Here is a 115,343-nt window from a genome sequence, read left to right on the forward strand (position 1 = left end):
TGTCCCTTTAGAGGATAATGAAGACATACATATTAGGGCCTTTAGCTCAGCTGGTTAGAGCGCACCCCTGATAAGGGTGAGGTCGGTGGTTCGAGTCCACTAAGGCCCACCACTTCTTGATGACACAAAATGACTGGGGCCATAGCTCAGCTGGGAGAGCGCCTGCCTTGCACGCAGGAGGTCAGCGGTTCGATCCCGCTTGGCTCCACCAATATTCCCTGATAGCTCAGTTGGTAGAGCACTCGACTGTTAATCGAGTTGTCACAGGTTCGAGTCCTGTTCGGGGAGCCAAATCTTGAATATTTCTGAATCTTATATATAAGATGGCGGCGTAGCTGAGTTGGTTGAGGTCTGCGGTTCATTCCAGTGAGGTTAAGGATGTAATCCTTATACTGCTTGTTGGAGAGATACCCAAGTGGCTATAAGGGGATCCTCTGCTAAGGGTTTAGACTGCGAGAGTGGTGCGAGGGTTCGAATCCTTCTCTCTCCGCCAGATATTATTTATTGTTAAGGCCCGTTGGTCAAGCGGTTAAGACACCTCCCTTTCACGGAGGTAACAGGGGTTCGATTCCCCTACGGGTCATGGTATGGAGGCTTAGCTCAGCTGGGAGAGCATCTGCCTTACAAGCAGAGGGTCGGGGGTTCGAACCCCTCAGCCTCCACCATTTATGTTATACAAGTATTCCCTTTTAATGTCGCGGGGTGGAGCAGTTCGGTAGCTCGTCGGGCTCATAACCCGAAGGTCACAGGTTCAAATCCTGTCCCCGCAATTGATTTTCCTTAGGATTATCTATGGAACTGTGGTGTAGAGGCCTAACATGCCTGCCTGTCACGCAGGAGATCGCGGGTTCGAATCCCGTCAGTTCCGCCATTTTATGAAATATATAACTGGCATTTTTGTGTATTCTACATATAATGTGGGTTTGTATATTACAGATATAAAACAATATATGGCTCGGTAGCTCAGTCGGTAGAGCAGAGGACTGAAAATCCTCGTGTCGGCGGTTCGATTCCGTCCCGAGCCACCTTTCAAGTGGGAATGAGTAATGTGCCGGTGTAGCTCAACTGGTAGAGCAACTGACTTGTAATCAGTAGGTTGGGGGTTCAAGTCCTCTCGCCGGCACCATTTTGGAGGATTAGCGAAGTGGCCAAACGCATCAGACTGTAAATCTGCTCCCTTACGGGTTCGGTGGTTCGAATCCATCATCCTCCACCAGTCTTTTCATAATCATTATGGCGGTCGTGGCGAAGTGGTTAACGCACCGGACTGTGACTCCGGCATTCGTGGGTTCAAGCCCCATCGGCCGCCCTTTATTTTCATTTAATGGGGATTAGCCAAGCGGTAAGGCAACGGACTTTGACTCCGTCATGCATAGGTTCAAATCCTATATCCCCAGCCATTAAGAGCCATTAGCTCAGCTGGTAGAGCACCTGACTTTTAATCAGGGTGTCGAAGGTTCGAATCCTTCATGGCTCACCATTTATATTTATTTTGCGGTCGTGGCGGAATTGGCAGACGCGCACGGTTCAGGTCCGTGTGGGCTAACCCCCGTGGAGGTTCGAGTCCTCTCGACCGCACCATATTTTGCGGACGTGGCTCAGCGGTAGAGCATCGCCTTGCCAAGGCGAGGGTCGCGGGTTCGATTCCCGTCGTCCGCTCCATTATCCATTCGGCGCCATAGCCAAGTGGTAAGGCAAAGCTCTGCAAAAGCTTCACTCCCCAGTTCAAATCTGGGTGGCGCCTTTACTGCTTATTATGGATTACATTTTGCGCCCTTAGCTCAGCTGGATAGAGCGTTTGACTACGAATCAAAAGGCCGGGAGTTCGAATCTCTCAGGGCGCGCCATTTTCTTAAAAATGTATAATATCGGGATGTAGCTCAGCTTGGTAGAGCACCTGGTTTGGGACCAGGGGGTCGCATGTTCAAATCGTGTCATCCCGATACTGATTTGCGGGTGTAGTTCAATGGTAGAACTTCAGCCTTCCAAGCTGATAGCGTGGGTTCGATTCCCATCACCCGCTTTTTGCTATAGCGGATTCTTGTTGCCTCAGTGGTGACACCTTATAAATAAAGAGAGCCTGTCTGGGGACAGCGCTCTCTCTTTTTTATTTATGCTGCTATATCTTTACACAGGAAGGGTCAGTTGGATGGAGGTCCCGTGTTCCGGTGCAGAGGTTACGCTGATCCATCCTCCTACGCCCCTGGCTCGTTCCTCCATGCTGAACAGTCCCACGCCTTCCCCTTGAGATTGCTCAGAGAATCCGATACCCTCATCCCAAATGGTCACTTGTATGACTTCACCCTGATCCTCTACGTCGACATGTGCCTCAGCTACGTCCGCATATTTGGCTACATTCGTCAAGGCTTCCTGTACAATCCGATAAATCGCTATTTCCTTTCGGATATCAAGGCGTTTACGCAAATTACATTGAAAATGTACCTCAATTCCGTAATGAGAACAATAGTTTTCAATATAGGTCCGTATGGCTGGTACGACGCCCAAATCATCCAGAACTGAGGGGCGAAGTTCCCACGCCAGTCCGCGGACATCCTTAATAATGTCAGTCACCTGTGAACGCAGTTTTTCCAGAGCAGGATTAGGCTGTTCGGCAAGCTGACTATCCAGTTGAATAATCAGCGAAAACAAGCTTTGCCCAATTCCATCATGCAGCTCTCTTGAAAAACGCTTGCGTTCTTCCTCCTGTATTTGCATCACTTGCGTCATCATCGTCTGCAGCTCAGCTTCTACTTTTTTAAGTTTGGTTACCTCATTACGGATCGCCAAATACTGATAGGGCTTACCTTCTTCGTCCATGAACGGAACGATGGTGGTATTCACCCAATAGTAGGTGTTGTCTTTGGCTCGATTACGTATTTCTCCCTGCCATACCTCGCCTGAACGAATTGTGGTCCACAGGTTTTTCATAAAGGCAGAAGTATGATAGCCCGAATTAATGAGGCGATGATCCCGACCGATCAGCTCTTCCCGACTGTATTGCGAAATCTCGCAGAACTTGTCGTTGACGTACTGAATAATGCCGCGGTGATCGGTCAAAGCAACGATAGAGGACGTATCCAACGCGAATTTCAGATTGGATAACTGGTGGAGTGAGTTACGCAGTGCATGGAGAAAAGGGGATTCCGGTATATGCGCTTCCAAATCATCCAGCAGCTTATCGGCTGACTCGCCAAAAGCATGCTGGAGCAAAGGATTAGAAGGTTCATTCATAATGCAGCAGCCCCTTTTTTAGTGCAAATTTGACCAGCTCGGGCCGTGTTTTCAGGTTAAGCTTCTCCATCAGATTACTTTTGTGGGACTCCACGGTTTTAACGCTGATCACCAAGCGCTCGGCAATTTCCTTGTTCGCGTATCCCTTGGCTACCCACGAGAGAATTTCCTTTTCCCGTTCAGAAAGGGACTCATACGGGCCGGCTATGCCTTCCTTCTTGATCTTGTCCAGATATTCACTCATCAGCCGTTTGGTTGCATTCGGGTACAGATAGGCGCTACCTTCGGCGACAGACTGAATGGCAGCAAGTAATTCCTCGTGAGGTGCGCTTTTTAAAATATATCCGGAGGCTCCGGCCTGAATGGCCCGAAACAGATATTCTTCATCGTCATGCATCGTTAAAATAAGCACTTCTGTATCAGGCAACTGTTTTTTCAATTCAGTGGTTGCCGTAAGACCATCTTTGCCAGGTGGCATACTAAAATCCATGAGTACGACATGGGGCTGTAGCTCTATCGCCTTGCGAATCGCTTCATCCCCATCCGCTGCATCTCCTACCACCTTAATACCGTGTTTGCCGTCCAATAGGGCCATGAGGCCGGAACGTACGACAACATGGTCATCCACTACAAGTATACGAATCAATTTGTCATCCCCTCGAACGGTAGAACCGTACGTTTTGTCATCATCATATCAAATTTAAGGGATTCCAATCAACATAGACAGTTAGGTACAGTTATATGATCTCATAGAATAAGAGTGTGGGCACATAGCTGACCAAGCTGCTCGGCCACTTTTGTGGCCCCTGCGACGTCGGAATCGGTGAACACTTTCACATCACGATTACCGAGAAGCAATACACCGTTCGGCAGATCCCCTGTGCTGGAAAAGGGAATAGCCACAGCAGAGTGAAGCTGTTCCGCCAGCATCAGCGCACATTCCTGACGTAAACGGATGCTGCCGGAGAGCATAGCGCTTACGGTCACGGTACGCCCCAGACGAACAGCCATCCCGGCAATACCATGCCCTACCTTAAAAGAAATACGCCTATAGCGTTCGCTGCGGCTGCCAGAGGCATAATACCATTGCAACACACCGCCCGGCTTGGACATGAGCGCAAGTGCTGTGAGATCCCCATAGATACGATCTCTCAACTGATCCAGTGCTTTGCGCATTTCATCCGTTATTTCTAGCATAGAAGACACATCCTTTTTCGTAACAAAACTGTAGCTCTAACTTATTGTAGTTCCAGCAGTTACAAAAGTAAGTCAGGGAACCCCCTGATCTATAGGTTCAGGAAACACTGACTTTTGAACAGGCGGGGCAAGGAGTAGGAGGGAGCCCGATAAATTAGGCTCTGCTCGATGACGAGAGTGATATTTATCACAGCAAATCAGGGAGTAGGGAGGTATAAAATCAGGTGTTCTCCTGATAACAACTGATGCGTCAAAACATTATGATATAGATATCAGGTAAACACGAGGAGGACGCTAACATGCAAGCCACTTGTACGGAACGGTTTGGAGATAAGGTGGAACGCACGGGAATTCAGCTTTTTTTGACGGAGGAACATTTTGAGCTGCTGAAGGATATCATGTCCTGGAAAAAGGTAAAGGCGGGTATTACGCTTTTTAGAGAGGGCGAAGAATCGGAGCAGCTTTATTATATACATTCGGGCCATGTTAAGCTTCGCAAGTCGACAGAAGACGGAAAAGAATTGATTTTGACCATTCAGCATCAAGGCGACTTAATCGGGGAGTTCAGCGGGATAGATGGAGAAGAGTATAGCTGCACCGCAGAAACAGCCGATGCCTGTGAGCTGGGCGTGGTGCGTGTTCAGGATCTGGAATCGCTTCTGTCCAAAAATGGAGCAATGGGGCTCCAATTCATTCAGTGGATGGCTATGAAGCAACGGATTATGCAATCGCGGTTTCGGGATTTGCTGCTGTATGGTAAAACAGGAGCATTGGCCTCTACGCTGATTCGGGCGAGTAATACATGCGGTGTAGCGGTGAAGGATGGCATTTTACTGAATATGAAGCTGAGTCACTCCGAGCTGGGTGAAATGATTGGAGCGACACGAGAGAGTGTGAATCGGATGCTAAGCTCGTTGAAGGAGCAGGGGACGCTTGATACGCGGGATGGAAAAATAGTCATTCACGATCTCAAGGTGCTGCGCATGATGTGCTGCTGCCCTTCGTACGGTCAATGTGCGCATGAAATCTGCCGACTCTAAAAAATATGAACATAAATAAGGCGGAGTCCCTGAGGACCCGCCTTGATTTACGTCTTCTGACGCACCTGTACTTATACATCAGCATTTTGCATCATTCGATTCCGAACGCTTAAAAGTACAATATATAGACGAACTAAACCATTTCGATCTTTATATTGCTGATTTGAAATCGCTCTTGGGATTTATGCAAAATGCTCACATTTATAACATAAAAAAAGCTAATCAACGCCGTATAGCGGTCAATTAGCTGGGGAGACGATTATTGATCTATTTCAACCTGTTCTGTCTGGAGGACACTTAAGGCTTGAAGTTTACGTGTAATTTCCTTTTGCCACTTTATATCTCCGACCTGTACCGCAAGATTGAGAAGATCCAAATAATCATCAATATGCAGGGAGGTTCTACTAAAAGCTTCTTTCACTGCGGTCCTGCCTCCTTTGGAGTCCATGTATAGTTATCTTTTAATAATGAGAATCATTATCAAAGGATGAGCTTATTCATATTATGCCTGTGTTCGAGATAAATTGCAAGTTATGATATGAATGAATTTTGAAGCGCACGAATGAGGGCTTGAAAAAACAAACCCTTCTCCTTAAGTTCACACATTGTTCACTTCTTTTCTATAGAACATAATGAAAAGAACAAGCGGGCATTGAGTATTCACCGACAGGAGCGATTCGCACAATGCTTCAACAAGAGGAGGAAAAGGAATATGGGCAGAAATAAAATGAAAGCGCTATCTATTTTGGTGGCGAGCGCCTTGGCATTGACGCTGACAGCTTGTAATAACGGACAGAGCGCAAGTCCGGGGGACTCAGGAAGCAAGGGTGGAGGCGCGGTAAGTAAAGAAGTGACGATCACCTTCCAGAACATTAATCCTGATCCCAGCACTCCTTCATACAAAATGATAAAGCAAATTGTAAGTCAATATGAGCAGAATCATCCGAATGTCAAAATTGAGCTGGATTCGCTGAATACAGATCAACAAAAGCTAAAGCTGAAAACACAGGCGGCGGCGAAGGAAGTTCCGGATATTACGATTGTAAACCCGGCCGCACAAATGAAGCCCTTCGTGGATGCCGGGTTACTGGCTCCCCTGAACGATGTGGCAGATAAAGATGGCTTAAAAGATACATTTCAGGATGGACTGCTCGATTATTATAGCTTCGATGATAAGTTGTACGCTTTTCCGGACGGTAACAATATAGAAGTGGTGTTTTACAATAAGGAGCTGTTCGAGCAGGCGGGAATTCAAAAGCTGCCGACCACCTTTGATGAGCTGATTACGGCCGTCAAGGCGCTGAAGGGAAAGGGGATTACCCCGATTGCGATTGGGGAAAAGGATTCGTGGACCGGATCACTCCTTTTCATGAATATTTTGCTGCGTACGAATGAAGGGCCGAATTTCCTCAAAGATGTGCTGGACGGCAAAAAGACGTTTAATGATCCGGCCTTTGTGGAAGCAGTGGATGCATTTCAGGAACTGGTGCAGGCAGGGGCATTCCCGGATGGAGCTACCTCCATTGACTATAATGCGGGCGGCAATATTTTTAAAACAGGAAAAGCCGCGATGTATATCATGGGCACATGGGAAACAGGGTCTATTGATGCTTCTTCGGTAGCAGGCAAGGTGGGCGTGTTCCAATTCCCTACGGTGAATGGCAAGGGAGATGTGAATGAGTATGTGATTGCGCCGGGCAGTGCGTTTGCAGTATCGGCGAATAGTGAGCATTTGCAGGAGACGAAGGATTTTCTGCACTATTTTATTACAGAGATGCCCAAGATCCAGTTTGATCTGAAAAATGCAATTGGCAGCGGTCAGAAAATGAAAGGCGATCTGAAGGAGGCGGGCTACTCCGAGTTGGCGATTAATCTTAATGAGCTGTTCAAAAATGTGAAGGGCGGCGACCTCGCTTTTGATAATACGATGAATCCGGCTATTGCGCAGGCGCATCTGAGCAGCATTCAAAACCTGTTCGTGCAAAAAGAAGACTCTGCACAAGTTGCCAAGGAGCATCAGAGCGCTTTTGAAGCGAATAAATAAGTGAGGATTCTGCAAAAATCCAATAAGCGATTTCCAACGAACAATATATAGATCGAAATGGCCTAGTTCGTCTATATATTGCACATTGGAGCGACTGGAATCGAATTTTGCAAAATCCTGAAGTTGCAGCTTAACAGGGGAGGGGCGCATTAGTTCCTTCCCTGATTTGGGATAACCATGAGCTGCGCATCCTTATAAGATGTTCAGAAAAAATACAAAGGAGATTGGAGCATGAATGTACTGAAGGTGCCGACACGCACCATTGCCGTTTTCGTGCTGCCCTGCCTGCTGCTGTATACCTGTATGGTGTTTGTTCCGATTCTGGTGTCGGTGTACTGTGGACTGCTGGATTGGAACGGAATATCTGAGGCGAAGTTTGTGGGGCTGGCGAATTTCGAGCGAATATTTACAGCCGATCCGGTGTTCTGGCCGTCTGTGAAGCGGACGATGATGTTCGCTGTGTTTTCCATGCTGGAAATTCCGTTCTGTCTGCTGCTGGCTATTTTGCTCAATCGCTATGTGCGTAAGGCGAATACGCTGGTTACGATGTATTTTCTGCCAGTCATTCTGTCAGTGGTTATTATCGGGCAACTGTGGAAGACGATCTATAATCCGGCATCGATGGGTGGGATGCTGAACGGTATTTTGATGTCGGTCGGGCTGGAAAGCTGGACACGCTCATGGCTGACAGAACCGCAGATTGCTATGTACGCGCTCTATTTTGTGTCGTTGTGGCAGTATTTTGGCTATCATCTGCTGATTCAGTTTACCGGGGTGCAAAATATTCCGAATGAGTTGTACGAGGCAGCCAAAATGGATGGAGCTGAGGGTTTTAAAGCAGATCGTTATATTACGCTGCCGCTCATTGTGCCTATTTTCAAAATATCAATGGTATTGGCCTTTATTGGTTCTCTGCAATCGTTTGATCTGATCTGGGTGATGACGGGTGGAGGGCCTGCTCATGCAACGGATACAGTATCCACATATATGTACAACATGTCCTTTTTGTCTATGAAATATGGATATGGCAGCGCATTGGCCTCGTTTCTCGTCATTATCTGTTTGTCATTTACAATTGTGATAAATTTTGTTTTCAAACGAATTGAAAATAAGGTAAGCTAAAGGGGATGAAGCTGTGAACACCATGAAAAAAACATTAGTCTTTTCCTTGCTGGCGGTTTTGATCGTCACGCAGCTGTATCCACTCTTCTGGCTGCTGACCTATTCGTTGAAGACGAATGAAGAGATTTTGAGCGCAAGCTTCTTTGCACTCCCTCAAGTGCCCCAGTGGCACAACTATCAGGAAGCTTATGAATCAGGGAGCTACTTGCGCTATTTGGGAAACAGTGTGCTGGTGACCGGAGTTACGATGCTATTCGTCATTTTGTTAAGCTCGATGACTGCTTATGCGATTACGCGTTTCCGCTGGCGCTTTGGGGCTGCTGTGCTGACCTTGTTTCTGATCGGAATGATGATTCCGATGCAGGCAACGCTGCTGCCGCTGATGGTGATGTTCAAAAACATCAACATTCTCAATACGTATTTCTCGCTGATTTTACCCTATATTGCATTTCAGACACCAATTGCGGTTTTCATCCTGTCCGGCTTTATGCGGTCCATTCCCCACGAGATTGAAGAATCCGCTTATATTGATGGGGCGAGCATTTATCGTATTTTCCGCAGTGTGATCTTACCCATCTCGATTCCGCCGATGATGACGGTGTGTATTTTGACCTTTATTAATATCTGGAATGAATACATTATGGCTGCCACCTTTATCTCGTCCGAGAAGCTCAAAACACTCCCTTTCGGCGTCTATACATTCGTCAGCCAGTATTCTGTGAATTACGGCAATATTGGCGCTTTTCTGGTTATGGGTGCCTTACCGGTCATTATTATTTATTTTGTCCTGTCCGAAAAGATTACCAAGGGCATGGTAGCGGGGGCGGTTAAAGGGTAGGCGAGCGATCCGAAAGGAGCGCACGGAGGAATGATGCGCCGTTTTCAGTCTATTCACCACCGCTTGTTTATTCTGTTCCTGTTGAGCATGTCCGGTATTGTGCTGGCGATCAGTCTGTTATTTTATAACCGTACCACGGTGCAGTTCCACGATAAGGTCAGTGAACTGGCGCGTAAAAATGTTTCCCAAACGGCAGGACTGTTCGAATTGCTGCTCAGCAGCTATAACAGTCTGTCCAAATCGATCAGCAACAATATGGATTTGGTTCGTCTGCTAACGACGGACACCAGCGATTTGCCCGCCGTCAATTACATCAATGAACGTACAATTACTAATATTCTGGGAGCTATCTATTATTCGCGGGAGGACCTGATTGGCATTCATGTCATCACAGACACAGGCAAGGTATACAACTACGGGAATTATATGAATGTCATTGATACCGATTACGAACACACCGAATGGTATAAGGAAATTCGAAAGTCAGCGGGCAAAATCGCATGGCTGGGCGTTTATCCTCACTCTGTCATTGACCAGGTAGAAACCAGACCCGTATTTGCGTTCGGGCGCCAGCTCTATGATCTGGATGAGCATAAGCCGATTGGTATTGTCCTGTTTGAAGCTGAACCGCGTTCTGTTCTGTCCGCACTCCATAATTTGCGGCTGGGTACCAATAGTCGGGTGTATTTGGTTGGCCATGAAAACCGGATTGTGTCAGCTACCTCCTCTGAACCACCCCCGGATCTGCAAAGTCTGGAACAGCAGGTACCGGAGGATGATGTCATTGTAAACCGGAGTAATGAGAATGTTGTAATCGCTTCCAAGTTGCCGTTTGCCGATTGGTCGGTCATTAGCGTGACACCCAGCGAGGACTTAAACGTGGAGCTGGTGCAAAATCAAAGGTATTTGCTCATTGTGGTGCCTGTGCTCATTATTTTATCCGCGTTGATCGCGTCCATCGTTTCTAGGAGTATTTCGCTTCCGTTGAAGCGGGTTATTCGGGAAATGAAGCGGGTGGAGACGGGGAATTTCCGCCATACGGTGGAGATTGAATCGTATGAGGAAATCAACCAACTGGCAACCTCCTTCAACCATATGGTAAGACGGATTGCCGAGCTGATTGAGCTGGTTCGTATATCATCGGTCAGTGAGAAGAATGCCGAGTTGCACGCGCTCCAGACGCAGGTCAATCCGCATTTTCTGTACAACACGCTGGATATGATCTACTGGATGCTGGATGAAAAGGGACAGGATCAGCTCGGGGAAGTGGTGCTTTCCTTATCCCATATGTTCCGCTACAGCAGTCATTGGGAGGAAGGAGCCGATGTCAGCCTGCGCGAAGAAGTAGAGCAGATAGGGCATTACCTCACCATTATTCAGGCCCGGCTGGAGGGCAGGGTATCCGTGGACATCAGTATTGATGAGTGCTGGATGGATATCCGTTTGCCGAAAATGACCTTACAGCCGTTGATTGAAAACGCGGTTAAGCACGGACTGGAGCCTCTTCATGCGAATACAGGCGGCAAGCTGCTCGTCAGGGCAGAGGAATATGACGGTGTTTTAAGCCTGCATATTATGGATAACGGCGCAGGTATGGAGTACGAACGATGGGAGGTGGTTCAGGTTGCTTTGGCAGAACCCGGCAAGCAGACGGGCAGCGGGCAGGCGGGAGGCATCGGCCTGCAAAACCTAAATTTACGGCTACGGCACATGTTCGGAGAAGAGTACGGCCTACGGATCTCCAGCGCACCTGGGGCCGGAACGACAGCCACTGTAAGTGTGCCTCTGCCACAGAAGGAGGAGAAACATGAATATTCTGATAGCTGACGATGAAAGTATGATTCGGCAGGGGATTCGGCGCACCATTGGCCAGGCTCTGCCAGCCTGCGGCATTCATCTCGCTGCTTCCACCGAGGAAGCAGCAGGCATTCTGGCGGAGCATCCCGTGGATATTGTATTAACTGATATCCTGATGCCTGGTATGGATGGTCTGGAATTCATGCGCATTTCCAAGCGAAAGCATCCTCATCTACAGTGGGTTGTAATTTCGGCCCATTCCGACTTCCAATATGCGCAAAGAGCGGTAAAGCTGGGTGCCAAAGACTACCTGTTAAAGCCAATTGGTAAGAAGAAGCTGCTGGAATGCATAGAAATGCTGACAGCCGAAGCGCTTGTCGCCTCACAGCAGGCGAACGAGGGCAAGCTGCTCAAGTCCAATATGGTCTATTTGCGTGAAGCAGTTTTCCAACGCCATGCACTTGGACTGGATACTGGGAAGCTCGATATACAGCCGTTTGTGGAAAACTATCCGGAGTTTCATCTCTTCATGGTTCGTATGGAGCCTGATCACAAGCAGACGCATCTGGAGCATTTTATGATTGAAAATGTACTATCCGAGCTGATTGAGGCAGGTGGCAGTGGCTTTGTCGTCAGTCTCGACCGCCATAGCCTGCTGGGCATTGCACGGCTACGGGATGAGGCAGAGGCGGCACGGCTGGAAACGTTGCTCGAATCCCACTTGAAGCGTTATGTGAGGGTACCGTTACAAATTACACGTTCGGGGGTTCACCACAATTTTGCATCCATTCCCGAAGAAGTGGCACGGCTAAGACGAACGCCCGAGGAGATTGCGGCGGCGGCAGTGGACGCCGGAGAATGTCTGCGAAAAGGCATGCATACGGTGGATGTGGCGTTGCAATACATTCGGGCTCACTTTACAGAGGAGCTGTCGCTGGAGAAGGTAGCTTCGGTTGTCTTTTTGAATCCGGTGTATTTCAGCCAGTTGTTCAAGCAAAAAACCGGACAAGGCTATAAGGATTACGTTATTTGCTTACGAATGGAGGAAGCGAAGCGGCTGCTCGGTGATCCTCATCTTCGGCTAGCTGATATATCCGAGCGGATTGGTTATCAGGACATGCGGCATTTTACACAGGTATTCCGGCGCAAATGTGGAATGACTCCGACTGAGTATCGGCATCAGGGAGTCAAATAAGGCGGCAACAACAAAGGAATGACCGAGGTTCATCCAGCATAGGGCTGTTTCATGAGTAGAGTTGTAGAGAGCATCTACTCGGGAGCAGTCTTTTTCGTGTGTCCAGCTTGGAGCTGTTCAACCAATTTGCGAGCCGCATTGGATAAATAACGATCCTTGCGCCATACGACGGCAGGCCGGGTAAAGGGAAACGGCTCCTTAATGGAGAGCGTGCGAAATCTGTCCCCATATTCTTGTCCCAAGCCAGCGTCTGGAATGATGGTAATCCCCATGCCTGTGGATACGAGCGAGAGAATAGTCGATATTTCAGGACAGTCCAGTACGACGCGCGGAGTAAGATGGTGTTCCTGAAATTTGCGGATGACGGTTTCGTATAGCCCGTGTCCTTCTGTTCGGCGTCCCAACAAGAGGTCATAGCTGGCTGATTCCTGTAACGTAATTTCACCACTCGGATGGCGATCTGCCCATTCACATGGAAGTACTGCAACAAAAGAAACGCCCTCCAGTTCAATCGTATGGTACGAGTTGTCGTTTACCGGAAGCAGCAGCAGAGCCAGATCGACTTTATTTTGATGCAGCAGTTCCTCCAGATGATGTGTGTCTCCGTGTCCTATTTTAACGTATACCTCCGGATAATTCTGATGAAAGCGTCTGAGTTGTTCGGTAATCAGAGACATGCAGGCCGATGAAGTGCCTATGGACAGGGTGCCGGTTACATTGCTTTCGAACTCTCCAATTTCTCTACAGGTATCCTCCATTTCAGCCAGTAATCGTTTGGCGCGGGTGTATAGTGCATATCCGGCCTCGGTGACCTCCCACTTCTTTCCTTCCCGGTAAATCAGCTTTACCCCAAGCTCGTCCTCCATATTTTTGAGCTGCTGACTCAGCGGAGGCTGGGCCATGTTGAGCGTGCGTGCGGCTTTGGTGATTTGCCCTTCCTCCACAATGACGCAAAAGTAATGCAGATGCTTCATATCCATTGGGGGTTTCCACCTCATTTCTGAACAACGCTTCGATTTGAATACTTTTAAAGTATGCATTACATATATTATATATATTTTTCGTGTGCAAGGAACAGGCGTATAATTTTTGACAGTGATGCATGGGTGAACATACAACGATGGGGTGGAAGGAGGGGACATATGAAGAAAATCATTGTAGGAATATCGGGAGCGACAGGGCCGATCTTCGGTATCCGTATATTGCAACAATTACGGGAGGCCGCAGTGGAGAGCCATCTGGTGTTATCCCCGTGGGCTATTGCGAACATTCCCTATGAGACAGGCTACACGGTGAAGGAAGTGGAGGCCATGGCGGATGCAGTTTATTCGTATAAGGATCAGGCTGCGCGTATTTCCAGCGGCTCCTTCCGGGTAGATGGCATGATCGTCGCTCCTTGCAGTATGAAGACGCTCGCCTCTATTCGTATCGGTATGGCGGACAACCTGCTCACCCGATCAGCGGATGTAATGCTGAAAGAGCGAAAGAAGCTGCTGCTCATGACCAGGGAAACACCATTAAGCAGTATTCATCTGGAAAATATGCTGGAGCTGTCACGTATGGGCGTGATGATCCTGCCGCCGATGCCTGCCTTTTATAATCATCCTGCAAGTATCGAGGAATTGGTGGATCATATTGTTTTTCGCGCATTGGATCAGTTCGGTATTGTCACTACCGCAGCTAAGCGCTGGGATGGAATGAAGCAGGCTGACTCCAGACTGCACCAGAATTGAGAAAACGGAAGAGAAAGGAGAATGAATGATGGCTTATAAAGACTTTCGCGATTTTCTGCATACTTTGGAAAAGGAGGGACAATTGCTTACGATCAGCGATGAAGTAAAGCCGGAGCCTGACCTCGCAGCATCTAACAGAGCGTTAAACAATATGGGAGATAAGACACCTGCCCTTTTTTTCAACAATATCTATGGATATACGGATGCTCGTATTGCAATGAATGTGATGGGCTCCTGGCCTAATCATGCCCTCATGATGGGAATGCCAAAAAACACGCCGCTCAAGGAGCAGTTTTTTGAATTTGCCAGACGCTATGAACAATTTCCGGTGCCCGTGAAGCGGGAAGAAACCGCTCCTTTTCATGAAGTCGAGATTACAGAGGATATTAATTTGTTTGATATTTTACCGTTGTTTCGTTTGAACCAGGGAGACGGAGGGTTTTATCTGGATAAAGCGATTTTGGTGTCACGCGATCTGGATGACCCGGACACCTATGGCAAGCAAAATGTCGGCTTGTACCGGATGCAGGTCAAGGGCAAAAACCGTTTGGGTATCCAGCCTGTACCGCAGCATGATATTGCGATCCATATCCGTCAGGCTGAGGAACGCGGTGAAAATCTGAAGGTCGCTATTGCTCTCGGATGTGAGCCTGTGATTACCACGGCTGCTTCTACGCCGCTGCTGTACGATCAATCCGAGTATGAGATGGCGGGCGCCATTCAGGGTGAGCCTTACCGTGTGGTCAAAGCCAAGGATGCGGATCTCGATCTGCCTTGGGGAGCCGAGGTTATTCTGGAAGGTGAAGTGTTAGCGGGTGAGCGTGAGTTTGAAGGTCCATTCGGTGAATTTACAGGTCACTATTCCGGCGGCCGCGCGATGCCAGTCATTCAGATTAATCGTGTATGTCACCGTAAGCAGCCTATATTTGAGCATTTGTACATCGGGATGCCTTGGACGGAAACGGATTATATGATCGGTGTGAATACAAGTGTACCGTTGTTTCAACAGCTCAAGGATGCATTTCCTAATGAAATCGTAGCCGTTAATGCCATGTATACGCATGGGCTGGTCGCTATTATTTCCACGAAAACCCGTTATGGCGGCTTTGCGAAGGCTGTGGGGATGCGTGCGCTAACGACTCCGCATGGATTGGGATATTGCAAGCTGGTGATTGTGGTGGATGAGGATGTCGATCCGTTCAATCTGCCGCAGGTCATGTGGGCCTTATCCACCAAGCTGCATCCGAAGCATGATGCTGTCATTGTGCCGGGCTTGTCAATTTTACCGCTTGACCCTGGCTCTGATCCGGCAGGTATGACGCACAAAATGATATTGGATGCGACGACACCCATAGCACCGGATATTAGAGGCCATTATTCGCAGCCGCTCGATTCTCCGCTGGGTGTAGCGGAATGGGAAAAAAAGCTGAGCCATATGCTTCGTTAAATATTTTTGAAAATATAGAAAGATTAAAGGAGTGCTGACAGATGCATATTTGTCCCCGTTGTGAATCTAATCGTTCGGAGGTTGTTACCCGTTCGCCAGTGAAAGGCGCCTGGGAGGTCTTGCTGTGTCCTGTATGTATGTTCACATGGCGCACCTCGGAACCGGATAGCATTACTGATCCGGCAAAGTATAAATCGGCGTTCAAGGTGAACCCCCAAGATATTCCGAATGCCGCCCATGTCCCTCCTATTCCAGAGCGGGTACAGGGTCGTTCGTAAGCAGCCGTAAATTATGGTACTTTGAAGATATAGGCCAAATGTAAAGGGGATTATACTTCATGCAGACACCAAGGATCGGTAAGGAGCTGTTCTCGCTGCTGGATGGCAAGGGGTTGGAAAAAAAGCAGCATGAAGCGATGATGCTGCTGACGGTCACGGAGGACCAGTGGCCGCATATTGCAATGGTTAGCGTGGGCGAGGTTGTAGCGCTGGATGAGGGAAATCTGCGTCTGGCACTGTGGCCAGGCACGACTACGACGGGCAACATGATTCGTACCGGAAAGGCGACGCTCGCGGTGTTCATCGGCGGGAAGGCGCATTATGTCCGATTGTCGCTGGAACACCTGCCGGCTTTGCCCGGGGCCAAGCATGTACGCGAGCGTTTTGCGGCACGGATTTTTGCAGCCAGAGAGGATTCTGCTCAATATGCGGATATCTTGACAGGTGTCACGGTTCGTCTCAAGGAGCCGGAATCGGTGATCCATCGCTGGAAAGAAACGGTGGCCGAGCTGTTAATGTAAAGCCATTTGGTTATGACAAATAATCTTTGTATTTACTGGGTTTACCGTTAAAATAAATGTGGGGGATAAGCGCTTACAAGTAATTCAGGTTGGGCTTGTTGGTACAGGAAATTGGAGAGCGAGGGAAAGCTTGTTTCTTTTGAGAGCAAAAACAGGAGGAATGAATATGTCTCGTTTTGAAAAGGTAGATCAGTTACTGCAACAATTCGTAGCGAATGGGCCAGCAGGTTGTGGTTGTGCCATTGCACAAAATGGCCAAGTGTTGTATGAAGGGTATCACGGATATGCTGATCTGGAAGCTCGAAAACCAATCACTGAAGATACTGTGTATCGCTTGTTTTCCATGACAAAGGTTATTGTATGTGCGGCAGCACTTATGCTGTACGAACGCGGACAATTTTTGTTGAATGAGCCTTTGTATGAATATTTACCTGAATATCGTAATTCGCATGTATTTAAAACCGCTCCTAACGGACACACCTACATGGATAAGGCGGAAAACCCCATTTTAATTAAGCATATATTCAATATGAGTGCGGGGCTTCCTTACGCTTCCGAGTATTCAGATACAGGAAAAGCTATGCAAAAGGTCATTACAGCATTAAGGGAAAAGCAGGGGAAATATGATCTGCGCGCAGAGATTAAAGCGCTTTCTGAAGTTCCGCTTGCCTTTGAACCGGGAACACGATGGTTATACGGATATGGACATGATCTTGTTGCAGGTCTTATTGAAGTCATTTCAGGAAAACCATTAGGACAATTCCTAAAGGATGAGATTTTTGATCCGCTTGGAATGAAGAATATAGGCTACCGTTATCGTGGAGATATTGAATCGCGTATGGCCTCTTTTTACCAACGGACAGACACCGGTGAGCTTGAAAAAATTGAGGGCTTCTTGGATGAGCATCATCAGCCAGACGCTGTATATGAAAGTGGAGGGGCAGGTTTGTATTCGACAGTTAAAGAGTACCTCACATTTTCACAAATGCTATCAAATGGCGGTGCGATGGACGGTGTGAGGCTATTAGGGAGAAAAACAATTGATTTAATGCGCACTAATCATCTGAATACAGCCCAATTATCCGATTTTACGAATTCATATCATACAGGTTATGGTTACGGACTGGGCGTGCGCACGTTAATTGATAAAGCGGCTGGGCATGCAAACAGCTCTATTGGAGAATTTGGCTGGTCGGGAGTAGCAGGTACTTGGGTTTCTATAGATCCAAGCGAGCAGTTCTCGGTCGTTTATATGCATCAGCTATTCCCGAATATGGAAGAATACCATCATTTGAGGCTTCGTGCAGCAGCTTACAGCTGTTTGTAAAAGTGAGGTTATATGTAACGGCTTAATCCTTGTCAGTACCGATTCTAGTTAATAAGGACCAAATTTCCTTTAAAGCCTAAACTATTCTTTTCCACATGTCGACATAAAAAGTAGGTATAAGGATTTTGCGAAATCCTTAATTTTAAGTTTCGAAATGGGAGGGAATTAGATTTTGAAGAATAGATGGTCCGGTTTCTTGGCGTTGGTCATCCTGATCTCAAGTTTTACATCATACGCAGGGTTTGCATCCGCAGCTGATCCGGTGCTTTCCAAGATTGTCCTTTCCTCTAACGAGGTAACTGTGCAGCAGGGAGATATGGCTGCGTTGACGGCTACGGCTATTTATGCCGATGGGACGACTTCAAATGTAACTGTAAGCACGGATTGGAAAAGTGATAATACTGCTATTGCTACGGTATATAACGGTACGGTTTCAGGTAAGGGCGAAGGGGAAGCAACTGTGGTTGCGACCTATAAAGATAAGATACAATCGGTTCAGGTGCATGTAACGAAAAAGGTTAAGGCACTGACATCCAGTGTCCAAAGCCTGAGCTTGCGTTCAAGCGGTACAGGACAGGTCGATCTGACAGCGACTTACAGTGATAACACGACAGCTCAGGTATCGGGTGATGCGACTTGGACTTCGGATAATCAAAAGGTAGCAACCGTTGTTAACGGATTGGTGACCGCTCAGGGAGCAGGTACAGCCAATATTAAAGCCGTATACGGTCAACAGAACGTAACGATTGCTGTACAGGTAGAACAGGTTAAACGTCTGGATGTCAGTTCATCAGAAGTTTCCCTTTTGTTGAAGGATACCGAGAAGGTTAAACTGACGGCGACCTTCCCCGATGGAACGGTGCAGGATGTTACAGAGTCCGCCGATTGGAGCTCAAGCAATGCAGCCGTGGCGGATGTGCTGAAAGGCACGATTACGGGCTACAGCGCGGGTAAAGCGACGATTACTGGTAAATACGGTACGATGTCTGCTACCATTTCGGTGGATGTGGATCAAACGAATAAGCTGAAAGCCAGCGAATCCAATATTTTTCTCCGTTTGGATGAATCCAAAAAAGTACAGGTTTCTGCGGTGTACCCGGATGGAACGGTAACGGATGTCACGGATAAAGCCACATGGTCCACAAGCGACGAAAAAATTGCGACGGTGACCAAAGGAACGATTATGGCGATTGGAGCGGGTTCGGCTACGGTGACCGCGAAGTATGGCGATAAGACGGTTTCGATTAAGGCAGACGTGGAAACGTCCAGATATCTGGATTTGAGCGAGGACAAGCTGAGCCTGAATGCCAAGGAATCCAAGAAGCTCAAGCTAACCGCGACGTACGTAACAGGTACGGAAGAAGATATCACGGATAAGGCAGAATGGAAATCCAGCAATGAAGATATTGCTTTTGTCAGTAAGGGTGAGGTAACGGGCTATAAAACAGGTGAGGCTACGATCACTGCTTCTTATGGCGGCAAAACAGTCACAGCGACGGTATCTGTGAATGTGCCTGGTGATCTGGCATTGTCCTCCAAAACGGCAACGATTGATATTAATGAGGACTATGTTGCGACTCTGACTGCTACCTATGCAGATGGTCGTAAGGAAGATGTTACACAGGATGCAGAATGGACTTCAAGTGCGGAAGATGTTGCTTCGGTATCCAAAGGTACAATTACAGGTAAAGCAGCGGGGAAGGCGGTTGTTACAGCCACTTATAATGGCAAAAAGCTGACCATTAATGTACAAGTCGGTCTCGTAGACCGTTTGGAAACAGACACACGCGTGATTGCGCTTGGTGCCCAGGAAACGAAGCAGTTGAAAGTAACAGGCGTCAAGAGTGGCGGTACAAAAACAGATGTAACCAAGGATGCCACCTGGACTACCAGCAATGTGAAAGTGGTCGAGGTTAGCGAGGGCTTGATCAAAGCGAATGGCAGTGGTAAGGCTACTGTTACAGCTTCTTATGGCAAGCAAAGCATTACATTTACAGTAGAAGTGGATGTGGCGCAACATATTGAGGCGGATGCTATCGCGTTATCGCTTAAATCCGGAGATCAAAAAACCATCGCAATTGTGGTCAAATCCAGTGATGGCAAAGAAAAAGACGTTACGGCCCAAGCTGAATGGAAAACGCTCAATTATAAGGTAGCTACGGTCAAAAAGGGCCAGGTTACCGCAGTAAGCTACGGTAAAACCAATATTCAAGCGAAGTTCGGCGGGAAATATATCACCGTACCGGTGGATGTCGATACGCTTAAATATTTGCAAACTGACGAAGTCTCGCTGAATTTGAAAGTAGGACAGGTAGCTAAAGTTACGGCTACAGCTACGTATAAGGATGAGTCGGAGAAGGATGTATCCAAGCCGGCTGTCTGGTCCTCATCCCGAATTATTGTTGCTACAGTTAAAGACGGCAGCATTAAGGCACAGGGTAAAGGTAAAGCTGTCATTACGGTGAAATATGCAGGTAAAACGACGAAGGTACAGGTGAACGTTCAGTAAGAAAAAAGGGGTGTCCCAAAAGCCATGGAAATGGCAATGGGGCGCTCCTTTGCTTTAGAGAAGGATATTCGTTGGCACTCAGATGGACGCTTCGCGAACGGACCGTTGTTCCAATCGCTGTTGTGACCAGATTTTTTCTATTCCCCTTAGCGGTGAAAATCCGGGCACAAAGGCGACCGCTTCCGCTTTTCCACAATCGTTCCGTCCTCTCCGCTGCTTTAAGCGAAAAAAGCTTCTGTAATCCTTCTAAAATCATAAAAAAACCGTTCTTTGATAAAATGGAAGTGTCGAGCAACCTTTTCACCTTCATGTGGCTGGCCAGACGGCAGCTTCTCTCCCGATCTACATGCGGGAGGAGGTTTACCGCTTAGAAGCTATGACTTATCCTTCTTGGCTGGTATGTTGCGCGTAAGCGACTCCGTCAGACGCTTGCCGGTCGGCGTTTGGGCCAGGCCGCCTTTGGCGGTTTCGCGGTGCTTGGATGGCATCGCGCTGCCGACTTCGAGCATCACGTCGATGACTTCGTCAGACGGGATGGCGCTGCGCACACCCGCCAGAGCCATATCCGCAGCGGCAAGCGCGGTCACGGCTCCCAGCCCGTTGCGCACGATGCACGGAATCTCCACGAGCCCGGCGACGGGGTCGCAAATCAGGCCGAGCGTGTTCTTGAGCGCGAGGCCCACTGCATGAATGGCCTGCTCTGGCGTACCGCCGCGCAGCTCGACCATAGCGCCTGCGGCCATCCCGATGGCTGAGCCAATCTCGGCCTGACAGCCTCCCTCCGCACCGGAGATGAAGGAATTGTTGGCGATGACGTAGCCAATCGCCCCAGCGGCGAACAGTCCGCGCACCATATGCTCGTCATCCCAGCCGAACCGCTCCTGCGCGCTGATGAACACGCCGGGGATGACCCCGCATGAACCCGCGGTAGGCGTGGCAACAATGCGACCCATGGACGCATTGACCTCCGACACGGAGAGGGCGTACGCCATGGCGAGTGCCGAGGCATCGCCAGAGCAGGTTTCCCCTGCACGCAAATATTCCGCCAGGCGTTTGCCGTCGCCGCCCGTCAATCCGCTGCGGGATACAGTGTCCTGTGTTTGCCCGCGATGAACGGCTTCCTTCATGACTTTATAATAATCAGACATTTGGCGGAAGATTTCTTCCTCCGGTGTGTTCGTCTCTTGTACCTGTTCCTTGATCATCAGGCGACCAATCGTAGTGGATTCCTCGGCGCACAAGGCACCTAATTCATGCAGATGGCTAAACCGCATCGGATTCAGCTCCTTTTTTCAAATTAATCATTTTGATTTCATACATATGAGGCAAAGCCCGCAGTTCGGCAATTAATTCAGCAGAAGCGGGGCTATCGGTTTCAATAGCAGTGAGCGCTTCGCCATCCCGGCCTTTGCGATCCACGTGCATGTAGGCAATGTTAATGTCAGCCGCACCCAGCGCCGAAGTCACCGCGCCCAATGTTCCGGGCTTATCCGAGTGAAGAAGCACCAGCGTAGGCAGCTCTCCAGTCAGATTGACCCGGAACTCGTTAAGCTGCTGGACATGAATGTTTCCGCCGCCGATGGAGGAGCCTAGCAGCGTGCGCTGGTCTTCACCTTTCCATAGCTCGAAGCGGACCGTGTTCGGATGGGGGGCGGGCAGTCCGCTGACAGCGAACTCTACTTCCATCCCGGCCTGCTCTGCACATTGCTCCGCATCCGGAATCCGGTAGTCGTCTGTATCGTAATTCAGCAGTCCGGCAATGAGTGCCAGGTCTGTGCCGTGTCCCTTGTACGTATCGGCAAATGAGCCGTACAGCGTCAGGCGGGCACGGTCAGGTTGCGCACCGAGCCAGTGCCTGGCAACACGTGCGAGCCGCACCGCGCCAGCGGTATGTGAGCTGGAGGGTCCGGTCATAGCCGGACCGATAATGGAAAATACATCTTTGAAACGCATGGTGTGGCCCCCTGTATGTTTGAATACCATAGTATATGGTGCTGCCGCGCTTTTGCACGGGTGTGACGGTTTCTAATGCTGACGCAGCATGTAAGCACAAAAAAGGACAGGATAAGGAAATTTCCCTTATCTCTGTCCTCGTTACCTGAGAGTTTCGTGCGGTGTATACCGCCTTACCCCTTGGGTGGCTTGCGCTCTCTCCAGAGTTGCGTCAGATGACGATACATGGACCTGAGAGATTATCCGCCAGCCGGGTGCTGACGTCTTGCTCCTTCGGTGCTGCCGGATGTGATTCCCGGACAGGCTCTCCCGTCATCTTCATTCGCGTATACCGTTCAACAATTCCTCCTAAGCGTAATGTATGCCATGCCCAGTGTCAATCACAGGTTGGAATTTTACAGAATCAGGTACCTTCTCAATAAAAAAGATTAAATTTTACATAATTATGGATGAAAACAGGAAGGAATTAGAAGGTTAATAGCTAATCTGATAGAGGACAAGCTAATTTATGGAATAATGGGAGGGACATTTACGTATGGTAAAAGGTTTCCGGTTCACAGGTTCACGCTTAAAAGGAATGCTGCATCTGGCGGCAATCGTATCACTGCTGGTAGGACTCTTCGTTCCATTCGGCCAGGTCAAGGCAGAGGGCTCGTTGACGGTAGCGGAAGCGCTTCAGCGTCAAAGCAGCGGAGGTACGGTGACGGTAGAAGGCTACGTCGTCGGACATGCCACCGGATCGAAAACAGCTAATTTCTCTGCCCCGTTTGCAAACGATTTTAACGTACTGATTGCGGATCAGGCGAGTGAACGCAATACGTCTAATCTGTTAAATGTACAACTGACATCCGCGTATAGAGGACCATTCGGGCTGTCAGGCCATCCTGAGCTGATCGGCAGTAAAATTCGCGTGACGGGTACGCTCGGTGCCTATAACAATTTTGGCGGCGTGAAAAGCCCAAGCGCTGTGGAGCTGGTAAGCGGAAGCGAGCCTGGAAATCCTGGTGATCCGGGCGAACCTGATCCTGGTACCCCGGGTCAACCCGGTACGACATTACCGGATGGAAAAGGCAAAAAAGTGCTGTTCGATAATACGCACGCACAGACAGCCGGAGCAGCAGATTGGGTTATTGATGGAGCCTTTTCCGATTTTGCGGGCGGACTGCGTAATGCAGGTTTTACCGTGGACCAGTTGGACCGTTCCATTCCTTTTACCTATGGAGAGCAGGCTATAACGTACGACAAGCTGCGTCCATACGATGTGTTCATCATTGGTGAAGCCAATGTTGCCTTTAAGGCATCCGAGCAGGCCGCACTGGTGCAATATGTGAAGAATGGAGGCAGCGTCTTCTTCATTTCTGACCACTATAACGCTGACCGGAACAAAAACCGTTGGGATTCCTCCGAGGTTATGAACGGCTACCGCCGTGGAGCCTATTCCAATCCGGCCAAAGGCATGACTACAGAAGAAGCTGCATCACCAGCTATGCAGGGATTAACCAGTTCCGACTGGCTGGCGACGAACTTTGGCGTTCGTTTCCGCTACAATGCACTTGGTGACGTGAACGCTACGGATATCGTAGCGGCAGATCAATCCTTTGGCATTACGAAGGGTGTACGTTCGATTGCAATGCATGCTGGTTCTACACTGGCGATTATTGACCCGACCAAGGCGAAAGGAATCGCTTATATCCCTACAGGCACGAAAAAATGGGGCAATGCCGTGGACCAGGGTGTCTATAACGGCGGGGGTCGTGCTGAAGGACCTTATGCTGCTGTAGCCAAGGTAGGTCAGGGCAAGGCAGCGTTTATCGGAGATTCTTCGCCAGTTGAGGATGCCACGCCGAAATATGTACGTGAGGAAAACGGACAGTCGAAGAAGACGTACGATGGATTCAAGGAAGTGGACGATTCCACCTTCCTGGTACAGACGGTCCAATGGCTCGCATGGAAGCAGGACTATACGAAGCTGTCCGATGTGGCGGGCCTGACGCTGGACCAGCCAACACAGCTACTACCGTTTGAGGAGCCTGCGGCTTCCACGGAACCGCAGCCTGAGCCTTGGGCTGCTCCGGCAGCGGGCTACAAATGGTACGATCCAAGAACGTTCAAATCCGGCTCCTATGGAGCGGCTTCGTAACTAACGAAGAGAGTACAATTTGAGCTGGACCAGCCAGTCGCTTGATCCCTTTAAGGGGGTCAGGCGGCTTTTTTTGCGCTGAAAATTAACCTGTGGTTGGTTATTTCATTACATTTTGTGCCAGAAAGGTCGCGCTGCTGCTGAATCATTGGTTTTTTAAATGATCATGATAGTCTAATCTTAATTGATATATCCATATACTGGTGATAGGATGAATTCAAATTATTCCGACTAAATCGGTATGTAATGTTGATGAGAGGTTTAACATCAAGCGTGGCGTGCATAAGCAGGACAAGGCCATGGAGAACGGAGGAAGCACACACATTGAGTATCGAGCCGGTGTTGGAGATCAAAGGGTTAACGGTATCTTTTCGCATTAAGGATCAATATTACCCCGCAGTTGACCATCTCGATCTGACGGTCAACCCCAATGAGGTGCTGGCTGTGGTCGGGGAATCCGGCTGCGGCAAAAGCGCGCTGGCGCTTTCGATAGCACAACTGCATGATCTGGAGCGTACCCGCGTGGAGGGACAGATTCTTTTTAAAGGCACGGATCTGAATCGTCTCTCCACAGGGCAAATGAACAAAATCCGCGGAGCAGGCATCGGCATGATTTTTCAGGACCCGCTGACAGCACTGAATCCGCTAATGAGCATTGGTAAGCAAATTGAGGAAAACCTCGATTATCATACGACCCTCTCTACGAAGCAGAAAAAGGCACGTGTGCTGGAATTGCTGGAGAGTGTGGATATTCCGAATCCCGTACGTGTATACGACCAGTATCCGCATGAGCTGTCAGGGGGGATGCGGCAGCGTGTGATGATTGCGATTGCCATCGCTTGTCGTCCTTCCCTCATTATTGCAGACGAGCCGACTACAGCGCTTGATGTAACCATTCAATCTCAAATTCTCGACTTGCTCAAGCAGCTTCAACAGGAGACTGGAAGCGGCATTATCCTGATTACGCACGATCTTGGCGTTGTAGCAGAGGTGGCGGACCGCGTGGTGGTCATGTATGCCGGAGAAATCGTGGAAAGCGCCAATGTTTTTGAATTGTTCCGACAGCCCCAGCATCCGTATACGCGTTCTTTGCTCGCATCCATGCCGGGATCGCATACCAAGGGAGAACCGTTGCACGTCATCGGAGGAATCGTCCCTTCCTTGCAGGATATTCCCCGCAATAGCTGCCGCTTTGCTCCACGTATCCCCTGGATTCAGCATGAAACGCATGAGGATCATCCCCTTTTAAGTGAGGTTTCTCCCGGGCATTGGGTCCGCTGTACATGTTATCAGCATTTTCATTTTGAAGACGAGGCAAAGGGGGAAGCTGCTCATGGCACTGCTGGAGCTAAATGATCTGAGAGTCCATTATCCGGTGCGCGGTGGTTTCTTCCAGCGTGTGGTCGATCAGGTAAAAGCGGTGGATGGTGTGTCCATCAGCATTGAGGCGGGTCAGACGTACGGGCTGGTTGGAGAATCCGGCTGCGGAAAAACGACTACAGGAAGGACGATCATCGGTCTAAATAAGCTGACGAGTGGACAGATTCTTTTTAAAGGAAAGGACCTTGCGGCCCTGAGCCGTAACAACCTCCATCCGCTGCGGAGAGACATTCAGATGATCTTTCAGGACCCGTATTCCTCGCTCAATCCGCGTAAGCGTGTGCTGGATGTCATCGCTGAGCCGTTGCGGAATTTCGAAAGGCTGAGTAGTGAGGAGGAACGCCGAAAAGTTCAGACGCTGCTGGAAAAGGTCGGCTTGAACGCCGATGCGGCCTACAAATATCCACATGAATTTTCCGGGGGACAGCGGCAGCGGATCGGCATTGCACGTGCGCTCACGTTGAATCCAAAGCTGATCATTGCCGATGAGCCGGTATCAGCGCTGGATGTGTCCGTTCAGGCACAGGTGCTTAATTTTATGAAGGATGTGCAGCGGGAATTTAATTTGACGTATTTGTTCATCAGCCACGACCTCGGTATTATCCGCCATATGTGCGACCAAATCGGGATTATGTACCGGGGGCGTCTGGTGGAGCAGGGAAGCGAACAGGATATTTATGAGCATCCGCAGCATTTGTATACCCAACGGCTCATTGCGACCATTCCGAATATAGATCCTGCCAAGCGGCTGGACAATGCTCAAAGAAGGCGAACGCTGTTGTCCTCCTACAAAACAGAACTGCCCAAACATCTGGACGAGAACGGCAAGCCGTTTGCGCTAAAAGCGGTAAGCCCGTCCCATCAAGTCGCTTTACCATAAAGGGGGGACAAAATATGTGGAAATTTACACTGCGTCGGCTGCTGATCATGATCCCTCAGCTGTTTGCTTTGAGCATACTTATCTTTTTTCTGGCGAAGGCCATGCCGGGAGATGCCCTGACAGGACTCATAACCTCGACACCCAATTTGAATCCGGCGGCGCTGGAGGAGCAACGGCAAAAATTAGGGCTGAATGATCCGGTGTGGGTACAATATGGCAACTGGCTTGCCCGATTGGCTCATGGGGATTTGGGAAAATCGTATGTACATAAAATCGGCGTCACCGATCTGATCGGTAGCCGTCTGGGAAACACGTTCTTTTTGGGTGTGGTGATCCTGATTTTGACGTATCTGATCGCGATTCCGCTCGGTGTACTTAGTGGACGTTATCAGCATAGTCCGCTGGATAAAATCGTGGTGGGCTATACCTATCTCAGCTTTGCGACTCCCTTATTTATACTCGCGTTGCTGCTGCTGTACATGTTCGGCTTCAGGCTTGGCTGGTTTCCGACCAGCGGCAGTGTGGATGTGGGCGTGGAGCCGGGAACCTCGGCATATTACATCAACAAGGCTTACCATCTTATATTGCCAGCGGTTACAGGAGCATTGCTCAGTACGACAGCCACGATTCAGTATTTGCGCAATGAGGTCATCGACACACGGTTAAAGGATTTTGTGAAAACAGCGCGTTCCAAAGGGGTACCCGAGGGGAAAATCTATTCCCGTCATATTTTCAAAAATTCGCTGCTGCCGATTGCCGCCTTTTTGGGCTATGACCTGACGGGAGTGATTGCGGGCAACATTTTCCTTGAATCCATCTTTGGGTATCCGGGGCTGGGTCAGCTATTTCTCCAGTCCATCACCCAACGCGATTTTTCAGTCGTGACAGCGCTGGTGATGATTTCCGGCTTTCTGGCATTATTGGGGACCCTTTTGTCTGATGTCATCCTGAGCAAGGTCGATCCTCGCATTCGGATCGAATAACGAACAACTTCAGAGGAAGGGGAGGGATGTAAGGTGTCCATACAGGTGGAGGAGGTTTTCACGCCGGAGATCATTCGTAAATCACCATCCAGCTGGTCTGTACTGCGCCGCGAGCTGGTGCGTGACAAAACGGCGCTGGTATCCATCGCGTTTGTGGTTTTGTTTTTGATCTTTATTTATTCATCCGTTCTGTTTGTGAATCAGGATGTAGTTACGACGGTGGATTTGGGCGCGATCCGTGAGGCTCCAAGCTCGGTGCATTGGCTGGGCACGGACCGGGCAGGCAGAGATATTTTCGGTCAGCTGGTCATTGGGGCGCGTAATTCCTTCACGATTGGCTTCACGATTACGCTATTATCCGCTGCCATCGGCTTGACGCTGGGACTGCTGGCCGGTTTTTATGGCGGCTTGGTTGACAACATCATCATGCGGATCATTGATTTTATTCTGGTGCTTCCGTTTTTGATGCTGGTGATCGTATTCGTCAGTATTGTCCCCAAGAGCGGCATAGGATCTTTTATTTTCATCATGACCGCTTTTTTGTGGATTGGAAAAGCACGCCTGATTCGAGCCAAGGTACTGTCGGAGCGGGAGCTGGACTATGTGCAGGCCTCCAAAACGCTCGGCACACCTAATTGGAAAATCATCTGGTTTGGCGTACTGCCCAATCTCAGCTCGGTTGTGATCGTCAATCTGACGCTCAGCCTCGCGGGAAATATCGGGATTGAAACTGGACTTTCCTATCTCGGCTTTGGGTTGCCAGAATCCACGCCAAGCTTGGGTACGCTGGTGAGCTACGCCAATGACCCGGATGTATTACAGAATAGCTGGTGGATGTGGTTGCCTGCTTCTTTACTTATTTTGGTGCTAATGCTGGCGATCAACTTTATCGGCCAGGCGCTCAAACGTGCCACGGATGCCAGACAACGATTGGGTTAATCGAAGTTCAATGATAAGGACAATGACAAGGAGGGGCTTACAATGGTTAAACGCTGGAAAAAAGGAATTCTGCCTGTTCTATCTGCAATTTTGGTGCTTTCTCTGGCCGCGTGCAGCGGCGCGCCTTCTGCTTCAAATGGAGGAAAATCGTCTGACGGTACAGGCGGCTCAGGATCAGACAGCAAGCAGGTGAATGCGACAGCGCTGGCGAAGGCGGTCAAGAATGATAAGGCACCGATTAAGGGCGGCGTCATCAATTATGCACTTGTGTCCGATACCCCTTTTGAAGGGATTCTGAATCCTGTATTTTATGATGGCAACCCGGATTTTGAAGTCTTCCAATTTTTCTATCCTTCTTTGTTTTCGATTGATTCCAATCTGAATATTGACGATAAAGGAGCGGCGACGATTTCCTTTTCCGCAGACAATAAGGCGGTGACTGTCAAAATTGATCCCAAGCTGAACTGGACAGACGGTAATCCCGTAACGGCGGAGGACTATGCCTTTTCCTATGAAGTCATCGGTCACAAGGACTACGAGGGTCCGCGTTACGATAGCTTTATGACCAATATTGTGGGCATGGAGGAGTATCATGCGGGTAAGGCCAAAACGATTTCCGGCATCAAGGTGCTGAATGAGAAAGAGGTTACCATTCAGTTCAAGGAGCCTAATCCTTCGGTGAAATCGGGACTCTGGTCTACGCCACTGGAGAAAAAGGTATTCCAGAACATCCCGGTGAAAGATATGGCCGGATCTGATCCTGTCCGTAAAAATCCGATTGGCTATGGGCCGTTCAAAATTAAATCTATGGTCACAGGTGAATCTGTGGAATTTGTCAAAAATAAGGATTATTTTCACGGTGAGCCCAAGCTGGATGGCCTTCATTTGAAGGTTGTGAACCCGAATGTCATTACAGAAGCGCTGAAAAGCGGAGAAATTGACTGGGCCAGCTATCCAACCACCCGTTACGATGAAGCCAGCAATCCGAAAAATGTACAGTTTCTCGGTCAGGAGGAATTGTCTTATAGCTATGTAGGCTTTAAACTGGGCAAATTCGATCAGGCCAAGAGTCTAAATATTATGGACCCGAACGCAAAGCTGGCGAACAAGTCATTGCGTCAGGCGCTCGGCTATGCGCTGAATAATGAACAGGTCGGCAAGCAGCTCTATCACGGGCTTCGGGTTCCGGCAACGTCCCTGATTCCGCCTGCCTTTAAGGGATATCATGACGTGAACGCGAAGGGCATCACATACGACCCGGACAAAGCGAAAAAGCTGCTGGACGAGGCAGGATATGTGGATACCAATGGAGATGGCTATCGTGAGGACCCTAAGGGTAAGGAGTTGGTGCTTCATTATGCAGCGATGAGCGGGGATGCGACAGCCGAATCACTGGCGAAGTTCTATTTGCAAAACTGGAAGGATGTCGGGCTTCATGTGGAGCTGGTGGACGGTCGTCTGCTGGAGTTCAATTCCTTCTATGATCGTGTGCAAAAGGATGATCCCGGCATCGATATTTTTGGCGGGGCATGGGGAACAGGTTCAGATGTAGACCCTGGTGGGTTGTATGGACGCGGAGCCAGCTTTAACTATTCGCGTTTCACGAGTGAAGAAAATGATAAGCTGTTGCAGGAAGGCGTGTCGGTCAAAGCCTTTGACGACAATTATCGTAAAGATATATATAATCAGTGGCAGGCGTATATGAGTGAGGAAGCTCCAATCGTACCGACGTTATTCCGCTATTCGCTGGAGGCTCTGAATAACCGGGTAGCCAATTACGACATTACCCGTGGCAAGGAGTATGGTGCAGACACGTTTGCCAATATTACGTTGACGGCGGAAAAAGCAGAAGCAGCACAATAATTTAAAAAGAAGCGCGAACCGGAGTGATCCGATCTCGTGCTTCTTTTAGCCTTTTAATTTAACCATCTGCGGAGTTTCGAAAGGAGAGAAAGAAGACGGAAATACGCCAGCTTCAATACTTCATAGCCGTATGCGAGGAACTGCATTTTACGAAAGCTTCTGAAAAGATCGGAATCTCCCAGCCTACGCTCAGTCTGCAAATTAAGGCGTTGGAGGAAGAACTGGGGATGACTCTCTTTAATCGTGCAGGCAAAAAGATCAAAATGACTGAGGCTGGAAAACTGTTGCTACGGCACAGCGCTCATGCACTCAAGAATTTACAGCAGGCGAAGGCTTCCATTGAGGAGCTTCGCACCGAGCAACGGGGGAGCTTGCGGATCGGTATCGCGTTGCCGGAGCTGGAGGAACCCTTGCAAGAGATGTTTATGGATTTTCATCGTTTGTTTCCTAAAATCAGTCTGCACATCCATCCCTCGTATGAATTGCTGGAGCAGGTGCTGGATAACCGGATGGACCTTGGCATTACGCTGCACTCAGGTATGGATGAAAGGCTCGTCCAGCTACCGCTTCGGACGGAGAGCTATTGTCTTATTGTCCCGGCAGGACATGCGTTTGCCAACCGTTCTTCGATTGCGCTGGACGAGTTGAGGCACATGTCTTGGGTTATGCAGCCAGGGGATCATCCGGGTAGAAGGCACATTGAAAAATGCTTCTGTGATCGCGGGTATCCCTTTGCCACTGCTATGGAGACCCATTCCATTCCTGCGATCCTGTGCTGGGTACAGGAGGGACTGGCAGTGACTATCCAGACCCAATCCCTCGCAGTATCCCTAGATCGTTCTTCCCTTTGTGCAGTACCTATTTCACGGGGAGTACCCGAGATTCGGCTGGAGCTAATTCATCGGTCAGACCGTTACATGGGAGAAGCCATTAAACGGCTGATTGAAAAAATACATGCTGTGCTGACAGAACGTTCAGGCTTGCGTCAGCCCTGATCATGCTACGCGTGTTGAATGCTAATGAGTACGAACTTCCAGCCTGCGTGCAAGCAGCGACATGCTGTAATTAACGGCGAAGTACAGGAAGGCGGCGAATAGTAGAGCAGGAATGACGAAGGACTGATTTTGACCTCCGACAATCTGAATGTTATGCGTCAGCTCCGGCAGACTGATAATGACCGCGAGAGAAGTATCCTTGAGCAGGGAAATGAACTGGCTGACGATGGGCGGCACCATACGGCGGAGCGCTTGGGGCAAAATGATATGCCATAACGTTCTGGAGTAGCTCAGCCCGGAGGAACGTGCAGCTTCGATCTGTCCTTTATGAACGGAGTTCAAACCGCTCCGGACAATCTCGGCGATCATGGCACCCTCGAAGATCGACAGGCCCGTAATGGCTGCCCATTTAAGTGAAATGGAAAGACCAATGGACGGTAAGACCATACCGATGAAGAAGATAATGAGCAATAACGGAAGATTGCGAATCAGATCAATCAAAAAGGCCGCCACCTGCGAAATGACAGGTAAGCGCGTATAGCGCAGGATGCCGAACACGATACCGAGTGCGAAGCTGAACACGATGGAGTACACGGCGACTTCCAGCGTCAGCAGGAAGCCCTCCAGTATAAAACGCACATTTGGCCATACAAACAAGCCGCTGAAATCCATGCGGGCTTCCCTCCTTAGGATGTTTTGGACAGACGACGCTCCATGTACAGAACAAGAAAGCTGAGCGGAACCGTCAATGTAAGGTATAACAACGCTGTAATGGCATAGACGGTGATGGGCATAAAGGTATCCGAGTTAATCAGATCCGAGTAATACATCAGGTCCAGTCCGGCTACTATGGCCAGTACGGAAGAATTTTTGACCAGATTGATGAATTGGTTGCTAATCGCAGGCAGTACAATTTTAATCGCCTGCGGCAAAATAATACTGATCATCGTCTGGTTGTAGCTCAGCCCGGAGGAGCGTGCGGCTTCGAATTGTCCCTTCGGAACGGACTGGATGCCGGCACGTATCGCTTCTGCAATAAAGGAGGCGGTGTACACGGTCAAACCAAGCGTTCCAGATGTAAATCCGTCCAAGGGAACACCCAAAGTGGGAAGTCCCAGATAAAAGAACAACACAACGATCAGCAACGGGATATTACGAATGACTTCTACGTAGACGGTGCCAATCCAGTTCAGCCATTGAAAGGGTGCAATTCGGAGGATAGCGATGATCGCGCCCAGAATAAAGCTTCCAATCAAGGCGATGACACTGGCTTGAACGGTATGAAGCAAACCTTCTATGAAGCGGTCGCTATGGTCGAAAAGTATGTTGATATCAAAAGTAAGCATCTGCGGATGACACCCCCATTATTCGGGTTTAACCCCAAGCCATTGCTCGTGGAGCTTATTGTATTCACCGTTGCTTTTCAGTTCCTTGAGCGTATCGTTAATGGCTTGCAGCAATTCGGTTTGTCCCTTCTTCACCGCAATGCCGTAAGGTTCCTCAGTGAAGTTTCCGCCTACGAGGGTGTAATTCGGATCTTGCTGTTGCATGCCGAGCAAAATAGAGTTATCGGTGGTCAACGCCTGCCCTTGACCTGCCTTGAGTGCGTTGAATGCATCCTGGTAGTTTTCGAACTCCAGTATAGTCGCTTTGGGTGCTTTTTCACGGATATTTTTGGCGGAGGTGGAGCCTTTAACTGCGAGTACCTTGGTAGCCGGGGTCAGGGACTCCAGACCAGTAATCGGGCTTCCTTTTTTCACGAGCAGGGATTGCCCGGCGTTAAAGTAGACATCGCTGAAATCGACCTGCTTTTTACGTTCGTCCGAAATGGTCATGGTTGCGATAATGGCGTCGATGTCCCCGTTTTGCAGCAGGGTGATTCGTGTTTTGGATGTGACTTCCTTCAATTCAAGCTTGGTTTCGTCTCCAAAAATATGTTTGGCTACCGCCTTGGCAATGTCGATATCAAAGCCTTCTACTTTCCCGCTAGCCGGGTCTTTCAGACCGAACAGCTTGGTGTCGTATTTCACCCCAACAACCAGCTTGCCACGCTGCTTGATGGCTTCCAGCCCGTTGGCTGCCGCCGCCTCATTCCCCGACGTTGCCGTTCCTTGCTTGCCTCCACAGCCAGCCAAAACGAGTAGACAGGACAGCATAAGCAGCATAAGGGCACTCCATAAATATCTTTTTCTCATTTGAACAATCCCCTTTCGATTTACATTCTGAATTTACACTCCAGAGGAGTTTGCAAAAATCCTGAATCCATTTAAAGGTCTGTTTAATGATGAATCAGACGGCTCAGGAACAGGCGCGCCCGCTCTTCACCCGGATTCTGAAAAAACTCGGCAGGCTGACTGTCTTCTAAAATCTGTCCTTTGTCCATGAAAATGACGCGATCCGCTACTTCACGGGCAAAGCCCATTTCATGAGTCACAATGACCATGGTGATGCCCTGATGGGCGAGCGAACGCATAACATCCAGTACCTCCCCAATGGTCTCGGGATCCAGAGCGGAGGTAGGTTCGTCAAACAGCATAATTTTCGGATTCATCGCGAGGCCACGGGCGATAGCAACCCGTTGCTGCTGTCCCCCGGACAATTGGGCGGGGTAGCTCTGTGCTTTTTCCTCGATTCCAACACGCTTCAAATAGGTGATGGCTGTTTGAGTAGCCTCTTCCTTCGAGATGCCCAGCACCTTCATGGGTGCGAGTACAATGTTCTCGATTACCTTTTTATGGGGATACAAATTGAAGTGCTGGAATACCATACCGATATTGCGCCGGAAGGCGTTAATATCAATCTTTTTGTCATGTACAGGTATTTCGTTGACGATCAGTTCCCCATCCGATATGGTTTCCAAACGGTTGATGCAGCGTAGCAGGGTGCTTTTACCCGAGCCGGAGGGTCCGATGATCACGACGACCTCGCCCTCCTTAATCTGAAGATTGATGTCTTTAAGTACATGGAAGTGACCAAAATGCTTGTTGACGTTGCGAAACTGGATCAGAAGGCTCACCCCTTTCAGGCTTGGATACATAGCTTGGTAGATTGGCTGGCATGATCAAGCTCTATCAAAATTTCAAAATTTTCTCTCATGATACTATAAGCTTACAATAAAAAACAAGATTTTATGTCATAAAACTTCACTCGAAATATATTTTTTATGTAATTATTCATGAGTGAATCGCTATTTTCACATGTGAATGAGCATGAACACACAATTTAATGTTATTAAATTTGACACGAAATAACGTCCTTCGACATTTCAAGGGAGAAACGTGACAAAAGCAACGCTATGTTTTACAGTAGGGGAGAAGGAATTTAGGGTAAAGGAAGGTTAGTGCAATGACGAAAGCTATTTCACCGCTGGTAACCGCATTGGGCATGGAGCCCCATCCGGAAGGCGGCTGGTACAAAGAGATGTGGAAGTCCCATTTTCAAATTCCGAAGCCTGTACTGCCGGATGTATATTCCGGTCCGCGCTTTGCAGCTTCATCGACGTATTTTTTGCTACACCCGGGCGAGTTCTCCGAGTGGCATGTCGTGCATTCGGATGAGCTGTGGCTGTATCATAGCGGGAGTCCTGTGGAGTTGAAATTGGGTGGAAGCGGAGAACAACCTGGTGAAGAAACGGTGATTATCGTCGGTGCCGATGTGGAGGCAGGACAGCATCCACAAGCGCTGGTGCCAGGCACAGTATGGCAAACGGCACGTCCGCTTGGGGATGAGCCTGTGCTGGTAACCTGTGTCGTTGCTCCGGGATTCCACTTTGACGATTTCAAGCTGATTGCAAAGGGTAAAACTGAATAAAGAAGTTTTTATTGGCGGGTGTGTTCCTTAAATCAACAGGAATGGCCCGCCTGATTTATATTCTCAACCGGGGTTTGATTGTTTCCTAGCTTATAGAGGTGCAGATTGTTTTTTGGCATGGATATTATGGCGCTTTCGAATGTCTTTTGCGAGGTTTTTAATCCGTGTAGTGTTGTATGAACTGCTCTGTTTCCGGTTAATCTTGGAATACACGGCATAGCGATTTCTTCCCATTCGTTTGGCATGGTACATGGCGATATCCGCCTCTTTGAGCAATGTCTGCAAATTCCCCTTCTGGGATGGGTTCAAACTAATGCCAATACTTCCTGTGACAGATAGTCTGTGTCCATGAATGCTGTAGGCGCTGCTGATTTTTCTTAGGAGGAGTTGCGCCAAAATTTTTACCTGGTCGGAATCAAAATTTTTTATAATGAGTAAAAATTCGTCCCCCCCAATTCGAAAAGCCTTTTGGTTCGCATTCATGACTTGTAGCAGATGAAGGCTGACTTCACGTAGCAGCATATCGCCCACCTTGTGCCCATAAGCATCATTAATGGCTTTGAAGCCGTCCAGGTCAATGTATAAAATAGCGGTGCTTTCTTTGCCTTTATATTGCTGCCAAAAGTGGTTGAGCGCATTCCGATTGAACAAACCTGTTACAGGGTCTTGGTAAGCAAGTTTCCTTAGCATAGTTCTTTCCACAAATACGGACCTTAAAAAAATGCCAAGGCATGTCCATACGATCAGGTTTAAGATCAATAAACATAAAAGCATGTAGGAGTTTTGAGCTAAATTCAAGTTCATGTCACCGCCCATATCATTGATAGTTCCCCTTCCTCGCTTTGTGTAAGCCGAGAAAGGGGATTGTTTGATTATTTAATTCTTTTATTTTTATACATCCGTCTATATTTCAAATAGGCACCCAGAAGAATCAAAGACATTCCGCTCAAATAGAAGGGAGCAGGACTGTTTTCTCCTGTCTGCGGTAATTTATTTACCTGCGGAGTACGCCCTGGATCACTGGGGTCCTCGGGGTCCTCAGCAGGGAACTTGATGCCTCCTTTGGGTATGGGTTCATCTTCAATCTTTACAGGTGGAGACGATTTCTGAGGAGGATCAATTTCTGGCGATTCCGGCAGCGCATCGGGTTCTGCAGGAGGCTGCTCAATCTCTGGAACACCCAATGGCACATCTTCATCTTCAACGATCTGTGGCTCATTGGTTACTGGCTTAACGGGTACATTCGGCGTTTCTGTGGGTTCAGGATCTTTATCGCGCTTTTTACCTGAACCCGGATTCGTAGGCGTTCCTGGATTCGTAGGCGTTTCCGGATCAGTAGGTTTACCCGGATCGACAGGGGTCTCTTTTTCATTAGTTACCACAATCTGCTTAATACCTGAGCTTTGTTTAACCGTGGCGTCTATTTTGACCGCTGTCTTCGAGGCTGTTATTTTATAGCCTGCTGGAGCCGCAAGTTCCTCCAGAATATATTCATCATACAGCAATGAATTGAACAAAATTTTCCCGTCTGCATTGGTAGTTTGAATGAGCGGGGCTCTTTTTTGGTTCTTATCATAGAGTGCAAAGCGTGCTCCAGGCAACACCTTGTCAGGATGATCCTGGTCAACCTTGGTCACTTCCAGGCTTCCTGTTATGCCTCCCCCCGAACCTGAACCGGAGGATGTCCGCACGATGATTTCTTTACTGGTTTCTCTCAGCTCCGTAGTTAAGCGGTCGCCCTCAAAATAGACGCTGTTACTCACTTTCGCTTTATCATCCGCTTGAATAAAAGATTGATATTCCAAAATATAGCCGGATGAAATGGCCTGTGTGAAGCCAAGCTCAAAGGATTGCTGACCTTGATCGTTTGTCGTAATTTTCAGCTTATAATCCTGATCCTTGACTAATTCAGTGTCTTTGGCAGCTTCTCCGTTGGCTGATACTTTGGTGGAATACAAATGAAAGGAATCTTCAATCAGGATTTGATTGCTGCTGGGTGTATCCACGATTTTGGCGTTGGAGACATAAGATTGCCCTTCATTGATCCGGATCTGCCAGTCGATCTTATTGCCATTCTGGCTACCGGCTTTTGTAACGTATTCTCCCCCATGAGGCACAGTTACTTTGGCTATCCACTCAGAGATCATGTTTTTTCCATCCATCAGCAGAGCCTTATTGTTGATTTCTTTATCAATAAGCTCTCCCTCCAATGTGGTCTGGAAAGTGATCCAGTAGGGAGTGTTAATCTGTTCATTAAAACGGATACGCAACTCATTGCCGTTGTCAGCGGTGGGAAGAACAAGGGTGTATTGGTCTGCCGACAGTTCAGCTCCCTTTTCCACACCATTCCACCATCCAAGCAGTGTCATGTCATACACTTTGACAGAGCCGGGAACCAGCTTCTGACCTTGCTGTAGCGTATCCTTTATTTCAGCCTGATTCAGGGTTTTACGGTTATAGTTCGTCAAGATGTCCCATGTGATGTGCTTGGAGGCAGCGTTATAGCTTCCTTGCTTGGCACCGTTCTGCTGTGTCAGATTGTCAGGCCATAGCCGGGCTTCGGCTTCAGCAGAGTAGGGCGTTCCATTTTGCACCCATGAGATGGAAGCTTTATTCCAGAACTCCGGCTTGCTCGTATCCTTTTTCCATTCATTGTTAAATGTTGTTAAATAGCTGATGGTATACGCGTCCTGGATCGTTTTATGGAAACGTATCGTGAATCCTTGCTTATAGTCTTGCGATAAAGGAATCAATTCATAATCTGCTGGTGATGTTAGCGTTGATTTTCCGTCCGCGCTTTGGATCTTTAATGTATCTGGTAAAAGAGCCAGACCGCCATTCGGAAACGTATCGTTGATCACAACCTGATTCATCGTGTATTTATCCGTATTGATGGCAATAACCCAGGGAATCGTTTTTGTGTTGTAGTTCGGTTCCTTGAAGCCTTTCACAATGACCCCGCTTTTAAGCTCGGTAGTGGTATCTTTGGTTACTCCATCAGACGTTACGGTATTCGTTATCCGTTCATTTTTAAGTACACGATCTACCGCCTTGGTTTGATAACGGATCGTGTATGCTGTCTCCACATCGGAGTTGAAGCGTAAATCGAAGCCGTTGGCCGTTTCATTGCTAACCAGTGAGACGGTATATTCGGAGGAAGGAAGTTCCTCAGAAGTAGCTCCTTTGTACACTTTAAGTGAACCGGCCACGAGCTGCTGGCTCTTGTTGAAACGGTCAGCTAACACGGCTTTCCCGGCGGGAATTTTCTTTTCGCCAAAATTATACTTGATCGCCCAGGATACCGTTTGAGTAACCGGGTCGTATTGCTCCATTTTTTTGGACAAAAATTCGCCGCGTTGAACGGTTACTGTAGCTGTTGCAGAAGCTTCTTTCGTATTGCTGCCTGAAAAAGTGGCTGTGTTGGAAAAACGGGATTCTTCGCTGGTGATGTTAGTGGAGTATTGGATTCGATATGCGTTGCGGATGTTTTCATCTTTAAAACGGATGATGAAGCCGGTACCAGCCGAATCGGCTTCCAGCGTATACTTATCCCTATCCACCGGATCACGCAGCAAGGTTGAACCATCCACATTGATTTGCAAATGGTATAACTGGATAGAGTTCCTTACCAATTCCAATCCTTGGGGAGTCGGGTCGGTGACTACAGCATGTTGGACCGTATCCAATTGTTTATTTACGTCAATCGTCCAATCAATCTGATGGGTTCCATTGGCTTTCCCTTGCTTATCCAAGGAAGATCCTCCCGCAGGCTTGATATTTACGACTGCTGTTTGTACTCCACCCTTGATCGGGATGGCAATAATGACCTCTGTACTGCCTTTTTCTATTTGCTTGCTGAACTCGGTCTTAACCTCCAGCTTTCCGCTGACATTGGAATGGCTCTCCACGTAATCGTTGAAAGTCATGACCACTTTGCCTTGGCGGTCTACCGTGAAATGGCCAACATTTCCATCTGCCGTAACCAAAGGAGAGGAGATATCTGTGTAGATTTCAAATTGCTCGGGCAATTGAAAGGTAAAAGTGTCTCCGGCTTTGTACGTATTGTTGGGAAGCTCCCAGTCATAAATGAGATGGACTGCATCATCAATGTCCAAGCGACTATCGGGATTGTATACCGCATCAATCACTTGACCGGTCGCATCGGTCAGGGTGAGTTTCGTTAATATACTCGCTTGAGCAGCTTCTTCAGAATTTGTGGCGACCGCTGTTTGAACAACAGGAGCTGGTAGGGAAGGAGGCTTCTGCTGTTCTGGTTCTATGACTGGTTCTGTTTCGGGTACTACGATATCATATACATCATTTGTAACGGTTTGCCCTGCCTCGGTTCCAGCAATCTCCGGCTGATCCGGGGCAGGAATTTGAGCATAAGCTTGGGTGATACCAAAAAAGCTTTGTAAAATGAGTAATAATGCAATAATCATTACATTCCATTTTTTTCTCATACTCTATTTAAGTCTCCTTTCTAAAGATTACTGTATAAAGATTACTGTATAAAGATTACTGTATATTGTATTCATGTCCGGGCGTTTATAGCATCCCTCCTTCTTTCCCGGAAGTAATATATTCAACGGACTAAGAGTCTGTCCAATGAAATAGAGATACCCCCTACGCTGCAAATTAAGTAAATCTGAGTAGCAAAGGGTGTTCGGATATGGCGAACAGATCCAGCTTTAGGTGCTTTGTCGGGCCTGAACAATGAGGCGATGTGTCGGATTTACAAGAGGGTCACAGGTAATTAATGTGAGCAGCTTTTGATTTTCAAAGCTTTTCAGAACGGAGACGTCTGTAGGAGCGACAATCGAAATTTTATAGACTGTATAACTATATTGTTCACCCTTGGTATTAATCATGATTTTATCTCCAATCTTTACCTCGTTCAGCCGATTAAATAAACGTCCTGCTGTACGCGCACGGTGGGCTGCTATGGCGGCGTTTCCTGTCTGCCCCATAGCTGCCGTTTCCGACATATGTACAGATGCGTGCTTCATATTATCCCAAGTTGCACCCTCCAGCACAGGAAGCTTCAAATCAATGCGATTAATGCTAATGGTGGCAATGGGGAGTTGCTTAGGGTCTGGTTCATTTGCGGGTACCGAAGGACCTCGTGTGGTTTCGATGCCCGTGTTTTCTGCAAGCTTGCTGGACAAGTGCTTATAGCCGTCGATAATGCTAGGGTTCAGTACCTCTGCTTCTTTCAAAAGCTCGCTCTGCTTCCGATCTTCGTTCCATTCATTGGCTTTAGGAAACAAAATAATGAGTAATCCCAAGGCGATGAACAAGTATGATAGCTTACGCAATCTAAAAACCTCCCTAACATATGTAAGGTGTATCACATACTGATTTTAAAAATCCTCCCTTTCCCATTTAGTGTAGTCTGAGAAAGGGAGGGTATGATTATTTTTATTTTTTGCCCATCCGTCTATACTTCAGATACGCGCCACAAATGATCATAGCTAGACCTGTTAAATAGAAGGGAGCAGGGCTGTTTTCTCCTGTTTGTGGCAATTTATTTGCCAATGGTGAAACATTCGGATCTTTCGGTACGTCAGCAGGAACTTTGATTCCACCGCGAGGCAGAGAGTCGTCATCACTTTCCACGGGGGGATTAGGTTCCTTATTAGGTTTAATGATTGGTAATTTCGGTTTTGCTTTCGGTGCAGGTGTAGATTCAGGCACAATACCACCCGTTGGCAGGCCCCCATCATCATCCGTCTGTTTTTTGTCAGGTGTAGATTCAGGCACGATGCTATCTAATACCGGGCTCTCACCATCCACAGTCTGTTCTTTATTGTCCACTAAAGGAACGGATATAGACGCCGTAGTTGTTGTTTCAGGCTCCTTGTCGCGTTTTTTGCCTGATCCTGAGCCGGTAGACGTACCTGGATTAGTAGGCGTACCAGGCGTACCCGGGCTGGTAGGTGTACCAGGCGTACCTGGATTGGTAGGTGTACCAGGCGTGCCCGGATTAGTAGGTGTACCAGGTGTACCCGGATTGGTAGGTGTACCTGGATCTGTGTTGTTTTCTTTTTGGTTGGTTACCACAACCTTCTTTATGCCGGCACTTTGTTTGATCGTATCGTCTATTTTGATTTCAAGCTTACTATCCATTATTTTATAGCCTTGGGGAGCTACAAGCTCTTCCAAGATGTAATCATCATGGAGCAATGCAGAGAACACAATCTTCCCTTCCGCATTGGTAGTTTGAATGATTGGGGCTCTTTTCTCCGCTTTATCATAGAGCGCGAATTTTGCTCCGGGCAGTACCTTATCAGGCTCATCTTGATCAACCTTTGTAATTTCGAGGCTTTCTTTAATACCGCTGCCTGAACTGGAGCCGGAAGAAGTCCGCACAATAATTTCTTGATTCGTCTCCTTCTGTTCTGTCGTTAAGCGATCCCCTTCAAAGGTTACTTTGTTGCTCACCTTTTCTTTGTCAGCTGCATCAATGAACGCTTGATATTCCAGGATAAAGGCGGAGGAGATCTCCTTCGTGAAAGCAAGCTCAAAAGTTTCCTGACCTTGAGCATCTGGCTTGAAAATGAGCTTGTAATCACGATCCCTGGTTAGTTCTGTACTCTTGGTAACCTTCCCGTTTTCAGACACCACAGTTGAATACAGATGAAAGGAATTCTCGATCAGAATCTGATTGCTGCTGGGATGATCCACAATTTTGGCATTTGTTACTTGAGACTGTCCTTCGTTTATACGGATTTGCCAGTTAATTTTATTCCCGTTCTGGCTGCCGCTTTTAGAAACATATTCTCCACCGTGAGGTAAGGTTACTTGGGCTGACCATTCTGAGATTATATTTTCTCCATCCAGAAAAAGGGCCTTATTGCGGATTTCTTTTTCAATAAGTTCTCCTTCCAGCGTGGTTTGGAACGTAATCCAATATGGGGTTTGAATCTGATTGTTAAATTGGATACGCAACGTGTTGCCATTTTGTTCGGATGGAAGAATAAGTGTGTACTGGTCTGCTGGTAATTCGGAGCCCTTTTCCACGCCGTTCCTCGATCCATTCAGTGTCATGTCGTACACTTTAACGGAGTTTGGCAGTAGCTTCTGACCTTGCAGCAATGGATCTTTTATTTCCGGTTGTTTCAGGGTCTTACGGTTATAGTTGGCCTTAATGTCCCATGTGATGTGCTTGGAGCTGGCATTGTAGCTTCCTTGCTTGGCTCCATTTTGTTGTGTCATGATATCCGGAAAGAGCCGCGCGTCTGCTTCTGCAGATTTTGAATCTCCGTCCTGCTGCCATTCAATGACGGATTTATTCCAGAACTCTGGCTTCGTCGTATCTTTCTTCCAGTCATTATTGAATGTGGTTGAATATTTGATCGTATAAGTATCTTGAATTGGTGCATGGAAAATGATATTAAACCCTTGTTTATAATCCGTTGATAACGGAATAAGCTCATAATCTGCAGGGGCTTGAAGTTCCGTTTTCCCGTCAGCGGATTGGATTTTCAAAGTGTTCGGCAACAAGGCCAGGCCGTCGTTGGGAAATACATCCTTGATGACGATATCGTTCATAGTATATTGATCTTCATTGATGGTAATAACCCAAGGTATGAATTTTGCGTTGTAGTTTGGCTCCTTGGATTCTTTAATAATAATTCCACTTTTAAGTTGTGCGGTGGCATCCTTAGAGACTCCACCTGAAGTCACACGGTTCGTTACCTTATCATCTTGATATACACGTTCTTTGGCTTTCGTTTGATAACGAATGGTATAGGCAGTATCCACATCGGAGTTGAATTGGAGATCAAAGCCGTTGCTGTCCAAATCATTCGTAACCGGGGAGACGGTATATTCTGAGGATGGAAGCACCTCTTGAGTGTCGTCTTTGTATATTTCAAGTGAATCGGGAAGCCATACCTGACTGTTGTTGAACCGATCACTTAACAAGGCTTTGTCGGCAGGTATTTTCTTTTCGCTGAAGTTGTACTTGATCACCCAAGATACCGTTTGTGTAACAGGGTCGTAACTTTCCACCTTCTTGGACAAAAATTCTCCGCGATCAACTTGCACGGTAGCGGTAGCAGAGACACCATTCATAGAGTCTCCCGAAAAAGTAGCTGTGTTGGAGAATCGGGTTTCGTCACTTGTAATATCTGTGGAATACTGAATCTGATAGGCTTGGCTAATGCTCCCGTCTTTAAAACGAATAACAAAGCCCGTACCGGCTTGATCTGGTTCGAGCGTATACTTGTCCCCGCTGATTGGGTCCTTAACTACCGTCGAGCCGTCAATATTGACTTGCAGATTATACAGTTGGAAGGAGTCTCGCAACAGCTCCAGCCCTTGAGGAGTCGGGTCTGTTACGATCGCATTCTTTACGGTGTCCAATTGTGTATTCACATTAATGGCCCAGTCAATCTTGTTTTTGCCGTTAGCTTTTCCTTGTTTACTTATTGGGGGCCCAGAAACGGGTTTGATGTTGACGATGGATGTTTGTACCCCGATCTTAATTGGAGTCGCAATAATGACTTCTGTGCTGCCCTTTGCAACTTCCTTACTGAACTCGGTTTTTACTTGCAGTTTTCCGCTTACGTTGGAATGGTTCTCTACGTAATCGTTAAAGGTCATAATGACCTTCCCTTGACGATCTACTGTAAAGGTACCAACCGCTCCATCTGTTGTAATCAACGGAGACGAGATATCTGTGTAAATTTCAAATTGTTCCGGTAAGTTAAAGGTGAAGGTATCGCCTGCTTTATACTGATTGTCAGGAATCTCCCATTCATAGCTCAGCTGGACTGCCGCACCAATGTCCACACGGACGCCGGGATTATCGACAGCATCAATGATATGGCCGGTTTCATCCGTCAAGATCAGCTTGGTTAAAATATTGTCTGCTTGAACTGAGCTGGCTGCTGCCTGAATCATGGGAGCTATGCTGGGAGGTGCCTCTAATGGTTCAGGGTTCGGAATACCGTATACATCTTCCATAACTGTATTCGCAGTATCGCTTACAGCGCTTTCTGGTACAGCCGCGGTCGAAGTGTCTGCGTAAGCCAGCGCTGCACTAAAAAAGCTTTGGAAAATAAGCAATAGCACAATGATCGTTACATTTATTTTTGTTCTCATACTCTTAAGTAAGTCTCCTATTCATCATAATATTATGGAAAGTACCCGGGCGGATTTGGTTCCCCCCTCTTTCTTGTCCCGGAAATAGTATATTCAACATCTTAGTTTTTAAATGACTGACTAGATATACAATACCTTCCTTATCTCAACAATTTCTCAACAAGAATAGAAAAAAGCCCTGATCGCAGTGATCAGGGCTTTCTAAAAAAAATTAATATTGCTTTGTTTTTGTGTATTTGGAGGGTTCTTTGGCCATTGCAAACTTCTGTTTTCCGCTTTTTAGAGCGGCATCTACTGTAGTGTCAACGATAACCCATTGATTGTTGATATTGACTTCATTCCAGGCGTGGTAGGTATTCACATAGGAGGATTCGCCCATAACCAGCTTCGTTGGAACATCCACACTTCGAAGCATGGCGGCGAACAGTGAAGCGTATCCATAGCAAATATCTTTTTGCGAAACTATTGTACGATCAATTTGTGGAAGGTAGTCTGTTGATAGGTTGAAAGGCTGATTGGAATCGTATTTAATATGACTAATGACATACTCGTAAATACGTTTCACCTTTTCATCATCTGTCGTTGCACCCTTGGTTAATTCCTTGGCTTTCCGAATCGCCTGATTCGTATCGCTCCAGTCAATATTTTGAATAGAATTGAGGTATATGGTTTTACTGTCATTCAAATTTAACAGGACCGTTTCTTCACCTATCACTTTATACTGGTTGCCAGTTAGCTGTTCCAATAAACGAATGTTATAATTGCCATTGCCCATTTGAAGAGCGAATGCTTCCTCAGGCTTGCTCGAATTCAGATAATAAGAGTATTTCTCCGCATCCTTGGTAATTACAATCTTGGTTTTGACATTGGAGTTGACAGGATAACGTATACTAACAATACCGTGGTTTACGTTGTTTTGATTCAGCCATGCCTGACTTTCGGCAGCAAATGCTGTCGTATGTAGGGGGATGGATAACAAAAAAACCAAAATAATTAAAAAAGATGACATTTTCCTCATAGAAAAACTTCCTTTCGGCGGCCAGGCTGCCATCTTAAAAAGAAGGCCCTATAGCTTTGCGTCCCTGCCTTTCGACAGGTTTGCTATTATCGTATAAAGTTTTTCAGGAAAAAAAACACGACAAAAAGCCTCTCCAACCGGTAGCTGGCTGCCATCTTAAAAAGAAGGCCCTGTAGCTTTGCGTCCCTGCCTTTCGACAGGTTTGCCATTTATCCTGAACAGTCTATATCTATCATTCTATCAGTTGGACTTCCGATTAGGCAAGCACAATCTCAGATTTTCTCTGTTTTTCGACAAAGTCATCTAATAGATGAGTTTATAGTTTGGTTCGATTCCCCCATTTTTTGCGGAAGGAATGTGGGGTTTCTCCGACATGTTCCTTGAACAGGTTGATAAAATGGCTAGTGTTGGGAATACCTACAAACCGTGCGATATCCACAATGGATTCGTCACTGGTTTTAAGCCAGCCTTGAGCCGCTGTGATGCGGACATTAATGAGATAATCGATAGGAGAAAATCCGATCTGTTTCTTGAAGTTTTTAGCGAGATTGAATTTGTTTAACTCAAACATGTCTGCCAGCGAATCCAGCGTAATTCGTTCACTGTAGGATCGATCCAAATATTGCTGAACCTTGCGTATCTCGGTGATTGTATCCTGGTTTACATACGGATGATCGTAGGGGTGCTGCAAAATATACGTCAGCAACTCACCGATGAGTCTGGATGTCAACAGCTCAGCAGAGAGAGTTCTGTCAGATTGTACGCATAACAGGGAACGCAGCTTGTCCAATATGGTGACTGGATCGTTGAGTGATATTACAGGCTTGTTGTGTTTGGCAAATTGTTCATAGAAATTGCCGATCAGATTGCCGTACACATTTACACTGATAAACTCCCATGCTTCATGACCAGCGGTGCTGTACTGTACGTATTCCTCACAACTAACGAAAAACATATCATGAGGCTTCAATATGTATTTTTTCTCCCGGTACAGTAATTCCCCTTGTCCTGATAACGTAAAAACGAGCAGAAACGAGGTGAGTTCCTTCCGTTCCATGGCATAAGCAGATGTTTTTTCGAAATAACCTATTTCCTGTATATAAAAAAGGGATTGCTTGGCAAAAGCGGAGGGAGTACGTGCAATGACGACTGGATCGCTGCTCCAAGGGGTCCCATTTCCGTTGTTTTTTTGGTCTGTTGTCATGTCCAATTCCTTTACAAAAGAGCAAATTTATCAAGCTAATCACTGTTTGTTTAATAAACAAAATGGTGGTTTACACATGATTTCCTATTAATACGGTTTATTTTATCACATCACATAAATGCATGTAGCGAATAATATTTTGAATTATTTTCCATTCGAATTCAGGTGTACTATTATGGTGAAAACAGCCTCGTTTCCTCCATATTTTTAACTCATTCATCCATATGAAAAAGTTAAATCATGTTGAAAAAATTCGGAGATGCCATGGGTTCAATTCAATTCTGGAATAAAATCCAGGAAAGGATGCTAAAGGTATTCTATGCCCATTCCACCTTCCAACGCACATATCCTTTCGTTTTGAAAAAAATGGGTCTTTGTTCTATCGAAATAGTTCATTAGGCTTATCGTGAAGAAAATTAGATTGGGTCCAATGTTGTGATTTTGTTCACAAATATGTAGGTGCACGAGGGAGATATATGAACTCTTTTTATGCTGATTAGTGTACTGTAAATATATGCAAATCATATGATAAATAACAGCATAAAAGTACAAAATTACACAAAGAGTGTATTCACTTATTTGCGTGATTTTCTGCTCCGGTGTGTTCTAATATAATAGGAAATAGAGTGCCGTTAGCTTTGGAATTCATATAGGCAATGATATGATGGGTAATACAGATATAGGGCTTCACTTACTCGACAGTCAGTTTGGAGGATTATAGGATGGAAAAACCAAAAAATACGAAAACCGCAGCGGCTTGGTCGCTCGTTATTCTGGGAGCGGGCTTTGCAGCTATGTTGCCTTTTCAGCAATATGGCTGGGCTCGGTTGTTAGCAGGTGCTTTCGAGGCAGGACTTGTCGGAGGACTGGCAGACTGGTTCGCCGTCACCGCATTGTTCCGTCACCCGCTGGGCATTCCGATTCCGCACACAGCGCTTCTTCCCAAGAATAGGGGAAAGCTGACGAGTGCCTTGGTGAGTACGGTGGAAAATAACTTGCTTAACAAAGACAGCATCGCATCTAAAATTGCCGATATCCGGCTGGCCGATTTGATGCTGGGCGGTGTGGAAAAGGGAATGCGCACGCCGGAAGCGGCTGCATCCATAGATGTTCTCGCCAAACGACTGGTTCGGTCAATTCCGCTTGCGGAGCTGGCCCCGGTAATTGCGGCAGAGATCAAGCGGCAAGTGACAGACTTCGACGTCGGACCGCTGCTGGAGGCGCTTGCCCGTCAAACCAGTGAGAAGGGCTATGACCGCCGCGCGCTGGATTACTCGCTGGAGCAGGCTGAATCCTGGCTTTTGAAGCCGGAAACGGGCTACACGCTGGGTAGCTTGGGAATGCAGGCTATTAGCGGTTTGCAAGTGAGCGGGCTGATGCAATTCGCCCTGAATGCGTTCCTTGGCTATCTGAACGAAGAGCGCATGGGTGAAATGATTCGCCATTTCCTGCTGGATCAGGTTGCGGAGCTGCAAAGGGAAGAACATCCACGCCGTCAGGCCGTGCTGGATGGTCTGAAAACACAGCTGACCCGTCTGGCGACGAAAGATACGGTTCAGGAAGGATTGAACAGCTGGAAAAACAACCTCGTGGGTACCTGGGAGGGCGATGCGTCGGTGCTTCATAAGATGGAAGAGCTGCGCGTACGTTTATTGGACTATATGGAAGATAGCAGCTATGTGCCGACCTATATTTTGCCGCTACTGGATCGGATGCTGGCTGATTTGAGAGGGAATACCGAGCTGCTGGACAAGATCAATTCTAGAATTGTGGCAGGCATTACCGGGCTGGTGGAAGCTAACCACAGTCGGATTGGTAATCTGGTACGCGAAAATGTAGATAAAATGGATAACGATTCCCTGATTGCTCTGATGGAGGACAAGCTGGGGCAGGACTTGCAGTGGATACGTATTAACGGCGCGGTTACGGGCTTCCTGATCGGTATTGTCCTGACAGGTGCCCGTATGCTGATCGGTTGATTCATTAGAGAAGAAAATGCTACAGATAAGGTTGTGGAAGCATGAGAATTGAGGCTCAAGCGTTTGATGGGTAAGCCGCACGCCACAGTAAATTATGTGTTGAATCACCATCCAATGCTGCTGGTTCGAATGAGAACCCGGCAGAGTTACGTTGATGTATGGTATCGGATGACAAGTGGATGAGTAAGCGGAGATTTCTTTTAATTACGCTGTCATTCCTGATCGTGATTATCGGCCTGCGTATGCTGTGGTTTGATTATTACCACAATCAGGATTATCCACGGGCCAAGGCGGGAATTCTGGATCTGAGGTGCCTGAATTTGCAGGAGATAAAGACCCTACCATTAAATGGTGAGTGGGAGTTTTATCCTGGAACTTTATCTTCTCCTGCCGAACTGAAATCCTTATTTATGCAGAAGCAGCGCCAGACCATTCAGGTACCAGGATTATGGAGTGAGTCGGTATCTCCTGTGGATCATAAGGCATATGGGGTTGGAACCTATCGGCTGCTTATTTTGAGTGACAGGTCGGAGGACACTTTATACGGTCTTCGGATCGGGAGGATTAGTACGGCATCCAACATATTTGTGAACGGCCGTTTAGTCAGTCATAGCGGCCAGGTCTCTAACAAGGTCGAACAGCATACAGGATCAACCGTTCCGTTCTCTGCTATGTTTGATACGAACAGACAGGCCATGGAGATTGTCATTCAAGTATCCAATTATGATTTTTCTTCCAGTGGAGGGATTGTGAAGCCTATCATTTTTGGAAGCGCGGAGGCTGTGAATAGCCGAACCAACTTCGCGATCTCGATGCAAATTATGGTATGTATTATTTTGCTGCTTCACGGGGTATATGTAGTCGTTATATTTTTTATGAATCCACAAAAGAAGGCGCTTCTGTATTTTGCGGGAATTGTGGTCTGCACGGTATTATCCATCCTGACAGACGATGACAAGCTTTTAATAGACTGGTTCCCCATCAGTTTGAGTCTTGCGTTAAAAATAACCATACTTTCCTATATAGGAATAGGTATGTGTGTACTGAAGCTGGTGCAGTCTCTGTTGGTTCGATCCCGCATCATTCAGATTGTTTTTATAGGCCACTGTTGTTTTGCGGTTACGGTTTTATTTGCATCTACATCCAACCTTTATGCATTTTTGTTGGCTCTTATTGCATTTTCAGGCATTACTCTATGTGCTACGGTTCCCACGTTTGCTTTTCTTAGAACATTCAGAGGGCAAAAAGAGGCTGTTTTTCTGTTGCTCGCATCCCTTAGCATTGCTTCCAGCATACTGTGGGGCGTGTTCAAAACGAATGACCTCCCTTATTACCCTTGGGATATTGTGCTGGCCTTTGTGGCGTTTGCGTCCTATTGGTTCAAACGGTTTTTTAATACGAACGCCGAGCTGAGAAGGTTGATGGAGAGACTGCAGCGCGCTGATCAGGTGAAAAATGAATTTTTGGCTAACACCTCTCATGAGCTGCGAAATCCTCTGCATGGGATGATCAATATAGCACAGACCGTGCTGGAGAATCAGAATGGCGCCCTGGACGAGCCCAACAGGAGAAACATGCAATTGCTCGTTACGGTCGGTCGCCGTATGTCCTTATTATTGAATGATTTGCTGGATGTTACACGTCTGCGTGAAAAGGATATTCTTCTGGAAAAAAGAAGCTTGAAGCCCCAGGCTGTAGCCTCGGGTGTGTTGGATATGCTCCAATTCATGACAGATGGTAAACCGCTAAACATGGTAGTAAGCATCCCTGCTGATTTTCCGAATGTATTAGCGGATGAAAACCGGGTAATCCAAATCCTGTTCAATCTCCTTCACAATGCGGTCAAATATACTCCTGAGGGGACCATTTCCATTCACGCACACATCCAGGGCGAAATGGCCAGTATTGAGGTTCGTGACACTGGCGTTGGGATGGATGAGGAGACGCAAAAGCGAATATTTCATCCATATGAACAAGGAAATTCTCATTTGACGGTTATTGGGGATGGGCTTGGACTAGGGTTGAGCATTAGCAAGCAATTGGTGGAGCTTCATGGGGGATCTCTGAGTGTAAGCTCTGAACTTGGTCAAGGCTCAACCTTTTCTTTCACGCTACCACTTGACCCCTCACCTGTACCCGACGAATTACGAGATAACGAGCAGGTGCGTATGGATGAAGCGGCAGATACCGATTTTATGGCTTTGCAGAATGAAGTAGTGATGCAGGTTGCGGCAGGCTCTGCACGGTCGGCCATACTCGCGGTAGATGATGATCCGGTTAATTTAAGGGTGTTAGAGGGCATTCTCGCCTCGGAATCGGAGTCTTACGACCTTGTCACTGTAACCAGTGCCCAGGATGCTCTGCATAGGCTGGATCACCGGGAATGGGATTTAATTATAGCCGATGTCATGATGCCCCAAATGTCGGGTTATGAGTTAACTCGGCGTGTGAGGGAATATTTTAGCATTTCCGAGCTGCCTGTGTTGCTGTTGACGGCACGTAGTCAGCAGGAGGACTTATATACGGGATTTCATGCCGGGGCCAACGATTATATTATGAAGCCTGTGGATTCCATGGAATTGAAATCCAGGGTCCGTGCCTTGACTGATGTTAAAAAGTCAGCAAGGGAGCGGCTGTGGATGGAGGCTGCATGGTTACAGGCGCAAATCAAACCTCATTTTTTGTTTAACACCTTGAATACCATTGCATCCTTAAGTCATGTGGATCACACCAGAATGGTGAATCTTATTGAGGAGTTCGGTAAATATTTAAGATCAAGCTTCAATCCTCAAAATCTTGATAGAGTCGTATCACTGGAATACGAGCTTGCACTCCTGAAATCTTATCTTTATATAGAGAAGGAGCGTTTTGGGAATAGACTAGATATTGTATGGGAAGTAGACGAACAGGTGTCCTTGCTTCTGCCGCCGTTGTCCATTCAGCCACTTGCGGAAAATGCGATCAGGCATGGTATCATGAATCGGATAGATGGAGGAACATTGTGCATTCGAATTCAGCAGCAGGAGGATGGCACAGAAATAGCCATTATGGATGACGGTGTGGGCATGAGTCAGGAGGAGCTGGATCGTCTGCTGGATCCTCAGCAAGAACAGTATAGCGGGATTGGATTACGGAATACGGACCGACGTCTGAAGCAAGTATTCGGTAAGGGGCTGTATATTAGTAGTCATTCCAATCAGGGTACAACGGTGAGCTTCCATGTTCCCCGGGCACAAAGGCAAGAAACTTAATATCTCTGTCCCGTAGGACCTCATACAGAACGAGGCGAAGCAAGCGTCGGTCTGATGGGGTTCTACGGGTTCCGGAGAATGACTTCAGCCGTGAGACTAGGCATGTGCCATTTGCCACTCTATAAACCAATTCGTAATTTGTTCATTGGGCTTCTCATGAAGTTCTTCCCATAAGACGGATGATAACAAATCATACCACTTGTTAACTAAGTTTTTTTTGTTCATATCAGCATAGGTTTCCATTAGTCCCCAGTAGGCTTCCTCTGCTTGGGGGTGACGACTACAGATGCCCTCATAAATAGAGATCGCCTCTTCGGGCTGGGTGTTCCCTCTATACCACTTTGCCATTTTCAATGCTGTGGATAACCACATCTTATGCAGCCTTTGGCGTTCACTTTCAACCCACCAAAAATCATATTCCTGTAAATAGTCCCCTTTGTATAATTCTATCATTTTAACATAATAGTGAATGGATTCCTTGTTCATCTGTGGAGCGGATGCCAGGAGGGACTCCCATCTTTCTGTATCTAGCACTACGTTTTGCGTATGCAAAATATAACCGCCATTAGTGTTGGAAATATCTAAAAAGGAATGATACGGCGCTATCGTTTTTCTAATGTAATAAGCGGCAGTATATAAAAGAGAGTAGGCCTTATCTTCTTCATATTCCGGCCATAGTAATTCAATCAAGGCTGATTTGCGAACCCATTGGTCATGATTTTGCAGCAGGTACAAAAACAACTCCTGAGACTTTTTGGTCCTCCACTGAAGAACAGTGGGCTGTTGATCCGGTAATGTGAAGACGACATGTTGAAAAACCTGTAAATGAAGAAGGGAAGGCTGATCCTCAGGTATGGAGGCAGCTTGATCGTTACGCTTCAGAATGCGATTCATGGTTTTGATGAGACGTTCTGTCGTGACCGGTTTGAGCAGATAATCCAGCGCATTAAGCTCGAAGGCCTGGATAGCGTACTTATCGTAAGCCGTTACAAATACAATCTGAATATGGGGTTTGTGCTCCAAAATTTGATGTGCTAATTCAATTCCACTGATCTCTGGAAGTCTTACATCCAAAAAGGCTATGTCTATATTATCAAGTAGAATATAGTCCCTGGCCACGAACGGATTCGTAAAAGCTCCTGCAATATGTATGCCTTGTAACTTGCCAAGCAGACGCTTCATATAATCCAAAGCTAACTCTTCATCATCGACAATAACAATCCTTGTCAATTTCTCTGATCTATCCACGTGTGCTTTACTCCTTTTTAGGCAGATACATCTTATTATATCGGATAACTTGGCTGCGGCTATAAGCAAAAAGGTTGTAGAAGAAAAAAATTTAAAATAAAAAGGCGGGCTGCGATGGACCATCGTTAAGATGGATGATCGCAAGCCCGCCTGTAGGATGTTTACTATACTTAAGCTTGACTGACAGTATTGGAGGTATATTTACAGAACCCAGCGTGTGATCTGTTCCAACGGCAGTCTGGATTTTTCCCGCTTGGGTTCATGGGACCGATAACCAAAGGCAGCGATGACCGAAATATCCAGCAGTCCGTTCTCCAACAGTCCTTCTTCCTCCAAAATGGCATGCACCTGATCGTAGTTAAAGCCCTCAATCGGGCAGGAATCAATGCCGATCTGAGCCGCCGCCGTCATCATATTACCCAAGGCAATGTAGGTTTGCTTGGAAGCCCAGTCGAATAACGTACGTTCGTTTTCCAGCAGGCGTTGATTTTCACCCTGAAAGATTTTATATCGGCCCGGCAGTGAGGCAAAGTCTTCCTCGGACATCCCTTTAATCTCTTTATACATATACTCCACATACGGGGAATCATAACGAACATCCTTACGTGCCAAAATCAGGACAACATGGCTGGCAGCAGGAATCTGTTTTTGGCCCCCGCTTGAAACCGCAGCCAGCTTTTCTCTCAATGCCTGATTTTGTACGACCACAAAACGCCACGGCTCAAAACCGACGGAGCTTGGGGAAAGCCGCCCGGTTTCGAGAATAAATTGAAAATCTTCCTCCGGTATGATGCGATCAGGATCGAATTCCTTGGTGGCATGTCTGAACAGAAAGGCATCCAGAATTTCCTGCTTTTTTACGGATGTATTGGACATGAGTTGTATCCCTCCAGTTTTTGGTTTAGTTGGTGCTCTTTTTATTTTCTGCTACTATAATGAGAGCTAATATCGAATGTATAGTCATCATATAAAAAGTTTCTGGAGTGAACAAGTACGCACATATTTGTTCCTTGTCATAAGTCTGAGATTTCGGGTCTACAATCGGTAGAAAGAAGGGGAAACCATGACGCAAGAGATGGAAAATACAGTCAGCGTGAACTTTGGATGTCCGGTAGCGAAAACGGTAGGGGTTATAGGCGGAAAATGGAAGGGAGTCATTTTATATCATTTGACCACGGGACCGCGCCGGTATAACGAAATTCGACGGACCTTGCCCAATATTACGCAGCGTATGCTGACCTTGCAACTGCGTGAGCTGGAACGTGACGGTATCGTACACCGTGAAATCTATAACGAGAATCCGCCGCGTGTGGAATACTCGCTTACCCCGTTGGGCGATACGTTGAGGCCGTTGCTGGATTTTATGAGAGACTGGGGTGTCTTCTATGGGGAACAGACCTGTGAGCCCGTAGCGGCCAATTCCAAGTGCGGGAAGCCTTCTGGTTGAGGTGTGAAATGAGGAAAGCCCGCTGATGAACTCATGGAGCTTCGCATGGAAGACGCATGAAATTCATCAGCGGGCGGAATAAGGGCGAGACGTTCTTGTGAAAGTTTATTTATTTGAACTCGATGGATTGGTTCATCTGCGTCCAGGCGGTTTCTCCAATGATGCCCAGTCGCCAGATGGCGATGCCTTTCAGGTCATAACGTTTGGCCAGACCGATCTTGGCGTTGACGGTGCTGTCTTTTTCGCTACCCATAGAGATGCCTAAAATCAACTTGTCCCGCGAGGTTTCCTTCAAGGCCAGTTTTATGGCTTCGTCCACTTTATCGAGTGGTTCAGGCGTTGCTTTTTGCCCGTAGTCATAGGCCATGATGATCAGATCGTCCGCCAGATTACCCAGCGTCTTGTAGTCGTAACCTGAGTAAGAGCTGTTCAGCGGATGCAGGACGACGGTGAGCTTGAGTCCAGCCTGATGCGCTTTGGCCGACAGCTTTTGAATGAAGGCGTTGTAGTCTGAACGCGCTTTGGCTTTATCTCCGCTCCAGCCCAGTCCCTCCAGATCCAGCGTAATGCCCTTGAACTGCTTGTCGGTGACGGTGCTAACGATTTGGGAAATAGTTTGCTCCTGAAGCTGTGCATTTTCCAAAACTTTGGTCAGCTCGTGATTGCCATCTCCAGAATAGACCATCAGGTAAGGGGAAGTCCCCTGACTGTCTGCCTCCTGTACAATGGACTCTGGTGTCACGGTGTCGGCGGCTTGAGGCCATTTGTATTCCTTGCCGCTGGTCGTAAATTGTCCGTTCGCATCAATTCGGCTCCAACCGAAGGCTACCGCGTTAAAATCCGGTATTTTGGATTTTTGGTCGAAGGAAGATAGCGCGTAAAATCCCACCGTATACATAGGCTCACGCGGCGATGTAATGGATACCGTCCGCGTTCCCTGATTCCAGTTGACCGTGGCTCCAAACTGCTGTCCAAAGAAGCCTAACGGAATCATCGTGCTGCCGCGCACGGTTTGCGGTGCGGCTGTTAGTTGCACTGACTGTCCGTCTACCGTAGCATTGCGGCTACCCATTTTCAGAACCACCTGCTTGGTCGCAGAGCCTTGTGCTTTGGTGGCTGTAATGCTTTGGCTGGCCTGATCCCATTTCACCGTAATGCCGAGAGCTTCGGAAATGGCACGGAAGGGAACCATCGTCGTGCCGCTCATCACTGCGGGCTGTACCGGGAAAGGCAGTGGATATCCGTCCAGCACAATGCTGACCTGCCCCGCATTGGCCTGCGCCGAAGGGCTATAGATGCCTGCGGTGGCACTCAGAAAGATGGCGCTGGATAACAGAGCCTTATTTACGATTTTCATCTTATACTCTCCTATGCATCATAGATTGCAAAGCTATCATGTTAGAATCGTGAGGTTTCTACCATTTTACCAAAAAAATGATAGATAGGTGAATGTTAAAATGATATACACTGCTTCGAATTCTATGTAGAATCTTTTTCTCCGGGATATCATACTAATCAAATCAGTATTTTCTACATGGAGCAACTAAAAGGGCTCCTTTTCTTTCAACCAAAACAGTTTAGGAGAAATATAATAGAATAAATTTCAATTTTCCAGCCAATGGGTAATTGCTGTATAAATATTGAAAGTTTAATAAGGAATAGAACAAAAAGCTGGCACCTGTATAAAAGGTGCCAGCTTTTGCTTTTTATATCGCTCATATAATTCATACATTCATATAACTAACTAATTTCTATACGCTTGCGAACAAAAATTACTTGCGGCGCTTGAGCGCAATGCCGACGGCTACTGCACCAAGCCCGACTGCGATGATCGACAGAACGAGTGCTGTCGTTTGTGCAGCAGAGCTGGCAGGGGCAGCAGCGGCAGGGGCGGCTTCGGTAGCATTATTCGAAGCGGGTGCAGGATTGCTGCTATCCTTAGCCATGTCTGAACTTGTATGGCCTGCGGCTGTACCAGCCGAATCATGCCCATGATCTGCGGTAGGTGCGGGAGCCTCGGAGGTGGCATCAGCCGTGATTTTTGTAATGGAATGTGGATTGTTACTTCCTTCATCGCCTGTCCATTCCACGATACTTCCGTCGCTGTAATATTGGAAAGCGTTCCACGCGGCTTCAGTATTCTGGTCTGCATTTTGTGCCACGAAGCTGAAACGCTGATACTGTCCCGCCTGGATGCCATCTTTGTCGGTCGTCCAGGTAACAGTGGTTACTTTGCCGGAGCTGTCTTTTTCGGTTGATACTTTCCAATCCGGTACAGGCTCATACTGCTTGAAAACGACTTCTTTCGGAATTTTCAAAGCGACTTTGGTGGTTGGAATGTTTTTTTCGACAGGCACTTTCAGCGTGTACGTTTCCCAAGCGTTAGGCTGTGAAACGGAGGGCTTGACCGTCACGTGGGCACTGGCCATACCTGCAAAAAGTAAAGCACCTGCTGCAATCAGACCCATAGAGGTCGCAAGTCTGGAAAATCTGGATTTTACCATTTGAATCGTTGTATTCATATCATTTGCTCCTTTAAACAATATAATGATTATCTTTTTCCACCTACATGCAGAGTAAATTCAGCGTCAATTGCATCCAAAGATGCGGTCAGAGCATGTACCTGTACAGCCCATGTTCCTTCGGCAGTCAGCAGCTCTTGAGTTAGGAATGGCTGCTGTTGTCGTGCAGGGAGAACAAATTCCTGCCGGGCTTTGTCAGGGTCTGCCGGGACGAGTGTCAGTGTGACCTGTTGGATGCCCTGAACGGTAGCTCCCTTGGCATCCCGTACAGTTACCTTAAATTCATTGCTGCCTACAGTATTCGGGCTAACCGCCAGCGAGATGCTGTATTCGCCTGCGGTGCGGGTTTCCTCAAACGGTACCGCAGGCGCCTGACCAGGCGAAAGGTGAGTGAGCACCGCCGCCAACAGCATCACGAGCAGGCCAACGGACAGCTCGATGCGCAAGCCCCCGATGGCACGCTTGGCTGCCGCCGCTTGCCGGGCGCTGCGGAATTGGCTGACCGCGAAGGCCAGCATGACCAGCAGCAGCGCTGCTTTTCCGAGCAGAACGAGTCCGTAGGACGTGTTCAGCAGCATGGAGGGAGCCGGGACGTACAGCACGGCTCCATAAATGCCGGTGGCGAGCAGCGCCGCCACCATGGCAATGCCCCAGCCGGCAAAGCGGCGCAGGGCCGCTTGCCGCAGAGCTGCCCGCTCGGACACGGGCAGCTCTGGCCTGGCAGCAGGCAGGCACAACGCCATGACGGCAAGTGAGCCGATCCAGAAGGCTGCCGCCGCCAGATGGACGAAGTCCGCTGCGATGGCTGGAGCCGGATGGGTAGCCGCCGCCGCATGGCCGACAAAGGCCTTGCACAGCATGAGGCCTAGCGTCAGGACGACGGAGCCGTAGCCCCAGAGACGGCGCTGGCGGTTGGAGATGCTGTGATCCAGCGCGTAAATCAGCGCTACGCTCAGCACCAGCACGAGAATCATCTGGATAAACCAGATTTGTCCCGCCCCCGTGAACTGGAGGGCTTCTCCAAGGATCGGGAACGAAAAGCCCTGCCCGATAGAAACCCCGGCATCCCAGGATGCCTGAAGCGGCAGACTGATCAGGATGGCGACAGACGTGATACCGTAGCCGCTCCATAGCAGAGCGGACCAGCGTGGTAACGTGATGCCTGTCTGTTGATCATGTTTCTGCCGCTCACTTGTGTCCTTGCTTTGATTCGTTCCTGGCAGGATGAGCAGCCCAAAACAGAGTGCTCCCAAAAGCAATGACAGTCCTATATACAGCAACCAGCGGGTAGCAATTAGGTCAAGCCGCGATACTCCCGAGCCTTCGGATGTGGCGGCTGCGGGGTCCGTATACGCATTGGAACCGTTGCCGACCTGGAATGGAATCACTCCGTTGACCGGATGTCCGTCCGCCGATAAGGCTCTCCAATTGACGGTATAAATTCCATTTTTCATCCCCGGAATCAGTTTGATTTCCATGGTGGCTTTGTGCTCCGGGTTGAGCTGTGCTTTTCCTGTATCAACTCGCTTACCTGTTTCATCGGTCACTTTGATCGACATAAAGGCAGACTGCAAATCCTCATTGAAGGTGATGATCACCTGTGAAGGCGACTTGTCCAAAACCTGATTTTCAGTCGGACTGGATTCAACGACAAATGCATGAGCCCATGATGAGCGAGGAAACAGGATAAGAAGTGGTAGACACAGCAACAGAAGACAAGCCGCACGGGCTGGTCTGGACAGGTACAACATGCCTGTGAAGTCACCTTCTCTCGATTACTTGAAGCGAGGATATCCTCGTTTGTAACATTTTATACGGACAAATCCAATCCTTATCTTAATCATAGTGCATACAGCGTGAATAGATGGAGCGAATTATGACATTTATATGAAATTTGAAATAAACAGCATTTTGCATGTGCTATTCATATGAAAACCCCTACCGATGTAGAAATCTAGACGATTTCTGGCGGCAGGGGCAATGGGACCGAGCTTGTGGGGAATGATATGCCTGTTTACACGGAATCCATGAAAGCGGGCTGCTTATGCTGGACATAGTGGATAAAAATAGCCGTTAGCTCCGGATCGAATTGGCTACCCGAGCAGGCTCGCAGCTCTTCAATGGCCTCCTCGAACGTTTTGGTGGGTTGATAAGGACGTTCAGTTGTCATCGCATCAAAAGAGTCGATAATCGTCAGCATCCGACACAGCCGGGGAATTTGCTCACCCTTAAAGCCGAACGGGTAGCCTCCCCCGTCATAGCGTTCATGATGCAACTCCACAAAAGGAACCAGATCTGCGAATCGTTCGTTGGCCTCGATAATTCGTTTGCCCCACATGACATGTGCTTGCACCATCGTCCATTCCTCACAGGACAGCTTTTCTTTTTTATTGAGAATATTCCACGGAATTTCCAGCTTGCCAATGTCATGAATGAGAGCACCCAATATAAACCGTCGTTTATCCTCTGGGCCGAGCTTAAGCACCTCGCTCATATCTGCTGCATATCTGAATACCCGTTTGGAATGCTTGAAGGTATTAATATCCTTGTACAAAAACAGATTAAGCTGCTGTTCAATATCACGAATATCCTGTCCCAGATCGACTTCACGTTCCAGTTCATTTAAACTGCCATGTGTGTGAACGATATTTTTTCCCTGCTTCTTGGCGTAGTACAGCGCTTTATCTGCCAGATCGACCAACTGTGATTTGTCGTAGATGTCGATGCGGCTTTGTGCAATGCCTGCGGAGAAGGACAAGCAGCCGTGCGGGAAAATTTCCACACCCTCATAGCGGGAATCATTCAGTCTTTTTCGGATGGTATTGACCGTTTCGTAGGCTTGCTCGGCGGTATGGTCAGGCATTAGCAGAGTGAACTCCTCTCCGCCATAGCGGGATACGATAATATTGGAGCCGGAAGTTTCCTTTTTGAGAATCTCTCCGAGGAATCCCAACAGCTGATCGCCTTTCAGGTGACCGAAGTGATCGTTGTATTTTTTAAAATCATCAATATCAATAAGGGCAAGGCTGAGGGGGGTATTCTGGGTTCTGGCTATATTCAGCTCGGTTTCGAGTGCATTTTCAAAATAACTGTGATTGTACAGCCCTGTTCTGCGGTCCATGTTGGCTTTTTCTTCAATTTCCCGATACATCGTAAACAACTGCTTGAACGCGTGGGATAGAAGCATACTTAGCGCAAGGAACAACAGAAGCCCCAAAATACCGTTATGATAAATTAGTGTGGTCAGTACGAGAGACAGGATGAGTGTGCATAAGTAAACAAGCAGGGATTCAGCGAGAAAAGCCTTTTTTAGCTCATTGAGAGAGCCTTTGTAAGCAATATAAAAGTAGAGACCCAGTGTAACGGTATTCACCGTAAAGTAGCAGAACAGTGCCAACAGGTAGGCAGTAAAATGCTCATCGTTCAAGCCTCCCTGCGTTCCGCCGCTAAGCTCAAAGACGGCAGACGACAGGAAAATGGAGAGCGCATAGATGGAAAAATTGGAGGCATGCTTCCACCAGGACAGTTCTCTATACCGGATTGCGGCAATGAGTACATTGAACAATAAAATGAGAATAGCGATTTCAGTGCCATGTACAAAAATACAAGCGAGATACACGGAGGAATCCATCGATTGCTTGTTACTGGCTGGCGGCAGTTGGAAGGTAAAATGCTCCAAAATCAGAACTGCTCCCAGCAGAGAGTAGATCGTGACCCACTCTGTAGGCGAATAGTGCATAAAGGACCAATGATTCGTATACAAGAGGATGCCTAAGCCTGCCATACATATGAGAAAAACGTATAATCCCGTCGCGCTAACCCGTTCTTGCAGCTTTTCAATTATACTCATCATTTCATTCTCCTGCCTTGTCGTATCTTGATGTCAAAGCTACCAGGGGGTAAATGGGATAATTTACAATTTTGTAATCGAAAATTTCACATGAAAAAACAGGCCGGAATCCAGCCTGTTTTGTTGAGCCTGTGCTTCCCTTTTCCTTATCGGTAATTAGCCTCCGATTTTGTAACCGGAAGTCAAAGCGATTACGACAGAAGCGACGATAATAGCGTTGATAATCACACGGGAATATTTCAAATTTTTCATAGGGTTCACTCCCTTCCTTGGAATAAGGCGCACACTAGGCGTGGCGGGGATGGGTTTCTTGTTGGGTGGTCTTCTTCTTGTTCACGACCATGACACTTTGAATAAACAGAAACATCCCAAAGTTCATGACGACATCTCCAATACTGATCACCTGCGTACGGGGATAGGGCTTGGAGAGTGGAATAATATCACCCAAAAATGATAAACGCGTAGTCGTATCCATCATGTAATGCTTTGAGATAACGCTTCCAGATTTAAGCATATCTGTATAATAGGGGCCTAGTATCTCAGAAGCGCTCAACGAGACCGGCATCCTGCCGCCATTTACCGCCATGACGACAAAATTCAACAGGACTCCGATTAAAATAAGCTTGAATCCCTTGTGGTGCCTGTTCAACCAGAGAAAAATCAATCCAACCGCATAGATGCCCATAAACAGATACCCGTTGATGGACGCGAGCCAAGCCCATTTTTCCTGAGCATAAAAAATAATGAACTGCACCAGCAGCAGCACAGGGAACATCCAGCCAGCTATGAGGTGTATTTGGCTGAAACGGATTAAACCCTGTCGCCAGCCCCCTCTGAACAGACCTACAATGAGACCAAGCAGCACTCCATCATAGACCATAGTTATTCTCCAGCTTTCGCAAATTTTTTTGTTTTGGTTAAGGTATGATTCGACCTTAAATTGGTAAATTCCTGCCTGATATGTAGCAGTTTCGAAAAAAAATTGCGGATTAGCGTGTAAATGATCGAAGCAGCGTAAAATGAATGTTATCATAATATATTGAAGTGATATTTCATATTTTCAGAAAAGGATGATTGTTATTATGAATCGGTTTTCCAATACGGTAATGGTTGCCGCAGATATGACCAAATCCCGGATTTTATGGATTGCCTTTGTGCTGGGAGCGTTGAGTGCTTTCGGACCCTTGTCCATAGATATGTATTTGCCGTCATTGCCTACGTTAGCCGACAATTTGCATACGACGACTTCGCTGGCGCAACTCAGTCTGACCGCCTGTCTGTTGGGTCTGGCAGTCGGTCAGATCGTTGCGGGGCCGCTGAGTGATGTAAGAGGACGTAGAGGGCCGCTGGTCGTATCGCTTGTCCTGTACGCCGCTGCTTCGCTGTTATGCGTGTTTGCGCCGAATATCGGCGTGCTTATCGGGCTACGCTTTATTCAGGGTCTTACCGGGTCTGCGGGGATCGTTATCTCCAGAGCCGTTGCGCGTGATCTATATTCGGGCAGAGAACTGACGCGCTTCTTTTCACTGCTCATGCTGGTGAACGGTGTTGCTCCGATTGCTGCTCCTGTGCTGGGCGGTGCTCTGTTGAATTTTGTATCCTGGCGTGGTGTGTTCATGGTGCTTTGCGTAGTCGGGGTGGCTATGTTAATTGCCGTCGTGTTGGGGCTACCGGAAACACTACCTGTCAGCCGCCGTTCATCGGGTGGTTTGAAGCAGACGCTTCGTACACTCGGTCATCTTTTTACGGATCGGCGCTTTATGGGATACGCCTTCTCGCAGGCGCTCATTACAGGAGCCATGTTTGCGTACATCGCTGGCTCGCCGTTCGTGCTTCAGGATATTTTCGGGGTTTCACCTCAGACATACAGTATTATTTTCGCGGTGAATGGTTTGGGGATTGTACTGTTTTCCCAATTGACCGGGAGGCTTGTCGGCCGTTTCAGCGAACGGCAGTTGCTCTTGTCGGGGTTGTTGATTGCGGCTGTAGCGGGAATTAGCCTGCTTACGGTGGCCTTTACCGGTGGTCAACTATTTGCTGTTCTAGTTCCGCTGTTCTTTGTTGTATCCTGTGTCGGGATCGTGAGTACAACCACCACCTCACTCGCGATGCAAAGCCAGCAGCGCTCCGCAGGCAGTGCGTCCGCCATGCTCGGCTTGCTGCCTCTGTTGCTTGGCTCTATCGCTTCGCCGCTGGTGGGTCTGGGCAGTGGAACAACCCCCATACCGATGGCTATCGTCATCGCTATAGCGGAAGTTGGTGCGTTGTTAAGCTTTATGGTACTTGCCAAGGAAGCGCGCGTGAAAGCTTGAAATAAGGCGAACAGGTGACATTTTTCCGAGAGGTTGACATACCCCATGGGGGTATATTATGCTAGGAGTATATTAACAATGCATGAATGCATAACACAACACAGGAGGCTGATGTATGGCTGAAGAGCAACCTGTTTCCAACGCTGAAGTCCATGAGGCTCATTGCGGAGCAGAAGGGGAAAAGACCATCAGAAAAAGCCATCACTCGGCAGAATTCAAGAACAGTCTTACATCCCGATTGAACCGTATTGAAGGTCAGGTTCGGGGAATCAAGGGCTTGATCGAGAAGGATACCTATTGTGACGATGTGCTGAACCAGATTGCGGCTGTCCAGTCCGCCCTGAATGGTGTCGGCAAGCTGCTGCTGGAAGGGCATATGAAAAGCTGTGTCATTGAGCGCATGCAGGCCGGAGAGCCGGAAGTGATCGACGAATTGCTGGTTACGGTCAAGAAGCTGATCCGTTAAGAGCAATACCCATACACATAAATCGGGTACATAAAGTACCCCGGAGGAGGAAACAGAAATGGCACAAGTAACGTTGAACGTAGAGGGCATGAGCTGCAATCATTGCGTGAAAGCAGTAGAAGGAGCTTTGGAGAAAGTCGGCGCTTCCGGCAAGGTCAGTCTTGAAGCGAAACAAGTGGCTGTAGAATACGATGAGTCCAAGCTGAACGTTGAAGCTCTGAAAACCGCAATCGAGGACCAAGGCTACGACGTTGTTTAAGTTAAGGATATGTAACGCGTAAAAAATTTGTTTTAAAGGAAAAGCTTCCATGAAGAGGCTTTTTCTTTTGAACATGAATATACCCCATGGGGGTATGTAGGAGGAGAGTAACCATGGAAAACCGTGTGACCGACGGTGACAAGCAGACAACGCTTCATATTACAGGGATGTCCTGTGCTGCCTGTGCCAGCCGTATTGAAAAGGGATTGAATCGAATAGACGGCGTGGCGCAGGCTAATGTGAATCTGGCTCTGGAGCAGGCGTCGATATCGTATGATCCGAAGCAGGCCGACATTCCGGATTTTCGCGATAAAATTGCTTCGCTTGGTTTTGGAACCGTGAGTGAGGAAGCCAATCTGAATGTGACGGGCATGACATGCGCAGCTTGCGCGACCCGGATTGAAAAGGGTCTGAACCGGATGCCGGGTGTGACGGGCGCTACGGTGAATTTGGCGATGGAAACAGCGCATGTGGAATATGCGGCGGGAAGTATTGCGGTCGGTGATCTGGTGAGCAAGATTGAGCAACTTGGCTATGGAGCCATCCCGCAGAGTGCCGAGGATAACATTGCAGATGTGCGCAGCAAGGATATGAATCGTAAAAAGTGGAAGTGGATCGTCTCGGCGGTGCTGTCGCTTCCGCTGTTATGGGCGATGGTGGCTCATTTCTCCTTTACCTCATGGATTTATGTGCCTGGCTTATTTCTGAATCCGTGGTTCCAGCTCGTGCTTGCTACACCGATCCAGTTTATCATTGGATGGCAGTTTTACGTGGGAGCGTATAAGGCACTGCGCAACGGCGGTTCCAATATGGATGTACTGGTTGCTCTGGGCACGTCTTCCGCCTATTTTTACAGCCTGTATCTCACCCTGCGTCCGTCTACCGTGATGGACAGCATGGGAGGTATGGCAGGGATGCCTGTCATGAAAATGCCTGAGCTGTACTATGAGACAAGCGCGGTTCTGATTACGCTTATTCTCGTCGGTAAATGGTTCGAGGCAGTAGCCAAGGGCCGTTCGTCCGAGGCGATCAAGAGTCTCATGAGTCTTCAGGCGACGACAGCGCGTGTAGTACGTGATGGGCAAGAGCTTGATATACCGATTGAGCAGGTTCGCGTGAGGGACATTTTTATTGTACGTCCCGGCGAGAAAATCCCTGTAGACGGTGTGGTGGTGGACGGACGCTCGGCGGTGGATGAATCCATGCTGAGTGGCGAAAGCCTTCCGGTGGAAAAAGAGGCAGGTTCTGCGGTCACAGGAGCCACGCTCAATAAAAACGGTGTGCTTCGTATCCAGGCTGAGCGTGTCGGTGGAGATACGGCGTTAGCACGTATTATTAAGGTCGTGGAAGATGCGCAAAATTCGAAGGCACCGATTCAGCGGATTGCTGACCAAATATCAGGAATATTTGTTCCAATCGTTGTAGCTATAGCTGCATTGGCCTTTATCGTCTGGTTTTTCCTTGTGACTCCGGCTGATTTTGCAGGCTCCCTGGAGAAAATGATTGCGGTGCTTGTCATTGCTTGCCCTTGTGCGCTCGGATTGGCTACGCCAACGTCTATCATGGCGGGATCGGGACGCGCCGCTGAATACGGCATTCTGTTCAAGGGCGGCGAGCATCTGGAGATGACTCGTTCGGTCAATGCCGTGGTGCTGGATAAAACGGGCACGGTCACGAACGGCAAGCCTGAACTGACGGATGTTGTGGTCGGAGAAGGAAGCTTGGTAGAAACGGATTTGCTGCGGTTGTTGGCTGCGGCGGAAAAAAGCTCGGAGCATCCACTGGCGGAAGCCATTGTAAGGGGTATTGCGGATCGCGGCATTGAGCTAGTGGAGCCAACGGATTTTGAAAATATTCCGGGCTATGGCGTGAAGGCTCATGTGGAGGGCAAGCAAGTGCTGGCAGGTACACGTCGGCTGATGAGTCGTGAGGGCATCACGGTCGGCGAATCGGCCGAGCAGCATATGCATGAGCTGGAGAACGCGGGCAAAACAGCAATGCTGATTGCGGTGGATGGTTCCTATGCTGGACTGGTAGCCGTGGCGGATACGATTAAGGAAACGTCACGGGAGGCAGTTGCCCGTCTGCGTGCAATGAACATTGAGGTCATCATGATTACGGGTGACAATGAACGGACCGCGCGGGCTGTTGCTGACGAGGCTGGAATTGATCGGGTGCTGGCTGAGGTGCTGCCAGAGGGCAAAGCGAAAGAAGTAAAACGGCTTCAGGAGCAGGGTCTGATCGTAGCTATGGTCGGGGATGGCATTAATGATGCACCCGCACTGGCTACCGCTAATATCGGGATGGCCATGGGCACAGGTACGGATGTGGCGATGGAGGCTGCGGATATCACGCTCATGCGCGGTAATCTGAACAGCATTCCCGATGCGATCGAAATGAGCCGCCGCACGATGACCAATATACGGCAAAATCTGTTTTGGGCGTTAGGTTATAATGTGATTGGCATCCCGATTGCAGCTTTGGGTTTTCTGGCCCCGTGGCTGGCGGGAGCGGCCATGGCATTTAGCTCCGTCTCGGTGGTGCTGAATGCACTGCGTCTCCAACGGGTAAAGCTATAATCTGCGCAAAAATAGCAACGGCAATGACATTTACGTCCTGGACGTGTGCCATTGCCGTTTTTTAATCTTACGTCCTGTCTCTTTTTAGTCTGCTTGTTGTTTTTTTCGGGGAAAAAATAACTCCACCTGAGTTCCTTTATTTGTTTCTGAATGGATTCGGATGCTTCCGCCATGTACCTCTACAATCCACTGAGCGATGGATAGCCCAAGTCCTGTTCCCCCCTCAGTACGGGATCTGACCTTGTCACCACGATAAAATCGGTCAAAGACATAAGGCAATTCATCTTCTGCGATTCCGGAGCCGTTATCTGATACGCTGATATACACAGAATTTCCTTGATAACGTCCAATTACTTTTATCTGCCCGGTGGATGGGGTATATTTCAAAGCATTATCCAGTAGGATGGTAAAAAGCTGGTGTATTCTCCCGTCATCTCCCCATAGGAGCAGAGGCTCCTGTAATTCCGTAAGGATATTGACCCCTTTGGTATCTGCCAATAGTTTGAATTGCTCTGCTAACTCCCGTAATAATGAATCCAGTGTGATGAACGAGGGTTTAATCTGTAACTGATTGGAATCGGATCGGGCCAGTGTCAGCAGATCCTCCAGCAGCCTGCCCATCCACTTGCTTTCTTTTAAAATTACAGCGATATGAGGACTTTCCTGTTCTATAGAGTGTGTGAGATGCCTCAGGAGCATCTCTGTTTGGGCATGGATGATTGCCGTCGGTGTTCGCATCTCATGTGAGGCATCGGCAACAAAGCGTTGCTGCTTTTCCCAGGAGTTTCGTATAGGCACAAGCGCACGTCCCGCCAGAAATATACCCGCAAAAACAAAAATAATCCCTCCGATGACAATTCCCGCAGTAATATCCCACATCAAGGAATGGAGCGTCCGCTGCACATCCTGCAAGCTCTTGACGAGGCAAATTATGATCTGCGTGTTGGCATGCTTGGGCATATACACAAATTGAAGGGCCCGATAACTGCGATCACCGATGCTCACCGTCCGAATGGTCTGTATGTTTGATTGATCTTTGAACAGACTAGCCATCTCCAGGGGAAATGACTGCTGGGGCGTTTGCCCAAGGAACTCATTTTGATCAGACCAGAACAGGTATGTTATTTTCTCATCATGTTCGGGGTCCAAATCATTGGATTGGAGTAGTTCCGATGGAATGCGAGAGGATTGAACACGCTTTTGGGCCTGTACCATGATTTCATCCGTATCGTGATATAGCTGGTATTGCATATGAACGTACAGCCAGATGCCCAATATGGAAAAAACGAGAAGAAAAACAATAGTATTCAGGATGACCAGCCGTCTGCGAATGTTAGTGAACATGAGGGTCACCCGTTAACATATAACCGATTCCACGTACGGTTCGGAGAAGATTGTCTGCGTTACGGGCTGCGAGCTTTTTACGCAAAAGGTGCATATATACGTCGACTGCGGTCGTGGCCGCCCCCGAATCAAACCCCCAAACCCGGTCGAATATCTGCTCACGGGTTAATATTTGCTCTTTATTACATAGAAAATACTCCAGTAATTTATATTCTGTCGCCGTTAAGTTCAAGCCCTGTTCTCCGCTAAATGCGTCTCTCGCTGCAGGGACTAATCGGATAGGTCCATAGATCAATTCGCCTTCCTGTCCTATGGTGCCCTTTCTCCTCAAAACAGCTCTTGTTCGTGCCAATAATTCCGATACGGCGAACGGTTTCGTGATGTAGTCGTCTGCTCCGATATCCAGTCCGGAGACACGATCCTCTACTGCATCTTTAGCTGTCAAAAGAATGATTGGGACCAGCATAGCGTGTGCCCTCAGCCTTTTGACGATTTCAACACCGCTCATTCCAGGCAACATGATATCAAGAATAATCAAATCATAAATATTCTGTTGGGCCAAATAATACCCTTCGTCGCCAGTTTCTGCGCCATCTGTCAGGAAAGATTCACTTTCAAAGAGGTCACGGACAATCCTGAGAAGAGAAGGATCATCTTCTACGACAAGCACTCGCACACGTTGTTCCACCTTTCAGCGATCGAACTCATTTTGTTTGTTTTTTAAGAAAATTTAAATATTCCACTACTATACTAGCATTATCAGCAGAGGCGTATAAGGATAATCATATATGGAGGGATTTTCATGGCACAGATGAATAAAAAATGGGTCGTTTTATGCTCAACAGCGATTACAGCAGTGTACGCAGCCGGATATTTTACGACGGAAACCGAGGCAGCCATGCCGCCATTGCCGCATCACATGCAAGCCAGTATTCAAACAAATGATATATCAAAAAATAATAATCCTTCAAATGTAAAGTCAACCTATACGAATAAACATAATATTCCAGCCAAAAGTTTATATAAAGATGGTACCTATACGGGGATGGGCAATAATCGGCGTGGTTCCATTGAAGTCAGTGTAACGATCAAGAATGATAAAATAACGGACGTTGAAGTTAGCCATTTTGCCATGCATTATTCGGAAAGTGATATAGCAGGGCTCCCTTCGGAGGTTGTGCAAAACCAGAGTGCACAAGTGAGGAATGTATCCGGTGCAACGTATAGCACCGAGGCATTTCAGGACGCTGTACAGGATGCGCTCTCCAGCGCACAAAACGTGTAGCTATGAAAAGAACTAAATTATATATGGATACTGCCGTAAGCATACAGATTGTTACAGGGAAATCCACATCCGAAGAAGCGGTAACACAGAAAATGAATCAGGCATTTGAGGCTTTTCAAAAAGTAGAGCAAGCTTGCAGTCGTTTTAGCCCTGACAGTGAATTGATGAGCGCCTGTCAACAGGTAGGAGTACCTGTAACCGTGAGCCCGTTTTTGTTTGAACCCCTCAAATTTGCTTTGGAAATAGCGAAATGGACGGATGGGATATTTGATCCTACGGTAGGAAAAATAATGGAATATCATGGATTTAATCGACATTATTTAACCGGGCAATCCATTGAAAGTCCTTCTGCCGCCACGGTAACTTATCGGGATATCGTTTTAAATGAACAAGATCGTACATTGTGTTTGCGGAAGCCATTGGTGATTGATTTAGGAGCTGTAGCCAAAGGATTTGCCATTGACTTAGCAGCTCATGAGTTAAAAGAATTTGAAGGATTTGTCGTGAATGCGGGCGGCGATCTGTTTGCAGGAGGGGTGAACGATGGTGGAGAGGCATGGGAAATAGGTATTCAGCATCCTGAACGCAAAGAGGAAATGGTATCGACGGTTCTGCTTTCCAATGAGGCTATCTGTACTTCGGGAGGTTACGAGCGCAAGAGTTCGGCTGAGGCTGATGTACATCATCTGATTGATCCTAAAACCAAGCGCTCGCCCAAGGAATGGGTTAGTTCCAGTGTGATTGCCCCCTTCGCTATGATGGCGGATGCTTTTTCTACGGCATCATTTTTGTTGGGTGCAGCAGAGGGGCAGCGGCTCATGGAACAAGCGGGTTTACAAGGCATCCTCATTACATCTGATTTACAATTGGTTCGAGTAGGAGGGATATAAATGACGATAAAACAATGGAGTAAATCACCAAAAGGCTATGTTGCAATGGTTATCACGGCTTATCTTCTTATAGCCTCTATCGCAGAGCATAATATGGAAGATATTACCAATGGAATCGTGGCCGTCGGTGCTGCTGTAGCTGTTGACATTCTTTGTGGCTTGATGAGACAAAGGAAGCGAATGCTGCCGGATGGTGCATTGATCACAGGGCTACTTATCGCCCTGGTGTTAAGCACTACGACCTCTTGGCCCGTTGTTGCGGCTACTTCAGCGATTGCCATAGTATCCAAGCACCTGTTGGTCTATAGGAAGAAGCCGATTTTTAATCCGGCGGCTTTTGGACTGCTGCTATCTATTCTCATATTTGGATCAGGGCAGAGCTGGTGGGGGGCATTCGGGGATTTACCCGCATGGATGATTGCCTTCCTGCTCATTGGTGGATATGTAATAACGGATCGGGTCAATAAATATCCGCAGGTGTTTTCATTTTTCGGGACATTTTTTGTATTATTGTTCCTTATAGGTCGCTTTCATCTGGGAGATGCTTCGGATGCACTTCGTCCTCCATTCATCAATGCCGCTCTTTTCTTTGGCTTTTTTATGCTCACTGATTTGCCCACGACTCCTGCCAAGGTGAAGGATCAAATCTTTTTTGGGATTCTTGTCGCATTTGTAGGAGCGGCTGTGTATGACCTTTTTGGAGGATTAATGTACTTGTTTATAGGGCTGCTATTGGCAAACCTGCATCATGTACTTAAATCACGTTTGAGTGCAAGAGTGACCAACAGGCCTGTTTCGAATATGCAACCAGTCTCCAAGCGAGGTTAAACGGTTTAAAATAAGCAAGTACGTACGGGATTGACTTCCAGCGTGCTTGCTTTTTGCCGTGGAGTGAGGTTGCTTATCATTCCCGAAAGTTTCATAATACTTGTAGTAGTGCCATGCAAACATGCAAAAACCTCTTCGTATGCCTACAGCTTGACCAGATAAAGAGCTTATATTATGGATTAGGAGTGAAGCAGTCATGAATGATACGATTTCCTTGTTGATGAATCACCGGTCTGTACGAAAATTCAAGTCAGATGCCGTTACCGACGAACAGCTCGCAGCTATTGTGGCAGCAGGCCAGATGGCTTCCTCGTCCAGCAATGTACAGGCTTATACCGTCATTGCCGTTACAGAGCCTTCTTTGAAAACAAAGCTGGCTGAGTTGGCAGGTGGTCAGGCTTACGTTGAGCAATGCCCGGCGTTCCTCGTGTGGTGTGCAGATTTGTACCGCTTGAAGCAGGTCACGGTCCATCATCAACCGGGTAAGTCCTCCTATGAAGGTTCCGTCGAAAATTACACGGTTGCGACCATTGATGCCGCGTTAGCTGCACAGAATGCAGCGGTAGCCGCCGAATCACTCGGTTTGGGCATTGTCTACATCGGGGGTATCCGTACAAAAATAGCCGAGGTATCCGAGCTGTTGGGATTGCCTGAGCTGGTATATCCGGTGTTCGGTATGTGTATTGGTGTACCGGATCAGGAAGGGGGCTTACGTCCACGTCTTCCGCTATCCGGTGTATTGCATATGAACGGCTACGACAAAGATCAGACGATGAAAGCTGTGGATCTGTATGATCACACATCGGTTGAATATTTGAAGGAACGCACAGGTGGTCAGCGGTCTACCCCATGGTCAGAGCAAATGGCAGCAAGACTGACCGAGCCTGCACGTTTGCAGATGAAGTCTTTTTTGGAGCAAAAGGGATTTTTGAAGCAATAAAGGTCGGGTAGGCGATGAAAATAACGCAGCAACATATAAATGGCATGAAGCTATAGGTATGTTTGAAAAATACAAAGAACCTCCTTTTTGCGCATGATGAAGTCCGCGTAATAGGAGGTTCTTTGCTTTTGTTGTAAGCTGGCTTGTATATCTTATCTTTTCAGGGAATAGCTGATATGGCTTTAGAAAGCAGATAGTGCGTAAAAGCGTCTCGTATTGTCATAAAATAATTGCCGAATGGCAGTTTCATTTTGACCTGTCAGCCTGCTATACGCCCGAATGACTTCAGCGGTCATGCACGGATGGGTCTGTTGTCCGACAAAAGGCCCTTCAAAGGGCCAAGGGCCGTCCGTTTCTGCCATCACCTGACCGGATGGATACTGTGTTGCCAAATTTCGGATTTCGTCCTCATACAAGAGATCCGGTGTGAAGGAGACATAATAGCCGTTACGGGCCATGCGTTTGGTCGTAGCAGCAGAGCCTTTAAACCAATGGAAATGCACCTGCGTGACGCCGTGGCGTTCCAGTAAATCGCAGGCAATATCCGCGTCCTCGTAAACAGCATGCAGCACAATCGGCTTGTTATGTTTTCCTGCAAATCGGACAAAACGTTCCAGCAGTTCTATGTAAGGAGCAGGGTCAAAGGAAACGCCTCTCTCCAAGGCTTCCAGCCGATTATAGTAGGGCAAGCCGACCTCGCCTACGGCAACCATATGCTCTACATGCTCGTCCATCCAGTCGAACAACAGATCAAGCTCAGCTTGCGATGGAAGAGGCTGTTCGGGATGAAAGCCAAAGGCGGGTCGTACCAGCCAGGGAAAACGCTTAGACAAACGCAAATTGGCCCGGCTGGAGGCAAGATGCATGGACACGGCTATGACGGCTTCGACGCTGCTATCAGCAAGCGAAGCGAGCAATAGCTCCTGCTGCTCAGGCGGATAGCTATCCACATGAATATGCGCGTCGATGAGCGGCGCGGGTGCTGCCGATGGTGTTCTCACGTCCAGTTTCATGTCCTTCAAGTCATTCATAACGGCTTTACCTCGTCACCTGAAGCATCCTCACGGACGCCTTCAGGGTTGCCCGTGTCGCCTTCCAGTCTGTGCTTTTCCTCGCGCATCCAGCCTGTCATTTTCCGCTTCCATTCGATAAAGCGCGGGTCGAGGGTGATTTCTTCCCTGCGAGGACGGGGGAAGGGAACGTCTACGACATGTATCACCGAAGCAGGTCGTGCCGACAGTACGTAGATGCGGTCGGAGAGCAGCAACGCTTCCTCAATGCTGTGAGTAATGAACAGCACGGAGCGGCGATTCTTCTCCCACATCCGCAGGAGCCATTGTTGCATGTCTCCACGCGTCAGCGCATCCAGTGCGCTGAACGGCTCATCCAGCAGCATCAGCTCTTGCGGACTGAGTAGCGCGCGCAAGAAAGCCGCCCGCTGCTGCATGCCGCCAGAGAGCGTATGCGGATACGCCTTTGCGAATGGGCCAAGCCCGATCTGCTCCAGCCATTGCAGGGCATTCTCACGGCGTTCGCGTTCGCTGGCGTGCCGGGGCTGCGCCGCTGTATCTTTACGCGGCGCGTTTTCCTGCCCGAGCAGCACATTGTCCAGCGTGGTACGCCACGGAAAAAGCGCGGGCTGCTGCGGCATATAGCTGATATGCCCACGCTCACCGGTCACGTCCTGTCCGTGCATACGGATGTTCCCCAGCTGTGGCTTGAGCAGCCCGCCGATGATGTGAAACAGCGTGCTTTTGCCGCTGCCGGACGGACCGATCAGGGAGACGAATTCTCCGGGTTTGACGGTCAAGGATACATCCTGCAATACAGGCAGTGAGCTTCGCTTTTCACGGAAGGCAAGGCTGATACCGTCCAGTTCCAAGGCTGGAGGAGTAGAGGAACGCTCCTGCTGTTCCACGGCCCCTTGGACTCGTTGTTCATCAGCCATATTTTGCGGTGATAAGTCAGTCGGATGCAGACTCATACGCACCACGTCCTTTCTTTGGTATACTGCGGTTCCAGCGTATTCTGGTCATACCATTTGGAAGCTATTCCTGATCGGGTTTCCAGCGTACCAGCCATTTTTCCAGCAGTAGAATAGCTACGAACATTAGCAAACTGAGTGTAACAATGATGCCAATGGCGGCAAAAATCAGATCCGTACGGTAGGCTGATTTTTGCAGATTCATATAATATCCAATTCCTTCACTGGCTCCGATCCATTCAGCAATGATTGCCCCCATCACGCTGTAGGTGGCGGCAATCTTGATGCCCGAAAATACTTGTGGCAGGGAATGTGGTAACTCCAGCTTCATAAAAATAGCCATTCGGCCTGCGCCCGACATGCGCATATAGCTCATCATCGTGCGGTCCGTCCGTGTCAGCCCGTCCATGGCCGCTACAGCCACGGGGAAAAAGCAGACCAGTGTAATCACCATCAGCTTGGGCAACACGCCAAAACCAAACCACACCATCAGCAACGGGCCGAGAGCGATGGTCGGAATGTTTTGACTAAGAATGAGCAGCGGGTACAGAGCCGATTTGAGAAAAGGGATGGTATGAAGAACGATAGCGATCAGTAGCCCTGTCGCTGTACCGATAGCAAATCCCGCCAGCGTTAAGCGAACGGTAGCCCAGGTATGTGCGCTAATCAGCGCCGATTGGGCCATTCCTTCCTGCACGATCAGGGACGGAGCAGGCAGTATCCATGATTCCACATGCCAATAGGAAACCGCTCCCTGCCAGGCCGCTAAAAAGAAGAGGACCGCCACAAGGGGCGGCCATACGCTTTTCCACCAGGATGCGTTTTTGCCTTTCGGGTTCATGGGCGATATTTCTCGGTCAGCTTATCCATGCTGATACCCTGCGGGTTATGTGCGATTTTGATCTGTGAAATGACACTTGGACTGCCCGCTTCTGTCAGTGCCTCGTGCATGTCTTTAACCACTTTCAGCAGCTCATCCAGCTCACCTTCCATGGTCGTGTCCAATGGATTCACCTGATGTTTGACACCAGAGCGCTGAATAACTTCAATCGCTTTATCTACATATGCATAAGAGTCCTCGTTATTTGGGGTTTTAGGAATCACTTGAATACTGAGCAGTGTGTTAGCCATGTGAATTCACCTGTCCTTTATTTGCAGTTTTTTTTGGGAAAATATGGTGGTTTAAGGTGGTTAAGAGATCGCTCCGCGGTTCATTTGATCTTACGATCGCTGTTGCCGTGGGATTCTTTGAATAAATTTAAAAGGTAAGAATCCCACGGCAAAGGCGAGCGCTTCGCTTCTTCAGATTCAAATGAACCGCTGCGCTGCCAACCGCCTTAAAAGCACCTTATTTTTAAAGTGGTTGTACGGCATTTTTTACACACAAGCGCACCTACTTAGCGCTTAGAATAAGACGAAACTAAAAAACAAACCAAGTGGAACGAGAACGAAGTGGGCGGAATGGTGCTGTAGAAGCGCGCTTCGGAAGCATCACCTTGCCCGGATTCCACCTCTGGATATTTATAAAAGAAGTCTGGGTACAACAGCGATGGGAAGCACCATCCGTCCGCGTAGTGGCGCTTGGTGCACGTCCCTAGTTCGACTTTATTTATTTGGTAATTTAGCGTTTTAACAAAATGATTAACGCTTAGGCAGGAAGTCGTTGGTGAAGGCTTTATCCACTTCCAAGGGTTTGCTGAGCAGCTTGCGCTCGTACATCCAGTCGGAGTAGTTTTTCCATACCTCCGCTTTTTGTACGCCCCATTGGGTGGCATCGTCCTGATAACGCGGGCTTAGCCATTTTTGGCTGGCGAGCACCAGCTTTTTATCCAGCTCCGGAACCGCTTTGGTCAAGATATCTGCGGCTTCTTCCGGGTGAGCGATGGTATATTCATAGCCTTGAGCGGTTGCGTCCATGAAGGACTTGACCAGCTCAGGATCATTTTTAATGGTCTGTTCGTTGCTCACGATGACAGGTGTATAGTAATCCAGACTTTTGGAATAATCTTTTACATACAGCATATCCAGTGGCTCACCCCGTAGTTGGGCTTCAATCCCGGTCCATGCGTAGAAAATCCAGGCAAAGTCGATATCCCGCTTCACGGCTGTAAAATAATCGGCATTGCCCATGTTGATGATCTTCACCTTGCTTACATCGCCTTTGTCTGCGTCCATGATGGATTTCATGACCGCTTCTTCTACGGGAGAACCCCAGCCGCCGTAGGTTTTACCTTCAAAATCCTTCGGGCTCTTAATCCTGCGGTCAATCGGGGCTGCGAAGCCTGATGTATTATGCTGAATGACCGCAGCGATGGATACGAGCGGTACCCCTTGCGAACGCGCCTGTGTGACGCCCTCCTGATAGCTGATACCAAAAGGTACAGCATTGGAAGCAACCATTTGATCGGCTCCGCCTGAGCCGGGTTGAACGATCTGGACATTCAAGCCTGCTTTTTCATAAAACCCTTTGGCCTTGGCGACATAGAGGCCCGTATGATTCGTATTTGGCGTCCAGTCGAGCACGACTTTAACGTCCTTGAGTCCCTTTGTCGGGGAGGATGCTTGGGTGTTGGTGGCAGGAGTCTCGTCTTGTGGTGCAGAGGGGGAGCTTCCGCCGCAGGCGGTCAGGGTCAGGGCCATGAACCACAGGCTGATCAGCCCAAGGCTTAACATTTTCATGCGCTTCATCGTTGTGTTCTCTCCTTTATTACCCGTAATCCGTCGGATCAGACAGCTTATGTTTCCCAATTCACAATAATAACTTCTGCCGGACGCTATCTGTTCCAACAACATCATCTTCAACAAAAAAAGCGCCCCGATGTTCCGGGACGCTTGCGCATGTATATACCAAAGTAAGGGATGGGCCTGGTCAAAGAAAAGGCGCATCTTGCTTAAGCATTCCTACGCTGGCATTACCCAGATCAGGTTGTAAGGGTCAGTGTCTTGGGACACACTCTCAGCCGGCCGATTCCAGCACCCCTGGCATTGTATAGTCGAATGGGTTATTCAATTCGGGTTTACTACGACGATTATATGCCTAGAAGGCGGGTCTGTCCAGCATTGGGGAAGAAGTGACGGTTCATTTGCCAAACGACAGGGTACACTTTTACTGTGAGCTTTGTTCTGATAATGACCATGATTCAATCGCTTAAAGTTGTTTTTCAGAATAGCTGCGCAGGTATGGTTTGATGAGCTGGTGTTGGATCATGGCATGGGCCTTCAAAGGAATTCTAATTTGCGAAAAGGAGTTGTTGTACCGTGGGTAAAACGGAAACATTGGATCGCAGCCAACTGGAACAAGCCATTGTAAAGGCTTTGGATAACAACAAATTTTGCTCGTTGGGTACGGTGGAGGGCGGCAAGCCGAAGGTACGCTATATGGCTCTTTTTAACGAAGGGTTGAACATCCATCTGGCGACAGATCGCAAAACACATAAGGTGGAGGAGCTCAAGGACAACCCAAACGCTTATCTGCTGCTGGGCTATGAGGTTGGCGGTACAAAGGAAGTCGTAGAGGTTGAGGCGACTGTCCGTGTAACGGCTGACGAGGGACTGCGCAAACAAGTGTGGAATGATTCGTTGAAGGAATGGTTTTCCGGCCCGGATGACCCCGATTATGTTATTCTGGATGTAAACCCGACTCGAATTGAGTATGTGGGCAAGCAAACCGGACGTCAGGTGTGGGAAAAATAGAAACGGATAGAGTATGAGAAAACCAGCAATTCTCCGAGTTTTTTGGGAGGTTTGCTGGTTTTTAAGTTCTCGGAAAATTAATTATTTTTTCATAAATAAATAGGGTAAATGACTACTCTTTTGTCCCGCGTTGGATTAAAATAGGAATGGTGGGTTCTAAACTTACATATATGTGCAAAAGTATGTGTATGAGGCCTACACCTTAATGAGGAGGGATATATTTTGTTATTTCATAAAAAATGGTTTAAAGGGTTTACAGCAGCCGTCGTAGCCTGTAGTATGCTGGTGTTTTCAGCCGCTCCGTCTTGGGCTGCCAGCGAATCTAAGGATAGCGCTACAGTGAATTTGCGGATCATGGAAACAACGGATATTCATGCGGCCTTGATGAATTACGATTACTATGCGGACAAGGAAACGAACGAATATGGCTTGATTAACACAGCTGGACTGATCCAGCAGGCGCGCAGTGAAACGAGAAACAGCCTGTTGTTCGATAACGGCGACTTGTTGCAGGGCAATCCACTGGGTGATTATATGGCCAGAAGCAAAACCTTCGAGAAAGAAGGCGGTGTCCATCCGGTCTACAAGATGATGAACTTGATGGACTATGATGCGGCTACGGTGGGGAACCACGAATTTAACTATGGTCTCGACTTTTTGGAAAGATCGCTCAAGGGAGCTGATTTCCCTTACGTAAATGCGAACGTGTATTACGATGATGGGGGCCAAGGCACTAAAAATTATTTTACCCCTTATCGCATTCTGGATAAAGAAGTGACGGATGAAAAGGGTGAAGTTCATCCACTCAGAGTGGGCGTGATTGGCTTGGTAACACCACAAATTACGCAGTGGGATGAAAGTAATTTGAAGGGCAAAGTCGTTACCAAGGATATTGTGGAAACGGCGAAAAAGTTTATTCCACAAATGAAAACCGAGGGTGCTGACATTATTATTGTGCTGGCACACACAGGTTATGAGGATGTACCGCAAACTCCGATGATGGAAAATGCCGTTAAATATTTGAGCAAGGTAGACGGAATTAACGCTATTTTATTTGGACACGCGCATAAATCCTTCCCCGGCCCTGATTTTAAAGAAATGAGCGGTGTAGACCTGGATAAAGGAACTATCAATGGTGTGCCAGCTGTAGAAGCTTCCTCATGGGGCAAGGAGCTAGGCATTATTGACCTGACCCTGGAAAAGAAAAAATACGAGTGGAACGTAACAAATTCACAGTCTGAAGTGCGTCCGGTTGTGAGTACCAAAAATCAGACTGTGCAGATGAATCCTGAGTTTAAACTGGTAGATGCGATCAAGGAAGAGCATACAGGAACGCTGGATTATGTTCGTCAACCGGTGGGAACCACAACCGCACCGATTAACAGTTATTTTGCATTAGTGCAGGATGACCCATCCATTCAGATTGTGACGAATGCACAAAAATGGTACGTACAAAACCATCTTAAAGGGACCGAATACGAAAATCTTCCCGTATTGTCGGCTGGCGCCCCATTCAAGGCTGGTGGTCGAAATGGTGCCGAGTATTATACCAACATTCCTGAAGGCACGATAGCCATTAAAAACGTGTCCGATCTGTACGTGTACCCGAACACGGTTCAGGCCGTAGAAGTTACCGGTGCTGAAATTCAGGAATGGCTGGAATGGTCTGCGGGCCAGTTCAACCGTATCGATCCAAAGAAAACCGAGGAACAATCGCTGATTAACAAAGATTTCCCTACCTACAATTTTGATGTCATTGACGGCGTGAATTACCAGATTGATGTGACTCAGCCTGCACGATATGATGCCAAGGGAACCGTTATTGATCCTTCTGCTCATCGTATCAAGGATTTACAATACAACGGGAAAGCAATTGATCCTGCACAGAAATTTATCGTAGCGACCAACAACTATCGTGCTTCCTCATCCAAACTGGCAAATCCGGATGGCAAACGCATTGTGATGGCAGCACCGGACGAAAGCCGCCAGGTCGTTATTGATTACATCCGTACGAACGGAACGATTAATCCGGCAGCGGATGGTAACTGGTCTATTGCTCCTTTCGGTGAGGCTAAGATTACCTTTGAATCCTCGCCTGATGCCAAAGACGTGCTTGCCGGAAACCAGCAAATTTCATTCCTCGGCAGCGCGGCTGACGGCTTTGCTAAATATAGTCTTAAAGCTGGCGCGAAGCCCAATGCAGCAACGACACCTGTAAAGGAAACCGTGACTCCAGCGAAGGCAACAGCGAAGCCTGCCGTAAAAGCAACCAAACCTGCGGTGGCTAAACCAGCTAAAACAACTAAAACAACCAAGCCAAAGGCTTCCAAATAAGCTTCTCAAATGTAATGTGTAAAACGGGATTTATATCTCTCAAAGGGAGTGTCAACAGCTATTACTAGATGTTGACACTCCCTTAATTTTAAGGATTTAGGTAATGAAGTGATTTGGTGGAGAGGGGACTGAACGTGTATTTGAAATGGGATAAAACTTATATTTTCCTTAAGTAGCTCTTTTATAAATGCGTGTTACATTATGCTTAGATCGTCTTGTTGTACGTCGTCGGCGTTGGTGTACTAATCGTTTCTTTTTAAATCTTGATTTTTCTTCGCGTTCATATCTATGCCGAGCTACAATAGAAACAGTGTGGCTTGGTGGAGCAGCCTGCTTGTTCGTAGGATTAGCCGCTGTTATGCGGTTGACTAAAAATGATTCTGGATAATACCACTTGCCATGCCATTCTTTTTGTAATCCAAGTTGGATGTATGCATTGTCTGGTGAATGCAAATCATAGATAAAGAACTCGCATGATAAAGCGCTTGTAGTACTTGGAACATACTTGATCATCAAAGAACCTGTATTCATTAGACGAGGTAAAAAATAAAAATGAAGCATTTTATCTTTCATAGGATTCAGATTGACACCTAAGTTACGTATACTGGCTTTATTTAATACTCCTTTAAAGATGTTATTTAGACCTCGCATACCTTTGTATTCTTTTAACTGTCTACCATGTAGAGTCCGTTGTTGCTTTGCAGTCTTTTCAATGCCAACCAAGTGACAAAATTTATTTAAGTCAAACTTTAGCGTAATTGTTTCCCCCGTACTTAAGATAAATTCAAATGTGTAGGGATAAAGTTCTTTATAAAATAGCTCTCGCAGAACGGGTAAGTCAATGTCTGCGAAATTTGGTTTTTTATTTAAGCTGAGTAGCGTTGTCAAATCAAGCATTTATTTTTCCTTGTCCTTTGATATGTATAGTTGTAATGTCACAAAAAAAGCTCTGATGTATCCCATCAGAGCTTGCATATTTAAAGAATGGCGGCAAATTTTGGATGAACAAGGTATTTATAAGACCCGCCCGTCGGGTACCAGACGCCACCAATGTCCGGCTCGGTTTCCTAAAAAACGCGACGTAATTTATTTGTGTTTCAGTGAAACCATAAAAGTTTATGTGATAGCCGTTTTAAGGTAAACAAGGTATTTATAAGACCCGCCCGTCGGGTACTGGATGCTATCTTTTCCAGCTCGGTTTCGGAAGAAACACGACTACGTATTAATATCTACATTATAACGTAAAATATCCTCTTTGCCAACGGAGAGTTGTTCTAAAAAATAAAATAGGCAGAGATTATATCCCAGAAAAATTATTTCAAGTTTAATCAATGATGTGATTAATTTTTAAACACTCCTTAATATTAGTTCAAAAGACTTTAATTTTTGTCGAATATGCACTTAAGTCCTAGGTTGTAGCCGAAAATAACCTTATTTTTTGTAAAAACACATAATTACATAGTACTTTTGTTCTAGTTATTTGTGATATAATGGTGAAAAAACCGGAAAATTGTTCCGAGGAGGACCATTATGACTTGCAGCAATTGCAGCATCATATTACCTATTAAGGACCAGGGATTGCTGAAAATCAGGCATCCCAGGGAGTCGCTTACTCAAGCGTTGGACAACTTGGGTATGCTGTCGGAACAAATGAAACAGGAACAAGGGCGCGAGGACGGCGTTGTGTTTCGCTATGACAGTCCTTCGGAGCTGGAGCAATGGATGGACAGACTGGCACTTCTGCCGAAGGAATGGCTGTTACATATGGAGGTTGTGGTGACCGGAACGTTTCATATCGAAGGGTATGAGGATTGGCTTCCATTCAGCCAACTGCAAGCCCGAATCAAGCATCCGAATGTCATGGATATTATTGCGGATCAAAGCTTTTCCAGCCATATGCAGCCTATTGTCGACCACAAACTGAATGTTATCGGGTTTGAATTTTTGTTGCGTCCGTCACATCCGCAGAGACTTTTTCAGCCCTTTCGGCTGTTTGAAATCGCTCGTGAAGCTGGGTTACACGCTCATCTGGATCGGTCAGCCCGTATTTCTGCGATTGAAAAAAGTGCAACATGCCTTCCTGCGGGAATCAAACGTTTTATTAATTTTCTTCCTTCCACTATTTATAATCCGGCTTATTGCTTGAATCATACCTTTGAGACGATTGATCGGTTGTCCATGAATACGGAGGATTTTGTATTTGAAGTTGTAGAGACGGAAGAAATAAATGATCTGAATTTTTTGCATCGAATTTTTGAACAATATCGTAAACGTGGAATTTCGGTGGCATTGGATGACGTGGGAGCAGGGTATTCTACGACAGAGCTGATGAATCGGCTCCAGCCGGATTATGTGAAAATTGACAGGAGTTTAATTAATGGCTGCTACCGTAACAGTGACCAGCAACGACAAATTACGGGGATCGTGGAAGCGGCTTTTCATTTTGGCGGCCAAGTGCTGGCTGAAGGAGTCGAGCAGATGGAAGATTTTGAATTCTGTCATAAAGCAGGAGTATCGCTGGCTCAGGGTTATTTGTTTGGTAAGCCGGAGCCGAATCCGCCCTCCAATTTTATGCTTAGTAGCGTAATATAGTCAGAAACAAATTTAAGTAGACGTAGTCTATAAAAAGTGGAACTTAAATAGGGCTGTCCCATAAGCAGATTCCAACCTTATTTGACAGTGCTTATATCACTATTAATGTAACAAAACGCGAGTGCAGAGGTTATTTCACCCCTGCAACTCGCGTTTTTTGGTCATGCTTGCCCATCTGAGCAAGTTATGGGCAAGCGAAAGCCGCACTGTTTCCAATTTTACTTGGATAAGGAACATTAAAAACCTGGGAGCAGTTTACAACATGTTTTATTTATAAAGTAAAGATTGACGTTTGAAAGACAAATGGATACAGTGTATTATATAAGAAACAGTGTTTCTTTCGTAATACACTGTATCCATACTAGGTAAAAAGTTTAACATTACAGGGAGGACAACCAAAATGAAAGCAGTACAACTGAAAAACGGTTTTGGCTTTGAAGAACTAACCTTAACGGAACTCGACATACCGGTGCCGGGACGGCTGGAAGTTCTGATCCGCATAAGGGCAGTGTCCCTTAATTATCGAGATTTGGTAATACTTAATGGAGTAATGCCGATCGGCATTCAATTTCCCTTCATTCCGTTATCCGATGGAGCGGGTGAAATTGTAGCTGTGGGCGAAGGGGTGACAAAATTTCAGGTTGGACAAAGGGTAGCGGCAAATTTACAACAGAAATTCATTGGCGGGAGCACGAGAGCGGAGGTATTAAAGGATAGTCTGGGAGGCCCGCTCAGTGGAGTGGCGGCTGAATATATCGTTCTGCATGAAGAAGGGGTCGTCGCCATTCCGGATCACCTTTCTTGGGAGGAGGCTTCCACCTTGCCGATTGCGGCATTAACCGCATGGAGCATGCTGATGGAATCCGGCGGGCTGCGAGCGGGGGATACGGTGCTCTTGCAAGGAACAGGCGGTGTTTCCATCTTTGGGCTTCAATTCTCTCTGATGGCGGGAGCACGGGTAATGATCACATCGAGCAGCAATGACAAGCTGGAACGGGCAAAGGCTCTCGGCGCATGGCAGACAATCAACTATTCGGAAGTTCCCGAGTGGGATAAGGTGGCTCTGGAGCTGACAGGCGGAGTCGACCATGTCCTGGATGTAGGGGGAGCGGCAACAATGGCGCAATCCATCAATGCACTTCGTACCGGAGGGACTGTGAGCATGGTCGGATTCTTATCGGGCTTGACCATTCCTGAGTTCGATGTCACCAGCATTTTGCAGAAGGCTGCAACAATTCGCGGCAGCCAAGTTGGTAACCGGGAACATTTCGAAAACATGAATCGCGCCATTTCCCGCCATCGTTTACACCCTGTCATCGACCGGGTATTCCCGCTCAGCCGAATCGGCGAAGCCTTCGCACTTTTGGCTGAAGGAAAACAGTATTTCGGTAAAATCGTCGTTCAAATATAAATATTATTCACATCACATAGGAGGCACTCTAATGCCCAGTAAACCTGATTTGTCTGTCAAAGATTCTCAAGGAAGAAAGAATAAGAAACCGCGTAAATGGGTACGCAGAACCGGATTATCGCTGCTGGCGGTAATCCTTCTGGGAGTGGTTATTTTTATGCTCATTCCTTCCCCTGTCCAGCCTGCAAAATGGCTTGCGCCTTCGGCCCCCTCTTTTGAACAAGCGGGTCCATGGCAACAAAACAATAAACTCAGCTCCGCAGAGCTTGTTACAGATGCCCCTAAGTTTCCGGAATTTATCACCTTTGACAAGAAGGGAAATTTATATACGGGAGACTCCGACGGGAAAATTTATAAGGTTGCCTTTGATACAAAGGGCAATCCGCAAAAGGCCCAGCTATATGCAGATACCAAAGGAACGCCCAATGGACTTATGTTTGACGCAAGTGGAAATCTGATCGTTACGGATGTTAAGAAGGGGCTGCTGTCGGTAGATCCTTCCGGAAACGTGACGGTGTTGGCCGATCAAGTCGACGGCACACCGATCTATTTGGCCAACGAGCTGGATATTGCCAAAAATGGTACCATTTATTTTTCTGACACCTCCAATTATGGCAGTGTAGTCTTCAAAGAAATCGCCGAGAACAAACCGCATGGACGTTTGCTGAAATATGATCCGGCGACCAAGCAGACGACAGTTTTGTTGGAAGGTCTTTATTTTGCGAACGGGGTTGCCTTGTCTGCGGACGAAGATTTTGTGCTTGTGGCAGAGTCGTATCACTACCAATTGACCAGATACTGGCTCAAAGGGCCGAAGAAGGGGACTTCGGATATTTTTGCGGATAATCTCGCCGGTTTTCCGGATAACATTACGCGTGATGATCAAGGCCATTTCTGGGTCGGTCTCTTCACGACACGTATTCCCTTTGTAGATCAGATGCATAGAAGCCCTTGGCTGGCTGGAATGATGGCCAAATTGCCTCAATCGCTGCTCAGTGGTGCAAGCGCACCTGTGAAGCATGGGCTTGCTGTGGAGTTGAATCCGCAGGGTAAACTCATCGGAAGCTGGCATGATCCTGAAGGCTCGCTTTATGGGGTAACCACGGCTGTAAACCATGACGGATATTTATATATAGGTACAGCTCCTGGAGGCAGCCAGGGTGTTCATCGCGTGCTTTTAACCAAATAAGCTTGGGGAGGGTTTAACATGATATTGGATGAGTTGAAATTATCCTGGAAAGCGAAGGAAAGTTTGGCCGGGAAAGTAGCTTTGGTAACAGGCGCAAGCAGTGGCATTGGGGCATCGATTGCAAAAAAACTGGCAAAGCGAGGCGCGTATGTAGCTGTATTGGCACGCCGTCAGGAGCGATTGGATGAATTGGTTCGCGACTTGCACCAAGAGGAATTGTACGAGGTCATGGCAATACCTGCCGATATCCAAAAAGCGGAAGACGTACAGCAGGCGGTCCACGCCATTCTTGAACGCTGGGGGCGGCTTGACATTATCGTTGCCAATGCCGGCTTCGGGTATCGAAGCCCACTGGCAGAAGTGGAACTGGAAAGGTGGGAGGAGCTTTACAAGACGAATGTGCACGGTCTTGTCCTGACACTGAAGTACGGGCTTCAGCCGATGAGGGAACAGGCCAAGGGTGATGTTGTCATTGTCTCCTCTATTGCAGCGAAGGAAGTGGTTGCCGGAGGAGGACTATACAGCGCTACCAAGTATGGCGTTAGCGCCATAGCCTCCGCATTGCGATTGGAGACCAGTACGCAAGGAATTCGTGTAACTGCGATTCACCCCGGGGCGGTGGCGACGGAATTTTCGCAGGTGGCCGGATATCCCGAGCAGGAAATTCGGGCGTTTGCTTCGAGCGTTTTGCCGCTGCATCCCGATGATGTTGCAGAAGCTGCCCTTTATGCACTGGAGCAGCCGGAGCATGTTAATATTCCAGAGTTGACCATTATGCCTTCGAGACAGGTTCAGCGGTTCAAATAGAGCGATATTTATTCTGACACAAACCGGGTATGGTCATCGCCGATGCCGGGTATGGCGGCGAAGAGGACTACGTGCCTTCGCTTGCCCATAACCTGCTCAATTGGGTGAGCATGAACCAAAAAGCGCGAGCTACAGGGGGGAATAACCCTTGCACTCGCGCTTTTTTACACTAATGACGAAGCGGGACAGCTCCATTTACTATAGCGCAGACCATATCCTGTGAAAATTTTGGCCCCACGTTCGCTCATCCAGCCATGCGATCCGTTATAGCGTGATGACGTATAGGCCCAACGGCGTGGTTGCGCTGCCTGCAATCATAAAACTTAGAGAATAACTGGACTTGCCAGGAGGGACGCTGATATCAGCCAATCGGCATACCTTGGTATTATCTCGTAGCAGAGGGATACCATATACACGATCATCCACACGCACAGACCCGGCGAACGCTCCGCCACGCGGATTGGCGTAGATGCGGACCGTACGTTCTTCGTCACCGTCGTTAATGATGGGAATGGTTGCGTTATAGATAACACCGAATTGTCCGCGGTTATCAAGCGCAGGGCCCAGCTCGCTGCGGGTTCCGGTAAACAACAGATCGGCGGGAGTCTTACCGTCCAGTTTTTTGGTGGCACATGTCCGGTAGTTGGCACTTTGCCCGACCACGTATTCCGGCATCTGCGCGTTCGTTTCGGAAAAGGACCATACACCGCGCGGATGTGCCTGCGGTGGTGGTACGGGGGGGAGCGGCTCCGCATGAATATCACGCAGGTCGGTCTGTGTATCCTTGCTGACCACAGTGCGAATGACATAGTCCAGCGTACCGTGGCCTTCGGCATATTCTACGGTGAAGTCATAGGTGAATCCGGCAAGGGACCCCTCGGGAAGTTCGAATTCTTCCAGCAGCGCTGTGCCTTTGCCAAATTTATGACGGTCTACTGGCTTCAAGCGCTTCATCATACCAGCCAAACAGCTTTTGGCAATCGACTGCCCGACATCCATAATCCAGTTACCATCCTCAGGCGCAATCTCAAGAGCCCGCTCGATATGACGTACTTCCAGCGCAGCATCGCTTTTATTCTCTACGGTGATGCCCAGTTTGACGGGTCCGCCGATTTTGTTGTAATGCCAGCCGAAAATGCGATGCTTGACCGTCCGGGTTGTCGTGCGCACCACGTCATGCCACAAGGTAGCTTGCCGGGCAGGTACAGTCACGGCGGTGAGCGTCTCCGGGTTATCGCTAAGCATCAGGCGGCGCTTTCCTCCTTCGGTGGCTGATTTCACATCCACATTGATATTCGGTGGGATCACAGCCGACTCCACAATCAGATCCTTTGGTTCTTTGGGGCGGTGGTTCATGTGACTTCCTCCTTTGATTTAGAGAATGGGACCGCTTCGGGTTCATAGATAGGGCGGTTCATATTTATTAGGTAACGCTGGAGTAACTTTTACAACCTGTTTTTAAAAATGTTTTTTTCAATCTCCCTTCTCCCCATCATACAAACGATTCGCCAGCAGGTATTGCGTGTATGTTAAGAGCATATGCTATTGGATGTACAGAGAAGCTACAGGAGGGAAACATGCCTAAAAAGATATGGTGGAAGGAAGCCGTTGTGTATCAGATTTATCCGATCAGCTTTCAGGATTCGGACGGAGACGGAAAAGGAGATTTACGAGGCATCCTGTCCAGGTTGGACTATTTAAGTGAGCTGGGCATTGATGTCATCTGGATTTGTCCGGTGTATAAATCACCCAATCATGATAACGGCTACGATATTAGCGATTATTATGCCATTATGGATGAGTTCGGAACAATGGAAGACTTTGATAAACTCCTTCACAAGGCGCATGAACGAGGCATTAAAATTATGATGGATCTGGTTTTAAACCATACATCGGATGAGCATCCGTGGTTTACGGAATCACGCTCGTCCAAGGATAATCCGAAACGGGACTACTACATATGGCGAACAGGCAAAAATGGCGGATATCCAAACAATTGGGAATCGTATTTTTCCGGTTCTGTGTGGAAATATGACAAGCTTACAGACGAATATTACATGCATCTGTATTCCGAGCATCAGCCGGATCTTAACTGGAACAATGAAGAAGTGGTCGCTGAATTGTACCGCATGGTGGAATGGTGGCTGAAAAAGGGAGTCGATGGCTTCCGGTTTGACGCCATTGCCCATATTGTCAAAGCCGAAGGGCTGCCAGATGCCGATAATCCCGAGAAACGGACATTGGTACGGGCCTATCAGCTTTTTTCCAATTTGGAACAAGTGCATGTGCTGCTTCGCATGCTGAATGAAAGAGTGCTGGAGCGGTACCCCTTAATGACCGTCGGTGAAACATCGGGTTTGGGTCCTGAACAGGCACTCGATTATGTGGGAGATCAGCGGCATGAGCTGAATATGGTTTTCCAGTTTGAACACATGTTTATAGATGCCCAGGGACAGGGGACAGAAAAATGGAAATCCAAGCCGTGGACATTGGTAGAGTTAAAAAAAATGATGAGTCGATGGCAGACGGAGCTTCATCAGGAGGGATGGAATGCGAATTATCTGAACAACCATGATCAGCCGCGCGCCCTCTCGCGATTCGGGAATGATGGACAGTACCGAGTGGAGTCGGCCAAAATGCTGGCAACCTTCACACATATGCTTGAAGGTACGCCGTACATTTATCAGGGCGAGGAAATCGGCATGACGAATATTGCGTACTCGTCGATTGATGATTACCGGGACGTGGAGACATTGAATTATTATGAGCAGCAGCGGAAGCTGGGCGAACCGGAAGAGCAGATTATGGCGGCAATTTGGAGAAAAAGCCGGGATAATGCGCGGACACCCATGCAGTGGAATGGAGGGCGTGCGGCCGGGTTTACCGATGGAGAGCCGTGGATGAAAATCAACGATAATTACACGCATATCCACGTTGAGGCGGAAAGACATAACCCGGATTCGATTTTTCACTATTATCGTAAGCTGATTGCCCTGCGTAAACAGCTTGAGGTAATCGTTTATGGTGAATATAAGCTGCTGCTGCCGCTGGATACCGAGCTGTATGTGTTTACCCGCACGTTGGAGAAGGAGCATCTGCTAGTTATTTTGAACTTTTTTGACCGTAACCCGGTATTCCACTGGCCTGAGGAGGAGGGCTATCCTGCCGCCAAAGCAGAACTGCTTCTGTCCAACTACGAGTCGGTAAAAGGGGAGAATCTGAACGCCCTGAAGCTGCGTCCTTATGAAGCCAGAGTGTATAAGTTAAGCTTGGAATAGGCGTTCTGGCTTCATTCCAGCCAGCTCACGGATCTTGGCGATAATCCGATCTTCCTGATTTTCCTCGTCCGGAATTGATTCGGTAGCGTAGGCTGCCAACTCGTCATGATGATGAATCATAACGGCGTGGTGTGCTTCCTTGAACATTGGAATATCGTTCGCATCATTGCCAAAGGCGATAAATTGGCGGGACTGCACACCAAGCTTCTGGAGCGCGTTCCATTTATGGATATTTTGCGGACTGATGTCCAGCACTTGTTCATTGCGGTGTTGATGAATGACCACGCCGAGCGGCAAAAGCCTGGCGGCCAGCCCTTCCATATCTTCAGCGGTTAAAATGAGCATTTTTACGATGGATTTCAGGGAAGCCAAAGGTAGCTTTTGCGCCCGCTTGCCGATATCCAGATTGTTGAGTATAGGGTGATTGGCTGCGCCTGTATAGGCATAATCCCAATCGCTGTCGATCAGATAGGTGGTTTGATGTTCCTCCAGGAGTGCAAGCAGGGCTTCCGCCACTTCCGGCAAGAAGGCTTCCACATGAGTCACAGTTCCCTTTTGGGAAATCAGTGAACCGTTGCCGCCAATCAGGGCATAGGAATGAAAACGTTCAGGAAGCACAGGCAGCATGTCGCGGATCGGCCGGGCCGAGGCGAAAACCACTTCATGTCCCGCCTGAGTCAGTTGTTCCAGACAGTCTGCGATCTGATCCGACACACATTGTCCCTTGAAGCAAATCGTTCCATCCAAATCGAATACAAAGTGCATGATGTACCTCCATTATGTATGTTGTCCTCCAAATATTTGTCCGATCTATTATATCCAAACCCTTCTTTGAGCGTAAAGTAAAAAGCCCGATCCCACTGTCTATACCAGGCAGTGGGATCGGGCTAATACATACAAGACTTGCCGGATTAAGATGTTTCTCTAGTGGTAATGCTTGACCTTAAGGTCATCCAGACTTTTGAATTCATACCCTTGCTTGCGAGCTTCGTCAATGATAGAACCAAGCGCTTCGGCATTGTCCTTGGACACGGAATGGAGCAGAATGACCGCTCCGGGGTGGAGCTGATTCATGACCTGACGATAAGCATAGTCTGTTCCTTGCTGGATATTCGTATCCCAGTCCTTGTAAGCCACAGACCAGAATACACTTGTATATCCGGCTTCCCGGCAGGAAGCCAAGGCTTTTTCGCTAAAAATGCCGCGTGGTGGTCGGACGTATTTCATTTCTTTTTGTCCGGTCAATTCGGCCGATGCGCTTCGTACCTTATCCAGCTCCGACAGGATCTGTGCCGAAGAAATTGTACTCATATCAGGATGGCTCCATGAATGGTTTCCAATGATATGACCTTCGCTGGCCATACGGCGCATCAAAGCAGGCTGGTCTTTTACAAAATGCCCGGTCACAAAGAAGGCAGCCGGGACTTTTTTAGCCTTTAGTACATCCAGCACTCTGGGGGTAAATCCATTCTCATAGCCGTTGTCAAAGGTGAGATACAGTTCTTTTTTGGTCGTATCCCCCAAAAAGATGCCTCCCTGTCTTTCGATCAGGTGCATAAAGCCCTCTTGCGCGATGGAAGGCAGCTCGCCTCCCTTACTTTTTTTAAATCCAAAATGATAAGGCTGTCCGTCAACAGCCTGCGTAGCTAGTGCGGGTTGACCCGTAACTACCAACATGCCAACAACCGCAGTGCATAACCATAAGGCAAACATTCGCTTCATCTATGTTCCTCCGCTTCTCCGTCCCGTTCGGGTAAGATGTGTATGCTTCGGCATATTCCATAGATTCTGCAAAACGGCGCTTTTTTATGCAATATAAATTAACGAGAATAGCTCTTGCCAATGGGCAGCAGTCTCCTCAGGATGCTCCACATGAAATTCTGCTGCTTCCAGCGTAATCTTGCCTGACGGATGCTCTTGAATCACTCCGTCTGTTGTCAACTGCTGTAAACGATTGGCGTCCGTATCATTCCACTGGATTACAAAAGGATACGGCAAGCCGTGAAAATCACCGCTAATGGTGAACATTTTCCACTGAATCAGGCGGCCTTGAGGGTCCAGTCGTTTGCCCTCATAAATCGAAGAAAGCTCTAATCCTTTGCTGTTCAATGTAGCTGCAACTTCCTCGATATCGTCCGTTCGCAGGGCGACACGGCCGAAGACTTCATGCTCGGGCAGAAGTTCTACTGCTGCCTGGCTAATCAGAATCGTATTCTGTTCGCTGCGCTGCAAGCCTGCGGTAAAGTCGCTTTGATTACTTCCAGGCATCAGGCATAACAAAGCTTTCATACTTAGGTTGGGATTTGATGAATTTTTCAAATTCCTCCGACTCATATGCAGCTTTCAGATCCTTGGCCCATTGGGTGTCTTAATTTGCTTTGTTAAGCGTCACAACGATGCGATAGTGTTCCGGTGTGTTTTCAATTTTAAGTGCATCCGAGATTTTCTTGCCTGCATCGGTAATAAAGTTACCATTCACAATCCCGAAATCAAGGTCTTTCAGAGAGACGAGAATTTGTGCGGAATTCAGCACCTTGAAATTCACTTTATATTTGGCAGGCTCAACGCTATTTACGTTAAAGTTGATCACTTCGGCATCGCCTTTGATTTTAACCCAGCCCAGCTCTTCAATGAGCCGTACAGCCCGTTCCTGATTGACTGCGTCCTGTGATACTCCAATGGTTACGCCATCTTTGACTTCATCCAGCGATTTATGGTTGACCGAGTACAATCCCTGAGGGGCGCTCGGTACGAAGGTGAGAGGGTAAATGTTTGTATATGATCCCGCTTGTTTTTATCATTATAAATCCCCCGCTAATTTTAAAACCTAGTTTTTTAATTGGATATATAAGATATTAATTCATAGGAAGAGGAAGGTCAATTATAAAGTGTATAAAACACCCATATTGACATGAATATTAAATCCAAGTAGTATACTTTTTAAAGCATACTTCATTACTCGGATTTTGATATAAGTATAGTAACATTAATCAAAAATTGACCTGTACGTTTGAGTGCTAGCGTTGGCCGAATCCGCATTGACAGGTCTGGAAACAAATTAATAGAGGTCGGAACGGAAGGGGTTGCCAGAAATGATTGAACTCAAAAATGTGTCCAAAACCTATGTGAGAAAAGGCTTAAGCATTGAAGCGTTAAAAAATATAAATATCAAAGTAGATAAAGGTGATATTTTCGGCTTTATCGGATTCAGCGGAGCAGGTAAAAGTACGCTGATCCGGTTGGTTAACCGTCTCGAAAAGGTCACCACCGGGGAAGTTCTTGTCGAAGGAGAGCGGTTGAATACTTATTCGACATCGGGGCTTCGGAAGGTAAGGAAGAAGATCGGAATGATTTTTCAGCATTTCAATCTGCTGGAGTCGAAAACGGTGTTCGACAATATTGCGATTCCGCTGGTGCTGCTCAAGCGCAACAAACGGGAGGTTGAGCAACGGGTAAAAGAGTTGCTGGAGTTCACAGGCTTGTCCGATAAGGCGAACAGCTATCCGAGTGAGCTGTCCGGCGGTCAGAAGCAGCGTGTCGGCATTGCGCGGGCGCTGGCGAGCAACCCGTCCATTCTGCTCTGTGATGAGGCGACCTCGGCGCTTGATCCGCAGACCACGCAGTCGATTCTGGAATTGCTTCGTAAAATCAACAAGGAATACAAGATTACCATTCTGATCATCACGCATGAGATGTCAGTCATTCAGCGGATTTGCAACAAGGTGGCCGTGATGGAAAAGGGTGAAATCATTGAGCAAGGCAATGTGCTGGAGGTATTCGGACAGCCACAGCACCCGACGACGCAAAGCTTTGTGCGTACGGTTATTCACGATACGGTGCCGGATAGTGTACTGCAAACGTTCGAACAGCAAGAAGCACAGCGGATTTACAAGCTGGAATTTATCGGACAGGCTGCTTCCGAGCCGGTGGTTCATGAATTGATACGGCACCATGAGGTCCATGTCAATATTTTGTTTGCCAATATGACAGAAATTCAAGAGACGACCATTGGCTATATGACAATCCAGGTGCGCGGGGAGGAGCATGCCGTCCAGCAGGCTGTTGATTTTATCAAGAGCAAAGGGGTCAACATTCAGGAGGTGAAGGCCATATGATGATTACAGGAACCTCTATAACCTGGGATCAACTGTGGGAGGCTTTATATCAATCCTTGCTCATGGTCAGCATCTCGCTGTTCATTGGCGCATTGATCGGTATACCTATCGGTATTTTGCTGGTCATTACCCGTCCGGGCGGGATTTTGGAGAGCAAATGGTTTTACGGCATTTTTAATCCGATTATTAATATTGTTCGTTCCTTGCCGTTTATCATTTTGCTGGTAGCGATCATTCCGTTGACGCGTCTGATTGTGAATACCTCCATTGGGACGAGCGCGGCGATTGTCCCGTTGATTTTCTATATTGCACCATATATCGGTAGGCTGGTCGAAAATTCGCTGCTTGAGGTTAATCCGGGCATATTGGAGGCGGCGGATGCGATGGGAGCGACCCCTTTTCAGGTTATTCGTTACTTCTTGCTCCCCGAAGCGTTCAGTTCCCTCATTCTGTCGTTAACGACAGCCGCAATCGGCTTGATTGGAGCCACTGCCATGGCAGGCGCAGTCGGAGGGGGCGGGATTGGCGATCTGGCGATATCGTATGGTTATCAGCGGTTCGATACGGTCGTTACGCTCATTACCGTCGTGATTCTTGTTGTGTTTGTACAAGTTGTTCAGTCCTTGGGTAACCTATTGTCCCATAAAGTACGCAGGGGTTGATTTTTATAAGGATTATATGAACTTTTAGTTCTGCGCCCGCCAATATTGGCGGGCTCAATTAAAAAATCGTACGCTGCCAGCGTAACATGCTGGGCTGATACAACATAGACAGAGCTGAAAAAAACCGTTTCAAGGAGAGATTCCCCAAAACGGTTTTTTGGCATGAACGGAGGCGTTTCCCAACGCTATTCACCCCGAATACGAAATGATTGCAAATAGTTCTGGATATCTTCCTGATCGGTTTGAAGTAAACCCGCCAGCATCGTTTGCAGGGTATGCAGCGTGCTGATATGAGCCTCAATTTCAATGATCTTATTCTGGACGATTTCCTTCAGTGTGTCCGCGTCCATCTCCTTATGGAGCAGATGCAGTGTCTCTTGTATTTCCTTGAGTGAGTAGCCTAGCGATTTCGCATCTTTAATAAATTTGATTTTCACCAAATAATCATCCGTATACACGCGATATCCATTCGCAGCCCGCCGGGGCACCGGTAAAATACCGCTATTTTCGTAATAGCGAATGGTCGCCATGCTCAATCCGGTACGTTTTGAAAGCTCGCCACGCGTCATTCCTTCCACCACTGCATCTCCAATCTCTTTAAAACGTATCTAATAAACTAACGATCCATCTCCTGAGCCTGATGTCATTTCCTTTTCGTATATGTGGGATCGAACGATACCTCGGGATATTCAGGCGAAGCGCCTTTTAATAGCGGTTGCTGTTCACCTTTTAAATATTGGTCGAAAAAGGCTCGTACATACGATCTCGTAATATCAATATTATGCACAGGGTCTATATTTTTAGCAAAAAGGGATGGTGAAATCAGGGCCAGATCCGTAAAGCTCTGATGGAAAAACTTATCGACCGTCAAATAATAGGTATCATTTTGGCTTTTGGTCATGACCGACTTCAGATCGGGAGCAAATTCCGTATAAAAGACCTTATCTTTTTTCGTAACCGATGGCTTTAAGCTCTCCGCCGTGGTTCCTGTCATCATATACATGAAGGGCTGCTGCAATCCGGTATGGGCGACAGTTCCCCAGAATCCACCCTCCAGGCTGACACCCGCTTTAAAACGCTTGTCCTGCGCCAAGGTTTCAGCTGTTGTCGCCCCGCCGTAGGAGTGTCCGAATATGCCCACATGATCCAGATCCAGCTTGCCTTCGAACAATCCGTTAGGATCTTGTGTATTCCATGTCGTAATCGTGTCCAGCACGAATCGGGAATCGGCTGCGCGAATGCTGACGCCCTTTACGTTATTTTCATATAGCTCAGCCGATGTCGGGAATTCAGGCTCCGGCGTGTAGGGAATGATCCGACCATCAGGGAAGGAAACTTTGGCGGAAGAGTAGGGATGATCCATACCTACTACAATATAACCATGACTCACCAGCTCCTCCACAGCCGTCATGCTCTGGAACCGGGTAGAACGGATACCGGGTGAGAACAGCAGCACCGGATATTTTGCCTCAGCGTTCGATATTTCTGCACCTTGGACGACGTGTGTAGGAATCGTTGTGAGGTAACTGAACAACTGCTTCGGTATCCCGAAAACAAGACTGATGGCTTCTCCCAGCTCAGCAGGGTAAGGCTCTTTCGGCTTTTGCTTTGCTGCATCGGGATCGACAGGATACCAGACATTGATCATCAATTCCCGCTTGTCGGCCGATGTCGCACTGAGGGTTTCGTCACGGCTTTGATCGGTCAAATGCTGCGAAATGGTGCCAATGGCATATTTCCCCGTCGGTTCAGGGAGGGAGAAGGCAGGCAATACATGCGTCAAATACATTGATCCGGCAGTCAAAGCCATAACGACCATGATGAGCAGCCCCTTTTTCAAATATTTTTTAAAACGGGTTTGGAGACGCACTTTAGATGGGGTCCTGGTAATTCTAAGGATGAATCCGATAATAAGTATCAATACAACAAGATAGGTCGGAAGCATTTGCAAGCGAAAATGATTCATAATTCCATGCAGCAGCACGACCAATACGAGGGAAGCTAATATGGCCGTATCGAACCGCCTCTCTCTTTTTCTAAAAATAATAACGCCTGCGGCCACCAAACTGACCAGCAGCACAGCGATTTCAAGTGTCCTCACGCTATAGAACTCCCATCTTTATCCCAGTCCCTGCAAGGAAGAACTGTTATTTGTGATAGATCAAGCATAAACGTTGAAGTATACTACAAGGTCAATCACCTAATATATTTCAATCCGTAGCCTCTTTTCTCTATGATTCTGCTATTAGCCGATACAACTTCTGCTACTCTAGCATATTCATATAACATATCTCTTCGCAGTTGAGATCGACTCAAGGATGGTTTACATCCGTCTGAACAGGGGACTCGCAAATGAGAGATTTAAAGGAAAATCAATGTATTTTAAGGAGGTAATTGTTTTGGGAAGAAAGAGACGAAGCGGTTTTAAAAATAAAAGAATTTCGGTAGACGTCAAACAATCTTCTTCAGCTCAGACAGGACAAGGTGGCAATCCCATTTCTATCAATGCTTCTGATGTCGGGGTCGTAAGAACAGATGTTCAAAATAAGTAATCAGATAAAAAAAAGCTATGCAAACAACGCGTACCGGTACATAATCGGCGCGCGTTGTTTGAGTTTAGCCTGAAAGCATGCTATTCATCATCGTTCAAATACATTCCGGTCATTAACCTCTTATACTCTGCATCAGTCTCACGGGAAGCAAATAAGCGAAAACGTTCATATAGCCCTATACATTTGATCGTATACGATTTATTGTCGACTTCCAGGGATTTGTCCAAGCCGTCGATTAAATAGCTAAAGCCAAGGTCAAAGGCTCCTCTGCTTAAATAATAGTGAGCCAGCTCATGCAGAAATAGAATATATAAATCTGGCGTGATCTTGTACGTATACGTAACGATAGCTTTTTCCCGCGCCATAAAGGCTGTAATGTCTGTTTCGAACTTTTTAAGAAAATAATCTACCTTGATATCCTGCTGATTAGCGGCTCTAACGATTTTAAACAATCCCGGCATCAGCCCGGTTGGTGAAGCTTCAATGCATTTAACATAATCCAAAATAGCGCTTACATCTCCTGTTAGCATTTTATATAAAAATATACTGGAGTGTGCCCATTCTTTGCATTTGTTCAGCCAGTATTGTGTTTCCTCATCCGTTTCCTTCACCCAGCTTAGATCAGCATACGCGTACGTATATTGTAGCGCTTGCTTGTAGTCTCCCTGGGCCTCGCAAATATTCGCACGAAGATAGTTAGAGTAGGCCATATAAAAGAACATCGGTCTTTGTGGCTTTTTGAGTGGTTCCTGATTAACCTTATTGGGCTGGTGCATAAGAAGGTATTGAAAATTAGCCTCATCGTCCATATCCTGAGCCAGGTCCTTGGCTAAATCCCACAATTTCCTTTGGATATAGGCAATCGCCAGTTCTCTTAATGCGTCAAGTCGGTCTATATCATCAAGCTGATCCAAAAGTGGAAAAACCCGGTTAGCAGCATCGACGTTTTGTTCTTTATCGGGTCCCAGCCCAAGAATAAACAGGCGATACTGGCACAAGGCCAGTCGTTCTGAACGTCGGCCTCCCTCCCTTTTGACGATATTTTTGTAGAGCAGGGCTGCGGCGGCATGTTTGTCATGTATGAAAAAATCCTCAGCTACTTCGAACAACAGAGGGGCGTAATTCGTGTTATCCAACCATAAATAGCTGGTTTTCCGAATACACTCCAGCTTGCCCAGTTCTTCACATCGGTATAAAAAAGGTTTAATGTGACGCCAATCAGGTAAGGATTCGACCAGACATTCTTCGATGTAATGCTCATAAAAATGGCCTGGATTCAGTCGCATACCGTATGTAACCCGATCCAGTTGCTCTACCGAGAAGGGCATTTTTTTGCCCAAAATAGCATGGACTGCCTCCATTTCTACATCCGCCATTTCGCAAAATTGGATAATGCTTAGGTCTTCTCGTGCCATGAATTGCTCCAGCTCTGTGCGTATCGTGGTTGTATGTTCCAAATGAACCACCCCTTTCACAATCCGGATGCTAAATCAGCGTTTATCTGAACATATTATACCACCGTTTTGGGAATGTTTGTATGTAGATAGGAGTAACCTCAAGGGATGAGACTACTCCGTTTATTAAAAGGAGAGCGTCTATTCCACCCGCTTCGCAGGCGTTGTCTTCAGCACGGCGTAGCCGTAGGCTGGAAGCTCAGCGCGGAAGCCCTTCGCTCCTGCGGACCACTGGCTTTCGCCAAAAGCCAATTCCCATTCCTGCTCGGGAATGTCCAGCTCAAACACGTGGCCCTTACCGGAACGGTTAAGCAGCACGAGCAGCACCTCTTCCTCGCTGCGGCGTTCGTAGGCGAGGAATGTGCCCTCCGGCTCTGCCTCCAGAAAAGTGAGGCTTCCCGCGGCACGCAGCACCGGGTGCTCCTTACGCAGCGCAATCAGCTTGCGGTAAAAGTCGAACAGCTCGCGGTCCTGCTTGTCAGGGTCCCACTCCATGCACTTGCGACAGCCTGGATCGGCATCTCCATCCAGACCGATTTCATCACCATAATAGATGCAGGGCGCGCCCATGTACGTGAACTGGAACAGAGCGGCCAGCCGCATCAGCCGCTTGTCATCGCCGCACAGCGTCAGGAGGCGCGGCGTGTCGTGGCTATCCAGCAGATTGAAGGCAACCTCGGATGCCTGCTGCGGATAGCGGGCCAACTGCCGTCCGATGGCAAAGGCGAAGCTTTGGGCATCGGTTTCTTTTTTGACGAAAAAATCATTCACCGCGTAAGTAAACGGATAATTCATCGTCGCATCAAACTGGTCGCCCTGTAGCCATTCAGACGATTCATTCCACATTTCACCCAGAATGTACGCATCCGGGTTAGCCTGTTTGACCGTGGTGCGGAACTCCCGCCAAAAGGCGTGATCCACCTCATCTGCCACATCCAGCCGCCACCCGTCGATGCCGATCTCTTCGATCCAATATTTTGCCACATCCAGCAGGTACTTTTTCACCTCGGGATGCTCGGTGTTCAGCTTGGGCATCATCGGCTCCAGCCCGAAGGTATCGTAGGTCGGTGTATCATCAACGACTTCCAGCGGGAAGCTATGTACGTGGAACCAGTCCTTGTAAGGGGAGGCTTCGCCTTTTTCCAGTACGTCCACGAACGGCTTAAAGGTACGTCCCGAATGGTTGAACACTGCATCGAACAGTACCCGGATTCCCCGGTCGTGGCAGGCATCCACCAGTTTTTTTAACGTCTCCTTGTCCCCAAAATGCGGGTCCACCTCCATATAATCCTCGGTATCGTATTTATGGTTGGTCGTCGCCTTGAACACAGGCGTCATATACAGGGCGTTAATCCCTAGCTCGTTCAGGTGGTCCAGATGATCTATGATCCCCTGTAGATCGCCACCAAAAAAATTGTCGGTTTGCGGCGTGTCCCCCCATGCCTCGGCACCTTCCGGGCTAATAGAGGGGTCACCGTTCGCAAAGCGTTCCGGGAAAATCTGATAAAATACCGCATCCTTCACCCATGCAGGCGGCTTGAGAATATCAATTGGATTCAAAAACGGGTATTGGAACAGGCCGTCTGCATTTTGAGGCTCTTGGGTGGTGAAGTCGTTCTCGTTCATCCATAGTTGTTCTTCTTCGTCTTCCAGCAAAAATCCATATTTCAGCCGGCGGTGAGTGGGCTTTACGGTACATTGGTAGTAATCAAATCTGCCGTCGGTGGCGAATTTGGACATCGGAATGAGCTGTCGGGTGCGATCCCAGTCGTATTTGTCTCCGGTTAGAGCGTGTACAGCGGTCAGGTCATTTTTCTTCACACGAAGCCGTAAAAATAGGGTTGCATCATCATAACCAAAAGCCCAATTGCGCTTCGGATGATGGTATATCGCTTCCAGCAGCATATGGTATTCCTCCTATTTTGCAAGCAGTAGAATTTGAAATCATATAGCATATGTCGTATAAGGTAGTTATTAACCTTTTTATGCGGGTTATGTACCATCAATGCTATAATGCCCATTACAATAAAAGAAAAACGATAAGTAGGTGTGCGTGAATGAAAACAAATGTGTTATACATCGAGGACGATCAGGATATCGGCGCTTGGATGCATCGGTATTTGGAAGAGCGGAATTACGCTGTGGTGTGGCTGCGCAGCGGGGATGGAGCTGTGGAAGCATCCCATACATGCCAGCTTGTGATTCTGGATGTGATGCTGCCCGGTCTGGATGGATTTACGATTGGAAAAAGGCTCAAGAAGGAGCGGCCGGAGCTTCCGATTCTTATGCTGTCCGCCCGAACCTCCATTGACGATAAGCTGCATGGGCTGGATTTTGCCGACGATTATGTGACGAAGCCCTTTCACCCGGACGAGCTGATTGCACGTATGGAGGTTTTGCTGCGTCGATCAGGTACGGTGCCCGAGGAATCCTTGCAGTTGGGACATCTGTCAGTGTACCCTCCCGATAACCGTATTGTGAACCGTGATACCGGGGAAGAAATTGCGCTGACAGGCAAGCAATATCATATTTTTGCTTATTTGCTGCGGCATTTGGGTCAGATTATGACGAAGGAGCAAATGTATGAAGCCGTGTGGGGCGATCCGTATATCGACGGGGACAAAACCTTAATGGTCCACATTCGACATCTGCGCGAAAAGCTGGAGGTTGATCCTGCCACTCCTCGCATCATTGAGACGATCCGTGGTGTAGGCTATCGGGTGAAGGCATAATGAGCAGGACGCGCAAGAGTTGGGCGAGGTTGCGTCGCAGCTCCAGGCCAGGTCAGGGAGGTCGGTTTCGTAATTCACTGTTGTTCCGCTATCTGGTCATTATTGTGGTTGCTATGATGCTATTGCCGATTATGTTACCTGCTACGTTAATTGTAAGTAGTGTCTTGTCTGCTTGGGTTACGGATATGAAGCCTGCAAATTCACATTATCTCTCCAGTTCACGGACCGAAGATAGCTGGCATCGTGAAGCTGTAGCCTTAAAAGGAGCCACCCCGGAGCAAATCTCAACCCATTTAAAAAAAATACAGGGAAATATGTTTCCCGATTCACAGATATTTTGGGTGGATGCAGCGGGGATAACAAGGCTGGAGTTGCCGACACAACCAGACCTTCCAGAGCATTGGGACGCGATGCAAGCTATTACATTCATGAAACAAGCAAGCTATCAGGGGCCGTTTACTGTAGTTGCATTTATTGGTGGTGGTCAGAAGAACGCCGATCAGGGCTATATGGTATTGAAAGTTCCTCGTTCGTTTTTTGATCAGTCGCGTACGGACAATAGCATGGCACTGTACTATCTCTTTTTTATTTTACTGATACTCGCAGCATTTATATTCGTATCTCTCCTGTTTTTTGGAGGCATTCGGCGCAGACTGGTGCGGCTTCAGGCAGCCATGTCGCAGAGGGGAGAGGATGGATTGCCCATTTTCGTCAGCACCGGACGACCGGATGAAATCGGCAAGCTGGAGGAAGCGTTCAACCAGATGGTTGAGCAACTGGCCGAGAGTCGAGGACGTGAGCGCCAAGAGGAGGAATTGCGAAAAAGGCTGGTCGCCGATCTGTCACACGATATCCGGACACCGCTTACCGTCGTGCGCAGCCATCTGTACTCATTGGACGACGAAAACCTGAGTAACAGGGGAAGGCAGTCTATTACACTGATGGAAAACAAGTTAAAAGACCTCGGAAGCCTGATCGACAACCTGCTCGCCTATAATCTTCTTTCCAGCGGCAAATATACATTGAATAACGAACCGCGTGATATCCTGCGGCTGGTGCGGGAATGTGCGGCCAGCTGGTATCCGGTTTGGGAGAAGGAAGGTTTGGAGGTGGATATCGACTTGCCTGAGCATAGTATCGTATGGAAGGTCGATGAGCAGGGCTTCCGCCGTTTGCTGGACAATCTCTTCCAAAATGTAGTTCGCCACGCCGTCTCAGGCCAATATATCGGTATCCATATAGAGGAACATAACGGGAAAGAGGCATTAGTCATTGCGGATAAAGGACCGGGAATGGAGCAGCAATCCAGTGGAAAAGGAGCCGGGATTGGCTTGGCGATTACTGAATTGCTGGCCCGTGAAATGAATCTGGAGAGGGATATTGTCAGTTCATCCGTCGGGACACAAATCCGTTTTTTAAACAAAACTTAAACTAAGAGTTCCCTTGGCTTTAAACTTGGCACGTTACGATAAGTGTCGAGGTGAGGAACTTGAACGAATACATTATTGAAACGAGCAGTCTCAGCAAAATATACAAAGGCCGCCCTGCGGTCAATCAGCTGGATCTGAAAATAGGGCGGGGAGATATTTACGGCTTTCTCGGTCCGAATGGAGCCGGGAAAACGACAACCATTCGCATGTTACTTGGACTCATTCGCCCGACAAGAGGAACGATCCGCATATTTGGTAAGGATATCCGCAGGAATAAGCTGGATATTTTGCGTAAAGTCGGCTCGCTGGTCGAATACCCTTCGTATTACGGTCATTTGAACGCAGTGGAAAATCTGGAGGCCATTCGTCGCATTTTAAATGTGCCCAAAGAGAACATTGCGGAAGTGCTGGAAGTCGTTCGACTGACCAAGCATGCCAAACGCCCGGTCAAGGGATACTCGCTGGGGATGAAGCAACGGCTTGGTATCGCCGCCGCGCTGCTAGGCAATCCGGAATTGCTTATTTTGGACGAGCCTACCAATGGTTTGGACCCGGAGGGCATTCAGGAGATGCGCGCATTGATTCAGGCGATGCCCAAGGAACGAGGAATCACCGTGCTGGTATCCAGCCATCTACTGAGCGAAGTGGAGCATATGGCGAATACGGTGGGAATTATCCGCGAAGGAGAACTGGTTTTCCAGAATACGATTCACAATCTCCGTCAGGAATCCGCAGGGGGCATTCGCATCGTCACGTCCGACCCGGAAACAGCCCAGCTCATTGCACGTGAGCAGGGTTATCATTCGGTGAGGGACGGGGCTGCTCTGGATTTTGAAAACATGAATGATGCGGCTGTGGCGCTACTGGTCAGAAGGCTGGTCGAAAATACGCATGCTATATACCGTGTAGAGGAACGCCGCAAATCCCTGGAGGATATGTTCATGCAGGTCGTCGGCAAAGGAGGGGCTTCCCTATGATGCTGCGAGCGCTGACTGCGGATCTGCTCAAAGCGCGCAGAAAGGGTATCTGGTTTCTGGTGTTTCTAGGACCACTTGGGCTGGTGGCGATGCAGGCACTGAATTTCGGGCTTCGTTATGATTATCTGATTCCGCACAGCAAGGGTCATCTGTGGGAAGCCTTGATGGATAACATTGCTATTTTTGTTCCCCTTGCGCTGGTGTTAGGGGCCACGATGGTCGCTTCCATGCTGGCGAATGTGGAGCATTCGTCCAACTCCTGGAAGCAGCTATTGGCCTTGCCTATCTCCAGATTCAGTGTCTATATGGCCAAGCTGACGCTGGCTATCGGGATGCTGTGTGTATCCTGCCTGCTCCTTACCGTTGGAACGTGGGGGCTGGGAATGATACTTGGCTTCGGGGGAGAGCCTGCTCCAATAGGAGAATTGCTGCGGATCGGGTTTTGGCCCTTGGGAGGAACACTGCCCATGCTCGTACTGCTATTGTGGCTAACGGTCACGTTTCATAATCAGGCGCTGCCTGTAACACTGGGCATTACGCTAGGCATCGGCAGCCTGTTTGCTTCCCAGCTATCTGAATGGTTTCCGCTGGCTTGGCCGCAATTCGCATGGGTTGCGCCTCAAGCGTGGATGTTTGCGTCCATCGGCTGTGGAACGGGTGCGCTTCTCAGTCTGCTGACGGCGGCTCATTTTAGCAGAAAGGATGTGGCGTAATGTTCGGAGGATATGTACGACTGCTATCTGTCGAACGTTTGAAAATAGCCAAGTCGCCCGTCTGGTTGCTCGCGCTCGTCAGCCCGGCGATTGCCGTCCTGATCGGACTGCTGTCGAACCCCGGAGGAAATTGGCTGGCACTACTCTCTAGCATGCTCACAGTGCATGCGCTGCTGTTCATGCCGATGCTGACTGCCGTATTTGCATCTATGGTCTGCCGATTCGAGCATGGGGGCGGCGGCTGGAAGCAACTGCTGTCGTTGCCATTATCCCGCACCAGTCTCTACGTGGCCAAGCTGACGATGATTATGGCTTTGGTGGGGCTGACTCAACTATTGTTCGGGGGAGCGCTGCTGGGTGTTGGAGCTGTGCGAGACATGAATGGGCCGATCCCTTGGTCAGTCATCGCCCAAAGTCTGCTCGCAGGCTGGGTAGCCTGTCTGCCGCTGGCTGCGTTACAGCTAATGGTGTCTTTCCTGTGGTCCAGCTTTGCCGCGCCGCTCGCCTTGAACTTTGTTTTCACAGTGCCCAATATTCTGGTCGCCAACTCACAGACCTACGGCCCGTACTATCCGTGGGTACAGCCTGTGCTGGCGATGATGCCTACCGGAAGAGACAGCTTTGGGGCTTTCATTGTACCAGCCGATACGCTGATTATGGTTGTCCTGGGTAGCTTTGTTGTGTTTGGGGTTGCGGGCCTGACGGTATTCCGTCGTAAAGAAATATAGGACGGAATATGAGAATTCAGCTCTATCTGTTTTTTCAAGGGCTCTATTAAAACAAATGACCCTCTTATGGGTCATTTGTTTTAAAGTTATCATTCTTCCGGGTCACATTTCAGCATGGGTACCTAAAGATCAGTCAACTTCTAGCTCGGGAAGTTATTCTAAATGCAGCATAGGTCATCAGGGCATAAATAATACCGTACATCGCCCATGCGTCCAGGTTAGATTTAAAGGTAGCAATATTTGTTGTGATAAACAGGAGGGGAAGTAAAAGAGCTACACCTACAGCCAGTAGAACCCTCGAATGAAGAATTGCGCACATAATTCCAATTATAATGGCGATTAGAGGGCAGATGAGCAGAGTGGGGACAAGGGAGTTCAGTTGGTGAAAAACTAAATAAATCATAATTACACCTCGCTTTGAAGGAGTGTGGCAACTTCGTAGCTAATTTGTGCCAAAAAAACGAACCATTTCTTTATCGGAATGATAGTTCAAGGGAATGACAGCCTCCTCGGAACCTGTCTCTAAACTGTAGCGTCGTATTTCTCTGACTCTGTCCAAAGGTTTTTTCTTAACAAAGTCATATAATATATCAATTGAATTTCCAGAAATATGTGTACCTGATATATATCCTCTTTCAGTCTCTTTTTTTTGAATAAAATTTTCACTCTGTTTTAATTGGATTTTTTTAACGTTTTGTAAGGAGTTATTCCATACCATAATTTTATTATTATTTGATATGACATACAAATTTCCGTCATGTATTGCAGTATCATACAAGGAAAATGATTCGTTAGAGATAGAAATTTCTTTATCTAAGGTGCCATTGGAGGGATTTAAAATTTGCATGACAGGCCGATCCTGAATACCCGGACGATTTCCATCCAGCATGACGATTAAACGATTATGAAACCATTGAAGGGACGATCCGTTATTTTTCCCCACTGGATAATATGCTTGCTCCTGAGACTTATGATTTGGAACAGAATAATTATGAAGCAAACTATTTGTGTTTAGATCAATTACATAAATACCAACGTTTTCTCCATTCCCGTCTATGTATAGTACATAAGCTTTATTATCTTTTTATACCACAAATTGGAAATATCCTGGCAACATTATGTGATGAAGTGTCGAATTACCAGTCTTTGAATATACCAACTCATTAGAATATACCTTTGGCGAATATTGTGGATTGTTACCCACATTCATTGAGGTAAATTTATGAATGTTATTAACACGATGAAGGATTTCACATGTAGTTTTCGCACGAAGAAACAAGAGCCTGATTTTCACGGAAACGGGTTAGATAATATCCGAAGGATTACGGAGAAATACGATGGAAATATACGTATTGAGGCTTATAACCACAGATTCAATATCATGGTCACTCTACAGCTTTTAGAATGAAGATAGTGTATTTGATAAGTGGAATTTTTTTGAAGTATACATCGCGCCGGATTGATAAAATACGATAATACATTTCAATCCGGCGCATGACACATTTTAAACTAAGCCCGGCATGGCACGGATATTATCGCTGATGAGGTAGCAGGAGGCGTCGAACTTGGCTTGCTCTTCCGGGCTTAGCTCCAGCTCGATGACCTCCTGAATTCCTTTGCTGCCGATGATCGCCGGAACGCCTGTGCAGACATTCGTGTGTCCGTACTCGCCATCCAATACGGCAGAAACCGCTATAATTTTACCGTCATCATTTAAAATGGAACGGGTAATGTACGCCAGCGCATTGGCAATACCGAAATAAGTAGCACCTTTGCGAGTGAAAATCTCCCAGCCTGCATCCTTCGTTTTGCGGGCGATGTCATCCAGATCGACGTGGCTGAAACGCTCCTTATGCTGGCGCAGAATATGCAGGATCGGCTTGCCGCCAATGGTCACGTGTGACCATGCGACGAATTGGGAATCGCCGTGCTCGCCAAGAGCATACCCCTGTACGCTGCGTGGATCTATGGAAAATACCTCGGAAAGCAGCGTTTTAAGCCGGGACGAGTCAATGGAGGTGCCAGTGCCGATTACCTTGTTGCGTGGTAGACCGGATATGCTTTGTACGAGATAGGTCACAATGTCGACAGGATTAGCCGCAATGACGAAAATGCCGTCGAAGCCGCTCTCCATAATCGCCGTTACAATTTCGCGCGTAATGATCACCGCATCATCCAGTACAGACAGACGATCTTGACCTGGTTTGGGGTTAGCCCCGGCCGTGATAATGACAACATCCATATCCGTGCAATCTGCATACGTTCCTGCGTGTACCTTGGTACGTGTAGACGTAAAATCCATACAATGGGACAGATCCAGCGCATGGGCCAAAGCTCGATCATATGTGCGGTCAATCATCATAATTTCGTCACAAATGGACTGATTGACCATTGAGTAGGCGCAGCTCGAACCGACCATCCCTGCGCCGACAATAGCTACTTTCCTTGCCTTCCCCTTCATTTATGTTTCCTCCTCGTTCCAGCGAACGTAATATGCTACAAATTATGTCTGAAACCCATTTTACGTTACATAACATAACATATTGCTGATCTTTTGGAAATATCCATCGTTTTGCCTTCATTCCGAAAAATAACAATCACCAGAGGCACATGTATAGGCTGTAATATAGAAGATACGTGGAATACGCAGTATTTTTGCAGGTATGTATTGCAGGGAGTGAGAAGCTTCTTTTTGAGGCGGTATCCGCATTGATTGTGCTTAGCGCCGCACTGATGGTAGAAATGATGCCATAGGATCATGGGAAGTGTGACATTTATGTGACGTTTCTAAAAAGGACACCCTATTGAATAGGAAATAGGCGAGGTACTACATACTTTGTCAGATTTTAAATGCTGCTGGTTTATCCAACAATAAGCTATATAAGCCGAACTCGAAAAATGAACATAAAAACGGAGTAGGCGGAATGGTGTTGTACAAGCGAAGCGGTCGCTTTCAAAGCTTTCCGTAGGAAAGGCGCTTCGGAAGCATCATCCGACTGCGCAGCAGGGGCACAATAGGAAACTTTTAAGCCACGCTTGTATGGCAATATGAAGTCGCTTCTTGCATTTTTATAAAATATTCGCTTATGACAAAGGTTCCTAGCAGTCCGCAATATTAGAACATTTTTGCCAAAGGGTTTCCATTTGATTCCGCGAATTGTACATATACAAGCTTATTTCTTTCCATACCATCCGGGGAGGTAATGATCAATGGAAGAAAGCAGATCGACGACGGAAGCAGCAAAGCGGTTGGGAATCGGGGCCAGTACCCTTCGTAAATATGCGGCAGCGCTGGAGGAGCAGGGCTATGTGTTCCCGCGTTCCGCCAACCAATCGAGAATGTTCAGTCCAGAGGATGTAGAGTGCTTAAAGGTGATGCGAGGGGCGTTGCGTGAGGAGCATTTGACGATGGAGCAGGCGGTTCAGGTGGTGCTTGAGAGGGTAACCGCACCCTTCCAAATCGAGGATGCAGGCATCCGCTTGCCATCCGTATCGGATGGTGAGTCGCTGGCTGCAACCTGGGAGGAAATATTGGCTGCGGCAGAGGGCAGAGATGAGTCTGTGATGCAGGCGCAAGCCGCCGCTACTCTTGAATCGGCAGGATTAGAGGATGAAGTTAGCGTACAGGAACAGTCAGAAGGCCCGATGCAGCTACAACCGCAGGAACAACAGACGCATACCTTAGCGTTAACGATTGAGCACAGGCTGAAGCAAACAAGGGAGAGGGAAAAAGAAGAACTGGAACAAACACCCGGACAGATACAAACGCAGGAGCCTGTAGAGTCCCAAGCACTGACGGAGATGCAGATTATGGTGCAAAGCGCTTTACTGGAGATGAGGAGTCGTTTGGAAGAGCTGGAAGTGGAGCATAGCCGGTTGGTGGAGAAGAACACCAGCCTGTCCAATCAGTTGGAGGACCAAAAGCGCTGGATGAAAGAACGGGTGGAAGAGGAACGGGATCGGCAGTTAATCACCAATTTGCGCACCTATCAGGGCAGACAGCGAAAGTCACGCGGTTCGCTGCTGTCCTGGCTCGGTTTGGCACCACGCAGACGTAAAGAGGCATAGGTATGATAAGCCCATCAGACCTACCCGGTTCTGATGGGCTTATTGTGGATGGTATAATAGCAGAACAGAACGGAGTGAATGGATATAGGGCAAAGGCTCAGTCCATTTCACCATTCAAGAGCAAGTCGCATATATAGCGTTGCTGCAGCGTGTATAGGAAAGGGATATCAGAATGTTTGCTTGGTTGCGGAATGCTTATGAATCTTGGATAGATTACCCGAAACAGCCCGACGATCTGTTGAGCGGGCGATATCATATTTTGTCGTTGCTGGGTATGGGCAGCTATGGTCTGACCTACCTCTGTTTGGACAAGCACAGCGGGCAGGAGGTGGCGGTCAAGCTACCCAGACCGAGCAAGCGGGCGAAGGGTGTTCAACTGTTGCAGCGTGAGGCCAACATTATGCGACAAATGGAACATTCCTGTATCCCGAAGCTGCTCGAAAGTGTGGAGTATCGGAATGGAATGTACCTGGTCATGGAATATATCTCCGGCATGACGCTGGAGGAGCTTATATTTGAACAGGGGCGTTCTTTTACCGAACAGGAATGTATCGTCTACACCTTGGAGTTGATGGAGCGGGTTCTGTATGTGCATGAACAGGGCTACATCCATCGGGATATCCGCATTCCCAATGTGATCCACCGCGAAGGGAAACCGTACCTGATCGACTTTGGCCTTGCACTGGCGATGGGCGAGCAGCAGGAGGATGTATTTACCGAATCTATGCTGGAAAAGCGTGCAGCCGAACGGCAGGATGTCGCTATCTACAGCGATTTGTACGATGTCGGGCATTTGATGCTTTTTATGCTGTACAGCAGTTACGAGCCTCAACCGGATCAACCGCCGGGAAGCTGGCAGGAAGAATTGAAAGTGAGTCAACCTGTACGCCATCTGCTGGAACGTCTTTTCCAGATTGGCCCCAGGTATGAACATAGTCGCCAGTTTATGCTGGAGCTGGAGAAGGCGTTGGTGCAGCAGGAGGGCTAGTCCATAAAGATCGTCCATAAAGATCATCCATAAAAATAACGGGCATTCGCCGCAAAAATGGGGGAATGCCCCTCTTACGCATCTGACCATATCTACATACAATGATCCTGTAAATGAGCGAAAGGAGTGTTGTAAATGAGTCATATGTGTGGAATGGGCGGTATGGGGTACGGCGGAGCTTGGACCTCTGTAGGAGCGATTCTGGTTCTGTTTATTTTGCTGGTAATTATCTGCAAAACTCTATTTCTGTAATTTTGTTAATAGACGATTTCCTGTAAAATGCAGAGATGTTGCCCTGCATAGCGCCGGGCGCACAACAATAAAGCGAAGGCCCTTGATGAGAAGGGTCTTCGCTTTATAGGGTTTGAAGGAGCCACTGGCTTTCTTCCTATGCCTGGTTTCATTCGTCGCAGTTCTTTACTTACGAACTGGAGTAATGACGGCGTTTGTCCTTGTAATATTGGTGCCCGTTATGGCTGTTCTTGTATCCTAAATCGGATGAAGAGCGGCGTTTACGTTCGTAATAACGGTCCGAGCTACTGTATTTCCGCTTATGAGAATGAGAGGTGGAATGTAGCAGGCGGTGCAATAATTTTTTGAGCATCGTCTAATCCTCCTTCTTAATCCTGTCCGACTGATTTTTTAGATCATTTTCTGACATAGACAGGTTCTTATGAAACGGTAATACGCAGTGGTGTTGGAACGGGTTCCACTAATTTAAAGGTTTTAAGGATTTGGCCTGAAACTCGGCAATATCCTTGAATTCCTCTTCAAATTTACGCGAAATGCGGATATAGATCGGCAGTAAATCACGGTAAATATCCACATGCTCCGCCACGGGCTTATGCTGGTGAGTGGTGCCGATCATATCGGATACAGCGTCCAGCGAATCAATCCGTCCCAGTGCGTACAAGCCCAAAATAGCAGCGCCAAGACAGGAGCTTTCCAGACTTTCCGGGATAATGACCTCCTGATCGAAAATATCCGCCATAAGCTGTCGCCACAGCTCCGAGCGTGCGAATCCGCCAGTGGCGTGAATGACCGAAGGTCTGTCGATGACCTCTTCCATGGCCAGCATAACCGTGTACAGGTTGAACAGCACACCCTCCAGAGCGGCGCGGATCATGTGCTCTTTTTTGTGACGCAGGGACAAGCCGAAGAAGGAGCCGCGGGCATTCGGGTCCCACAGGGGTGCACGTTCTCCGGACAGATACGGGAGAAAGAGCAGGCCGTCCGAGCCGGGGCGTACCTGTTCCGCGATTTGGGTCAGCACATGGTACGGATCAAGCCCTAATCGTTTGGCGGTTTCCACCTCGGAGGCTGCAAATTCATCGCGAATCCAGCGGAAAACAATGCCGCCATTGTTCACCGGGCCGCCGATCACCCACAGCTTTTCGGTCAATGCGTAGCAGAAAAAGCGTCCCTTGGCATCGGTCAACGGCTTATCGACCACAGTGCGGATGGCTCCGCTGGTACCGATCGTGACAGCGACAACTCCCGGTTTGATGGCATTCACACCAAGGTTGGACAAGACACCGTCACTGGCTCCGATGACAAAAGGAGTCGTCTCCAGCAAGCCCATGTCATGCGCATAGGTCGCATCCAGTCCCTTCAGGACATGAGTCGTGGGAACCAGCTCAGACAACTGTTCCTTCGTCACACCGGCAATACGCAGTGCTTCCTCGTCCCAATCCAGTTGCTCCAAATTCATGAGGCCGGTAGCGGAGGCAATCGAATGATCCACGACATATTGCTGGAACAACCGGACAAATACGTATTCCTTGATAGAAATATATTTGTACGTTTGTGCCGCAATATCCGGCAAATCCCGTGTAATCCACATCAGCTTCGTCAGCGGCGACATGGGATGAACGGGTGTCCCGGTGCGCAAGTAAATGTCATGTCCGTGGTATTCATGCTTGAGCGCTTCAGCCCACTTGGCGCTGCGGTTATCTGCCCACGTGATGGAGGCGGTCAGCGGCTTGCCGTTCTTATCCACCGCCAGAACGCTGTGCATGGCCGAACTGAAGGAGACGAACAGCACATGCTCGGCTGCTACTCCGCTTTGTTTCATGACCTCCTGCACCGTTATCACGACGGCTTTGAAAATATCCTCCGGGTCCTGTTCGGCCGCATCCGGCTCAGGTGTATGTAGCGGATAGCCTACATGATGCTGGGCGGCAATATTGCCGTTTTCTTCGAAAAGTACCGCCTTGGTACTGGTCGTACCGATATCAACGCCGATCATATACCGAGTGTCTGTCATATTCAATCTCCCCTTCACTTACCGTTATTAGCTCATTATCGTTAAATTAACACACTCAGCAGCATAATCAAACCGAAGGCGACCAGGGAGAGGATGGTTTCCATAGCGGTCCATGATTTGAGAGTCTGGGGAACCGTCATGTTGAAAAATTCTTTGATCATCCAAAAACCGGCGTCATTCACATGCGAAAGGATCAGCGATCCCGCCCCTGTAGCAAGGACAACCAGCTCGACATTCACGCCGGGTGTAAGTGCCAGCACAGGTGCGACAATACCGGAGCCTGTCGTCATCGCGACCGTAGCGGACCCGGTGGCTACACGAATGAGCGCAGCGACCAGAAAAGCAAACACGATTACATTCATATGCGCCCCCGTAGCCACCGCTGCAATGGCCTGACCTACGCCGCTGTCGATCAATACGGTTTTAAACGCGCCCCCACTGCCGATGATTAAAATAATAGAGGCTGTGGGTGCCAGACATTCACTGGTAAAACGGGATAAATCCTCTTTCTTCAAGCCGCGTGCGTAACCAAGTGAGAAAAACGAAAATACAGCCGCAATCAGTAACGCCATAACCTCATCACCGATGAATTTGAAAAATACCGTAAGTGGATGCGTATTGGACGGGTCCACAATTTCAGCGATCGATCCGCTGAGCATCAAGATAACAGGCAGCAAAATAGTAAACAAGGTAATCCAAAAAGGCGGCAACGGCCGTCCTGTTGTATTGGTGAACTGCTCGTCCAGCTTCTCGGAGGGTCTGACCATAATTTTTTTGCCAATCCAGGCACCGAAGACCGGACCTGCAATAATAGCGGAAGGAATACCGACGATGAGCGCATACCCTATCGTGCGTCCGATATTGGCGTTAAAGGCTTCAATCGCGATCATCGGAGCCGGATGGGGCGGCAAAAGTCCATGTACCGTCGATAGCCCCGCCAGCATCGGAATACCGATTTTCAGCAGAGACATATTCATTTTACGGGCGACCGTGAACAGAATCGGAATTAATAAAATAATGCCAACTTCGAAAAATACCGGAATACCCACGATAAAGCCTACGATCATCATGGCCCAATGGACACGTTTTTCACCAAACTGGTCCATAAGTGTGGTGGCAATACGCTCGGCACCGCCGGATTCCGCCATCATTTTACCAAGCATGGTGCCCAGCCCGATGACGATGGCGATGGAGCCAAGTGTGCTCCCGAGGCCCTTGGTGATGGAGGCAGTAACTTCATGTCCCGGCATCCCGTTAACCAGCCCGAGAAATACGGAGGAAAGCAGTAGTGAAACAAAGGGATTCCATTTAAACTTGGCAATCAGCAAAATCAAAAGAATGATGGTAATTAGCGCCCACGTAAGTAGTGAAGCGTTATGACTCAAGCCGAATAGGGTGTTCATGAAGTAATGCCTCCTTATGCGTTAATATGTAGTGCATGTATACTTGTCGACAACTTTAGTCTGAAAAGGAACTGCGCCAGCTTAGAACATCTAAAGCGCGGTGCAGCGGCTCCTTTTATACATTTTGCAGATTAGGACAGACTCTTGCGGTAGGGGGACAGAACGCTGTCGTTTACCGCGTTGCGGGTGTCCCGGTAATGGTCCTCGATAAATTCGGACAGCTCCTGAGCGCTCCCTTGGTTTAAAGCGTTTGCAAAGGTGCGATGTTTATGAATCGTGACTTGGGATTCTTCAATCTTGGACGTAAAGCGTTGTTCTGTGGCGGCCAGCATGACCGTCAGGATTAACTGCCTCATTCCGTTCCAGGTGTGGAGAATACGGGTATGGCCTGCTTCCAGCACCAGAGCCTCATGAAAATTGAAGTCCTGAAGAGAAAATTCAGCGACGTCTCTGTGCTTGAGAGCGACTTCCATTTTGTCAATCATCCGGTTTAAAGCGGTCACCAACCCTGCATTGTCTCTATGTACAAATCTTTGTACAACAAAATGCTCAATCAACATTCGCACATCGAAAAGCTCCTCCATATCAGCGGGCGTCATCCCCACGACAATCGCCCCCATGCGTTCCAATCGAAGCAATCCTTCACTGGAAAGCACTTTTAACGCTTCACGAACAGGAGAACGGCTGGTGCCAAAATCGGCAGCAATCTGATTTTCAGATAATACCGTGTCGGGTGTCTGCATGCCACGAATAATCTGAAGTCGAAGCTCACAAGCAACCCTTTCACCAAGCGATGCACCCTGTAGCCAGACTGACGGATATTTCATGTGCATACTCCTATCCTGGAAATTTCGGTTGCCTCTTTAGGGCATACCTGTATACAAGTTATGAAGTATTATATACCCCGTAAAAGATACTTGTAAACGGTGTCAATGGACATCGGTTCCATTTCAATGCTTTTAGCGTTACAATAGAAGCAGAAAAGAAGCAGAAAAAAGCAGCAGTGAAAGTGGAACGAACACGGAAAAGAAGGAGACCGTTTAATGATTATTATTAAAACCAAAGAACAAATTGAAAATATGAAGAAAGCTGGCGAAATTTTGGCTGCTTGCCACCGGGAAATTGCCAAAATGATCAAGCCGGGTATTACAACATTGGAAATTGATGCCTTCGCGGAATCGTTTATGAAAAAGCATGGCGCAACGCCGGAACAAAAGGGCTACAACGGCTACCAGTTTGCGACTTGTGGATCGCCTAACGATGTCATTTGCCACGGTTTCCCGAACAAGACACCGTTGAAGGACGGGGACATCGTGACGATTGACATGGTCGTAAACCTGAACGGCTGGCTGGCGGATTCCGCCTGGTCGTATGCAGTGGGTAATGTTTCCGAGCAGGCGCAAAAGCTGCTGGACGTTACGAAGGAATCCCTGTACAGAGGGATTGAGCAGGCTGTAATCGGTAACCGGATCGGCGATATTTCCCATGCGATCCAAACCTATGCGGAAGCGGAAGGCTTCTCGGTTGTACGCGAATTCATCGGTCACGGTATCGGAGAAGATATGCATGAGCAACCGCAGGTGCCGCATTATGGACCACCGCATCGCGGACCGCGCCTGAAAGAAGGCATGGTCATTACGATTGAGCCGATGCTGAACACGGGCACTTACCGCAGCAAAGTGGATGCAGACGGGTGGACGGCGCGTACACTGGACGGCGGTTTGTCGGCGCAATACGAGCATACGCTGGCGATTACAGCGGACGGCCCGATTATTTTGACACAGCAATAAATCAGGTAGGCGTATTACAGAAAAAGGGGCTGTCCAGAGGGCAGTCTCTTTTAGTATAAAGGATGAATACACATGAGGAGCCTCTGTCTGCCCCACAAGCAGGTAAAGTGGTTGTAAAGACGCTGTATCTGTCTGTTGATCCGTACATGCGAGGCCGCATGCGGGATGCCACATCGTATTCGCCTCCTTACTTGCTGGGTGAAGTGAGGCCATTTTTCCGGGCAGGTGTGATGCCGTTACACAACAAGCAAAAAGACACGACTTCCTGTTGGAAGATCGTGTCTTTTTGGAGTATGCAACAACATGCTTACTGCACGCGAGTATCTGTTTGTCAGATTCGGACTTCTGCCTCATTCAGATTGAGCTGACGATATTGAAAAAACATACGAAGTCGCCAGTGCAGCAATGTCCCGAAGGCGAGG

At 47.9% G+C, this 115,343-nt stretch carries 101 protein-coding genes, 20 tRNA genes and 4 riboswitches (1 of these 125 running past the window's edge); of the genes, 73 read left to right on the plus strand and 48 right to left on the minus strand.

All coding sequences use genetic code 11. The annotated features are described in order from the left end of the window. Positions 1-35: 35 nt before the first annotated feature. The 20 genes from ACWXW9_RS12520 (at position 36) to ACWXW9_RS12615 (ending at position 2,023) form a co-directional block, all read left to right on the plus strand. Positions 36-112: transfer RNA gene (locus tag ACWXW9_RS12520), tRNA-Ile, on the plus strand. A 23-nt stretch (positions 113-135) separates the two neighbouring features. Beyond that, positions 136-211: transfer RNA gene (locus ACWXW9_RS12525), tRNA-Ala, on the plus strand. Between the two features lie 4 nt (positions 212-215). Beyond that, positions 216-291, plus strand: a tRNA-Asn gene (locus ACWXW9_RS12530). Positions 292-401: 110 nt separating this feature from the next. Then, positions 402-493 (plus strand) — tRNA-Ser (locus ACWXW9_RS12535). A gap of 18 nt (positions 494-511) precedes the next feature. Then, positions 512-583 (plus strand) — tRNA-Glu (locus ACWXW9_RS12540). 6 nt (positions 584-589) lie between these two features. Further along, positions 590-665 (plus strand) — tRNA-Val (locus tag ACWXW9_RS12545). A 31-nt stretch (positions 666-696) separates the two neighbouring features. Then, positions 697-770, plus strand: a tRNA-Met gene (locus tag ACWXW9_RS12550). A gap of 24 nt (positions 771-794) precedes the next feature. Continuing rightward, positions 795-871 (plus strand) — tRNA-Asp (locus tag ACWXW9_RS12555). Positions 872-952: 81 nt separating this feature from the next. After that, positions 953-1,025 (plus strand) — tRNA-Phe (locus tag ACWXW9_RS12560). Positions 1,026-1,050: 25 nt separating this feature from the next. Continuing rightward, positions 1,051-1,126 (plus strand) — tRNA-Thr (locus tag ACWXW9_RS12565). A 4-nt stretch (positions 1,127-1,130) separates the two neighbouring features. After that, positions 1,131-1,216 (plus strand) — tRNA-Tyr (locus tag ACWXW9_RS12570). A 20-nt stretch (positions 1,217-1,236) separates the two neighbouring features. Further along, a tRNA-His gene (locus ACWXW9_RS12575) sits at positions 1,237-1,309 on the plus strand. Between the two features lie 16 nt (positions 1,310-1,325). After that, a tRNA-Gln gene (locus ACWXW9_RS12580) sits at positions 1,326-1,400 on the plus strand. Positions 1,401-1,404: 4 nt separating this feature from the next. After that, positions 1,405-1,480: transfer RNA gene (locus ACWXW9_RS12585), tRNA-Lys, on the plus strand. Between the two features lie 14 nt (positions 1,481-1,494). Beyond that, positions 1,495-1,581: transfer RNA gene (locus tag ACWXW9_RS12590), tRNA-Leu, on the plus strand. Between the two features lie 6 nt (positions 1,582-1,587). Continuing rightward, a tRNA-Gly gene (locus tag ACWXW9_RS12595) sits at positions 1,588-1,662 on the plus strand. A gap of 10 nt (positions 1,663-1,672) precedes the next feature. Beyond that, a tRNA-Cys gene (locus tag ACWXW9_RS12600) sits at positions 1,673-1,744 on the plus strand. 26 nt (positions 1,745-1,770) lie between these two features. Beyond that, a tRNA-Arg gene (locus tag ACWXW9_RS12605) sits at positions 1,771-1,847 on the plus strand. 22 nt (positions 1,848-1,869) lie between these two features. Further along, positions 1,870-1,943: transfer RNA gene (locus ACWXW9_RS12610), tRNA-Pro, on the plus strand. Positions 1,944-1,952: 9 nt separating this feature from the next. Further along, a tRNA-Gly gene (locus ACWXW9_RS12615) sits at positions 1,953-2,023 on the plus strand. A gap of 104 nt (positions 2,024-2,127) precedes the next feature. On the opposite strand, the gene ACWXW9_RS12620 is transcribed toward ACWXW9_RS12615, so the two are convergent. From ACWXW9_RS12620 to ACWXW9_RS12630, 3 genes are all read right to left on the minus strand, one after another. After that, positions 2,128-3,231: a PAS domain-containing protein gene (locus tag ACWXW9_RS12620; RefSeq protein ID WP_494929669.1), complete on the minus strand. Its 1,104-nt coding sequence runs from the start codon at positions 3,229-3,231 to the stop codon at positions 2,128-2,130. Then, on the minus strand, positions 3,224-3,877 hold the full coding sequence (locus ACWXW9_RS12625) for a response regulator (RefSeq protein ID WP_044647721.1): 654 nt from the start codon (positions 3,875-3,877) through the stop codon (positions 3,224-3,226). The genes ACWXW9_RS12620 and ACWXW9_RS12625 overlap by 8 nt, the downstream gene beginning before the upstream one ends. 101 nt (positions 3,878-3,978) lie before the next feature. Continuing rightward, the gene (locus tag ACWXW9_RS12630) at positions 3,979-4,428 is read right to left on the minus strand and encodes a GAF domain-containing protein (protein ID WP_494929670.1); all 450 of its coding nucleotides are present in this window, start codon (positions 4,426-4,428) and stop codon (positions 3,979-3,981) included. Between the two features lie 299 nt (positions 4,429-4,727). Here ACWXW9_RS12630 and ACWXW9_RS12635 point away from each other — a divergent pair, with 299 nt between their 5' ends. Next, entirely contained in the window at positions 4,728-5,468 is a 741-nt protein-coding gene (locus ACWXW9_RS12635) for a Crp/Fnr family transcriptional regulator (RefSeq protein ID WP_494929671.1), read from the plus strand. 259 nt (positions 5,469-5,727) lie between these two features. Here the strand turns inward: ACWXW9_RS12635 and ACWXW9_RS12640 are convergent, their stop codons facing one another. Then, positions 5,728-5,889, minus strand: coding sequence for a lysine-specific demethylase (locus ACWXW9_RS12640; RefSeq protein WP_014279404.1), 162 nt, complete (start codon positions 5,887-5,889; stop codon positions 5,728-5,730). A 291-nt stretch (positions 5,890-6,180) separates the two neighbouring features. Between ACWXW9_RS12640 and ACWXW9_RS12645 the strand changes: the two genes are divergently transcribed. The 5 genes from ACWXW9_RS12645 to ACWXW9_RS12665 all read left to right on the plus strand — a co-directional run bounded on the left by ACWXW9_RS12645 (position 6,181) and on the right by ACWXW9_RS12665 (position 12,464). After that, complete coding sequence (locus ACWXW9_RS12645) at positions 6,181-7,512, plus strand: sugar ABC transporter substrate-binding protein (RefSeq protein ID WP_494929672.1); 1,332 nt, start codon at positions 6,181-6,183, stop codon at positions 7,510-7,512. Between the two features lie 231 nt (positions 7,513-7,743). After that, entirely contained in the window at positions 7,744-8,634 is an 891-nt protein-coding gene (locus tag ACWXW9_RS12650) for a carbohydrate ABC transporter permease (RefSeq protein WP_494929673.1), read from the plus strand. A 13-nt stretch (positions 8,635-8,647) separates the two neighbouring features. Further along, complete coding sequence (locus ACWXW9_RS12655; protein WP_283654274.1) at positions 8,648-9,472, plus strand: carbohydrate ABC transporter permease; 825 nt, start codon at positions 8,648-8,650, stop codon at positions 9,470-9,472. 30 nt (positions 9,473-9,502) lie between these two features. After that, a complete protein-coding gene (locus tag ACWXW9_RS12660; protein WP_494929674.1) occupies positions 9,503-11,299 on the plus strand; it encodes a cache domain-containing sensor histidine kinase in 1,797 nt (598 codons plus the stop codon). Further along, positions 11,280-12,464 (plus strand): response regulator, encoded by a 1,185-nt coding sequence (locus tag ACWXW9_RS12665; RefSeq protein ID WP_494929675.1) that lies wholly within the window; start codon positions 11,280-11,282, stop codon positions 12,462-12,464. The genes ACWXW9_RS12660 and ACWXW9_RS12665 overlap by 20 nt, the downstream gene beginning before the upstream one ends. A 74-nt stretch (positions 12,465-12,538) precedes the next feature. Here the strand turns inward: ACWXW9_RS12665 and ACWXW9_RS12670 are convergent, their stop codons facing one another. Further along, positions 12,539-13,444: a LysR family transcriptional regulator gene (locus ACWXW9_RS12670; RefSeq protein ID WP_494929676.1), complete on the minus strand. Its 906-nt coding sequence runs from the start codon at positions 13,442-13,444 to the stop codon at positions 12,539-12,541. A 162-nt stretch (positions 13,445-13,606) separates the two neighbouring features. Here ACWXW9_RS12670 and ACWXW9_RS12675 point away from each other — a divergent pair, with 162 nt between their 5' ends. The 6 genes from ACWXW9_RS12675 to ACWXW9_RS12700 all read left to right on the plus strand — a co-directional run bounded on the left by ACWXW9_RS12675 (position 13,607) and on the right by ACWXW9_RS12700 (position 20,279). Further along, on the plus strand, positions 13,607-14,197 hold the full coding sequence (locus ACWXW9_RS12675) for a UbiX family flavin prenyltransferase (RefSeq protein ID WP_494929677.1): 591 nt from the start codon (positions 13,607-13,609) through the stop codon (positions 14,195-14,197). A 28-nt stretch (positions 14,198-14,225) separates the two neighbouring features. Then, positions 14,226-15,644 (plus strand): non-oxidative hydroxyarylic acid decarboxylases subunit C, encoded by a 1,419-nt coding sequence (locus tag ACWXW9_RS12680; protein ID WP_494929839.1) that lies wholly within the window; start codon positions 14,226-14,228, stop codon positions 15,642-15,644. A 41-nt stretch (positions 15,645-15,685) separates the two neighbouring features. Next, on the plus strand, positions 15,686-15,922 hold the full coding sequence (locus tag ACWXW9_RS12685) for a non-oxidative hydroxyarylic acid decarboxylases subunit D (protein WP_025685903.1): 237 nt from the start codon (positions 15,686-15,688) through the stop codon (positions 15,920-15,922). Between the two features lie 59 nt (positions 15,923-15,981). Then, positions 15,982-16,443 carry a pyridoxamine 5'-phosphate oxidase family protein gene (locus ACWXW9_RS12690; protein ID WP_494929678.1) on the plus strand — a complete coding sequence of 154 codons (462 nt, stop codon included), beginning with the start codon at positions 15,982-15,984 and terminating at the stop codon, positions 16,441-16,443. A 166-nt stretch (positions 16,444-16,609) separates the two neighbouring features. Next, complete coding sequence (locus ACWXW9_RS12695; RefSeq protein ID WP_494929679.1) at positions 16,610-17,770, plus strand: serine hydrolase domain-containing protein; 1,161 nt, start codon at positions 16,610-16,612, stop codon at positions 17,768-17,770. A gap of 172 nt (positions 17,771-17,942) precedes the next feature. Then, on the plus strand, positions 17,943-20,279 hold the full coding sequence (locus ACWXW9_RS12700) for an Ig-like domain-containing protein (protein WP_494929680.1): 2,337 nt from the start codon (positions 17,943-17,945) through the stop codon (positions 20,277-20,279). Between the two features lie 374 nt (positions 20,280-20,653). On the opposite strand, the gene sdaAA is transcribed toward ACWXW9_RS12700, so the two are convergent. Continuing rightward, on the minus strand, positions 20,654-21,553 hold the full coding sequence (gene sdaAA, locus ACWXW9_RS12705; protein WP_494929681.1) for an L-serine ammonia-lyase, iron-sulfur-dependent, subunit alpha: 900 nt from the start codon (positions 21,551-21,553) through the stop codon (positions 20,654-20,656). Then, complete coding sequence (sdaAB, locus tag ACWXW9_RS12710; protein WP_494929682.1) at positions 21,543-22,232, minus strand: L-serine ammonia-lyase, iron-sulfur-dependent subunit beta; 690 nt, start codon at positions 22,230-22,232, stop codon at positions 21,543-21,545. Before sdaAB ends, sdaAA begins: the two co-directional genes overlap by 11 nt. Positions 22,233-22,441: 209 nt before the next feature. Then, positions 22,442-22,554, minus strand: a riboswitch (glycine riboswitch). A gap of 213 nt (positions 22,555-22,767) precedes the next feature. On the opposite strand from sdaAB, the gene ACWXW9_RS12715 reads away from it, so the two are divergent. From ACWXW9_RS12715 to ACWXW9_RS12745, 7 genes are all read left to right on the plus strand, one after another. Then, the gene (locus tag ACWXW9_RS12715; RefSeq protein ID WP_494929683.1) at positions 22,768-24,372 is read left to right on the plus strand and encodes a DUF6359 domain-containing protein; all 1,605 of its coding nucleotides are present in this window, start codon (positions 22,768-22,770) and stop codon (positions 24,370-24,372) included. Positions 24,373-24,696: 324 nt separating this feature from the next. After that, complete coding sequence (locus tag ACWXW9_RS12720; protein ID WP_494929684.1) at positions 24,697-25,728, plus strand: ABC transporter ATP-binding protein; 1,032 nt, start codon at positions 24,697-24,699, stop codon at positions 25,726-25,728. After that, on the plus strand, positions 25,706-26,632 hold the full coding sequence (locus tag ACWXW9_RS12725) for an ABC transporter ATP-binding protein (RefSeq protein WP_494929685.1): 927 nt from the start codon (positions 25,706-25,708) through the stop codon (positions 26,630-26,632). Before ACWXW9_RS12720 ends, ACWXW9_RS12725 begins: the two co-directional genes overlap by 23 nt. Before the next feature lie 14 nt (positions 26,633-26,646). Further along, complete coding sequence (opp4B, locus tag ACWXW9_RS12730; protein WP_494929686.1) at positions 26,647-27,615, plus strand: oligopeptide ABC transporter permease; 969 nt, start codon at positions 26,647-26,649, stop codon at positions 27,613-27,615. A gap of 39 nt (positions 27,616-27,654) precedes the next feature. Next, positions 27,655-28,554 (plus strand): ABC transporter permease, encoded by a 900-nt coding sequence (locus tag ACWXW9_RS12735; RefSeq protein WP_494929840.1) that lies wholly within the window; start codon positions 27,655-27,657, stop codon positions 28,552-28,554. A 42-nt stretch (positions 28,555-28,596) separates the two neighbouring features. Beyond that, positions 28,597-30,417 carry an oligopeptide ABC transporter substrate-binding protein gene (opp4A, locus tag ACWXW9_RS12740; protein WP_494929687.1) on the plus strand — a complete coding sequence of 607 codons (1,821 nt, stop codon included), beginning with the start codon at positions 28,597-28,599 and terminating at the stop codon, positions 30,415-30,417. Between the two features lie 101 nt (positions 30,418-30,518). Continuing rightward, complete coding sequence (locus ACWXW9_RS12745) at positions 30,519-31,412, plus strand: LysR family transcriptional regulator (protein WP_494929841.1); 894 nt, start codon at positions 30,519-30,521, stop codon at positions 31,410-31,412. 21 nt (positions 31,413-31,433) lie between these two features. On the opposite strand, the gene ACWXW9_RS12750 is transcribed toward ACWXW9_RS12745, so the two are convergent. The 4 genes from ACWXW9_RS12750 to ACWXW9_RS12765 all read right to left on the minus strand — a co-directional run bounded on the left by ACWXW9_RS12750 (position 31,434) and on the right by ACWXW9_RS12765 (position 34,449). Beyond that, positions 31,434-32,084, minus strand: a complete 651-nt coding sequence (locus ACWXW9_RS12750; protein WP_134911481.1) for an amino acid ABC transporter permease — start codon at positions 32,082-32,084, stop codon at positions 31,434-31,436. A gap of 14 nt (positions 32,085-32,098) precedes the next feature. Continuing rightward, entirely contained in the window at positions 32,099-32,758 is a 660-nt protein-coding gene (locus ACWXW9_RS12755) for an amino acid ABC transporter permease (RefSeq protein ID WP_494929688.1), read from the minus strand. A gap of 18 nt (positions 32,759-32,776) precedes the next feature. After that, positions 32,777-33,607, minus strand: coding sequence for a transporter substrate-binding domain-containing protein (locus tag ACWXW9_RS12760; RefSeq protein WP_494929689.1), 831 nt, complete (start codon positions 33,605-33,607; stop codon positions 32,777-32,779). A gap of 83 nt (positions 33,608-33,690) precedes the next feature. Beyond that, a complete protein-coding gene (locus ACWXW9_RS12765; RefSeq protein ID WP_049827254.1) occupies positions 33,691-34,449 on the minus strand; it encodes an amino acid ABC transporter ATP-binding protein in 759 nt (252 codons plus the stop codon). 308 nt (positions 34,450-34,757) lie between these two features. Here ACWXW9_RS12765 and ACWXW9_RS12770 point away from each other — a divergent pair, with 308 nt between their 5' ends. Beyond that, positions 34,758-35,222, plus strand: coding sequence for a cupin domain-containing protein (locus tag ACWXW9_RS12770; protein WP_014279425.1), 465 nt, complete (start codon positions 34,758-34,760; stop codon positions 35,220-35,222). Positions 35,223-35,312: 90 nt separating this feature from the next. Here ACWXW9_RS12770 and ACWXW9_RS12775 read toward each other — a convergent pair whose 3' ends face one another. From ACWXW9_RS12775 to ACWXW9_RS12800, 6 genes are all read right to left on the minus strand, one after another. After that, positions 35,313-35,912, minus strand: a complete 600-nt coding sequence (locus ACWXW9_RS12775) for a diguanylate cyclase domain-containing protein (protein ID WP_494929690.1) — start codon at positions 35,910-35,912, stop codon at positions 35,313-35,315. A 182-nt stretch (positions 35,913-36,094) separates the two neighbouring features. Continuing rightward, entirely contained in the window at positions 36,095-39,685 is a 3,591-nt protein-coding gene (locus ACWXW9_RS12780) for a collagen binding domain-containing protein (RefSeq protein WP_494929691.1), read from the minus strand. 228 nt (positions 39,686-39,913) lie between these two features. Further along, positions 39,914-40,540 (minus strand): class D sortase, encoded by a 627-nt coding sequence (locus tag ACWXW9_RS12785; RefSeq protein ID WP_494929692.1) that lies wholly within the window; start codon positions 40,538-40,540, stop codon positions 39,914-39,916. A 103-nt stretch (positions 40,541-40,643) separates the two neighbouring features. Continuing rightward, positions 40,644-44,333 (minus strand): collagen binding domain-containing protein, encoded by a 3,690-nt coding sequence (locus tag ACWXW9_RS12790; protein ID WP_494929693.1) that lies wholly within the window; start codon positions 44,331-44,333, stop codon positions 40,644-40,646. Positions 44,334-44,544: 211 nt separating this feature from the next. Next, positions 44,545-45,342 (minus strand): transglutaminase family protein, encoded by a 798-nt coding sequence (locus tag ACWXW9_RS12795; protein WP_494929694.1) that lies wholly within the window; start codon positions 45,340-45,342, stop codon positions 44,545-44,547. Between the two features lie 22 nt (positions 45,343-45,364). Further along, positions 45,365-45,446: riboswitch (cyclic di-GMP riboswitch) on the minus strand. Between the two features lie 41 nt (positions 45,447-45,487). Beyond that, positions 45,488-45,568, minus strand: a riboswitch (cyclic di-GMP riboswitch). Positions 45,569-45,667: 99 nt separating this feature from the next. Continuing rightward, the gene (locus tag ACWXW9_RS12800; RefSeq protein ID WP_494929695.1) at positions 45,668-46,555 is read right to left on the minus strand and encodes an AraC family transcriptional regulator; all 888 of its coding nucleotides are present in this window, start codon (positions 46,553-46,555) and stop codon (positions 45,668-45,670) included. A gap of 722 nt (positions 46,556-47,277) precedes the next feature. Between ACWXW9_RS12800 and ACWXW9_RS12805 the strand changes: the two genes are divergently transcribed. Next, the gene (locus ACWXW9_RS12805; RefSeq protein ID WP_494929696.1) at positions 47,278-48,534 is read left to right on the plus strand and encodes a DUF445 domain-containing protein; all 1,257 of its coding nucleotides are present in this window, start codon (positions 47,278-47,280) and stop codon (positions 48,532-48,534) included. Between the two features lie 179 nt (positions 48,535-48,713). Then, on the plus strand, positions 48,714-51,785 hold the full coding sequence (locus tag ACWXW9_RS12810) for a hybrid sensor histidine kinase/response regulator (RefSeq protein WP_494929697.1): 3,072 nt from the start codon (positions 48,714-48,716) through the stop codon (positions 51,783-51,785). 96 nt (positions 51,786-51,881) lie between these two features. On the opposite strand, the gene ACWXW9_RS12815 is transcribed toward ACWXW9_RS12810, so the two are convergent. Both ACWXW9_RS12815 and ACWXW9_RS12820 read right to left on the minus strand, forming a co-directional pair. Then, positions 51,882-53,033, minus strand: a complete 1,152-nt coding sequence (locus tag ACWXW9_RS12815) for a response regulator (protein WP_494929698.1) — start codon at positions 53,031-53,033, stop codon at positions 51,882-51,884. Between the two features lie 201 nt (positions 53,034-53,234). Then, positions 53,235-53,909: an NAD(P)H-dependent oxidoreductase gene (locus ACWXW9_RS12820; protein WP_494929699.1), complete on the minus strand. Its 675-nt coding sequence runs from the start codon at positions 53,907-53,909 to the stop codon at positions 53,235-53,237. A 187-nt stretch (positions 53,910-54,096) separates the two neighbouring features. On the opposite strand from ACWXW9_RS12820, the gene ACWXW9_RS12825 reads away from it, so the two are divergent. Then, positions 54,097-54,480, plus strand: coding sequence for a winged helix-turn-helix transcriptional regulator (locus ACWXW9_RS12825; RefSeq protein ID WP_494929700.1), 384 nt, complete (start codon positions 54,097-54,099; stop codon positions 54,478-54,480). A gap of 109 nt (positions 54,481-54,589) precedes the next feature. Here the strand turns inward: ACWXW9_RS12825 and ACWXW9_RS12830 are convergent, their stop codons facing one another. The 5 genes from ACWXW9_RS12830 to ACWXW9_RS12850 form a co-directional block, all read right to left on the minus strand. Beyond that, positions 54,590-55,837, minus strand: coding sequence for a stalk domain-containing protein (locus ACWXW9_RS12830; protein ID WP_494929701.1), 1,248 nt, complete (start codon positions 55,835-55,837; stop codon positions 54,590-54,592). A gap of 415 nt (positions 55,838-56,252) precedes the next feature. Continuing rightward, entirely contained in the window at positions 56,253-57,002 is a 750-nt protein-coding gene (locus ACWXW9_RS12835; RefSeq protein ID WP_494929702.1) for a YcnI family copper-binding membrane protein, read from the minus strand. A gap of 29 nt (positions 57,003-57,031) precedes the next feature. After that, positions 57,032-58,753: a copper resistance CopC/CopD family protein gene (locus ACWXW9_RS12840; RefSeq protein ID WP_494929703.1), complete on the minus strand. Its 1,722-nt coding sequence runs from the start codon at positions 58,751-58,753 to the stop codon at positions 57,032-57,034. Positions 58,754-59,016: 263 nt separating this feature from the next. Further along, the gene (locus ACWXW9_RS12845) at positions 59,017-60,855 is read right to left on the minus strand and encodes a bifunctional diguanylate cyclase/phosphohydrolase (protein WP_494929704.1); all 1,839 of its coding nucleotides are present in this window, start codon (positions 60,853-60,855) and stop codon (positions 59,017-59,019) included. 283 nt (positions 60,856-61,138) lie between these two features. Further along, the gene (locus ACWXW9_RS12850; RefSeq protein WP_494929705.1) at positions 61,139-61,732 is read right to left on the minus strand and encodes a DUF5317 domain-containing protein; all 594 of its coding nucleotides are present in this window, start codon (positions 61,730-61,732) and stop codon (positions 61,139-61,141) included. Positions 61,733-61,934: 202 nt separating this feature from the next. Between ACWXW9_RS12850 and ACWXW9_RS12855 the strand changes: the two genes are divergently transcribed. The 4 genes from ACWXW9_RS12855 (at position 61,935) to ACWXW9_RS12870 (ending at position 66,468) form a co-directional block, all read left to right on the plus strand. Continuing rightward, positions 61,935-63,164 (plus strand): multidrug effflux MFS transporter, encoded by a 1,230-nt coding sequence (locus ACWXW9_RS12855; protein ID WP_494929706.1) that lies wholly within the window; start codon positions 61,935-61,937, stop codon positions 63,162-63,164. 115 nt (positions 63,165-63,279) lie between these two features. Next, positions 63,280-63,630 (plus strand): metal-sensitive transcriptional regulator, encoded by a 351-nt coding sequence (locus ACWXW9_RS12860; RefSeq protein ID WP_044646242.1) that lies wholly within the window; start codon positions 63,280-63,282, stop codon positions 63,628-63,630. Positions 63,631-63,688: 58 nt separating this feature from the next. After that, positions 63,689-63,889 carry a copper ion binding protein gene (locus tag ACWXW9_RS12865; RefSeq protein WP_025683234.1) on the plus strand — a complete coding sequence of 67 codons (201 nt, stop codon included), beginning with the start codon at positions 63,689-63,691 and terminating at the stop codon, positions 63,887-63,889. Between the two features lie 113 nt (positions 63,890-64,002). Next, positions 64,003-66,468: a heavy metal translocating P-type ATPase gene (locus ACWXW9_RS12870; protein ID WP_494929707.1), complete on the plus strand. Its 2,466-nt coding sequence runs from the start codon at positions 64,003-64,005 to the stop codon at positions 66,466-66,468. Between the two features lie 84 nt (positions 66,469-66,552). Here the strand turns inward: ACWXW9_RS12870 and ACWXW9_RS12875 are convergent, their stop codons facing one another. Further along, positions 66,553-67,812 (minus strand): sensor histidine kinase, encoded by a 1,260-nt coding sequence (locus ACWXW9_RS12875; RefSeq protein WP_494929708.1) that lies wholly within the window; start codon positions 67,810-67,812, stop codon positions 66,553-66,555. After that, positions 67,802-68,488 carry a response regulator transcription factor gene (locus tag ACWXW9_RS12880; RefSeq protein ID WP_494929842.1) on the minus strand — a complete coding sequence of 229 codons (687 nt, stop codon included), beginning with the start codon at positions 68,486-68,488 and terminating at the stop codon, positions 67,802-67,804. The genes ACWXW9_RS12875 and ACWXW9_RS12880 overlap by 11 nt, the downstream gene beginning before the upstream one ends. A 126-nt stretch (positions 68,489-68,614) precedes the next feature. On the opposite strand from ACWXW9_RS12880, the gene ACWXW9_RS12885 reads away from it, so the two are divergent. The 4 genes from ACWXW9_RS12885 to nfsA all read left to right on the plus strand — a co-directional run bounded on the left by ACWXW9_RS12885 (position 68,615) and on the right by nfsA (position 71,755). Beyond that, entirely contained in the window at positions 68,615-69,097 is a 483-nt protein-coding gene (locus ACWXW9_RS12885; RefSeq protein ID WP_494929709.1) for an FMN-binding protein, read from the plus strand. A 2-nt stretch (positions 69,098-69,099) separates the two neighbouring features. Next, entirely contained in the window at positions 69,100-69,987 is an 888-nt protein-coding gene (locus tag ACWXW9_RS12890) for an FAD:protein FMN transferase (RefSeq protein WP_494929710.1), read from the plus strand. Beyond that, positions 69,988-70,815 (plus strand): RnfABCDGE type electron transport complex subunit D, encoded by an 828-nt coding sequence (locus ACWXW9_RS12895; RefSeq protein ID WP_494929711.1) that lies wholly within the window; start codon positions 69,988-69,990, stop codon positions 70,813-70,815. It abuts the gene before it with no gap. 196 nt (positions 70,816-71,011) lie between these two features. Beyond that, positions 71,012-71,755 (plus strand): oxygen-insensitive NADPH nitroreductase, encoded by a 744-nt coding sequence (nfsA, locus tag ACWXW9_RS12900; protein WP_494929712.1) that lies wholly within the window; start codon positions 71,012-71,014, stop codon positions 71,753-71,755. A 182-nt stretch (positions 71,756-71,937) separates the two neighbouring features. On the opposite strand, the gene ACWXW9_RS12905 is transcribed toward nfsA, so the two are convergent. The 4 genes from ACWXW9_RS12905 to ACWXW9_RS12920 all read right to left on the minus strand — a co-directional run bounded on the left by ACWXW9_RS12905 (position 71,938) and on the right by ACWXW9_RS12920 (position 74,870). Further along, on the minus strand, positions 71,938-72,786 hold the full coding sequence (locus ACWXW9_RS12905) for a TatD family hydrolase (protein ID WP_494929713.1): 849 nt from the start codon (positions 72,784-72,786) through the stop codon (positions 71,938-71,940). Then, positions 72,783-73,739, minus strand: a complete 957-nt coding sequence (locus ACWXW9_RS12910; RefSeq protein ID WP_494929714.1) for an ABC transporter ATP-binding protein — start codon at positions 73,737-73,739, stop codon at positions 72,783-72,785. The genes ACWXW9_RS12905 and ACWXW9_RS12910 overlap by 4 nt, the downstream gene beginning before the upstream one ends. A 64-nt stretch (positions 73,740-73,803) precedes the next feature. Beyond that, entirely contained in the window at positions 73,804-74,580 is a 777-nt protein-coding gene (locus tag ACWXW9_RS12915) for an ABC transporter permease (protein WP_494929715.1), read from the minus strand. Next, positions 74,577-74,870 (minus strand): MTH1187 family thiamine-binding protein, encoded by a 294-nt coding sequence (locus tag ACWXW9_RS12920; RefSeq protein WP_134911458.1) that lies wholly within the window; start codon positions 74,868-74,870, stop codon positions 74,577-74,579. Before ACWXW9_RS12920 ends, ACWXW9_RS12915 begins: the two co-directional genes overlap by 4 nt. A gap of 305 nt (positions 74,871-75,175) precedes the next feature. Here ACWXW9_RS12920 and ACWXW9_RS12925 point away from each other — a divergent pair, with 305 nt between their 5' ends. Next, complete coding sequence (locus ACWXW9_RS12925) at positions 75,176-75,337, plus strand: hypothetical protein (protein WP_494929716.1); 162 nt, start codon at positions 75,176-75,178, stop codon at positions 75,335-75,337. Positions 75,338-75,380: 43 nt separating this feature from the next. Here the strand turns inward: ACWXW9_RS12925 and ACWXW9_RS12930 are convergent, their stop codons facing one another. Further along, positions 75,381-76,427: an ABC transporter substrate-binding protein gene (locus ACWXW9_RS12930; protein ID WP_494929717.1), complete on the minus strand. Its 1,047-nt coding sequence runs from the start codon at positions 76,425-76,427 to the stop codon at positions 75,381-75,383. 193 nt (positions 76,428-76,620) lie between these two features. Further along, positions 76,621-76,730, minus strand: a riboswitch (TPP riboswitch). Between the two features lie 267 nt (positions 76,731-76,997). Between ACWXW9_RS12930 and ACWXW9_RS12935 the strand changes: the two genes are divergently transcribed. Next, positions 76,998-77,432, plus strand: coding sequence for a pyridoxamine 5'-phosphate oxidase family protein (locus ACWXW9_RS12935; RefSeq protein ID WP_134911456.1), 435 nt, complete (start codon positions 76,998-77,000; stop codon positions 77,430-77,432). A gap of 222 nt (positions 77,433-77,654) precedes the next feature. Further along, positions 77,655-79,766 (plus strand): bifunctional 2',3'-cyclic-nucleotide 2'-phosphodiesterase/3'-nucleotidase, encoded by a 2,112-nt coding sequence (locus tag ACWXW9_RS12940; protein ID WP_494929718.1) that lies wholly within the window; start codon positions 77,655-77,657, stop codon positions 79,764-79,766. A gap of 168 nt (positions 79,767-79,934) precedes the next feature. Here the strand turns inward: ACWXW9_RS12940 and ACWXW9_RS12945 are convergent, their stop codons facing one another. Continuing rightward, positions 79,935-80,663, minus strand: coding sequence for a PBECR4 domain-containing protein (locus ACWXW9_RS12945; RefSeq protein ID WP_494929719.1), 729 nt, complete (start codon positions 80,661-80,663; stop codon positions 79,935-79,937). 633 nt (positions 80,664-81,296) lie between these two features. Between ACWXW9_RS12945 and ACWXW9_RS12950 the strand changes: the two genes are divergently transcribed. From ACWXW9_RS12950 to ACWXW9_RS12965, 4 genes are all read left to right on the plus strand, one after another. Next, entirely contained in the window at positions 81,297-82,358 is a 1,062-nt protein-coding gene (locus ACWXW9_RS12950) for an EAL domain-containing protein (RefSeq protein WP_494929720.1), read from the plus strand. A gap of 400 nt (positions 82,359-82,758) precedes the next feature. Next, on the plus strand, positions 82,759-83,769 hold the full coding sequence (locus ACWXW9_RS12955) for a zinc-dependent alcohol dehydrogenase family protein (protein WP_494929721.1): 1,011 nt from the start codon (positions 82,759-82,761) through the stop codon (positions 83,767-83,769). 31 nt (positions 83,770-83,800) lie between these two features. Then, the gene (locus ACWXW9_RS12960; protein ID WP_494929722.1) at positions 83,801-84,958 is read left to right on the plus strand and encodes an SMP-30/gluconolactonase/LRE family protein; all 1,158 of its coding nucleotides are present in this window, start codon (positions 83,801-83,803) and stop codon (positions 84,956-84,958) included. Between the two features lie 18 nt (positions 84,959-84,976). After that, positions 84,977-85,765 (plus strand): SDR family oxidoreductase, encoded by a 789-nt coding sequence (locus tag ACWXW9_RS12965; RefSeq protein ID WP_076294512.1) that lies wholly within the window; start codon positions 84,977-84,979, stop codon positions 85,763-85,765. Between the two features lie 264 nt (positions 85,766-86,029). Here the strand turns inward: ACWXW9_RS12965 and ACWXW9_RS12970 are convergent, their stop codons facing one another. Further along, positions 86,030-87,121 (minus strand): hypothetical protein, encoded by a 1,092-nt coding sequence (locus ACWXW9_RS12970; protein ID WP_494929723.1) that lies wholly within the window; start codon positions 87,119-87,121, stop codon positions 86,030-86,032. A gap of 221 nt (positions 87,122-87,342) precedes the next feature. Here ACWXW9_RS12970 and ACWXW9_RS12975 point away from each other — a divergent pair, with 221 nt between their 5' ends. Then, positions 87,343-89,043, plus strand: coding sequence for a glycoside hydrolase family 13 protein (locus ACWXW9_RS12975; protein ID WP_494929724.1), 1,701 nt, complete (start codon positions 87,343-87,345; stop codon positions 89,041-89,043). Here ACWXW9_RS12975 and ACWXW9_RS12980 read toward each other — a convergent pair. The 4 genes from ACWXW9_RS12980 to ACWXW9_RS12995 all read right to left on the minus strand — a co-directional run bounded on the left by ACWXW9_RS12980 (position 89,029) and on the right by ACWXW9_RS12995 (position 91,813). Beyond that, entirely contained in the window at positions 89,029-89,808 is a 780-nt protein-coding gene (locus tag ACWXW9_RS12980) for an HAD-IIB family hydrolase (RefSeq protein ID WP_494929725.1), read from the minus strand. The two genes, ACWXW9_RS12975 and ACWXW9_RS12980, sit on opposite strands and share 15 nt — an antisense overlap. A gap of 159 nt (positions 89,809-89,967) precedes the next feature. Continuing rightward, on the minus strand, positions 89,968-90,765 hold the full coding sequence (gene pdaA / locus ACWXW9_RS12985; RefSeq protein WP_494929726.1) for a delta-lactam-biosynthetic de-N-acetylase: 798 nt from the start codon (positions 90,763-90,765) through the stop codon (positions 89,968-89,970). An 84-nt stretch (positions 90,766-90,849) separates the two neighbouring features. Then, entirely contained in the window at positions 90,850-91,332 is a 483-nt protein-coding gene (locus ACWXW9_RS12990; protein ID WP_494929727.1) for a VOC family protein, read from the minus strand. A 79-nt stretch (positions 91,333-91,411) separates the two neighbouring features. Continuing rightward, positions 91,412-91,813: a MetQ/NlpA family ABC transporter substrate-binding protein gene (locus tag ACWXW9_RS12995; protein WP_494929843.1), complete on the minus strand. Its 402-nt coding sequence runs from the start codon at positions 91,811-91,813 to the stop codon at positions 91,412-91,414. A gap of 322 nt (positions 91,814-92,135) precedes the next feature. Between ACWXW9_RS12995 and ACWXW9_RS13000 the strand changes: the two genes are divergently transcribed. Both ACWXW9_RS13000 and ACWXW9_RS13005 read left to right on the plus strand, forming a co-directional pair. After that, on the plus strand, positions 92,136-93,158 hold the full coding sequence (locus tag ACWXW9_RS13000) for a methionine ABC transporter ATP-binding protein (protein ID WP_494929728.1): 1,023 nt from the start codon (positions 92,136-92,138) through the stop codon (positions 93,156-93,158). Beyond that, positions 93,155-93,820 (plus strand): methionine ABC transporter permease, encoded by a 666-nt coding sequence (locus tag ACWXW9_RS13005; protein WP_494929729.1) that lies wholly within the window; start codon positions 93,155-93,157, stop codon positions 93,818-93,820. The genes ACWXW9_RS13000 and ACWXW9_RS13005 overlap by 4 nt, the downstream gene beginning before the upstream one ends. Positions 93,821-94,005: 185 nt before the next feature. On the opposite strand, the gene ACWXW9_RS13010 is transcribed toward ACWXW9_RS13005, so the two are convergent. Further along, entirely contained in the window at positions 94,006-94,389 is a 384-nt protein-coding gene (locus ACWXW9_RS13010; RefSeq protein ID WP_483872424.1) for a MerR family transcriptional regulator, read from the minus strand. 74 nt (positions 94,390-94,463) lie between these two features. Further along, positions 94,464-95,921, minus strand: coding sequence for an alpha/beta hydrolase family protein (locus tag ACWXW9_RS13015; protein ID WP_494929730.1), 1,458 nt, complete (start codon positions 95,919-95,921; stop codon positions 94,464-94,466). A gap of 298 nt (positions 95,922-96,219) precedes the next feature. Here ACWXW9_RS13015 and ACWXW9_RS13020 point away from each other — a divergent pair, with 298 nt between their 5' ends. Beyond that, positions 96,220-96,372: a hypothetical protein gene (locus ACWXW9_RS13020; RefSeq protein WP_483873507.1), complete on the plus strand. Its 153-nt coding sequence runs from the start codon at positions 96,220-96,222 to the stop codon at positions 96,370-96,372. A gap of 80 nt (positions 96,373-96,452) precedes the next feature. Here the strand turns inward: ACWXW9_RS13020 and ACWXW9_RS13025 are convergent, their stop codons facing one another. Both ACWXW9_RS13025 and ACWXW9_RS13030 read right to left on the minus strand, forming a co-directional pair. Beyond that, positions 96,453-97,829 (minus strand): tetratricopeptide repeat protein, encoded by a 1,377-nt coding sequence (locus tag ACWXW9_RS13025; RefSeq protein ID WP_494929731.1) that lies wholly within the window; start codon positions 97,827-97,829, stop codon positions 96,453-96,455. Between the two features lie 138 nt (positions 97,830-97,967). Further along, positions 97,968-99,731: an alpha-glycosidase gene (locus ACWXW9_RS13030; RefSeq protein WP_494929732.1), complete on the minus strand. Its 1,764-nt coding sequence runs from the start codon at positions 99,729-99,731 to the stop codon at positions 97,968-97,970. A 152-nt stretch (positions 99,732-99,883) separates the two neighbouring features. Here ACWXW9_RS13030 and ACWXW9_RS13035 point away from each other — a divergent pair, with 152 nt between their 5' ends. Genes ACWXW9_RS13035 through ACWXW9_RS13055 form a run of 5 tightly spaced genes read left to right on the plus strand, consistent with a single transcriptional unit; the run spans position 99,884 to position 104,406 of the window. Further along, a complete protein-coding gene (locus tag ACWXW9_RS13035) occupies positions 99,884-100,558 on the plus strand; it encodes a response regulator transcription factor (RefSeq protein ID WP_494929733.1) in 675 nt (224 codons plus the stop codon). Then, the gene (locus ACWXW9_RS13040; protein WP_494929734.1) at positions 100,558-101,988 is read left to right on the plus strand and encodes a sensor histidine kinase; all 1,431 of its coding nucleotides are present in this window, start codon (positions 100,558-100,560) and stop codon (positions 101,986-101,988) included. Before ACWXW9_RS13035 ends, ACWXW9_RS13040 begins: the two co-directional genes overlap by 1 nt. A gap of 59 nt (positions 101,989-102,047) precedes the next feature. Then, on the plus strand, positions 102,048-102,965 hold the full coding sequence (locus tag ACWXW9_RS13045; protein WP_494929735.1) for an ABC transporter ATP-binding protein: 918 nt from the start codon (positions 102,048-102,050) through the stop codon (positions 102,963-102,965). Beyond that, positions 102,962-103,678, plus strand: coding sequence for an ABC transporter permease (locus ACWXW9_RS13050; protein WP_494929736.1), 717 nt, complete (start codon positions 102,962-102,964; stop codon positions 103,676-103,678). Before ACWXW9_RS13045 ends, ACWXW9_RS13050 begins: the two co-directional genes overlap by 4 nt. Beyond that, entirely contained in the window at positions 103,678-104,406 is a 729-nt protein-coding gene (locus tag ACWXW9_RS13055; protein WP_494929737.1) for an ABC transporter permease, read from the plus strand. The genes ACWXW9_RS13050 and ACWXW9_RS13055 overlap by 1 nt, the downstream gene beginning before the upstream one ends. A gap of 442 nt (positions 104,407-104,848) precedes the next feature. Here ACWXW9_RS13055 and ACWXW9_RS13060 read toward each other — a convergent pair whose 3' ends face one another. After that, a complete protein-coding gene (locus ACWXW9_RS13060; RefSeq protein WP_494929738.1) occupies positions 104,849-105,349 on the minus strand; it encodes a hypothetical protein in 501 nt (166 codons plus the stop codon). A gap of 297 nt (positions 105,350-105,646) precedes the next feature. On the opposite strand from ACWXW9_RS13060, the gene ACWXW9_RS13065 reads away from it, so the two are divergent. After that, the gene (locus ACWXW9_RS13065) at positions 105,647-105,814 is read left to right on the plus strand and encodes a GHKL domain-containing protein (RefSeq protein WP_494929844.1); all 168 of its coding nucleotides are present in this window, start codon (positions 105,647-105,649) and stop codon (positions 105,812-105,814) included. 96 nt (positions 105,815-105,910) lie between these two features. Here the strand turns inward: ACWXW9_RS13065 and ACWXW9_RS13070 are convergent, their stop codons facing one another. Further along, positions 105,911-106,867 (minus strand): L-lactate dehydrogenase, encoded by a 957-nt coding sequence (locus tag ACWXW9_RS13070; RefSeq protein ID WP_494929739.1) that lies wholly within the window; start codon positions 106,865-106,867, stop codon positions 105,911-105,913. 749 nt (positions 106,868-107,616) lie between these two features. Here ACWXW9_RS13070 and ACWXW9_RS13075 point away from each other — a divergent pair. The 3 genes from ACWXW9_RS13075 (at position 107,617) to ACWXW9_RS13085 (ending at position 109,714) form a co-directional block, all read left to right on the plus strand. Continuing rightward, positions 107,617-108,474, plus strand: coding sequence for a MerR family transcriptional regulator (locus tag ACWXW9_RS13075; RefSeq protein ID WP_494929740.1), 858 nt, complete (start codon positions 107,617-107,619; stop codon positions 108,472-108,474). A 172-nt stretch (positions 108,475-108,646) separates the two neighbouring features. Beyond that, on the plus strand, positions 108,647-109,462 hold the full coding sequence (locus tag ACWXW9_RS13080; protein WP_494929741.1) for a serine/threonine protein kinase: 816 nt from the start codon (positions 108,647-108,649) through the stop codon (positions 109,460-109,462). A gap of 153 nt (positions 109,463-109,615) precedes the next feature. After that, complete coding sequence (locus ACWXW9_RS13085) at positions 109,616-109,714, plus strand: YjcZ family sporulation protein (protein WP_494929845.1); 99 nt, start codon at positions 109,616-109,618, stop codon at positions 109,712-109,714. A gap of 169 nt (positions 109,715-109,883) precedes the next feature. Here ACWXW9_RS13085 and ACWXW9_RS13090 read toward each other — a convergent pair whose 3' ends face one another. The 4 genes from ACWXW9_RS13090 to ACWXW9_RS13105 form a co-directional block, all read right to left on the minus strand. Further along, a complete protein-coding gene (locus ACWXW9_RS13090) occupies positions 109,884-110,066 on the minus strand; it encodes a hypothetical protein (protein ID WP_044646279.1) in 183 nt (60 codons plus the stop codon). Between the two features lie 108 nt (positions 110,067-110,174). Further along, entirely contained in the window at positions 110,175-111,728 is a 1,554-nt protein-coding gene (gene gntK, locus ACWXW9_RS13095) for a gluconokinase (RefSeq protein ID WP_494929742.1), read from the minus strand. Between the two features lie 41 nt (positions 111,729-111,769). Then, the gene (locus ACWXW9_RS13100; protein WP_494929743.1) at positions 111,770-113,131 is read right to left on the minus strand and encodes a GntP family permease; all 1,362 of its coding nucleotides are present in this window, start codon (positions 113,129-113,131) and stop codon (positions 111,770-111,772) included. A gap of 131 nt (positions 113,132-113,262) precedes the next feature. Further along, on the minus strand, positions 113,263-113,958 hold the full coding sequence (locus ACWXW9_RS13105; protein WP_494929744.1) for a GntR family transcriptional regulator: 696 nt from the start codon (positions 113,956-113,958) through the stop codon (positions 113,263-113,265). Between the two features lie 216 nt (positions 113,959-114,174). Between ACWXW9_RS13105 and map the strand changes: the two genes are divergently transcribed. Further along, a complete protein-coding gene (gene map, locus ACWXW9_RS13110; protein ID WP_044646282.1) occupies positions 114,175-114,921 on the plus strand; it encodes a type I methionyl aminopeptidase in 747 nt (248 codons plus the stop codon). A gap of 62 nt (positions 114,922-114,983) precedes the next feature. Next, positions 114,984-115,289 (plus strand): hypothetical protein, encoded by a 306-nt coding sequence (locus ACWXW9_RS13115; RefSeq protein ID WP_494929746.1) that lies wholly within the window; start codon positions 114,984-114,986, stop codon positions 115,287-115,289. On the opposite strand, the gene ACWXW9_RS13120 is transcribed toward ACWXW9_RS13115, so the two are convergent. Further along, positions 115,253-115,343, minus strand: the final stretch of a protein-coding gene (locus tag ACWXW9_RS13120; protein ID WP_494929747.1) for a CcdC family protein. 407 nt of this gene lie beyond the right edge of the window; only the last 91 of its 498 coding nucleotides appear in the window; its start codon lies off the right edge, out of view — the gene reads right to left on this strand; its stop codon occupies positions 115,253-115,255. The two genes, ACWXW9_RS13115 and ACWXW9_RS13120, sit on opposite strands and share 37 nt — an antisense overlap.

The organism is Paenibacillus sp. LT-B23 (genome assembly GCF_059417685.1).

What these genes read in the sequence shown, in the direction of transcription:
- ACWXW9_RS12790 (WP_494929693.1), bottom strand. Translation starts at nt 44,333, where the DNA reads ATGAGAACAAAAATAAATGTAACGATCATTGTGCTATTGCTTATTTTC.
- ACWXW9_RS12665 (WP_494929675.1), top strand. Translation starts at nt 11,280, where the DNA reads ATGAATATTCTGATAGCTGACGATGAAAGTATGATTCGGCAGGGGATT.
- ACWXW9_RS12865 (WP_025683234.1), top strand. Translation starts at nt 63,689, where the DNA reads ATGGCACAAGTAACGTTGAACGTAGAGGGCATGAGCTGCAATCATTGC.
- ACWXW9_RS13075 (WP_494929740.1), top strand. Translation starts at nt 107,617, where the DNA reads ATGGAAGAAAGCAGATCGACGACGGAAGCAGCAAAGCGGTTGGGAATC.
- ACWXW9_RS12775 (WP_494929690.1), bottom strand. Translation starts at nt 35,912, where the DNA reads ATGCTAAGGAAACTTGCTTACCAAGACCCTGTAACAGGTTTGTTCAAT.
- ACWXW9_RS13000 (WP_494929728.1), top strand. Translation starts at nt 92,136, where the DNA reads ATGATTGAACTCAAAAATGTGTCCAAAACCTATGTGAGAAAAGGCTTA.
- ACWXW9_RS13070 (WP_494929739.1), bottom strand. Translation starts at nt 106,867, where the DNA reads ATGAAGGGGAAGGCAAGGAAAGTAGCTATTGTCGGCGCAGGGATGGTC.
- ACWXW9_RS12975 (WP_494929724.1), top strand. Translation starts at nt 87,343, where the DNA reads ATGCCTAAAAAGATATGGTGGAAGGAAGCCGTTGTGTATCAGATTTAT.
- ACWXW9_RS13085 (WP_494929845.1), top strand. Translation starts at nt 109,616, where the DNA reads ATGGGCGGTATGGGGTACGGCGGAGCTTGGACCTCTGTAGGAGCGATT.
- ACWXW9_RS12645 (WP_494929672.1), top strand. Translation starts at nt 6,181, where the DNA reads ATGGGCAGAAATAAAATGAAAGCGCTATCTATTTTGGTGGCGAGCGCC.
- ACWXW9_RS12955 (WP_494929721.1), top strand. Translation starts at nt 82,759, where the DNA reads ATGAAAGCAGTACAACTGAAAAACGGTTTTGGCTTTGAAGAACTAACC.
- ACWXW9_RS12845 (WP_494929704.1), bottom strand. Translation starts at nt 60,855, where the DNA reads ATGATGAGTATAATTGAAAAGCTGCAAGAACGGGTTAGCGCGACGGGA.
- ACWXW9_RS13105 (WP_494929744.1), bottom strand. Translation starts at nt 113,958, where the DNA reads ATGAAATATCCGTCAGTCTGGCTACAGGGTGCATCGCTTGGTGAAAGG.
- ACWXW9_RS12910 (WP_494929714.1), bottom strand. Translation starts at nt 73,739, where the DNA reads ATGAGTCTGCATCCGACTGACTTATCACCGCAAAATATGGCTGATGAA.
- ACWXW9_RS13035 (WP_494929733.1), top strand. Translation starts at nt 99,884, where the DNA reads ATGAAAACAAATGTGTTATACATCGAGGACGATCAGGATATCGGCGCT.
- ACWXW9_RS12795 (WP_494929694.1), bottom strand. Translation starts at nt 45,342, where the DNA reads ATGTCATCTTTTTTAATTATTTTGGTTTTTTTGTTATCCATCCCCCTA.
- ACWXW9_RS12780 (WP_494929691.1), bottom strand. Translation starts at nt 39,685, where the DNA reads ATGAGAAAAAAATGGAATGTAATGATTATTGCATTATTACTCATTTTA.
- ACWXW9_RS12830 (WP_494929701.1), bottom strand. Translation starts at nt 55,837, where the DNA reads ATGAAAATCGTAAATAAGGCTCTGTTATCCAGCGCCATCTTTCTGAGT.
- ACWXW9_RS12650 (WP_494929673.1), top strand. Translation starts at nt 7,744, where the DNA reads ATGAATGTACTGAAGGTGCCGACACGCACCATTGCCGTTTTCGTGCTG.
- ACWXW9_RS12825 (WP_494929700.1), top strand. Translation starts at nt 54,097, where the DNA reads ATGACGCAAGAGATGGAAAATACAGTCAGCGTGAACTTTGGATGTCCG.
- ACWXW9_RS12915 (WP_494929715.1), bottom strand. Translation starts at nt 74,580, where the DNA reads ATGAACCCGAAAGGCAAAAACGCATCCTGGTGGAAAAGCGTATGGCCG.
- ACWXW9_RS12960 (WP_494929722.1), top strand. Translation starts at nt 83,801, where the DNA reads ATGCCCAGTAAACCTGATTTGTCTGTCAAAGATTCTCAAGGAAGAAAG.
- pdaA (WP_494929726.1), bottom strand. Translation starts at nt 90,765, where the DNA reads ATGAAGCGAATGTTTGCCTTATGGTTATGCACTGCGGTTGTTGGCATG.
- ACWXW9_RS12890 (WP_494929710.1), top strand. Translation starts at nt 69,100, where the DNA reads ATGAAAAGAACTAAATTATATATGGATACTGCCGTAAGCATACAGATT.
- ACWXW9_RS12725 (WP_494929685.1), top strand. Translation starts at nt 25,706, where the DNA reads ATGGCACTGCTGGAGCTAAATGATCTGAGAGTCCATTATCCGGTGCGC.
- ACWXW9_RS12760 (WP_494929689.1), bottom strand. Translation starts at nt 33,607, where the DNA reads ATGAGAAAAAGATATTTATGGAGTGCCCTTATGCTGCTTATGCTGTCC.
- ACWXW9_RS12905 (WP_494929713.1), bottom strand. Translation starts at nt 72,786, where the DNA reads ATGAATGACTTGAAGGACATGAAACTGGACGTGAGAACACCATCGGCA.
- ACWXW9_RS12820 (WP_494929699.1), bottom strand. Translation starts at nt 53,909, where the DNA reads ATGTCCAATACATCCGTAAAAAAGCAGGAAATTCTGGATGCCTTTCTG.
- ACWXW9_RS12750 (WP_134911481.1), bottom strand. Translation starts at nt 32,084, where the DNA reads ATGGATTTCAGCGGCTTGTTTGTATGGCCAAATGTGCGTTTTATACTG.
- ACWXW9_RS13080 (WP_494929741.1), top strand. Translation starts at nt 108,647, where the DNA reads ATGTTTGCTTGGTTGCGGAATGCTTATGAATCTTGGATAGATTACCCG.
- gntK (WP_494929742.1), bottom strand. Translation starts at nt 111,728, where the DNA reads ATGACAGACACTCGGTATATGATCGGCGTTGATATCGGTACGACCAGT.
- ACWXW9_RS12980 (WP_494929725.1), bottom strand. Translation starts at nt 89,808, where the DNA reads ATGCACTTTGTATTCGATTTGGATGGAACGATTTGCTTCAAGGGACAA.
- ACWXW9_RS12660 (WP_494929674.1), top strand. Translation starts at nt 9,503, where the DNA reads ATGATGCGCCGTTTTCAGTCTATTCACCACCGCTTGTTTATTCTGTTC.
- ACWXW9_RS12695 (WP_494929679.1), top strand. Translation starts at nt 16,610, where the DNA reads ATGTCTCGTTTTGAAAAGGTAGATCAGTTACTGCAACAATTCGTAGCG.
- sdaAA (WP_494929681.1), bottom strand. Translation starts at nt 21,553, where the DNA reads ATGCGGTTTAGCCATCTGCATGAATTAGGTGCCTTGTGCGCCGAGGAA.
- ACWXW9_RS12690 (WP_494929678.1), top strand. Translation starts at nt 15,982, where the DNA reads ATGCAGACACCAAGGATCGGTAAGGAGCTGTTCTCGCTGCTGGATGGC.
- ACWXW9_RS12875 (WP_494929708.1), bottom strand. Translation starts at nt 67,812, where the DNA reads ATGTTCACTAACATTCGCAGACGGCTGGTCATCCTGAATACTATTGTT.
- ACWXW9_RS12770 (WP_014279425.1), top strand. Translation starts at nt 34,758, where the DNA reads ATGACGAAAGCTATTTCACCGCTGGTAACCGCATTGGGCATGGAGCCC.
- ACWXW9_RS13030 (WP_494929732.1), bottom strand. Translation starts at nt 99,731, where the DNA reads ATGCTGCTGGAAGCGATATACCATCATCCGAAGCGCAATTGGGCTTTT.
- ACWXW9_RS13115 (WP_494929746.1), top strand. Translation starts at nt 114,984, where the DNA reads ATGAATACACATGAGGAGCCTCTGTCTGCCCCACAAGCAGGTAAAGTG.
- ACWXW9_RS13005 (WP_494929729.1), top strand. Translation starts at nt 93,155, where the DNA reads ATGATGATTACAGGAACCTCTATAACCTGGGATCAACTGTGGGAGGCT.
- ACWXW9_RS13100 (WP_494929743.1), bottom strand. Translation starts at nt 113,131, where the DNA reads ATGAACACCCTATTCGGCTTGAGTCATAACGCTTCACTACTTACGTGG.
- ACWXW9_RS12805 (WP_494929696.1), top strand. Translation starts at nt 47,278, where the DNA reads ATGGAAAAACCAAAAAATACGAAAACCGCAGCGGCTTGGTCGCTCGTT.
- opp4A (WP_494929687.1), top strand. Translation starts at nt 28,597, where the DNA reads ATGGTTAAACGCTGGAAAAAAGGAATTCTGCCTGTTCTATCTGCAATT.
- ACWXW9_RS13065 (WP_494929844.1), top strand. Translation starts at nt 105,647, where the DNA reads ATGAAGGATTTCACATGTAGTTTTCGCACGAAGAAACAAGAGCCTGAT.
- opp4B (WP_494929686.1), top strand. Translation starts at nt 26,647, where the DNA reads ATGTGGAAATTTACACTGCGTCGGCTGCTGATCATGATCCCTCAGCTG.
- ACWXW9_RS12685 (WP_025685903.1), top strand. Translation starts at nt 15,686, where the DNA reads ATGCATATTTGTCCCCGTTGTGAATCTAATCGTTCGGAGGTTGTTACC.
- ACWXW9_RS12840 (WP_494929703.1), bottom strand. Translation starts at nt 58,753, where the DNA reads ATGTTGTACCTGTCCAGACCAGCCCGTGCGGCTTGTCTTCTGTTGCTG.
- ACWXW9_RS13010 (WP_483872424.1), bottom strand. Translation starts at nt 94,389, where the DNA reads ATGACGCGTGGCGAGCTTTCAAAACGTACCGGATTGAGCATGGCGACC.
- ACWXW9_RS12670 (WP_494929676.1), bottom strand. Translation starts at nt 13,444, where the DNA reads ATGGATATGAAGCATCTGCATTACTTTTGCGTCATTGTGGAGGAAGGG.
- ACWXW9_RS13055 (WP_494929737.1), top strand. Translation starts at nt 103,678, where the DNA reads ATGTTCGGAGGATATGTACGACTGCTATCTGTCGAACGTTTGAAAATA.
- ACWXW9_RS12715 (WP_494929683.1), top strand. Translation starts at nt 22,768, where the DNA reads ATGGTAAAAGGTTTCCGGTTCACAGGTTCACGCTTAAAAGGAATGCTG.
- sdaAB (WP_494929682.1), bottom strand. Translation starts at nt 22,232, where the DNA reads ATGCGTTTCAAAGATGTATTTTCCATTATCGGTCCGGCTATGACCGGA.
- ACWXW9_RS12930 (WP_494929717.1), bottom strand. Translation starts at nt 76,427, where the DNA reads ATGAAGCGCATGAAAATGTTAAGCCTTGGGCTGATCAGCCTGTGGTTC.
- ACWXW9_RS12945 (WP_494929719.1), bottom strand. Translation starts at nt 80,663, where the DNA reads ATGCTTGATTTGACAACGCTACTCAGCTTAAATAAAAAACCAAATTTC.
- ACWXW9_RS12870 (WP_494929707.1), top strand. Translation starts at nt 64,003, where the DNA reads ATGGAAAACCGTGTGACCGACGGTGACAAGCAGACAACGCTTCATATT.
- ACWXW9_RS12635 (WP_494929671.1), top strand. Translation starts at nt 4,728, where the DNA reads ATGCAAGCCACTTGTACGGAACGGTTTGGAGATAAGGTGGAACGCACG.
- ACWXW9_RS12680 (WP_494929839.1), top strand. Translation starts at nt 14,226, where the DNA reads ATGGCTTATAAAGACTTTCGCGATTTTCTGCATACTTTGGAAAAGGAG.
- ACWXW9_RS13040 (WP_494929734.1), top strand. Translation starts at nt 100,558, where the DNA reads ATGAGCAGGACGCGCAAGAGTTGGGCGAGGTTGCGTCGCAGCTCCAGG.
- ACWXW9_RS12850 (WP_494929705.1), bottom strand. Translation starts at nt 61,732, where the DNA reads ATGGTCTATGATGGAGTGCTGCTTGGTCTCATTGTAGGTCTGTTCAGA.
- ACWXW9_RS12755 (WP_494929688.1), bottom strand. Translation starts at nt 32,758, where the DNA reads ATGCTTACTTTTGATATCAACATACTTTTCGACCATAGCGACCGCTTC.
- ACWXW9_RS12965 (WP_076294512.1), top strand. Translation starts at nt 84,977, where the DNA reads ATGATATTGGATGAGTTGAAATTATCCTGGAAAGCGAAGGAAAGTTTG.
- ACWXW9_RS12810 (WP_494929697.1), top strand. Translation starts at nt 48,714, where the DNA reads ATGAGTAAGCGGAGATTTCTTTTAATTACGCTGTCATTCCTGATCGTG.
- nfsA (WP_494929712.1), top strand. Translation starts at nt 71,012, where the DNA reads ATGAATGATACGATTTCCTTGTTGATGAATCACCGGTCTGTACGAAAA.
- ACWXW9_RS12765 (WP_049827254.1), bottom strand. Translation starts at nt 34,449, where the DNA reads ATGTATCCAAGCCTGAAAGGGGTGAGCCTTCTGATCCAGTTTCGCAAC.
- ACWXW9_RS12630 (WP_494929670.1), bottom strand. Translation starts at nt 4,428, where the DNA reads ATGCTAGAAATAACGGATGAAATGCGCAAAGCACTGGATCAGTTGAGA.
- ACWXW9_RS12990 (WP_494929727.1), bottom strand. Translation starts at nt 91,332, where the DNA reads ATGAAAGCTTTGTTATGCCTGATGCCTGGAAGTAATCAAAGCGACTTT.
- ACWXW9_RS12800 (WP_494929695.1), bottom strand. Translation starts at nt 46,555, where the DNA reads ATGACAACAGACCAAAAAAACAACGGAAATGGGACCCCTTGGAGCAGC.
- ACWXW9_RS12855 (WP_494929706.1), top strand. Translation starts at nt 61,935, where the DNA reads ATGAATCGGTTTTCCAATACGGTAATGGTTGCCGCAGATATGACCAAA.
- ACWXW9_RS13050 (WP_494929736.1), top strand. Translation starts at nt 102,962, where the DNA reads ATGATGCTGCGAGCGCTGACTGCGGATCTGCTCAAAGCGCGCAGAAAG.
- ACWXW9_RS12920 (WP_134911458.1), bottom strand. Translation starts at nt 74,870, where the DNA reads ATGGCTAACACACTGCTCAGTATTCAAGTGATTCCTAAAACCCCAAAT.
- ACWXW9_RS12860 (WP_044646242.1), top strand. Translation starts at nt 63,280, where the DNA reads ATGGCTGAAGAGCAACCTGTTTCCAACGCTGAAGTCCATGAGGCTCAT.
- ACWXW9_RS13090 (WP_044646279.1), bottom strand. Translation starts at nt 110,066, where the DNA reads ATGCTCAAAAAATTATTGCACCGCCTGCTACATTCCACCTCTCATTCT.
- map (WP_044646282.1), top strand. Translation starts at nt 114,175, where the DNA reads ATGATTATTATTAAAACCAAAGAACAAATTGAAAATATGAAGAAAGCT.
- ACWXW9_RS12835 (WP_494929702.1), bottom strand. Translation starts at nt 57,002, where the DNA reads ATGAATACAACGATTCAAATGGTAAAATCCAGATTTTCCAGACTTGCG.
- ACWXW9_RS12885 (WP_494929709.1), top strand. Translation starts at nt 68,615, where the DNA reads ATGGCACAGATGAATAAAAAATGGGTCGTTTTATGCTCAACAGCGATT.
- ACWXW9_RS12675 (WP_494929677.1), top strand. Translation starts at nt 13,607, where the DNA reads ATGAAGAAAATCATTGTAGGAATATCGGGAGCGACAGGGCCGATCTTC.
- ACWXW9_RS12620 (WP_494929669.1), bottom strand. Translation starts at nt 3,231, where the DNA reads ATGAATGAACCTTCTAATCCTTTGCTCCAGCATGCTTTTGGCGAGTCA.
- ACWXW9_RS12895 (WP_494929711.1), top strand. Translation starts at nt 69,988, where the DNA reads ATGACGATAAAACAATGGAGTAAATCACCAAAAGGCTATGTTGCAATG.
- ACWXW9_RS12950 (WP_494929720.1), top strand. Translation starts at nt 81,297, where the DNA reads ATGACTTGCAGCAATTGCAGCATCATATTACCTATTAAGGACCAGGGA.
- ACWXW9_RS12970 (WP_494929723.1), bottom strand. Translation starts at nt 87,121, where the DNA reads ATGAACCACCGCCCCAAAGAACCAAAGGATCTGATTGTGGAGTCGGCT.